Genomic DNA, 86,583 nt, shown 5'->3' with positions numbered 1-86,583 from the left:
ACGATAATATTTTAGCTGTATCGATAAAGATTGATGAGTTGATTACATCGTTCGTAACCCTCGCCAAAGCCATGAAAACGAGTTATGTTATTTGTTCAAGAAATGGGTGGCTTCGTTTTCTGTACGGACATGAATTGGGGCATTTTGATAATAATAGAAGTGAAGCCAGTGCTGAAGTTTACGGTAAGAAATTTTTAAAACTTTATCAAGGTAATTAATATGGTGATCTTTAGTAAACTTATGATTGTTATAGCCTGGACTTTTATGTTGTCTATTTCAATTTGCTATGGTCGAAATGGTGACGTACGATATGTGTATATTGGATCCATTGATGGAGACAAAAAATTTACCATTCAAATGGAAAATGAAAATCGAGGGAGTGTATATAGCGGGCGAGACATTAAATCTGATGCCTTCTTTTGCAACTATTTCAGTAAATTTAACTGTATTATTTCTTACGATATAGTTTTTGCAGTGCCTAAAGATATTGATGAAAGTACTATACAGTGGGAGTTCAATAATAAATTATATGAAGTTGTTGCGAAAAATAAAAAGTTGAAAATATTAGGGAAGAACTTCTCTGAACTGTATGTTATAAAAGGTCCTAAGAATACATTTGTAGACTATGTTGCTTACCCCAGTGTGCAGATGAAGTATATTTATTCAAAAAATGATGGATTGTTAGGATTTGGGTATTATAAAAATGATCATTTTTTTTGGTCTGTTAGCGAAAAAGGATTTGGTGCTAAATAAACAGAACTAAAACATGGCCATATAGAACGCTCCAGTTAAGAACATGACCATATATGGACGCTCCCGGTGAGTCAAGATAATACTCTGCTCACCCAAAGTTTTTTGGCCTTAGTTTTCTATTTTATTGCTTCACACTTGTCATTCTTTTAATGCGACTCATTTACCGCTAGAAGCGGTTGTACTGCCCTAAATAACATGGCCACCCACCCCAACTGGCTAAATATTGAGCGCTCAACTACGCTTTATTTACCCTTTCCAAACGGTAATTAAAGATGGCTAGACCGGAAATAACATGGCCACCCATTCTAACTATACGATAAAGTACCATCATGAATTACAGATTAACCGCAGGTGTCACGATTAATTTTATTAGCTAAAACCCAACGTCTATGTGTCAATGCATATGCTATCTATTTGAAAATAAATATTGTTATTACTGTTTATCATCTCTAGGATGACATCCAATTGGTTGTATTAAATATTATGGATGATATTAATGTTACGTTGCTTATTAACCCTCTGCTTAATTGTTTTTTCTTGTCACTCTTTATCTTCTGAGACCACGCCCTTTGTAAAAGTAACCTCAGCTTGGAATAAGCCGAGTTTAATCACAGATAATGACCCAGCATGTCAATCTTTGTTGGAAGATGCACAATCAAAATTCTACTCAGATATCGATTGGGGCGCAGCTTATGGCGTTAGAGGGCATGGCTATGTAAATACTGGAGAAATACTAGATTGGACAATATTAGGAGGAGACTCTTTAACAAGCCTGCATGCTTACGGTAAAGAATTATATCTCTATAATTATTTGCACAATGGTTGCAGTGGAGCGTGTGAGAGGCAGCAATCGCTAGTGTCTACTTCATCATTCACTGAGTTAACCGCCAAGCAAATTGCAGCATTAGCCAAAAACGCACCACCCGCAATTAGCTATGGTTACACATACGCACAGTCGGGCACTAATATCCCGTATATGTTTGTTTTAGGGCATTATGGCGCTGATATAGGCCAGTTATTTGTTTATCGTCTTAGCCCAAACGCAACATGGGCACCAGCTTGCGAAATAAACTTAACAGCAACAGAAGTGCCTTTCAACAAAGAGCATAGTTATTTCAGCGCGATGAAAAGTCTTGATGATTTGTATCAATCGACTCTGGCTTTAAGTCAAGGTAGTGGCTCTTCTTGTGGGCGAATGAATACTCGTTGGCGTTGGGGAAATGCTATTAAGCATAAACTGAGTTTGACATTAATTCGCCCCTGGGCAATGAGGGGCGAAGGTAGAGAAAGTAAGAATAGTCACGGTAATTATTCTAAAATGATAACCGATTTAGAAAGGTGGTCATTAACCGGTGTCGCTGAGCAAAAAGTATTTAATGGCTATAAACATCAGTTAGCTATCTCGATAAAATCGCTTTCGCAATTTTATCAACAGGCGAATCATTGGCATAAACAACAATCCGATGAAATGGCTGAGCTTGCATTAACATCAGCAATTAGTGCAGGTTTTGGGTTCTATATGTATAACCCTGAATTTTCCGCAGGTGAGTTCAATCTAAGAAATGCAATCATTACCAAACAATCATTAGATACCATAAAAAAAATTGAGTTTATTGCTAGTGATATCGACAGCATCGCAAAAACATATTATTCGCAAGAAGCACAAGAAAGTATTTTAAACCTAGCGATAAACCAACCTGAAGTATTGGAATATCTATTACAACAGGGCATAAGTCCCAATCACAGTAATGCATTTGGTAAAACACCTTTGATGTACGCGGCGCAATATAACTTATTAGAGTCCGCCAAGTTGCTTATTCAACACGGGGCTAATACAGTCGCGAATACCACAATACCTGATGATACTTGTTATTACGCGATAAGCACCTTCAAAATGACGGCTCTTCATTATGCAGTAAGGTATGCTTCTCCTGATTTTATTAAGTTATTAATAGACAATGGTGCCGCAACTTATATGAAAGCTGAGAGCCGCTCTCCAATGACTGAAGAAACACCATTGGATTGGTTCTATCGTTATACCGATAAAGCATCAGCTGAGATAAATAGCCATATTCCTGAAGAAAGTAAGTTAAATGTACAACAGTGGCTTACGCCTCCAAGTCCACAACAATTAGATAAAGTTGAAAAAGATCAAATAAAATCGGCTATAGCAGCTTATCAACAGGGTAAAGTACAAGATGCTTATGAGTATTTAATCAAGGCATTGAGCATTAATCCTAAAAATGAGAAAGCACTCAGTGACATGTCATTAATTGCGTTGAAAAATAACCAATTCGGTCATTCATTATCAGCCAGTAACTGGTTAATTAACCATAGTGAAAATAGTAAAGTGGTGGCTAATGCATGGTTTAATCAAGGGCTAGCCTGTGAGCAGCATCAAGTAAAAATGCTTAATACTGATATCGGCCATACCATTACGTATGACGGTCAATATTATTGCGCTGAACCAGCTATTTACTCATATATAAGTGCTTGGATGTTGGCCAAAAGTAGCGCTAGAAAAAATAAGATTATAAGCCAATTCGATGATGGATTAATGCAGACTTGTAGTGCTGTTCTGGCGGATAACAACGATTTTAAGTTTTACTTCGAAAATAGAACAATACTGATACTGCGCGCTAAAAATAATCATACATCTCTAGATGTGTTATTCCAAAATATAACTTTCAATTACAATAGAATAGACAATAAGTCACTGGATAAGAATACTTCGATAGAGACGATCAATACATACGACTTAGATGATTATGTTATTGAAGAAGTTAACTCACCATTTGGCTTTTTTAATGCTAAATACAATGGTCAATTGCAGTGTCATACTATAAATGCAGTTTGATTTAGATTTGATATTGTTTAGGGGTTAGGTTGAAGTCATTCCACCGTATCGTAGTGGTTGAAGAATTACTATTTTTAAGAACGGAGCCTATTTTATGGGTTCCGCATTATAAAATGGGTGGCATCCTTGTATTTGTGGGTATCGCAATGACAGCCAATGCTCCTTACATTTATGATTGGCACAGAAGAGAATATTATGAATAAACTATTTCTCTTATTTCTTGCTTTAAATACTATGTTGTTAGGTTGCACTAGTATCGACAACAGGTTTTTAGATATAAATGAAAACCACTATTATGCTGATTGGTTAAAAACAATTGAGAAATCTCATGGTGAAGGAGTATATTTTATTTTTGAAGCTGTTGATTTCTCAGAAACTGGTGACAAAAAACCAAGTTTGAGAAGGTTGAAAAAACTAATTAGTCTTTTTAAAAATAAACCGAAAGAGTGTTTAGAGCATATGGAAATTATTGATGAATCAAGAAACCTGTATGAAGGCGGTGGTGAAACAATTTATATAAGATGCGGGAAATAGCAGAATAAAACCCTTAACATTTGATTTTAAAGAACTAAATCTGTACTAGCTCAGACTTGATCTGACAGTTACCCATTTTAAATGGTGTCTGTCAGCTTAGATTTGAGCTAAAAAACATGAAAAACATGGTCATCCAACTCAGCTGGTTAATCATAAACCATAGGCCAACCCAAAGGGGGTTCCGTAGGATTAGCTATCGAGGCAAATACAAACGGTAATGGTGTTGCTTCTGTGGAGGTTTGTGCGGCTAATTTATGTCAACAACCATACGCACAGATGCCAGTATTTCAGGTAATAAAACATGGAGCAAACAGCTTTGCAAATTATCTTGGTGAGATGGCTTACTCTGGCCGTTAGTATAATGTTTATGATGCTAAATAGTACAAGTATCTTGGCTTGTGATCTCAACGCTATGGTGGTTATTAATAAATCTATACAGCTTTCTAATGATGAACAGGCAGTCAATACAGCACTTGATAAGTGTGGAAAGGGACTTGGTACTTTGGATTTTGAAATAAAACGCCGAGCTGAAAGGTTGTATATTGGCGGTAACGACACAGTTGTACAGAAGCTAAAAATAGCCTCTTTGATTAACCTGTATCGCACTACGGGCGAAACATCTTATTTAGATGATCTTAATAAGAATTTTTTTGCTACTGAGCATGGCTATCTAGAGTATTGCATGTGGCAGTACTTTTCTGGAAAGGAGCTTTGTGAGCGCAGATTAATATTAGGCTTGGAAATGCAAGGGTTGCCTCATGCTTCTTGGGCGAGAGCTAACTTTGCAGTTGACCAATCAAATAGATTGGCGTTGCTAGAGAAGGCTGCTAAACAAGGCCATGTAGATGCTGAAACTGAATATTTAATTGCTGTTATAGATGAGGATAGGGCTGATTTAACCGCCCTAAAAGAGCGTTTATACAATTTAATAGATTCAGGGAATAGTGTCGATGCTGAGATTTACTACTTACGTATGCTGATATTAGGAAAGAGGCCGTTTAAGCTCAATCCTGAGTTGGCTGTTCAACTTGCAAACAAGTTTATAAAATACAGGGATATTCCTGAGTATTATTATTTGCTTTCAATTGCTTATTTCGATTTAGAGAATGAGGAACTATTTCTAAAATATTTAAATGTTGCAGTCGAAATGGGGAGTGAAGAAGCAATTTCATTTAAGAAAAGTATAGATGAAACTGAATGGGAAAATAGTTCAAAATCAAAATAATTAAGACACCTAGAATAATTATGATACCCAATATTTCTAGCTTTTTTAGGTCAAGCTGACTTGGGAGAGAATAAGATTTATTTGAATTCAAAATGCACTTATTACAAATCAACACCTGGCCATGAACTTGGACACAATCTAGGGTTAGATAACTGTATTAACTGAAGACGTAATTAAAGACGTAATTAAGACACCCAAGATTGTAGACTAAATATTGAGCGCTGAACTACGCTTTATTTACCTTTCCAAACGGTAATTAAAGATGGCCAGACCAAGACAGACAATCGTTAGCTTGGAAGATACGCCTTACTATCACTGCTGCTCTCGAGTGGTGCGTAAGGCTTTTTTGTATGGAATCGATAAATCTACTGGTGATAACTTTGAGCATCAGCGTGAGTGGGTTGATTCACGCATTCTTGAGTTGGCGACGATTTTTGTCATAGTGTAATGGCCCTAATGGCCCTAATGGCACAGGGTATGGGGTCAACTGAAAGGTTCATGATGGCAATTAGCGCAGGTCGGAAAACATATCTTGAGGATTTTGCAGAATAAACGGGGGGGACATGGGCAAAAAGCAAAGGTTACTAATGTGCATTGTACTATTTATTGTGCATGAAAGTGCATTCAGCAGTGAATACATATATCAAGATTTAATCTCAGGTGCTGAATATAAACTAAGTGTTGATAATGAAGAAGGGGGCTGCATCCTCAGAGAAGATGGTTTTACTCGAGCTGTAGATCATGAATGTTCAACATTTTATAATTCAGACACTTTGAGTTTAAAATTGATTAGGTTTTCTTCTTTTAGAGTGAGCAATAAAAGTTTGGATGAATATGATAGGCTTGAAAAAAACAATGAATTTAAAGAAAAGATGGCCGTAGATGTTTGGTATAAGCAAAAATATTATATTGATGATGATGAAAAGCTGATCATAATAGATAAAGGCAGAGATTTAAAAATTTTTAATGCACTTTTCAAAGATGTATACAGAATAACTTATAAAAGGAAAAACACGTTAGAGCATGGTGGGGTTTTGCTTTTTAGTAGATATAGTGGTGTTATTGCTTTTGCAAAATCTGTTGACATCAATCAGGTTCTTCCTTTCCAGTTTTTGATTGGAACTTGTGGGTACGGCGGGGAGTGCAATCAAGGCGCTACTAAATAGAATTCAATCACTTATGATTAATAAATAGGCCATATATGGACGCTTCCGCTCCTGGTGAATCTCAGCAATACTCTGCTCACAGAAGGCTTTTTGGCCTTAGTTTTCTGTACAACATTCTTATTTTTATCGTTACTTTTGATTCGACTCACTTACCGCTACAAGCGGTATTAATGCCCTGATATTTACAGCGCGGCGGTTTAACAGTGAGATCTGTGCACCTAATGAAATCAGTTCATAATTATCGACTTTTTCAACTTCAGGAATAAAGCTAACCTTAGTGCCTAATTGCAGATTTTGAAGATGTAAAGCTCTGCCACCAATTGAAATTAATTGACTATTTTAATTAAGAGTCTGGGCTCCTTTTTATTGAAAGGAAGATAGGACTTTGAACACCGACTTCCTCTTAATTACTTGGCGTTATTAACTGAAGAGTGCCGTGACATGTTTACTGATATAGGACCGACTCAGACAATGTTATGGTGTCTTTGCTCGTCAATGAGGCATTACATCAGTTAATGCCGACTTATACAGAGTATGTTTTTTAAATAAAGGGGTGCCTATTAATAATACCCTTTTATGAAATATCCCAGTCAAATAAAGTAGTTAATATTAACAAGTTCTTGGGGTATTCTGGCTTGTGCTTCTATCTAAACCAAAGTTGCCAGGAACAACCTAATTGCCTGTTTTATGTAAACGGCTTAATTAATAATCGAAGGACTCGCAATGAACTTCAGTGATAAACCAGACCGCACATCGTCGAAAGCCCATAAATGGGAAAAATACAAAGGTACAGATATACTGCCTATGTGGATTGCAGATACTGAGTTTCGCTGTGCTGAGCCTATCTTATCCGCTTTACATCAGCGCATTGATGACGGCTTATTCGGTTATACCTGTCCGGCTCACGATACCGATGCTAGCGAGGCTGTTATTGCGTGGTGTCAACGTCAGTATAACTGGAAGATTGAACCTAGTTGGCTAGTCTGGACTCCAGGCGTGGTGCCCGCGTTCAATGTGGCTATTGCAGCATATTGCCAAGCAGGAGACACGATTATTGTACAAACACCTAATTATCCTCCGATATTGGCGGCACCTGCAATTAATAATCTCAACCGAACTTGTATCGGCTCGATTGAAGTGGAAGGTCGCTGGACACTCGATTTTAATGCCTTAGAAGAGGCGGCCGCGGATCCTAAAGCCAGCTTATTTATTATGTGCAATCCAATGAATCCGCTTGGCTCAGTCTTAAATCAAGACGAGCTAGACACAATTGCAGCAATATGCAGAAAACATGGCGTGATGCTGTGCTCGGATGAAATACACTGCGATCTCATTTTAGATGACGTGCCACATTTACCTGCCAGTGCGCACCCCGAGTTGGCTGAGCATTCAATAACATTAATGGCTGCGAGTAAAACCTTTAATATCGCGGGATTAGGCACGTCTTTCGCTATTATTCCAAACGAAAAATTAAGAGCAGCCTTCAACCATGCTGCCCGCGGCAGATTGCCATCGGTAACCGTAACAGGTCTTACGGCAACAAATGCAGCCTTCAGGCATTGCGATGACTGGCATCAACAACAGTTAGTTTATTTAACTGAAAATCGAGATTATTTAGTAACGGAAATTAACAAAATTGACGGTTTAAACGCTATTTCACCCGCGGCTACTTTTTTACTTTGGGTTGATGCTAGCGGTTTGAAACTTACCGATACACAAGCCTGGTGTGAAGCTAAAGGTGTTGGTCCATCAGCGGGAATAGACTTTGGTGATAAAGACTGTTTTCGCTTGAACTTTGGTTGCTCACGAGATTATTTAGTTGAAGCGATTGAAAAGCTCCGAGGTTGAGCCATTTCATTAACAAGTAAATGTGAGCTTTTGGGCAAAAATTTGAATATAAAGTAAAAAGTTGAGACTTTATTCAGTATTTATTCGTATGACTATAGAATAAGAATTAAAGGAACGTGTTTGACGATGACATTACCTATACAAGATGCACAAGAAATGGCTAAACGCTCTGCAACATTTGTTGATCCTGTGGCATTACGCCGGACTCCTTCACTTACCAGCGGCACCGTGGAAGATAAGCGTCAGGAAATCGCGCTTTACTTTACCAACACCTTTGACACCTATTCACAATTGTTTGATTGTTTGCGCGACGATAGTGGCTTTTATCAAAAACCTATCCCTTTGCGCCACCCGCTTATTTTCTATCTTGGGCATACGGCAACGTTTTTCATCAACAAGTTGATATTGGCAAAACTGATACCTGAACGGATAAATCCTTACATGGAATCAATTTTTGCGGTTGGTGTTGATGAAATGAGCTGGGATGATTTGTCTGAAGACAGTTATGACTGGCCCAGTGTTTCTGCCGTAAAAGAATACCGCGCCAAAGTGCGCACCACAGTATTAAGATTAATTGATAGCTTAGACCTAGTGCTACCCATTGATTGGGAAAATACCTGGTGGCCTATCGTGATGGGAATTGAACACGAACGTATTCATCTTGAAACGTCCACGGTACTCATTCGCCAACATGAACTGGCTAAAGTCCAGTCATTACCTCAATGGCCTGCTTGCAAAGAGACTGGCGAGGCCCCCCAAAACACACTGATAAACGTTCCTGCGGGTTCTGTTAATCTAGGAAAACCCTTTGACAGTGACGTTTATGGCTGGGACAACGAATATGGCCAACATCAGGCAGAGGTCGCCGAATTTAAAGCCAGCCAATATTTAGTCAGTAACCAAGAGTTCCTCGAATTTGTTGAGGCCGGTGGTTATGAGAAAAGTAGTTTTTGGAGCGATGAAGGCCTTGCTTGGCGGCAGTTTACAGAGGCTAAACACCCGACTTTTTGGCGTTGGCACAATGGCTGGCGTTTACGTCTGATGACAGAAGAAATAGATATGGCTTGGGATTGGCCTGCTGAAGTTAACTATCATGAAGCAAAAGCGTTTTGTGAATGGAAAACAATAGCAAGTGGGCTGCAGATCCGCATGCCAACTGAAGACGAATGGCATCGTCTGTGCTCACAAGCCGGCGTTGAAGAATTAAGTGATAGCAAGGCCGATGCGAACTTGCATCTTGACCATTTTGCATCATGTTGCCCGGTAACGCGCCATCAACACGGCGATTGGTTTGATGTGGTTGGTAACGTGTGGCAATGGACCGAAACGCCGATATATCCTTTTGATGATTTTAAAGTACACCCACTTTATGATGATTTCACTACACCGACGTTTGATGGCAAACACAATTTAATCAAAGGCGGTTCATGGATTTCAAGTGGTAACGAAACACGCCTTAGTGCACGTTATGCGTTTAGGCGTCATTTCTTTCAACATGCCGGGTTTCGCTATATTGCCTCTAGTGTTGAGGCGAAGTCGCCTAAGGCTTACTACGAAAGTGATCAGTTATTGTCAGAATACGCAGAGTTTCACTTTGGTGACACCTGGTACGGCGTAGACAATTTCCCTAAAGCCTTAGCCGATATTGCACTTGCAGCAATGAAGGGTAAACCTACCGCTAAAGCACTTGATTTAGGTTGCGCGTGTGGCAGAGCCAGTTTTGAATTAGCGCGTCAGTTTGATGACGTTGACGGTGTTGATTTTTCAGCAAACTTTACTAACCTTGCGGCTAAAATGGCGCAACAAGGTGCAGTGCGTTACGCCCGGGCTGAAGAAGGCGAGTTGGTGAGTTATCATACTCGCACTCTGCAAGAACTTGGGTTGGACGCATATGCAAACCGTGTAGCATTTCATCAAGGTGATGCCTGTAACCTTAAACCTCAATTTACGGCTTATGATTTAGTACTCGCTGCTAATTTAATTGATAGGCTTTACCAGCCGAGTCGTTTTTTGGCGGATATCGCGCAGCGTATCAATGATGGCGGCTTGCTTATTATTGCATCGCCTTATACGTGGTTGGAGGAGCATACACCCAAGGAAGAATGGATAGGGGGTTTCAAAAAAGATGGCGAAAACTACAGCACACTAGATGGCTTGAAAGAACACCTCTCAAGCCACTTTACGTTAGTGGGTGAACCGCGAAAAGTCCCGTTTGTGATCCGTGAAACTCAGCATAAGTTTCAGCATACCTTGTCAGAACTTACGATTTGGGAGCGTTTGCCACGCTGATAAGCGCCTCGATTTCCTGAGCTATCTCTTTGTGGTCTGCCAGTTGTTCAAACCAGCTGGTGACCACACTATCGCTTTGCAGTCCAAGCAAGGTTCCCAGCACTATGCCGCGATGTACATTGTCACCGCCTAAATTGGTATTTACTCGCAGGGCTTGCCAAGGATCATTTTGGTATTTATAAGCCAGATACAAAACGATAGGCCAAGAATCAGAAATATAACACGCCCTTGAAAATATCTGACCTATGACCTGATTATCGGGCACATTACGTGTTAACAGGCTGGCCAAATTGGTACTCGTTAAGCCCTTACTTGCTGCAAGTAGAAGCGTTTTAGTGCCAGCTTCATCAGGCCCATCCATAAGAGCACACAAGAGTTGCACGTAGCTATCACACACTTGCATTAAAGATTCATCTGGATGGGTTAAAGCCAGGTGTGCTCTGCAAGCAATCTTTATCTCAGCTTCGTTTGTGCCCTTAAGTCGCTCTGAAAACACCAAAGGCGCGATTGTGACTAATGCACCAATCGATGCAGTGTCGTGCGTTTTCATACCACAATTTTCAGGCTTTCGACCTTGCGCTAAATTGGCAAAAAATCCTCTATGGTAAGATTCTGCATAAGTATCTGGATGAGCGGCGGGCGTCATTGTCATGAAGTCAATGTAGGCATTAACAAATGCATGTCGGTCATAGGGTTGTGGTGAACTTGCTAGGGTGCGCATCAGTACTCGAGCGCAATGGGCATTGAGGGTGTTTTCACCCGCCTGCATACCGTGATGATAGTGTATATTGGGTTGGTCCCAAAACTTCGCTTTATCTTTTAAAATAATATCGCCGACAACTTGCGGTGACGTGGTGTTAGCTGAATGCCCTTTAGCCAACTGTCGCCCCCCTTTGTGTTTGGAGTGTAATGACATAATAGAGGAAGGATGAGATTCGGGGGCCGCTTCAAAGCGCTGAATACCCCCGACAAATGTGTTTTCTATTTGCATTGGCTGATAATACCAATGCACAGGCATGGCTAAAGCATCGGCAATAAAACTTGTTTTAAGCGCCCAGCTTACGCGAACGAGTTGAGAAGGGGTGTTATTCATGATGATGCCTATAGCACATGGCAAAAAATAATTCGTATCGGTATCGACTCTGCAACAATAGGTTATGAATCGCTAACCAATGAATAATTTTTATGGTGTGAATATGATTAAAAATTTATTTGGTTATACTTGATACGTCATTTATACAAATCTAGATGTATTTCATGGCAATACATTAAATTATTTATAGGGTCTTATTTACAGGCAATGGTTCGCAACCATAATTTTTAACATTATAATGTTGCAACTAATACGGCAATAACGATTAAATTGACGGTTTCGTGTGTGCTAAACGACTGCTTGTAAAAGACGATTTGTTTATATTTCGATATCCTGCTTGTAAATAGTTTACCCAATTATTTGTACTGATATACTCAGCTTTATCCCAATTGTTACCATACTGTGTACTCATGCCTGTCATCATGCCTAAATTACCTCGTAGTCCTAGTTTTTTGCAGTCTCTTATCTGTTTTAGCGTGATTATCATCATTATTGCGGGAGGGCTTTTTGGTCTGGGGATCAGCCTGCATATACTGATGTTTTTATGTATTTTATGGGTAGGGCTTAATGCATTTAGTCTTGGCTATGACTATATACAAATTCGTGAGTTAATGACCAATGCGCTTAGTAAAGCGATGCCTGCTATTTATATATTTATATTGATCGGCATGGTGATTGCCAGTTTTATGCACAGTGGCACCATCGCTACACTTATTTACTATGGCCTTAGCTGGCTGAGTCCGAGTTTGTTTTTGGCCGTCGGTTTATTACTGTGCGCCTTGATGTCGGTGGCAACCGGAACGTCTTGGGGGACTGTCGGCACTTTAGGCGTGGTTTTTATTGGCATTGGATCTGTGATGAATATTCCTCTGCCTTTAGTCGCAGGCATGATTGTCTGTGGTGCAACTTTCGGTGATAAAATGTCGCCGATTTCAGATACTACAAACCTCGCCGCAATGAGTGCTGGAACGGATATTTATCGACATATTTACGCCATGTTGTTCACTACAATGCCTACTTTTATCCTCACTTTCATCATATTTTTAGTGATAGGATTTAATTATGCGGAGCACAATCTAGACTTAACCGAAGTCAGTACAATTCAAACAGCACTGGCCAACACTTACAGCCTTACGCCATTGATTACGTTATTACCACTGATTTTACTCGCGGTATTGAGCATTAGAAAAGTGCCGGCAGAAGTAACGATGTCATGCAGTATTATACTTGCCGTGCTCATTGCCATTTTTTATCAGGGTGAGAGCGTTATCTCCGTGCTTAATGCGTTGTGGGAAAATACGCCCGAGTCAACAGGTATCGCCAATGTTGATGCTTTACTTGGTCGCGGTGGCATTAGCAGCATGAGCTGGACCTTATTGCTTGCTTTAATGGCTATCGCGCTCGGCGGCATTTTACACGGAGCGGGTTTTCTCACCGCATTATTAGCAGGCATGATAAAAAGAGTGCAACGCACTGCGACTCTTATTGCCACGACAATTATGTCTGGCTTCTTGGGTAACATTGCGATGGGCGAAGCCTATATTTCGATTATTTTAAGTTGCCAACTGTTTAAGCCAAAGTATGAACAACAACATTTAGAAGTCGCTATTCTTTCGCGCTCAGTGGAAGAAGGTGCCACCATGACGACAGGGCTTATTCCGTGGACCACGGCAGGCGCATTTTATACCGCCACGCTGGGAGTAGATGTGCTTGATTACGCGCCCTATGCATTTTTCAACTACCTTAATGCCATCATTGCTGTCGCAATGGCCGCTTTTGGTATTGGTCTTCTCAAATCAAAAAACAAACCCGCTTCGGCAGTGCTCACTTCAAGGGAGTGATAGTCATATCGCTGGCGATTGTCATTATATTTCTTGAATGACTCAGTCTATGTATCTATTTTATATGTGCAGGGCACCTAATAACGTATACTTCAGTTGTTTCTGTGTAGCAAAACTTTTATGCGACAAGGGCTTCTTCCTTTGATGTAAATGAAACCGCTGTGTAAATCATGATATACAACACCCTTTGTATTTTATTAACCCTATAATCAGTATCAATCAAATAATAGAGTTGGTATTCGTTATTTCGAATAAGTTAACCTTTTAATTATGAAATTTAAGTCAAAAAAATACAGTATAGACTCGACCGATTATCAAGTTGGGCAAGACAATATTTTAAAATGGGGCATGGATGTCCACAACACCGTGTTCACCGTGTCTGTCGGTTTATCCATTTTATTTATTATGGCCCTGCTGGTTTTTTCCCCCGCAGATGCCAAAGCCGCCATTGATTCAGTGAAGGCAGCCGCTTTATCTCACTTTGACTTCGTGTTCATGTGGACGGCCAACATTATGCTCATTTTTGCCATTGGGATTGCATTTTCTCCATTAGGCAAAATTCGCTTGGGCGGTGATAACGCCACCACTGACTACTCGACAATATCCTGGATATCCATGCTATTTGCCGCAGGGATGGGCATTGGCCTTATTTTCTGGGGTGTGGCGGAGCCAACTGCGTTCTACACCGATTGGTTTGGCACCCCGCTCGGCGTGGCACCTTTTACACCAGAAGGCCGTGAATTAGCGCTCGGTGCCTCGGTATTCCACTGGGGTTTTCATGCTTGGGCTATCTACGGTATGACCGCGCTTTCATTGGCATATTTTGTTTATAACAAGGGCTTACCGCTTTCCATGCGCTCGGTTTTCTATCCGATACTCGGTGATAAAGTCTGGGGCAAAATCGGTGATGTCATCGACATTATGGCGGTACTGGTTATTTTGTTCGGTCTTGCAACGTCACTGGGTTTAGGGGGCTCTCAAGCAGCCAGTGGAATAAGCCATGTGTTCGGTTTTGAAAATAGTATTTTTCTGCAACTGACGATTATTCTGCTTATTATGGGGCTGGCTATTCTGTCAGTGGTGCGTGGAATGGATGGCGGGGTGAAATTGTTGAGCAACATCAACATGATTATAGCCTTTATATTCCTCGGCTTTATCAGCATTCTTAATTTCACTACAGTGCTTGATTCATTGGCAACTGCCGTTGTTGGTTATGTAAAAAACATCATACCACTGAGCCAGAACTCTGGCCGTGAAGACACCAGCTGGTTACACGGTTGGACTGTATTCTACTGGGCCTGGTGGATAGCGTATGCGCCTTTCTTTGGTATGTTTGTCGCGCGAATTTCGCGTGGTCGCACGGTGCGTGAGTTTCTGGCATGTGTGTTGATTATTCCTACCTTAGTGACCACGGCTTGGATGTCATTTTTTGGTGGCATCGCGATTCAGCAAATCATTGATAAAGTTGGCCAGCTAGGGACTGAGCAAGGTATTACCGACGTCTCTTTAAGTTTGTTCTACATGCTTGATGCGTATCCAATGGGTGATTTGCTGTCCATTATTGCGGTTGTACTTATTATCGTGTTCTTTGTTACGACCTTAGATTCAGGCTCTATCGTGGTCGATAGCATGACCGCAGGCGGTAAGTTGGAATTACCGATGAAGCAAAAGATAGTGTGGGCGGTTATCTCTGCGGTAATCGCTATGGTGATGTTGTGGATTGGCGGTACTGATTCTATTCAAGCACTTCAGTCGGTTACCATTATCGCAGCACTTCCGTTTGCTATTATTTTAATACTGGCTTGTATTAGTTTACTACTCGGTATGCTTACAGAGGTAAAACGCCGCAGTTAAGTCGCAATCAATCCGCTTAAACACTTAAAGGGGCTTATCAAGGCAAATTATTGATAAGCCCTTTTTATTCTTGGATGTAGCCCACTATTTCAATAATCTGGCAATAAGTGCGATATTAAGATTAACCATACAAAACTAGGCTTTTTATGTTTACGATACTGACCATATTTACTGGGTTAATTTTGCTGGCGACTTTACTGCCTCTTTCGCGGCATCCGCATTGGATTGTCAGGAGTATGGATTTTCCTCGATTACAATTGTCGATATTAGCCACAACGCTATTGATTGCCGATGTTGTTTTTCTCGATATTCACATGCTAAGTACGCAACTATTAGCGGTGACGACTACGTTTTGTTTAATTTGGCAGCTCAGCTGGATTTTTCCTTATACTTTTTTATTTCCCAAAGAGGTTAAAACCTCCACTGAATTTAATCCCGATAAACAACTCAGCATTATCACCTCTAATGTGCTTACTCCCAATCGTAATGCCGAAGCATTGATAAAATTGGTAAACGAGTATATGCCTGATGTGCTGGTTACACTTGAATCAGACCAATGGTGGCAAGATAAGCTTAAGGTATTAGAAACTGACATGCCTTACAGCATTAAATGTCCTCTTGATAATCTCTATGGCATGCACGTTTATTCTCGTTTGCCTCTAGGCGAGCAACAAATATGTTATTTGGTTGAGAAAGATGTGCCATCAATACATGCCACACTAACCTTACGCTCCGGTGACAATATTCGGGTGCATTTTCTCCACCCCGCACCGCCAAGCCCTACAGAAAATGTTGAATCAGCCCAGCGAGATGCTGAATTGGTTATAGTCGCTCGAAGTGTCGCAGACAGTGACATGCCCGTGATTGTTACCGGCGATCTTAATGATGTCGCTTGGTCTGCTACGACTCGACTTTTTCGTAAAATTAGTGGTTTGCTTGATCCGCGTGTTGGCCGTGGGGCATTTAACACTTTTCATGCAGATTACTCACTTATGCGCTGGCCATTGGATCACTTATTTCACAGCCAACATTTTACGTTGCAACAGATTCAACGTTTACCTTCTATTGGTTCGGATCATTTTCCTTTACTGACTAGGTTGTCTTTTACTCCGTCGCTAAGTACCCAACAACAGGGAATTGATGCGGTAGTGTCTGAGCATGACTGGGCCAAAGAGATAGCCGCGGAGCAGAAAGTAAATAAGCGCGATGTGCCAAAACCTGGTGAGGCGCAATAGGCTTATTGCGTCACTGATGAACCGATATCAAAATATCATTTCTGTATATTCATTAATGGTTATTAATTAAACGAGGCTTACTGTCGTAGAGTTGATCTTGATCAACCGTGTTGTTTATTTATGGGCCTAAACTCATTAATGTTAATGAGTTCAAAATAGCTTGATGTTCCGTTACAAACTGGTTTTTGTTAGGGGATGAAATGAATTTTAAAGACTATTACAAGGTATTGGGCATCGATCCGCAAGCGGATGATAAAGCGGTAAAACTCGCTTATAAAAAACTGGCGGTGCAATATCATCCCGATGTCAGTAAAGATGCTGATGCAGAAGCTAAATTTAAAGAAATTGGTGAAGCTTATGCGATATTGCATAATACTAAAAAGCGTGCTGAATATGATGAAGTACGACATCATCATCTAAATAGGTCACAAAACAATTACGCAGGACAAGCTGGCACCAGTGGTGGTCAAGATTGGGGGCAACAGCATAGCGATCCTCAAAGCGATCAAGAATTTTCTGATTTCTTTAATTCAATTTTTGGTGCAAGGCACTCAGGCTTTAACCCAAACCAACAGCATCAAGCTCGTCAAACTCAACACGCTAAAGGCCAGGATATAGAAATGGAGTTCCCAATGTTTCTTGAAGAAACATTGGCTGACACCCTTAAGCCTGTGTCGTTTACTCTGCAACAACGCGATGCTCATGGTCATGTTGTTGAACATCCTAAATCCTTAAAAGTGAACATTCCCGCTGGTGTGAGCAATGGCGAACGTATTCGCTTAAAAGGCCAAGGCGGACCAGGACAAACCAAAGCTGATAACGGCGATTTGTATTTAAAAATTCGATATGCGCCTCATCCTTTATTTGACGTTGATGGTCGAAATTTGACTATTGTGGTGCCAGTAGCACCTTGGGAAGCGGTATTGGGTACCAAGGTTAAACTGCCTACCTTAACGGGACATATTCAATTGAGTATCCCAGCGAATAGCCAATCAGGGCAGCGGTTACGCATTAAAGGTAAAGGGCTATTGAGTAAAAAAGAGCAGGGTGATTTATTTGCGGTACTCAAAATAGTGGTGCCAACGGTATCAGACGAGACAAGCAAGACGTTATGGACTGAATTAGCTGAAAAAAATACTTTCGACCCTCGTGCAAGTTGGAGTAAATAACAATGCTGCAGATTAATATAAGTGAACAAGATTGTTGGTTGAGTAGCGATGAACTGTGTGAGTGCAGTGAGATTAGCTCAGCATTATTACTTGAGCTTGTAGAGCACAGTATCGCGATTCCGCTGCAGGGAGAAGTAATAGAACAATGGCAATTTAGTGTTGAGAATTTACATCAAGTTAAAAAAGCCACACGCATTCAACGTGATTTAGCTCTCGACTGGGATGGCATAGGTTTAATTTTACAATTACTCGATGAACGAGACCGCCTTGAGCATGAAGTGCATATGCTAAAACGGCAATTAAGTCGATTTAAAACATAGGTGCATCTATTATTACGTCGACTATTACACAATAAATACTGTCAAAGAGAATAGGGCATTAATTCAGCAATGTATTATCAATGTGGAGTTATATTAGAGCCTGTTGATTTTTAATTTATATAAATCAGATGTATAAATAAGCCTGAATCTTAAATAAGCCTGAAATTATCAGCTATTTTTGCTAAAATCCGCATTAGAAATTATATCGACCTACACTTTAGCGTGTCAGGTCGCTCTAACAGAGGTTTTATGAAAAATAATGACAAATACAGTATAGATAATACCGATTATACTGTCGGGCAAGATAACACTCAAAAATGGGGCTTTGATATTCATAACGCCGTTTTTGGGATAAGTGCAGGCTTAATTCTTGCTTTTTTAATTGCTATATTAGTTATTGATCCCGCGACATCTAAAGAGTTTTTAGACGGTGTAAAATGGCAAATTATTGGTACATTTGACAGTCTCTTTATGTGGTCTGCCAATATATTTGTGGTCTTCTGCTTGGCATTAATCGTTTCTCCTTTCGGTAAGATCCGCTTAGGTGGAGAGGGTGCAAAAGCTGATTATTCAAGACTTTCTTGGATAGCAATGCTTTTTGCTGCAGGCATGGGAATTGGTTTGATGTTTTGGGGGGTTGCTGAACCTTTAGCCTATTACACTGGTTGGTATGAAACCCCACTCAATGTAGCCGCGAATACACCTGAAGCCGTAGAGCTTGCACTCGGTGCAACCATGTTCCATTGGGGATTACACCCTTGGTCAATTTATGGTGTGGTAGCATTGTCTATGGCTTTCTTTGCTTATAACAAAGGCTTACCGCTTTCTATCCGTTCAGCTTTTTATCCAATCTTGGGTGATCGCACGTGGGGATGGCCTGGGCATATCATTGATATTTTTGCGGTATTAGCCACATTATTTGGTCTAGCAACTTCATTGGGCTTAGGTGCTCAACAAGCTGCCGGCGGATTCCAACATGTGTTTGGTATTGAAGGTTCTCTTACCTTACAAATTACTATTATTACTGTAGTGACTTTGCTTGCCGTTATTTCGGTTGTGCGTGGTCTTGAAGGCGGTGTAAAAGTCATCAGTAATATTAATATGTTACTTGCTGTTGCTTTGCTCATCTTTGTTGCACTTGTTACTTTCGCTGTGTCTATGGGTACCATTCCGACAACAGTAATGGGTTATATTAAAAATATTATTCCACTGAGCAATCCAATTGGCCGTGAAGATGAAGCTTGGATGCATGGCTGGACCGTATTTTATTGGGCATGGTGGATTTCATGGTCACCATTTGTGGGTATGTTTATTGCTCGCATTTCACGCGGACGAACCGTACGTGAATTTCTTGCCACGGTATTGATTGTACCAACCGTAGTAACGATTTTATGGATGTCTGTATTTGGTGGCATCGCCATTGATCAAGTTATCAATAATGTAGGTACATTAGGTAGTAAGGGCTTAACCGAGGTTCCGCTGGCTATGTTCCAGATGTTTGATGCGTTGCCATTAGGTAATCTGTTATCAATGTTGGCTGTGTTATTGGTATTGGTATTCTTTATTACCTCTTCAGATTCAGGATCGCTGGTTATCGACAGTATTACCGCAGGCGGTAAAATTGATGCTCCGATCCCACAACGCATTTTCTGGGCTGTTATAGAAGGTGCAATTGCAGCTGTATTACTTTGGGTTGGTGGTACTAAAGCGGTTGAGGCATTACAAGCAGGGGCTATTTCGACAGGGCTACCATTTACCATTATTCTTTTGGTTATGTGTGTTAGTTTGTTGATGGGCATGCGGACCGAAAAGCATAATAGAAGCTAGTTTTTGACTTGCGACAAAAAAGCCGATGATTAATTCATCGGCTTTTTTATTTCTGTTTAACTAAATCTTATAGCCATAAATTCTTAATCGCAGTGTCGGGGCTAAAGTGATACTTAATTTGTGCCTGCAGTAATTCTGCAGTGGCAATCGCATCGGTTAAAGCATCGTGTGGAGCGTATACTGGTAAATTATAACGTTCACGGCTATTAGCAAGCCGAATTGAATGTGGACGCTTTCGCTTAAACAAATTAAATAAACTTTGCGATTGTGCCCGGTGAATATTAGCTTCAATTTGCATGGTGTCTATCAGCGGAAACATTATCCCTTCGTTAATCAACATGCGTAATGTGTGATCGAGAAAATCACGCTCAATATGCCGATAATGTACCACGACGACTTTCCCAGCTAACTCATTTAACAACTGTTCTAAAATTAACAATAGATCGGGTGCATCTTGTAAATCTGAGTGAGTGATACCGTGAATAATAATCGAGTTTTCTTGGAGTTTATCTTGTGGAGTGAGATACCATTGTTTTGCTTTACGGCACAAAATGCGCTGTAACGTAAAGGGCACTAGACCAATGCTAATAATACTGTTTTGCTCTGAATCTAAACCGGTAGTTTCAAAATCCAATGCGACAAATTCAATATCACTTAATGGTGTTTCGTTGTGATAGGTTCCAGCATGGTAAAAATCATGCAAGCGTCTATCTTTACTGTTTTGCACTTTTAATTCTAGAAAGGCTTGCCAGTTTAAAATCTCCGGGTTATTGAAGTTGGTCATAAGTTAACCTTTAAAGTTTGTTTGAACTGTAGCGATATTTCAAAAAGTTCTGCGCATTGCTTAACACTAAAAAAGCATCTTTAAGATTACGGCGTTCAAAGTCAGACATATTTTCTGGTTCAATATTATTATCAGGTTCAATCCCAGACTCTATATCGGATGATTGGTGACGCAGGCGCACCAATGAGATAAGTTCCATCGCATGTTGTAAATCTTCACCCTTTGAGGCAGGCAGAATGCCCGCGTCGATAATATCTTCTAAGCGTTCAAATGAGTTTTGCGATTGTGATCCGATGGCGAGCGCATGGACTCGGATTAAGTCGGCCAATGGTGCGGTACCACGACGTTTTAAATTTATGGAGTTATTATGACGGCCATCTTTTTCCATCACAAAATCTTTAAAAAATCCAAGTGGAGGCTTACGATTAAGGGCGTTGTGAGCTAAACAGGCTAGAAAACGGTTGTTTTTCTTGGCTTTACTCAATATAAATGCATTTAATTGTTCAGCCCATTTTACCCGACCATAAACCCCAGTAAGATCGAAGAATATAGAGCAGTTTAATAAAGCTTGCGGGTTTGGGTTTTCTATCCAGTCACCAAAACAGGCTTCCCATTCTGAGCGAGTTTTTCGGTGCTCAGGATTACTGGCCATAATATCTCCAGTACAATAACTGTAACCACATGCAGCTAAACCATCACAGACAAAATCAGCTAGCTTCGCAAAATACTCGCCATGCACTGCGACGTTATAACTATTATCCAGAATAATGGCATTGTCTTGATCGGTCACCATTAGTTGTTCATCTCGAGCCATTGAGCCAAGCGCTAAAAAACAGTAAGGAACAGGTGGTGGGCCAAATTTTTCTTCTGCAAGTTCTAATAAACGCTGCTTAAAGTTACGGCCGATTTCAGACATTGCCCGCCCGACCATATGTGAGTTGGCATCTTCATTAACCATGCGCACAAAACAACTTTTCAACTGCGATGACAGCAGGACTAAATCCTCACAGCTTTTCTGCTGAAAGATACTACTGACAAATAACAAACTATTTTGCGACTCGTAACGGATAATATCGGCTACTTCAATTAGGCCTATGGGGATTTTATTTTTAAGAATAGGCAGATGGTCAATATGATTACGGAGCATCAGTAGCATAGCTTCAAATATATATGCGTTATGATCCAGTGAAATTAAATCGGTCGACATGACTTGTGAAATAGGACTATCAACATCAATTCCGGCTGCAATAACCTTAGCGCAAAGATCATGTTCAGTAATAATACCCACAAAGCTACTGTCTTGTTGATCATCTAGATCAGGATCATTAATGAGTACCGCCGAAATATTCTCTTCGGTCATTATCTTGGCAACAGCTTGTATGGTGCTACTACAAGGGAGAATAACAGGTTCTCTAGTCAGTAAGGTTTTCACTTTAGAGGTCGTCAGTGCATTAGCATCAACGGTTTTACCCTTTACAGCTTGTTTTAACCGAGTGGTATCCTCAGCCTCAACAAAATCAGCAAAATCATCATAGTTTTCACATAATTCATTGAACACCGATTCAGGTATACAGTACACGAGGGTATCTTTTACCGCTTTGGCCGGGAAACGCACTTTATTGTTGGTTAATAAGCCCATTTGGCCAAATAACTGCCCCTGATCAAGACGATTATAGAGCTCACCTTTACGGCGATATAACTCTACAACGCCACTGCGGATCATGTAAAGTTCGGTGATCCTGTCATTAAAATTAACAATCATACTATCGGTACGGTAATAAGAAATTTCAACACTTTTGGCAATGTCGGTTAAGACTTGTTCTGGAAGCTGGTCAAAGGGAGCGTACTGAGCAATAAAGCTCTGAATTTCGAGTACTTCGGCTGTCATGAATAGACCTATTGATGTGTGATAACTGGAGCTTTGTTTATTGCTATGCCTATATTATACGAGTAAACGAAGTCACATGGGGATCTATCGTTGCTATTGAATATTTTGCCGAGCGATTGATAATAAATGTGCCATTACACTATTTAAATACAAGTATCTTTAATATTCATCGGTTTGATAGGTATTTTCTAGTTGGCTCAAATGTTGTTTAACGAGTTCTAGCATGGCTTTTGCAGCAAATGATAAGTGTTTTTGTTTACGCCAAAATAATGATAACTCCCAGCGCAAGTCGGCACTGGCTAATGGAATATTAACCACCTCGTTTATCCGGTAACGCTCTGCAATAATTTTCGGCAGTATCATCACGCCAGTGCCAGCCGCAACAAGGGCAATACCAAAGTCTGCATGGCTGACTCGGGTAATCGTTTTTGGTGTAAAACCGGCTTTGGCACAAGCGCTTAAAACTAATTCGTATAATGCATATTCTGGCTCAAACATAACTTGAGCTAATGTATTGAGGTCACTCAATTGTAATGTTTGTTTATTTGCTAATACATGGGCGGCAGGCAGTACAACAACCATTGATTCATCGCGCACTCGAATGCCATCAAATTCATCATCAAAATCAATAATACCTGTCGCTAATTCAATTTCATCTTTATGTAATGCGACAGTTTGTTCTATCCCGCCACGTACCAATAGCTGCAATTCAATGTGGGGATGTAATTGCCTAAACTTTGCAATAACTGGAGCAAATAGCTCTGCGCTTCCCAGTGGGGCTAAACCTAGTTTTAATGTGCCGCCTTTTAAGTTACGTAAATTGTCTAAGTCATTTAACATCAGTTGGCGACCTTCTATTAACCTTGACGCATGGCGATAAACGACGTGACCGGCTTCTGTTAATCTGATTTGCGTTCCGCGTTTTCCGCGCTCAAGCAACATCATGTCAAGCTCTTCTTCTAGCAAACGTATGGCTTTAGAAAGGGCGGGTTGGGTGACAAATGCGCGATTACACGCTTTAGCAAAACCACCAGCGTTAACTACTTCAGTGAAATAATGCAGTGTTTTAAGATCCATTTGAATAACCAGAAGTGATGTAGTTAATCATTAATATTCATTTTTTTTATGAACTAAGCAAGTGTAAACTTCAATTATCAACTAAAAACTACAGTGTATTTCAACATGATATTTCCATTAAATGCCCATCGAAACTTGTTAAAGTGCAAAACGACCTTATTTGTTCAAGTTGTTGGCTTGTGCTTATTTGCATGGATATGCCAGTGGGTTGCGCAATCTGTGCATTCAATTATTCCGGGCAGTGTAATTGGTTTAGGCTTGTTATTATTACTGTTGTCTTGTCGCTGGGTACCTGAAAAAGTGGTGAATAAGGGCTCTGCATGGTTAATAGGTGACTTATTATTATTTTTTATTCCTCCAGTAGTTGCGATGACTAAATATCAATTAATACTCGAAAGCTACGGTGTTGAGTTAATTGTATGCATGTTACTTGCGAGTACCAGTGTGTTATTGGGTACCGCATTTGTCGTCGACAAGTTATTTAAATTTGAACGCCAACAACGTTTAAATCACATTGCATCACAGCGTATTCAGATTAGATAATCGTGAGTTAACTCGATGGGTTTAGGGAGAATTATGAGCGGTTCATCATTAGGTTTGATGTGCTTATTACTCACTTTGGCGGGGTACTACATCAGTAAACAGCTTTATTTACGTCAACAACGGATATGGTTTGCGCCCATTATCATGGCTCCTACATTAATATTATTGACAGTGGTTATCTTTAAGATCCCACTCGAAGACTATTTTCAGTTTACCCACTGGTTGCCAGCATTATTAGCGCCAGCGACTATCGCCTTTGCAGTGCCGATTTATCGAGAAAGGACGTTGATTAAACGTTATCCGCTTACCATCAGTGTGGGTGTGTTAGTGGGTTTATGTTTAGGCGTTGGCTCATCATGGATGATACTCCACTTTACTCATATGCCTGCGGAGTTATCTAAAAGCTTAATTGTGCGTTCTGTATCAACTCCTTTTGCTATTGAAGCCACTCGTGCATTTGGTGGTATCCCTGAACTCACCGCAATGTTGGTGTTATTGACCGGAATTATGGGAATGCTCATTTGTGAACCGTTGTTTAAAGCAGCACGCATACAAAGTAGCTTGGCAAAAGGAATTTCATTAGGCGCTTCAGCCCACGGCGCAGGTGCGGCAAAAGCGAATCAAATCGGTCGAGAAGAAGGTGTTATTGCTAGTTTAACCATGATTTTTACCGGTATTGCTATGGTCATTACTGCGCCTGTATTTGCATTATTATTTTAATGTAGCCTGTAGTAGGCTGATACAAGGGCTTAGGATTGTTATTTACAGCCGCTTACGGATATCTGACGAGTCGACAAAGGTAATCGACATAGAGTTTGAACTACACAAATATCGATTATATCTTTGATAAATTATGTGAAAATTGATCAACGTGATGGTTGTCCTGACAAGAGAAACGCTTTGTGCGGAAGGATTAGGAATGAATAAATATTTATCTATGTTGTTAGTGTTATTTTTTATTTCGAACACTAATGCAGAGTATTTAAATCCTGATGATGTAGTTACTGAGTTCTTGCAAGACCTTAATAAATTGAATGTTGAGGGCAATGAATGATTAAGCAATAAAGTCAATAATCAATATAAGAGTTCGTATTGGAAAGACATTATTATTGAAAAACTTGATAGTAAAGACGTAGCTTTGCTAACTCAATATTTGTTGTATTAAAGGAATTAAACAAGGGTGAGGTTCTGGAATCAAACATGGATCAAAAATTTGCTTGTGTTTTTGTTACTCAAAAAGGGGTTGTTGGAGCTTTTTCATTGGTGTTCGAAAATGGTTGGAAGTTAATGTCTCCTTCTCTTTATTGGAGTGTTCAGAAACCATAAATTTTATATGTAGATGTTCCCCCGTGAGTAAGGGTATTAATAAATAAGGCATCCATTTTTTTATGAAGAATGAATACTTTTTTATTGTTGTTTATTATTTGATGCTTACTACTTGATTGCGACCATTTACTTTTGCTGAGTACATTGCTTTGTCTGCGTTACCTAGACTCGTTTTAATATCTTCAGTTAAAACGTTTACACCAATGCTAACCGTACAAGGAATTGGTTGTGAAAATAGGATCGTATCAGTAGGTGAACCTTCTATTGTTTTACAAAGGTTTTCAGCACGAACGGTCGCTTGCACTAATGTAGTATTGAATAAGAAAATGGCAAACTCTTCGCCCCCAAGCCTTGCAACAATGTCGTTTTGTTGGCAAAAAGAACGCATTAATCCACTAACATGCTTTAGCACTTCATCCCCGCCAGCATGGCCGTACTGATCATTAATATGCTTAAAATGGTCAATATCTATAAGTAATACACTATGAGTTATACTCTCTTTGGTGTGCGTTTTAAGGTGTTGTAAGAATAATCTACGATTGGCAATTTTGGTGAGTTCATCAATTTCTGACAGTTTTTTTAACTGTATATTGTTAGCTTGAATATAATTAAAAAAGAGTAAGAAAAAACTAAAGACAATTGCGCATACTGATGCAATGACAATAACTTTTATAGCCATGAGCTCATGTTGAGACATTATGTATACTGGTTCAACAATGGTTTGAGTCTCAGCAAAAACTAATCCCAAAGTACATAAGGTGGCCATTCTTATTCGAGGCCAAATCTGTCGTCGTGAAACAAAAATATAGGTCGCAGGGATCATACCTATAGTGTACAAATGCATACCAGAATCGCTCCCAATAAACACGACCGAAAGCAACATGATTTGTAATAATGAAAGAACCATTAATGACTCTTTAATTAGGAGTGCGTAAACAGTATAAGACAGTCCATATAGCGCAATAAAAATGACCATGAAAATTGCATCCATCAAAACGATTAGATGATAGTCGCGATAGTAAAAATAGCTTATAAATACAATATTGATACACAGTAAGACTAACGCAAATATTCTGCTTGCTTGTATGCCATAGTCAGCTTCATCTGCGGTTAATACATCAGTTTTTATATTCATTATTTTCTGCTTGAACGGGTATGTTGTTGAGGAACACGACACAATTACGTCCTTTTTCCTTAGCCTGGTATAGTGCCTTGTCAGATAATTGCATTGAAGCTGAAAAATCGAGAGTTAATGGCGATATTCCGATACTCGTCGTGCAGTTAACTTTCTCTCCCTTAGATGTAGTTATTGAGTGTTCAGCTATCGCCACTCTTATATTGTTACTTATGGCTATAGCGTGGTCTCTAGTGTCAGAGTAAAGCAAAATAGCAAATTCCTCGCCGCCCAAACGTGCCAGTAATGACCCATTAGGGATGATGGTATTAATGGTGTTTGCAACATTGATTAACGCTTGATCGCCTACGGCGTGTCCATATTGGTCATTGAGTTTTTTAAAATGATCCAAATCCAAAGTTAAAATAAAATAGTTTGATTGCTCTTTTTGTGCCAACTGCTTAATTGAAGACATAAAAAAACGGCGGTTAGCAATATCCGTGAGTTCATCTTTTTGCCCTAACGCGACTAACTTCGATTGATACTTATCAATTGAATGGTTACATATTTGCATTGTCAGGTTGAGTCCTATAACTAAAAATAAGCCTTCAATTAATATAGATAAAGTACGAAGTTCGGCGGGAAATGTATAAATGGGGGCTCCGTATATGCCTGTTTCACTCACTATTATCACAAGCATAGCAACCAATGAAAACGCAACGTGATGCCATCGTGAAGCGGAAGGGATCATCAAAAAAGAGGCTGGAATTATTGCGATTAAAAACCACTGATAACCAGCGTCACGGTTAAAAATGACGATTGAATAAACGCTAAAATGAACGATGGCGCTAATAAGGCAATGATATGCCGCATAATTCGGCTTTCCTATTCGCATCCATACAAAACAAAACGAATAATTGATGCTAAACATGAGACTTAACACCATTAGAGGGTAGTAGTTGAATACTCCCCACTGCAATGCATAGAAAACACTGCCTGCAATTAAAAACAAACAAATCATATTGATGCTTTGAATCGCTTCAAAATTAGCAATAGACCCAGATTTTACACCACAGTTAATCAATGACCTTATGGTAGATGCTAATGTTGAATAAATTGACTGTGTTATTTTTAAGTTGTTGTTTTTTATGATGACTCCTAAGTTCAAAATAAAAAGTTAATCGTTAGTATTGAACGTGTCGCGCAATATTTTTGGCGCTTTAACATTACCATAGTTCAATATTTCATCTATGTATAATTGCTCAAGTATTATACACAATATTTTTATACGTCAACTTGTTGAAGATAAGATAGACCGCGATGACAGACTCGTGATCCAAAATTATAATCTGTTACTCCAATGCTGTTAGGATTCTTCTTTTTCTACTGTTTCACAAAGGTCATTTGTGTTGCATAAACACTGACATGGCGACCCACGTCATTGGGTCAAATCGTCAATGCTCAACTAGGCTTAATTACCTTGATTCATACCCCTATCCTAATAGGTAACCTAATATGGCCAAAGGAAAACATAGTCACTTATTTCAATTGGTACTGAATTTAGAAGACAGCGAATAGACCATTCATTTAACACTAAAATTTTAAACATATTGTTTAAAATTGATGAGTTGAATGTATCGCGCAAAGTTATCGCAAAAGCAATGAAAACGAGTTATGTTATTTTTTCCAAAGGTATTATTAGTGTTTTTTAAAAGGGATTTATGAATAAGTTTATAGTGTGTTTATTGCTTTGGTTATTGTCTGCCTGTACCACTATGCCTCAAGAACAGATAGTGCAAGGATTTAAGCTTGAGTTTGGTCACATCAGTGAAGTTGATGGTGCTTATGTCATCAATCCTAATCTAAAAATAATATCAAAAGATGGCGTTCCTCTTAATAGGTTTGGGGTTAGAATTGAAAACTTAGATAAATTAAGTTACTCATTAGGCTACTATATTTTTAAGTTTAATGACGTCACTGGTACCTATGAACTATTCACAACAGATGGTTACTGGATAATTAAGCCGCCGGTGAATGTAAATTATGAAGCTATTTTATTTGATGATAAAAAGCGGTTCTATCCTGGTTCGTATCAGTTTGTCATTATTGTCGCAGAAGAAATTCTACAAACAATAGCGTTTGAGGTTGTAAGTGCTGAAGGTTAATTTTTAGTATTAAAAATCAATTGGTTGGTTTGTACGGCAGACAACAACATCAATATTAAGACTGTCATATTTCAGCTGATACAGGAGCTAGTGACTCCCATCAGATAGGCCAATTCAAATCAATAGGGGAGTTGTTTCGGCTAGTTGGTGTAGAATAGGCCATCTGAATTAGCCGCAGGTGATGCACTCGGATAGATTCACTAGATTCACTAGGATCATTTGTGTCATGCCGCTTTAAATTATTTACTGTAAACGAGATATCAATGTCAAACGTAACTTCCCTCGAACTTAATGACTTTATTCATCAATGTGTTAGCGCGTTAACTGACAACACCTTGCAACGTTTAGTGTTTTCAAAATACCGTGGCGAAGATAAAGAACTAACACGCATTGCAGTGCGCACTATTGAGCTTAAAGGTCAGCGACTTGCGTCTTGTTTATACGAATACCGTACGAATCATATCACCAAAAATATTGAACTCGTTGACGCAGGAACCCTTTGCCAGCAGTGGTTAGGGAAAGATTTTCAAAGCGCACATTTAATTACCAATGAGTGGGAAGTACAGTTGAGTATCAGTAAAAAGGGTAAAGTATTAATCAATAAATATCGTAATAAAAATACCCCTAAAATCAGTGGCAAAGAAGTTAACGCCGACGATAGCGCAATGTTACACAACCGCGCTAAAAAGCGTTTTGTAGAGCAAAATCGTCCCTATTTACGTGAACTTGGCATTACTGATGCGAATGGCGAGATTATTCCGTCGATGTCACGAAAGTGGAAGCAAATCAATAAGTTTATTGAAGTGTTATCTCGTGCCATTGATAACACTGGCTTAGCTGAAAAAAATGAAGTGCATATTGCTGATTTTGGCTCTGGCAAGGCGTACCTAACCTTCGCTGTACATGATTATTTTACCGATAAGTTGCAAGTTAACACTCAAGTGACTGGGGTTGAACTTCGTCAAGGGTTGGTAGACTTGTGTAATCAAACCGCGACGAAGTTGGCTTTGCCAGGGATTAAGTTTGAACAAGGCGATGTACAACATTTTAAAGCACAAGGTATTAATATCATGATTGCTTTACATGCATGTGATATCGCTACCGATTATGCGCTTCACATGGGGATCCAAACCGGTGCGGAAATTATTATGTGTTCGCCTTGTTGCCATAAGCAAATTCGTCCACAAATGAAAAGCCCTGCTATGTTAGCACCTTTGTTACAACATGGTATTCACATGGGGCAAGAAGCTGAAATGGTCACCGATGGCTTACGTGCATTATTGTTAGAAGCCCATGGCTATGACACCCAAGTTTTTGAATTTATTTCACTGGAACACACCAGCAAAAATAAAATGATCTTAGCGCAAAAGCGAAAACAACCACGAGACAATAGCGCAATTTTACAGCAGGTAGCTGACATTAAAGCCTTTTACGGCATTAAAGAGCAGTGTTTAGAAAGCTTACTTGCTTAAAACAACATATCGTCACCTGCGTTCTTGTGGGTGACATTGTGACTTAATTCATTTGATTGTTCTGCAGAATATCATTCAGTTACGACTTGTTTCATCATTGTATATAAGGTTATATTGAGGTGTTGTATATCAGATTTGATATCAGGCTTACACGGATTTGTTAGCGCTGAAATTACGACGCATAAGTTATTGGGAATATTTTTTTTATGATTTTTTATAATGACTTAGTGTGATGCTTGCCACATATAATTGTTTGCAGTGTGGTGGCTATACCCATTTCAGCTATGATTATTTAGCCATTTAATGATAAGGGATTTCAGATAAATAATGACAGCCATTTTCACCAATATCGAATACACAGATGAAGCAACCAAGGAGCGTGTTGTTTCATTAATAGAACATACTGTCAACAATGGTGCGCAGTATGTTTTAGTGCTAATTGGTTGCCAGTCGACATTTCGTATTGAGTCTATCCCCGAGCTTGCCCTTGCTTCTCCTGTACCATTAAATGCCTGTGTTATTCCAGGTGTCATATTTGGTGAATATTATAGTTATAAAGGCGCATTAATTCTTGGGTTTATACACCCAATATGCAGTTTGCTTATTCCTGATATTGCCGCTGATCATGATCTTTTATGCCAACAACTACAGCAATTTGTTGTGACTAACGGTACTTTAGGTTCCGCTGCAATATTTGTTGATGGTTTAAGTTCTGCAGTAGAGCCTTTTATTGCCACGGTTTATGAAAACTTAGGTAGTGACCGAGTATTAATTGGCGCTGGAGTGGGCGATATTAATAATCGATTTAACTACTGTGTAGCGAATGAGCTCGGCTGCTTTAGAAATGCAGCAATTCTTTTTTGTTTATCGAATGACGTAAAGTTGCAAGTGGAAGGCAAGCATGATTTATCTCATATTGCTGGGCCATACTTAGTCACAGAAGCCAGTGAAAATGTCATCCATTGTCTGAATTATCAACCTGCAACAGATGTATTTTGTGATGCGATATCGACGGCAAGTGGGATTGATATCAATACTGATAATATTGAAGAGCATATTCACTGTTATCCTTTTGGCTTAAAGCAGTTAGATGAAGAGTATTTAGTCAGGGATATTATCGCGGTAAAAGGCCATAGTTTGGTGTGTGTTGGTAATGTCGCCGAAAATAGTTTGGTTTATATACTTCATGCGACAAAAGACAAATTAATTTCTGCTGCAAATGACGCTGGAGCTCAATTTGCAGCTAAATTGCAGCGCGATATTGTCGGGGAAATGCAATATGTAGTGTTAGTTGATTGCATCTCTCGGGCGTTATTTTTACATGATGATTACCAATTGGAATTGGATGCCATAAATGCGCAATTGCCCTCAGGAAAAAAACTTGCGGGCGTGCTGTCGATTGGCGAGATAAAAAATACAAGCCAAGGGGCAATTCAGTTTCTTAATAAAACGATAGTACTTGGAGGTTTGTGACGTGGATCATTCACCCTCCTATTTGGCAACATTAGAACTGGTATCTATACAGTATGAGATAACCCGAAGCCTTAATGCTAACGCGGATTTAAGATCTTTGTGCCGTAGGTATATGGAAACTTGTATCCGTCGTTTGTCTGTTAGAGCGGCGTATTTATATATGCCAACAAAATACACTGGTGCTTTATTTTCAGCTAACGAGATTACGTGTAATGATCTAGGGCGAATTTGCATGCCAAATATTACGGCATGTTTTCCTGAACAAGTTCCCGCGATTAAAGCTTTCTTTACCGAAATATTAAGTGAGCCGAGTGTGGAACACGTGGTAACGAAACATGTTGTTTATCAAGGGACTTATTATCACCTTTTTGCTTTTACCGCTCACACTTTTTTTGTACTCGAACGTAATCACACCCCACTTCCGCAACTAGTTATTAATGCCATTACTCCAGCAGTAGAAGATTTATTTTATGTCTGTAGAGCGTCATTGCAACACTCACAAGTTGTCAGTGAGGTTGAGCGCAGAAAACAAGCAGAGCAACAGCTAACCTTTATAGCATTTCATGACCAATTAACGGGGTTGCCCAACCGGACTCACCTAATTAATGAGCTTAATCAACATATAGAACTATGCCAGCATCATGAACTCTCTGGGGCTATCATTTATATCGATCTAGATAGTTTTAGAGATATTAATGACTCACTTGGGCATTTGGTTGGTGACGAATTGCTGTGCCAAGTTGCTCAGCGATTACAAAAAATATGCCTTGAGCAAGAAGTGTTAGGGCGTTTTTCTGGAAATGCCTTTGTTATTTTATGCCCGAGTCAACTTAATTTGCCTCAGTATCTTGAGCTTTTGTTACGTAAGGTTCATCAGTGTTTCTCGTCGAATTACCTGATTGATGATCGGAGTATCGACGTGAATGCGAGCATAGGTGTAACCTATTTCTCTGCGAGTAGTTGCGATGCGTATACCGTGTATATGCAGGCCGATTTAGCCATGTCTAAGGCTAAGGTTTCTACAGGTACTAGCTCTGTTTTTTATCAACAAGACATGGAAAAACAAACACGTCGTCGATATTTACTCGATACCGATATGCGTAAAGCGTTAACTCAGCAAGACTTTTTTATGGTGGCACAACCCCAAGTTAATCAATTGGGAGAAATAATTGGGGCGGAGTTGTTGATCCGCTGGCAACACTCACAACTGGGCTTTATTTCTCCGGATGAATTTATTGGTATTGCAGAAAAAACTGGGTTTATTATCCCGTTAGGTGAATGGATATTTGAACAAGCCTGCTTGTGTATTACTTCATTACAAACTTTACCATTGAAAAACCCAATTAAATTAGCCATAAATGTAAGCGCCAAACAGTTTTATCAAGTTGATTTTATTGAGCGTATTAGTGTAATTATTAATAAACATCACATTAAAGTCAGTGATATTGAACTTGAGTTAACCGAAAGTGCGATGCTCGAAGATATTGATTTGGCTGTAGCAAAAATTACAGCGCTAAAACAAATTGGGTTTGAATTGTCTATTGATGATTTTGGTACTGGTTATTCATCGTTAAGTTACCTTAAACATCTACCTGTCGATAAAATTAAAATTGATAGGAGTTTTGTATCGTTAATCGATAAGCGTGATGATAGCCGCGCAATCGTTGAAGCTACGATGTTAATTGCTCGCACTTTTAAATTAGGATTAATAGCAGAAGGAGTAGAGACACAAGCAGAGGTTGACACTTTAATTGGCATTGGTTGTCACGCATTTCAGGGATACTTTTTTCACAAACCGATGCCAATAGACGATTTCTTTAATTTGCTTGCTAATTAAATTGTCGTTGACCTCAAGGTTGAAACAGTGAACAAGGCGTTGTGTTTGTTCACTGTTTTATGAGTGATTACTAATCTTTAAAAAGGTTGCTGTTATTAGAAGCTGTATTGAGCTCGAAACGAAAATGCATTGTCATAACCAAAGGTCTCGCCATCATCTTGATATTTTGCTCGTATCAAGTTTGCTTTAAACATTAGGTCTTTATCGACTAAATAATTTACCCCTACGGCAAAGGTTTGGGCTTTGCGATCTTCCTGCTCTAATTCAAATTGGCTCACTCGCCATGTGAGTTCCCAGTCGTGTTTGGCCTTAATGGTGCCTAATTTTCCATCTTTGTATCGACGATTTTTACCAGAGAGTGGATAACTCATTTGGTAATAACCACCTTGATAATGGTAGGTTCCGCGAGTTGGATCGTCGATATCTGTTTCGATCCATTCAGCCATAGAAACAACACCTAAGTATTGCCACATTAACTCTATACTGGCTAATGACATCGCCTCAGCATCTAAGCGAGTGCCTTCCAGTAATGAGTCGCTAGAATACACTTCTAGAGTTTCGTTAATTCTAAACTCATCTCCTTTAAGTTGTCGCTCACTCAAGGCTGAGCCAAGATGGATAAAGTTGTCATCGCCATCAACCAAAGCCCACGTTAATCGACCTGTTATCCCTTGACTGTTTTGTGAATTGTCATCTTGGAAATACCCTAAATTCCAAGTGAAGTTACCCGGGGTTCCACCCAGTTTTACCCCCATACTGCGTCCCGGTGCGAGCGCTTCTGTGACCATACTGCGTTCAATCATAAAAGTGTCGCTTGAGCTGGTAAGCTTCTCTAAACCAAAAGGTTCTTTTTGCTGTCCAACCGTGATGGTTGCCCAGCTAATACCTTGATATTGGATATACGCATCTTTGATATCGATGTCGCCATCAGCAATGTCTATTTGAAATTTACTACGCCAATCATCATTAAATTTAGCTTTTGCACTTAACCTTGCACGACGAATGTCTGTTCCATTATTTGAGTTTTGCTCATCTTCAAGAAAGAGATCTGAAAACTGATCATGGTCTACCATGATATAACCACCAAAACTCAATTCGGGATACTCATTGGCTGTTGCGCTAGTGGCTAATAAAAGTATGGCGGGTGCAATATCGAGTATGAATGTCCTCATGAGTTTGCTTCCACTTGGTTACTGCTATTAGCGACCCGTTCTTGTTTTGGTGCTTCTGGTATGAAGTAGACAATGAGATCTGCTGTATCTCTAAGAAAGTCGATGTGTTCAATTTCAGCATTAGTAACATTTAATCCAGTACGTTCACGTAAATCCGCTAATAGTAATGATTTATTTTTAGGTTTGATGTTTTCAATTCGTTCGTATGAAATACGTTGAATTTTATGATGACCTTGAAAGAAACGAGTATCGACTAAAAATGCAATAAAGCATAAAAAAGCATTGATTAAAAAAAGTTCTAATGTGGGTAATTTACTTACTGCACATAGCAGGGCTATGGCCGTCACCATAAACAAATAAGTCATTTCTTTAATTGAAATAGTGTCTGTGCGATACCGCAACATACCAAATACAGCAAATAAACCAAAAGCAAACTCCATCGACATATCAACGCCATGAAGTAAATAAGTAATTAAAAAGATCCCAATACCAAATAATACAAATGAACCAGCTACTGTCGCATTTTTATTACTGCGGAAATAACAGCCATAACACAACATGACAATCGATATAAAATTGACTAGAAATAGCACAATAAAACGTGGGGTAATTTCGGTCATATTAGTGACTCCATAATGCAGTATGTTGGTTAGATTGACTTATTGTGGAAAGCTTCATCAGTGTAGGTTTAAAGCGATTGTATTTAATCGTGTGTTGGTTCAATAGGACGCAGCCTATGCAGTATTTACTGAATGCCGTTGGCGCAAAATAGTGATGTGGCATTAATTGGTAAAATGGCGAGTTTTTTGAGTGTTTTTGTTGTTTTAATTCGACAATAAAAAATCCGTCAAGATCGAGGCGATCTTGACCTGCTGACGATTGATACCAAAGGTTAAAGTCGATAGTTATGCGTTCTGGAATAGCCTCGTTTGCCAGCGCTATACGTTGATATCCACCTTGTTGTGAAATCGATAACTGAGTGAAGTCATAACCTAAGTGCTGTTTAATAAAAGAATGGTTATTGTCATCTGATTGCACATTATTACTGCAACGAATACGACTTTTTATCGTGCGTTTATGATTATTTTTAAATTTTACTTCGAGGTATTGTGTTTGTGTGTCGAGGTAAGTGCGCTTACGTACTTTAAAACGGTTTAATTTCCCATTGTGATGATCTTTATAAAAATTCATCTCTTGAGTATCAAAGTACTGGTTAAAATAATTTGAAGTGCGTTTACCATTGATTTCTAACACGCTGTAGTAATTGCGAGCGGCTTTGAGCAAAATGGGCAAAAATGCTAACGGTAAAATGAATTTAGAATCCACTCTATCTTGCAAGTTAGCATGGTGTAAGTCGTCTAGATTATGGCTGTCAAAGTTTGATAGCAATTGTTCAATATTATGGTTAATTATATTCATTTGAACCACTTATCATTATAGTTATGTTTTGTTCTCAGGTTTAGCGTCATTGGTTTTAATTAGGCGAGTGTCGGACTTCGACGGTGAATTAGGTTTTACAATATCCTTTTTATTATGACTAATATTAAATCTATGTTAAGTGTACAAATATATTGTGCAGAAAATATGATGTAAGTGTGGAGAAAAGCTGTAGATATCAAATTTGTTTTTTGTAGACGGAACTTTGTGTTAACGATTTTGCATTTAGGGGTATAAATAAAATTTATTAAATTTATTTATACCGTATAGCGACAATTTTAATAATCTTGAGAGTTCAAATCTCAATATTTTTATGATGTGATTAGTGATTAGTGAATTAGCAATACCTCAAGCCTCTGCTATTTATTGCTGTAAAAGGGATTTAATGGCTTTGGGGATAAAGTGAATTAAATCGTTTGCAAGCACACCATATTGGGTTAATTCTTCTGCAGCCAAATCACCGCTTAAACCATGTAAATAGACGCCAAGACAGGCAGCATTTAATGGGCTCAAGCCTTGAGCACAAAATCCGCCGATAATACCAGTTAACACATCGCCGCTTCCCGCTTTAGCTAAGGCACTGTTACCTGTGGGATTGATAAATGTGTACTCGCCATCAGTTATCACACTATCTTTACCTTTTAGCACCACGATAGAGTGTAATTGTTTTGCTGCAATTATAGCGTAATGAGTTCGATCGGCTTGAATGTCGTGTACATCAATATTGAGTAGTCGAGCGAGCTCTTTTGGGTGTGGGGTAATAATACTGTGGTTCGGTAAGGTTAACGCTGGTTGATGTAATCCTGCAGATTTATGCAATAAATGACTAATAAAATTGAGTGCGTCGGCGTCAAATATCACTGTTTGTGTGCAAGTTTGTAGTGTCGTGAGCAGCGCAAAGAAAAAGCCATGATTTCCTTCAGCGACAGCCATACCATGTTGTGAATTAATTGGATTGTTAAACTGATCTTTACTTTGCGCAATACTTAAGCCGCTGCCAACGGTAATGACAGTCGCTTGTTGCAGTTGAACACTGAGTTGCATTACCGCTTTTTCATCTATTGATTCAGTATCTATGGATTGTAATTCAATAGAAATTGACTCAACAATATTGGGATTTATCTCTGCATAAATAATTGGTCGCGTTAACAAAGGGTGCATTACTATATTGGGCGTTAATGCGCAGACACTTTGACAAACACCTGGGCTACTGGCCAAGGTGACATAACCGGCACCGACCCGCAATGCTGCAATACTCGACAAATATGCCGCTCCACGATAATTTATAGAGCCAGCAATATTAAGGACATGACCGAATGTCAATTTATGGCTGTTATCTGCTCGATGCGGTAAAAGTGTTTTGATGTATTCTTGTGTGAGTGTTTTCATTTTTACCGTCCTTTATTGTTTGCTCCTTTTTTCAACATAACATAAGGGTGGTTAAAAATTGTGCGCTAGAACATAAAATGGCAACAAAACAAGATGTTGTCATTTTATGCTTCACTTAAGTTTTCAAGTCACCACGATACACCGATTTCCTGTCAGATAAGCTTCATTAACATTGCGGTTATCACCTAACATGTGCAATACAGATAGCTTGTCTTCAATGTCAGTTGAGTAGTTAAACCAAATTAACCGCGGTTAAAAAAGTTTGGTTTGGGGCAAAAAGTAATCATTGAATCAGTTTGTTGAAAACACGCTGACGCTCTGAAACATGTCGTTTCAGTTCGATTGGGTATATGTATAAGCCTGGTTAATATTTGTTCGCCGTATGCTGCAATTTTTAAGTTTGAGTGAAATGGGTTGAGTGTTGCTATATCTCAGAATGATTAATTTACCCGCTTTGTCGATAATCGATGGGTATTGTTGTGCTGTTTTGGCGTCAAACGTCATTAATGTTTTAATGCGACCATTTCAATCACGAATAAACTATCTTCAAGTTTCATCTATTTCATCACGTGCTAATATGATGGTTGTTACGGAATACCTAAATTGAAATGGAGTGTTCATGAAAAAAGTAAATTGGGGCATTGTCAGCACTGGGCGTATTGCTGCATTGTTTTGTCAAGACTTAGCATTTTCACAGCAAAGTCATTTATATGCTGTTGCAGCTCGCCAGCAAGCGGATGCCGACCAATTCGCCAAAGAGTATGGCGCAGATGTGGCTTATCAAGGTTATCAAGCGTTATTTGATGATGCTAATGTAGACATTGTGTATATCGCCACGCCACACAACTTCCATTTTCAACAAGCTTATGATGCCTTAATGGCGGGTAAACATGTTTTGTGCGAAAAACCTATGACCGTATCGGTTGAAGAGTGCCAACAGTTATGTGAACTGGCGCAGCAAAAAGGCCTATTGCTAATGGAAGCGCTGTGGACTTATTTTTTACCTGCAATGAAGCAAGCAAAAAAATGGTTAGATGATGGCCGGATAGGCCAGCTTAAACATGTCAAAGTTGACTTTGGCTATCCAATTGCATTTACGCCAAATGGACGAGAGTATAACCCGGAGTTAGCCGGGGGGTGTTTACTCGATATGGGCATCTATCCATTAGCCATTGCTGACTACTTTTTAACACAAGACATCGACAACCTCTATGTACAAGCCCAGGTATGTGAAACGGGGGTTGAGGATGACGTCATTATGCTGGGTAAAAGTGAACAGGTTGCGGTGAGTTTAGCTGCATCATTTCAATGCCGGTTAAGTAACAACGCTTACCTAATTGGTGACAAGGGATATATTGTTATTCCTGATGCGTTTAGGGCATCTGAGTGTCATTTATATCATCTTGATGATTTAGTCGACTCATTTTCTGATAACCGACACTCGCTTGGTTATCATTTTGAGGCTGATGAAGCATGCAAGCTTGTTACTCAAGGAAGCGTGCAAAGTAATGTTGTGTCGCATCATCATAGTTTACTGTTTCAATCGCAGTTGGCTAAGGTTAAAGCGTTGATTTAATACCCGGGTCGCTAAGTTGATAAAAAGAGCCATTATTACGAGTACTGATCTGTATTTTATTCTGGTGAGAGTTTATTGAGGTTTTTATTATCATTGTATTGCATGAAGGTTAAAACGATAGCGATCAGACAGGCCATAGAAGCTGTGGAGTAAAAGCGTACGTTGATTTCTCCAGGAATAAATTCAATAAATGACGTGATAAACTGACCACCAAATACCGCCATTGTAAAATACGATAGATTTTTGCCTCTAACGTTCGCAGGGCTTTTTTCTACCGTCATGTGATTAAGTAACGGAATACTAAAACCAAAGCCCATTCCCGCGAAAACCGCTCCAACAAATAACACTGCTATGCTGCCTGCGTTAGCAAAACATAAATGTGCAACAGAAAAGGCAGCAAATGCTAAACCTAGCAGATGAGTTACACCAATCAGTTTTGTTATTTTTGGCATAAAGTGAGCCGCTATCACAGCCACTAATGAGAGAAAGGCTAATAAAGTGCCCACGTGGTTTTCGTTATAATCTTGCTGGGCCATGCTGATGGGTAACATTACGATTGCGGTAAAAAATACCCCCATAGCTAACGTGGCAAATAGGTAAACATGTCTAAGTGACAGTCCATGTTTAACGCGTTTATTATCGCTTTCAGACTCTGGTTTTTGTGATGGGTGTTTACGTGGTACAAATAACAATAACATCAACAAAAATAACCAAGCAGCTAAATATAAGCTCAAGGGGTAAGCCCAATGGATACTGGCTAATTTACCCCCTAAAAAGAGAAATAAGACTCCACCTAATTCAATGGCCATACCTTGTTTAGCGATCATTTTTAGGCGTTCATTACCAATATACCATTGTGAAATTAATACCGTGCTGCTTGCCATTACCACAGCGGTAATGCCGCCCAATAGAATACGGTTTGACAATACTAACCACGGACCTTGCAGCCAATATACTGTAATGCCAAGTGCGCCATAGAGAAGTAATCCTATTATTAATGCCCGATAAGCTCCAAATTTATCAATTGCATTACCGGCAATGGGTGCAAATAACACCGCGCCTAATGCTGGAAAAGTCACAAGCCATACCGAGTATTCATGAATACCTAATGCGTTTGATATGCTTAATAAACCCGGTGTGACAAGAGCACCAACCATAATGGTGAGGCTGGCAATACACAGTAATGAAAAACTACCGAGTGCAGATAAACGAGTCATGATTTTGTCTACTTATCGTTTGATAAATGTTAAATTGAAGCGAGTTAAGCCAGTGTACGTAATGCGTCGATGATGTCGCTAGGTTCGGCACGTGTTCGGTAATCAACATCAACAAAGCGCCAAATGACCTTGCCATTACTATCAATCACGAATGTCGCAGGGATAGGTAAAATATTACTGTTACCATTATTGATTGCCTCTAGATCAAGCTTTCGGTCTACTCGCATATGCTCAGTCAAAAAGTCAGGGACTTCCCATGCAACACCATACTGTGCAGCAACCTTAGCGTGTTGGTCTGATAAGACGATAAAGTCCATATTACTTATGTCATCTTGTGACAGTGAGCCGTCTGGTATTTGCGGGCTAATGGCCACTAATTGTGCTCCTAAGGCGTGAATGTCGGCCAAGCGTGATTGCATGGCTCGTAGTTGTAGATTGCAATACGGACACCAACTGCCTCGATAAAACGTTACAACCACAGGACCTTGTAACAATAAATCACTCAATGAAATTAACTGTCCATTAGGGTTAGGTAATGTAAAAGCAGGCGCTGATTGGTTAAGCTTGATGGCATCATCGGCTTTTTGGAACGCTTTAGCTTGCGCAATAATATCGTCAACATTGTTCATAAATGTGGGATTTTTTTGTCTTCCTTCTTGGATCTTGGCGTCAGTTTGTTGTTGTAAGCTTTGCATTTTTGTCGTCCTTAATCTTTAATCATGGCAGTAGAATAAACACAAACCAGCTATAACAAAAATGTTATTATTTTATAGAATCTATAGCAGAATTGTATGTGAGGTGGTTGTGGATATTAAAATACTCAAAAGTTTTATTAGTGTTGCGGCACATCAAAGTTTTTCCGGTGCGGCTCGCGAGCTTAATACTGTGCAACCTGCCATAAGTCGGCACATTGCAATGCTTGAAGATGAGCTTGGTGTGGCGTTGTTTATCCGTAATTCTCGAGAGGTGGTGATCACTGCCGCAGGGGAGCAATTACTGCATGATGCTAAGCAGATTATTACGCTAGCAAACAAAGCTAAATATCAGGTTATGCGTGCACAACAGGGCCAGATCGGCGAGTTAAAAATAGCTTACTTAAGTTCTGCTTGCTTAAGTTTTATGGCTGATCTTATTCGTGATTATTCTCGGCGCTATCCTGATGTGCATGTCAGTTTATTTGAAATGACAGCAACGGAACAAATAGAAGCATTTAAGAATAATCTTATTGATGTCGGTTTTTCGCGACCTTTGCCTACTGGGATCCAAGATGAGTTTGCAAGCTCAGACATATACATCGATAAACTTGTTGCAGTGGTCGGCCAGCAGCATCCATTAGCACAATTTGCTCAGATTTCGCTAAACCAGCTACAGCAACAAAAAATGATTATATTTCATCGTGACGAAGCGGTGGGTTTATTTGATGACACGATAATGATGTGCAAACAAGCTGGTTTTTCGGCTAATATTATTAGCCAACCTCGGCATATGCAAACCCTATTAACGGAGGTTGCTGCTGGCTTAGGTGTTGCCATTGCGCCATATTGTATTAGTAAACTATACAGCCAAGGGTGTTGTTTCTTAGCGCTTAATGATGCACATAAATCCATTGCCACCCAGCTGCATGTAAAGCTAACTAATCACAGTGCCACGGTCGATGCCTTTGTTACGTTGGTATTAGAGAATCAACCAAGCATTGCACAACGTATGGCCTAAAAAAAGTCTGCATTGTGTTACTGTATGCGCCAGATGTCCTAAAATAGTCCTATTAATTTCTGCACACAATGACGGCTATCAATAATATTATCAAGCCAAAGGAAGGCATACTTAATGAATAAGGTTTTACCTCAAAATAAACGCTATTCTGAACTTGATTGGTTACGAGTGATATTAATTTTTGCTGTTTTTTTACATCACATTTTTATGCCATTCAATGGTGATGGCTGGCATGTCATGAATAATGAATCGAGCAAAGTGCTTGACGATATTATGGTTTACTTTGAACAGCTTAGACTGCAAACATTATTTTTTATTGCTGGAGCCGGCAGCTTATTGTTACTGCAAAAGAAATCTGCAAAGTCATTTATGCTCAGTAAGCTTCAACGGCTTTTTGTGCCATTGCTGGTGGGGATGATATTGATTGTACCGCCACAAAACTATATCGAAAATATCGCAGATTATGACTCATTGTTATCTGCCTACGGTCAACTTATGTGGTCGTTTGATAACAATCATTTATGGTTTATCGAATTTTTGCTGATTTTTATGTTACTGGCGATCCCTTTTAAGCACTTTTTAGATGGCGAAATGGGGACGGTCTGGATCAAGTGGCTTGAACGCCTAAGTCGGTCGCAATATGGATTATTGTCGTTAGGGCTAGCGTTGGTCATAGTGAGAGGCTTAACAAAATACCTGATGCCCGATGACAGCCATCATATTGAAAATTTGTCATTGAGCTTGTTTTATGTATTTTTCTTTTTTGCGGGCATGAGTTTTATACACAGTGGGCAGATTTGGCAAACATTTGCTTTGCATCGTCGCACCTATTTAATCAGTCTACTTATTAGCTCGTTATTCTTTTATGCATATTACTATTCACCGGACTTAAGCCCGTATTTGTCATTAACGGCTCGGTGGCAAATTTGGTGGGTGGTGTGCAGTTTGGTGTCATGGTCGGGGTTATTAACCATGGTAGGGTTTGCCAGTGCGTATATTAATAGAACACCAACCTGGCTGCAGCAAACCAATGAACTCATTTATCCATTTTATATTTTGCATCAAACTATCATAGTGATGTTGGCGTTTTATATTGTCCAGTGGCAGGCGGGCATCATGGTTAAATCGTTCAGTTTGCTATTGAGTGCTTTTATCATTTGTTCTTTCTTATGCTACTGGTGCATAAGACCTTTTAATCTTATGCGCTATATATTTGGCTTAAAAAAGGTCACTCGTGAGCATGTAGCCAAGTGAGGATTTGCAAGAACATTTACGGGTATACCATTAACCCTCGTGGGCCAAAAACTCGATAATCTGTTCCATATTGAGATTGTAGTCGTCAGCACGGACACATTTGACAATTAAATCATCGGTGACGGTAGCCAGGTCAATTTTCTGGCCAACTTCAAAATGATCAGGCTTTAAATGATAGAAGGGTTTCACTAATGGGCGAATAGGATCTTTGGGATTGTGACCTTCAACTATGGCTAATCGATTGGATTCTAACTGCACCACAGCGCCGACAGGGTAAACGCCCATACAGCGAATAAATTGGTCGACTAAGTCCCGGTCTAATTCATTTTTATCGCCTAAGGCACGTAAAATGCTAAAAGCTTTTACCTGGGCGTAACCTTCTTTGTAACAACGATGAGATGTAAGTGCATCGAAGATATCGCAAATACTGATCATCCGCCCATACAGAGTAATTTTTTCAGCAGGTACGCCGAATGGATAGCCTTCACCGTTGAGTTTTTCATGATGTAAGCTGGCAACCTCTAGACTTAACGGGCTGATGCCTGGAGTGTTCTTCATGATTTCAATGGAGTAACTGGCGTGAGTTTTCATGATATGAAACTCTTCTTCAGTTAATCTGTCGGGTTTATTCAAGATCCTGTCTGGGATCATGATTTTGCCTACATCATGTAAAAACGCACCGATAGCTAATTGATTAACAATGTCTTTATCGATTTTTTTATATACGGCAAACATGGTCATCAATACCGATACTGATACCGAGTGTTCTAATAAGTATTCATCTTTATTACGGATGTTAATCACACAAGACAGTGCATTAGGATTATTAAAAATAAGGTCGGTAGACTCAGTCGTGATCTTTTGCACTGGGTCCATGTCTAATGGCAAGCCATGTTGGGCATTATGGAATAACTTTTTTTGAATGTCCTTTGACTCATTAAACACCTGGCGCGCTCGAACGATTTCTTGATTAAAGAAATTAGGCTTGGTGATTGGGCGTGCAGGAGTTACTTGCCGGGTTGGTTGTGACTTTGGTGTATTGACTTTAGTGACAGTGTCCTTAGTAATGACTTCTGTTTTACTAGTGTCAATTAATAGCTTGGTAACCGATTTGCGCTTTAATGCTTCGATAACACGTTCGCTTTTAAGCACGCCAGGCTTAGTTAGCGAAAACGTATCTTTAGGCTCGGTGATTTCGACCACATACATTCCTACACATACGTCAGTAATGTCATGTTCAATCAGCATAGATCGGTTCCTTTGGGATATTTAGTAGCATCGTACATTCGAACTTTGTGTACGCGATGTTACAAGATAGCTTATTTCAGAAGGTAATATAAGCGAAAAAATACTACCTAGTTCAAGCTTTACTGTAAAAGTTATATGCATTTTATTCGTGTTGTTAATCAATGATGTATTAACAATATTAAATTTGAGTTTATGCCCAATTTAATAAGAGATCCAATAGCTTTGTATAATGATTATTTGTTTGAGGTATTTTTGTTCGATTTAGCCGATTTATAACGCGAATACAAGTGTTTAATGATACTAAGGTCTCATAATTCTCGAGGGACTATTGAATTAATATATTCCTAATCGCTTAAGAAAATGAATAAGCATCAAGTGCTAGTAATTCATACTCAACGTCGTGGTGTATTTTGTTAGCTCGAGTATTGCCACTTGCGCCGAGTACCGACATTAATGGTAAAAAATGCTCCGGAGTTGGGTGGTTAAACTTGGCATGCGGAGCAAGTTGTTGGTAGTTCAGTAAAGACTCAATATCATTATTTACCAGCTTGTCTTCAACCCAATGCCTAAACTGGTTCATCATGTCGACCCCATTAACGGTTTTAGTGCGCTTAAATACCTCTGCTAAATTATGGCTTATCCCGCCCGAACCTATAATAAGAATATTGTCATTTTTTAATTGAGCTAAAAGCTGGCCATAGCGGTAATTCTGCGCGGCGCCAATACGGGTGTTAATTGAAATCTGTACGATGGGAATATTGGCCTGTGGGTACATTAACCTGAGTGGGATCCACACACCATGATCCCAGCCTTGTTGGCTGTCTAACTTGGCATTGATATTGGCGTCGGCAAACAGTGTGGCAATACGTTGGGCAAGTTTTGGTGCCCCGGGTGCAGGGTAGCGGATTTGGTAAAGCTCATCTGGAAAATGATAAAAATCGTGAATAGTTTCAGGCTGCTGCCCAGCAGTAATGATCACATCGTGTTTAACATCAAAATGCGCAGAAAACACCACAATGGCACTCGGTGTCGGAATCGCTTGGCCTAATTGTTGTAAAAACCGTGACGTTTGGCTTTTTTCTACTGCCATCATTGGCGAGCCGTGCGATATAAAAAGTGGTTTTTGCTGTGTCATATCATGAGCCTCATGTTGATTGTGTCGAAACGGCGACTTTACACCTGTGCTAATCACTATATTGTTAACCTATATAAAGATAAATATGCTAAAAAGAGATAAACAATCAACAATATGTTGTTAATCAATGGATAAACTCGACACCATGCGGGCCTTTTTGACCGTAGTGCAAGAAGGGGCATTTACTAAAGCGGCCGATAAATTAGCCGTTTCGCCACAATTGGTAAGTAAATACATTTCGGTTTTAGAGAAAAGTTTACAAACCCGATTATTGCATCGCACCACGCGCCGCTTAAGCTTGACTCAAGCGGGCAGTGACTATTATCAACGTTGCCTGCAAGTGATTGCTGATATTGATGAAATGGAGAGTCGTTTAACCGAGCATGCTCAAGTTGTTTCGGGGACTTTAACCATTAGTGCGCCTATGTCGTTTGGTACCTTGCATTTACCTCAACTATTGATGGGTTTTCAGCAACGTTATCCGCAAATCAAATTGAAAATCACCTTAACAGACATCAAAGTTGATATTGTTGATGAAGGGGTGGATGTGGCGATGCGTATAGGACAACTGGCTGACTCGTCATACATTTGTAAAAAAGTAGCGCCAATCAATATCGCGATTATGGCTTCACCAGATTATCTTGCTGCACGCGGCTTACCTAAAACGCCGGCTGAATTACAGCATCATCACTATTTGAAGTATGTATATTCTGATGATGCAATGCTGTTTTCTGGGTTTGATAACATGCGTCATACTATTGATTTTAATGATAACTTAATAGCCAATAATGGTGAGTTGCTGGTCAATACTGCAATATTAGGCGGCGGTATTGTCATTCAACCAACGTTTATTGCGGGTAAGGCTCTCGCCGAGGGTAAGTTAGTGCGTATTTTACAAGGTTATGAACCTAAGCCTGTCGGTTTGTATATGGTGTATGCAAATCGGCAATATTTAGCGCCTAAAGTGGCCTGTTTTATTGAGTTTGTTAGCCAATATTACTCAACGCCGCCATCTTGGGACCAAGTGTAAAATCGGCGTTAACAGCTTTTATTTTTTAGGAATTTATTATGTCTTTGACTAATCAGCTTGGGTTATTTGTTGATGTTGTACAACAGGGATCGTTTGCCAAGGCGGCGTTGTTGCACGACATGGATAATTCGTCATTGTCGAAACAAATTAAAAAACTTGAGTCTACACTCGGTGTTCAGCTGCTTAATCGCTCTACACGTTCATTTGCGTTGACCTCAGCGGGAGAAGAAATTCTTACCCAAGCGCATATTTTGCTGAACACCTTAGACGATATTCAAAATATTGCTGACTCGTACCAGTCTGAACCTAAAGGGATTATTCGGATAACCTCGTCCATATTTTTTGGTCAACATTATTTGCAGCCAGTGATTAGCCAGTTTATGAAACGTTATCCTCACGTCAAAGTGACGTTGTCTTTAGATGACCATAAAGCCGATATTATTTCAGATCATTTTGATGTGGCTTTTAGAATGGGGCGCTTAGCGGAGTCGAATTTAATTGCCAAAAAAATCGCCAAAACTCACTTCGCGATAGTGGCCTCCAAAGATTTTATCGAGCGTTATGGTATGCCAACCACGCCAGAACAACTGATAACCCTGCCAGCGGTCATTTATAGTAATGGTGAATCGTCCATAGATGTGATGCGATTAAGTATGCAACCTCACGGCGAGCAGTTTAAAAACTATAAGATGCAAGGTAATTTAAAAGTCAGTGATGTCAGCTCGATGATTGCTGCAGTAGCAGATGGTTTGGGCTATACCGTAATTGATTTGTTTAACTTAGAAAAGCCGATTGCGGAATTTAATTTAGTGCCGTTGTTAACTGACTATAGTTTGTCGACGATGGATACCGGCATTTACGCTGTGTATCCTCATCGCAAACAAACATTACTGGTTAGCGAATTTATTAAAGCGGTGCAAGAGTATATTGGCACGCCACCTTTTTGGTTAGCGCATATACCTAATTATCAGCAGCTTTACAAAGGTTCAAGTAATGGATAAATATTACTATTACTGCGCTAAACCGTCGACAATATATTGATTAATATTATCCGTAGCGGCTAAACGAATAGCTTTAGCGGGGGCATATTCAGGGTCGTCTAACCATGCCTTTGCAGCTTGAGAATTTGGAAATTGGATGATCACTTTTATTTGGCCTTGTTGACCGATAATATCAACTTCAGAGTCGCTTGCGGCAAGAATGGTACCACCATGTTTAGCAACAGTACCTGCTGTAATTGCATTTGAACCTGGATTGTATTTTGCGTACAAATTCTGATCTACAACATCATAATTAATGATAAAAAAAGCACTCATTAAATATCTCCTATTATTCGGTTATTTCGCTGACAAAATTCATGTATTGTTGCATATCACCTACAACGGCTTGTTCCATTATTGCCCCAGTAATTTTGGCGTAAGGTTGATTGAAATGAATATCCCATACGTCAGATTCTTTACGCCAATGCTCATAAACCACTAAGGTGTTGTCATCATCTTTAACGGTATAAAGGTCAAATAATAAATTACCATTTTCTTGACGAGTGTGTTGAATATGCTCTTCAAACTGTGTCAAAAGAGGTTGGCGAAATTCAGAATGAATTGGGAAAATAAAGAAAATTGAAAATATATCATCTTCAGGATTGGCTGGTGTTATCGCAACTGGGTAAGGCTTGGTGTCTTTTACTTTATACACTTGTGGGGCAGTGGCTAATGTGTCACCTAATAACGTAATAAAATCTTGGGTATAAGGTTGGTTTTTATGAAACTCAAATGCAGTCGCATCTTGCCAACGTTCATAAGCAAAGAACATATTCGGGTTGGTGTTATCCACAAAAATAGCCATATCTGTATTACCCTTTTCTTTACGGGTGCCATTCTTGTTGGTGATTAATGCATCTTTAAAGCTCTGTTGATATTGTGGCTTTACGGTAAATTTAATTATTTGCGTGAACATGCAATGCTCCAAATTTATTATATAGTTGCTGAATCAAGTGTTGATATAGATAAGCACTTTAGAGATCGTAACGATGATAAAAAGTGCTTCACAGGAGTCTGGCTCCAATTATTTTTTCAGATAAACTCGTTCGTCATCATTAAAATCCCGCTAAAACAATTTTACCTTTAGCCTGCTGGGTCTCTAAACATTGGTGGGCACGACGTAAATTTTCGGCATTAATCACACCATAATGTTCGCCAACCGTGGTTTTGATTTGGCCGTTATCGATTAATGTCGCAACATCGTTTAGCAGTTGATATTGTGCTTGCATGTCATCGGTTTTGAACAGTGAACGAGTGAACATCAGCTCCCAGTGTATTGAAATGCTCTTCATTTTAAATGGCACTACGTTTAAGGTTTCTGGGTCATCAATTAACGCAAATTGACTTTGAGGCTTAAGCACTTTTTCAATTTCTTCAATGTGCTCAGAAGTGTTATTTAAACTCACCACATAATCTACTAGTGGCAGTTGTTGCTCGGTTAATTGTTCACTGAGCTTATGGCGATGGTTAATAATATGGTCAGCGCCTAAATCTTCTAGCCATGACACGGTTTCTGGGCGTGATGCAGTGGCAATAATGTTCAGCTTGGTCAGCTTTTTAAGTAGCTGAACCATAATAGAGCCAACGCCACCGGCAGCACCAATCACTAAAATATTTTTGTTGGCATTGTCTTTATCCACGTTAAGGCGGTCAAACAATAATTCCCATGCGGTAATGGCGGTTAACGGCAATGCTGCGGCTTCATCAAAAGACAATGTTTTCGGCATATGGCCCACAATGCGCTCATCCACTAACTGATATTCAGCATTGCTGCCTGCACGGCTAATATCGCCGGCATACCACACTTTGTCACCAGGCTTGAATAAACTCACATTGTCACCAACAGACTTAACAATACCTGTCGCGTCAAAGCCTAATATTTTCCATTCACCTTGTGGTGCTGGCATACCTTGGCGAATTTTAAAGTCGGCAGGGTTTACGGATATTGCTTTCACCTCAACTAAAATGTCGTGGCCTGTTGCTAATGGAGTGTCTAATTGAATATCTTGTAGCGATAATGGATCGTTAACCGGTAAGTTTTGTTGATATGCAATGGCTTTCATAATGGATTCTCTTACTGATGAAAAAATAATAAAGGCAACAGGTCGTGCTTATCGCCGTTGATGGCACCATTATCCAAATTTAGCGGGGTACAAACAGAGTCAATAGAACCAATTATTATGGATTTAAATGTCCATAATAGATGCCGGTTTATGTTTATTGTCAGTGTTAATGATTGTTATCGAGAATTGATAATGCGTAAAATACCCTAACTAAGCGTCGTTTAATTGAAATGTTGAGTGTTGTATGACCATTCCTAATATTGGTTTTAATCACGATAAAACTAATCAGGCAGAACTTGAGATCATTGAACTGTCTAATTTGTATACTCGCTCTATGATAGGGCATGATCCTCAAGCACCACATCGCGTGTCATTTTTTTTGCTGGTTTATATTGAACTAGGTGAGGGCGAACATATGGTCGATTTTAACCATTATCGCTTTGGGCCGGGATCATTGATTTTTGTACAGCGCGAACAAGTGCATAGCTTTGACTTTTCGGGGCAACCTCAAGGTAAGGTAATACTGTTTACCCAGGCTTTCTTAGATAAAGTGCATGCCAATATGCGCTTACCTAACTACACGCCTACACATCTAAATCAACAGCATAACCCTATATTGCAGCTAGACAGCATCCACCATGCACGCAGTCATATTTTAATTGATCAAATTCAAACTGAAATAAACACGCCAGCCTCAGAACCGCTTATTGTCATGTATTTATTTTCGGCTTTAGCCTTGTTATTGCATCGTTTACGTCCGGCATTAAGCCACGACAACTTATCGGCTGAGCAAAGTAGCAAGCTAGCACGTTTTTTCAGTTTAATGCAGCAGCATGTACAACAAGTGCGCGATGCAAATTGGTATGCAGGCAAAATCCATACAACCTATAAAACCCTCAATCAAATCTGCAAACTGGCAACAGGCTTAACCGCGAAACAGATGATAGATGCCTACACCATTGTTGAAATAAAGCGTCGCCTTGTGGTGAGCAAAACCACGACTCAACAATTAGCCAATGATTTTGGTTTTGAAGACAGCAGTAACTTTGTTAAATACTTTAAAAATCAAACCGAACTGACCCCAAGTCAATTTATGAAATACCATTTGTCTTAAAAGGTTCGACTTTGACCATTTTAAGGCTCATTTACACTCTACTGGCTAACGGCTAAGCCTTATAAACTGTCCTCATTGAAACCAGAGGACTTAATCATGAATAACGCATCAAGCAACAAATTAACAAACAAATTAGTCACAAGCGCACTTGTAAGCAGCGTATTGCTCGGCAGTGTTGTATTAACGAGTGCTTGTGCTAACACCACAGAGCCAACACAAACAAATTATAAGCAACAAGTTGTTGAGTTAGTCAGCAGCATTGAAACTGGCAACCCAGCGCCGATTGGCTATATTAACCCTAGCAAATACATTCAACATAACTTAGCCGTTGCCGACGGTTTAGCCGGTTTTGGTGCGGTAATGCATCAGTTACCTAAAGGCAGCGCAAAAGCGCAGGTTAAGCGTGCATTCCAAGACGGTAACTATGTGGTTACGCACACGGAATATAACTTCTTTGGTCCTAAAGCGGGCTTTGATATTTTCCGCTTTGAAGACGGTAAAATTGTGGAACATTGGGATAACCTGCAAACCATCGCCGCTGTAAACCCAAGTGGTCACAGCCAGTTTGACGGTGCAACTACAGTGACGGATTTAGACAAAACCGAGCAAAATAAAACCTTAGTGGCCGATTTTGTAAACACCATTTTGATCAAAGGTGATATGGCCAAAATAGGTCAATTTATTGGTAGCGAAGATACCGATTATATTCAGCATAACCCGAATATTGGCGACGGCTTAAGTGGCCTAGGCAAAGCCTTAGGTGAGCTCGCTAAAATGGACATGCCAATGGTGGTAAAAACCAATCATAAAGTGCTTGGCGAAGGTAACTTTGTGTTGTCGATTAGCGAAGGCACATTCATGCAGCAACATGTGGCATTTTATGACTTGTTCCGTGTTGAAAATAACATGATTGTGGAACATTGGGACACCATTGAAACCATTCCGGCTCAAACTGACTGGAAAAACAGTAACGGTAAATTTGGTTTTTAATCGCCAATGAGTTGTGTACTACATTTTATAAAACACAGGCCGCTTTTAGCTGCCTGTGTTTTTTACGTATATGCACACTTTTTATGGCGCCAGTAATTGCCTTAACGAATGCCTAAATTGTTTAAACATTGGCTCAAGGCTGTAACGATGATGTTGGATTACATCGACACTGGCCTGCCAACCTATATCTTTAAACTCGCTTGGTAACAACACCAGTTGGCCATTTTTTACATATTGATTGGCAATATGGTTAGGCAGTAAACACCATCCATTGCCCTGTAATGTCAGTTCAAGTAGTACATAATAATTGTCTGCATACCAAATATTAGGACTGAGAGCGAGTTGGAAAGTACTCGATTTATTATTGCGCGATCGCATAAGCAATTGCCTGTGCAGTTTAAGGCTGGCCAAGTTACTGGTTTGTTGTTGGGCTAATGGGTGAGTACTTGCCACGTAGATATCAAACTTGACTGATCCAATAGATTCATAATCAATGTAAGAAGGTAGCGACAACTCACTAAAAATAATCCCAGTCACGGCTCTATCTGTGTCAATCATGTCGACAATATCGATGCTTGATGCAGTAAAAATCGCTAAAGATGTATTGGGGAAATCGATTTCTAGCTTATTAACTATACTCGAAAGTTTTTGAAAGGGGATACCTTCATCTAAGCCGATGGTGAGCTCTGAAATGAAAGGTTTATCGAGATGTTGGGCGCAATAGCGCAAACGTTGATGTTGCTCTAGCAATACGCTGGCATGACTTAATAGCTTTTTACCTGCCTGTGTTAATTGAGGGTAACGTCCACTGCGGTCAAACAATGTAGTATTACAATCTATTTCAAGGTTTATCACATGTTGACTGACTACCGATTGAGCTTTGTTAAGTGAACGCGCGGCAGATGAAAAAGAGCCTGTTTCTGCGGTTGCCACAAATGCCTCCAGTTGTTCAACACTATACATATCGCTTTTCCAGATACTATCTAACTATTATGTATCCTTATATTGGATGAGAATAAGCCAAACGTCACGAATAAATGAGTTCATTATGCAAACAAAAGAACGGATATTTCACGCAGTGTCTTTTGAGATATTGGCGGCAGCCATCATAGTCCCTGTTAGTGCCATGCTCATGGAGAAAAGCACCATCGATATGTTGGTGGTAAGTATCGGCATATCGTTATGTGCTGTCATATGGAACTATATTTATAATATTTGGTTCGATAGGTTATTAGGCAGTGACAGAGTTAAGCGTAATTTATCAACTCGTATTGTCCATGCCATGTGTTTCGAAGGGGGCTTGTTAGTGGTAACCCTTCCAATGGTATCGTGGTATTTAAGTTTAAACCTTATTGATACCTTAATGCTTGAAGGGGGCGTATTGGTGTTTTTCTTTGTTTATACCGGCGTATTCAATTGGGCCTACGATAATTATCAACCTTACCAGCGCTGGTTTGGTAAAACGTTAGGCATTAGCTAAAAGCCTTTACGAGGGAGTCGATGCAATGTCGACTTCACTATGGCATCATTACTGCGTTTTTTTTACCCAGCAGGATGCCAAGCGAAATGCATTATCGGTTAAGTGTATTGTTATTTACTGTGTTTGTCTTGATGCTCCCGATCCACTTTGCACGAGCAAATACTTTAGCGCCTTTTACCAGCGATGGTTGCAGTGCGTTTCCTAATGGGACTTTCGAGCAAAGTGAATTATGGTTGGCATGCTGTCAAAAACATGATTATGACTATTGGAAAGGCGGCACATTTGATGACCGCTTAGCATCAGATAAAGCGTTACGTGTTTGCGTCACTAATGTTGGCCAACCGCAGATTGCGTTATTGATGTTAGCTGGCGTTCGTGTCGGTGGCTCGCCTTATTTACCGACACAATTTCGTTGGGGATATGGTTGGCCGTATCCGAGGGATTACGGTGCATTAACGCAAGATGAGAGTCAGCAAGTAGAGCAATTGGCCGTTCCTCTTATGGAGCCACAATAAACTTAAATATGTTAACGTAAATCTCACCACATGAAGCTCAAAGGATCAGCTCTAATCTATAAAATCAAAACCTTAAACACAATGAGCAGCAGCTAATCTATAGGTTTAATGTGTAACACCTAAATGACAAATCCATATCTTGAATCTAGACGCTTATCCATGTGCTATGAGCTGTTTTAGTCGCATCCTCTGAGGTAAAGTAACATGTTGATATATGTCAGCACATGACAATTATTAACAGCACTTTTAATTCCATTCTTAACTGCACTTTTAACAGCATTCTTAACGATACGATTAACGCAATTTTAGCTATATTATCAGCTTTTGTTTCATCTTTATTTTAATTTAAGCTTACGCGTGAACAATATTGGTTCGAGTGTGCATTGTTAACCATTCAAACAGTACTCCAATTAATGTGCTGATCACTAAGCATGGTTAACGCTAAGCCAAAGACGGGTTTGTATTTGGTTTACTCAATATCTCTATATTTTTAGCACGTTTAGCGTGGTTAGCTCTTTTGGTTCATCAAGTGATAAACAAACAATGACTAGCTTAGTGCATTTGTTTATAACCACAACTTGCACTGTTAATGTCATTCGGCATACAATCGCACGCTTAAATTAAGCTAACGCTTGTACGCTAAAATGAATGTATTAACTCGACTGAACAATATCACAGCAAAAACCCTATTTCACACCGATTCAATAGGCAGTTATTTAGAACCTATTATGCAGCGCATAAAGCCCGCCTGGCGCACCCATTGGTTTCGCGCCCAAGTGTTGGGGCATCAATTACTTCGTGCCGATGTTGTGCAACTAGAGTTGTCTCCAGAAAACGCCTGGCCGCAAGCAATAGCAGGCCAGCACGTGTTATTGACTGTAGAAATTAATGGCCGTTTAATGACCCGACCTTTTTCAATCTCGTCAGCACCCGACCAATCTCATAGTCAATACCCTAAAAAGCGCGTGATTCGTTTAACCATTAAGACCAATATTGATGGTGCTTTTACGGCAACATTATTAGCGAACATTGCCGCGGGGGGCTATGTCAATTTAAGTGCGCCACAAGGTGAGTTTACATTAAGTGATAGTGTCCTTTCTCAACCGTCAACATCACTGTGGTTTGTGGCGGCTGGCAGTGGCATTACGCCATTTATGGCGATGCTCAACCAACTGGCGTTGCTACCACGACAACCGAAAAATCCTATTGAATTGGTTTACTTTGCCAAGGTGGGTGAGCATTTGTATGTTGACGAACTCATGGCGTTACAGCAGCAGTTAAGCCTATTCACAGTGAAATTGCTTATTCGTAAACATGGCCATAATTTAGCGGATGCTTTAATTGACTGTACCGTTAAAAGCCAGGTGTTGATTTGTGGCCCAAGCCAGTTTAAGGATGATGTTGATCAGCAATTAGACGCAATGAAACATCCTAAAGCGCAGCGCCAAGCAGAGTTTTTCCAGGCGCCAACGTTTGCGCAAACCGCGGCAGGCGAGCAACACGTCAATTTAACTCAACGTGGGCAACAGTCTCAGCTTGTTTTAGCCGCAAATGACACCTTACTCAGTGGTTTAGAGCAACAAGGTATTAGTGCCAACTTTGGCTGTCGTATTGGTGTTTGTCATCAATGTCAGTGTGTTAAAAAATCGGGTGTTGTTAGAAACTTGCACACGGGCGAGATATCGCAACCGGGCGAGCAACTCATTCAATTATGTATTTCTCAGGCGGTAACACCACTTGAGTTGGAACTGTAAATCAATGAACAAAAATATTAATTTTGAGCAGTTAGCGACTGAGCTTGATGAGTTAAAGCGTCAAACTCTCGATCAAGTTGGCGCAAGCGATGCGGCATATATTCGCAAGGTTATCGTGTGGCAAAGGGCGTTAGAGTGGGGGGGGCGCGCATTATTAATGTTGGGGTTTCTGCATCCTGTATGGTGGGCAATTGGTGTGCTGAGCTTAGCCAGCGCTAAAATTCTCGACAACATGGAAATCGGTCATAACGTGTTACACGGTCAATATGATTGGATGAACGATCCTCATATTAACTCGCTCCAATTTGACTGGGATATCGCCTGCGATGGCAAAAGTTGGCAGCGTATTCATAATTATGAACATCACACTTATACCAATGTGATTGGTAAAGATCGTGATTTTGGTTATGGCTTACTGCGCTTGTCGAATGACTTTTCGTGGAGATTGAAAAATCTATGGCAATTTATCACTTACATTTATTTAAGTGTGCTTTTCCAATGGGGGGTGTCATATCACGAACTTGCCGCTGAGCGCGTGTTTATGGGTAAAAAGAAACAAGGTAGAGCATCTAAAGTTGATGCAAGTGAACTCAAACGTCGTTTCTTTAGTAAAGGCGGTAAGCAATTATGTAAAGATTATCTGGTGTTTCCGTTACTGGCAGGGCCGTTATTTTTATGGGTATTGTGTGGTAATTTAATCGCGAATTTACTGCGCAACCTGTGGACTTCAACCATTATTTTTTGCGGCCATTTTACTTCCGATGTTCACACTTTTAGCCAGGCTGAGTGTGAAAATGAAACTCAAGGGCAATGGTATTATCGCCAGGTATTAGGCTCGTCGAACATCAAAGGTGGTAAGCTGTTTCACATCTTAACTGGGCACTTGAGCTTTCAAATTGAACACCATTTGTTCCCAGATTTACCATCATCTCGTTATCAGCAAGTTGCGCCCCAAGTGCAGGCGATACTTTCCCGTCACGGTATTGCCTATCACACCGGGCCTTTTTTACGTCAATATAGCCAAGTGGTTAAGCGTATTTTACGTTACTCATTTCCATAACGTATCCAGGTTCGGGTTATAAAAACAGTCATGTTGATCTGTTATCTATTAACAGGACTGTTTTGGTAAACTGTTTTACATTACTCATCAAGTTATTCATTAAGAGACGTCATGGTTCATTCTGGTAAAGGTATTAGAGCGGTCGCAGTACTTGAGGCTAGTAAGGGGATATTAGCACTCATTGTGGCTTTAGGCTTACACGTTTATGCCGGACAAAATCTATCATTACTCGCAAGTGAGTTAGTTACCCATTTACATTTAAATCCGGCTAGCCATTACCCCAATATTTTTATTGCAGCCATTGGTGCTATTTCACCATCGAGTCTATCATTATTGTCGCTTGGTGCTGTCGCGTATACACTTATTCGTTTTATTGAAGCATATGGCTTATGGTGCAATAAGCGCTGGACTCAATGGTTTGCCTTGGTCAGCGGAGCCATTTATCTTCCTTTTGAGCTGTATGAAATGATAAATCACTTTAGTGTATTGAGTGTCATCGTACTGTTAATTAACCTTGCTATTGTTTTATACATGTATCGAGTTTTGTTTCCTCGGGACACTTCAATTAAATGTCAATAAATAGATTAAAATGTATTAATTTAATAGATTTTCCTATTTAAAATGATCTAGTATTAAATTCATGCAGTATAAATAACTCAGATTTAAACAATATTGCGTCAAAGCAGAGCAAGATCAATATTATCTAGGTAATAGGCGTTGTATTGTTATAGTGATTCATTAACCAAAATAAGGAGTTAACATGACAGACATCGATATTGGTATTAAAAAAGATGACCGCCTTAAAATTGCTGAGGGGTTAAAGAGCTTATTAGCTGATTCGTATACATTATATTTGCAAACGCATAACTTTCACTGGAATGTAACCGGGATCCATTTCCGCGAATTACATCTAATGTTTGAAGAACATTACACCGAACTTGCAACGGCAGTTGATGACATTGCAGAGCGTATTCGTACTCTTGACGTTGCGGCGCCAGGAACCTATAAGGAATTTGCTCGTTTAAGCTCAATCAAAGAAGTTGAAGGTGTGCCATCTTCTGCAGATATGGTTGATTTGCTTACTAAAGGTCATGAGCAAGTTGTGAAAACATCACGTGAAGTGCTTAAATTAGCCCAGGCTGCCGACGATGAGTCGACCGCAGCGCTAGTATCAGATCGTATGCGTATACATGAAAAAACGGCATGGATGTTACGTGCTACCCGTAAGTAATCTGTTTCTGCTTTGCGTATAACTAAAACCGTTGGCTTTTCAGTCAGCGGTTTTTGTTTGTCGCTAGAAAAAGTTGATTAAACCCGTTAATGTATGTTTTTTTATTTTAAGATGACGCCCACGTGAACGAACACAACGATCTGACTGACCTTGCTCAACACTTATTTGCCCAACGCAATACCAAAACGCCTAATTCGCATTTTGATTCAATGTCGCCACAAAGTATTGAGCAAGCCATTGCTGTTCAACAAAAGATGGCAAACTTAAATGGTAAAATCGCAGGGTGGAAATGTTTAGTACCACAAGCTAACGGACAACTCATTGTTGCACCTATTTTACAAGCCGCTGAACATGGCGAGCAGTGTGGCATTATCCCAACGATTAAAGATGAGGTCGCTTTAGCACTTATTGAGCCCGAAATCGCATTTATTTTAGGTCAAGACATTGAACCTCATCGCAGTTACAGCAATGCCGAAATAGACCAAGCTATCAGTGCAACTCATATGGCGTTAGAGTTAATTCAAAACAGATTTAGTGGCGATATCCAACCTAGTTATTATCAAAAATTAGCGGATGGTCTGAGTAATCAAGGTGTTTACATTGGCCCTGAAATAGATAGATCTGTTGCCTATGTGGCTAACCATGTTGACGTGGTCGTTACAGATAAAAGCGCACCTGATGAGCCACAACTTTTTGCCGGTAAACATCCGTGTGATTTACCTCCATTACCAGTGTATTGGATGATTAATTATTTATCTCAGTTAGGGATTAAGCTTAGTGCAGGACAAGCGATTATTACCGGCTCATATTGTGGTGTGGTCAAAGTACCAATGGAGACCGACATTAACATTGAATATCGAGGTATTGGTCTGTTTGATGTTAAGTTTGTTGATACATTAGCTTAACGTTTACTGATAATGAATGGGTTACCGTCAATAAAAAAAGCGCCTTAGGCGCTTTTTTTATTGTGCTTCTAACTGAGTAAAAAACTCTTCAAGTTGTTGGTTAACCGTCTCGGTATCACCAGTGGCTTTTAAGTATGAGCGTAAGCCAATAATGTGTACCTGCAGTTTTTTAGCAATTTTATTTTTATCAAACTCTGCTGATAAATCACCTTGTTGCTGTGCTAGTTCGATAATACTGGCAAAACGATGTTCTACTTTTGTGAGTAGATCTTTGGCGATATCAAGAGTCTCTTGATGAGACTCATCAAGCTCTGCAAGTGTTCGCATTACCATACATAACTCACTGGGTATTTCTGCACAACAAGGCAAAATCAACCCGCGAAGGTACTGTTTTAATCCTTCCCAAGCGTGCTCGTGTTGTTCAACTTTGTCATTTAAGTCGCGGGCAGACGTTTGTGCATAATGAATTAGCGTTTGGTGAAATAAATCAGCCTTGCTGCCAAATGCGGCATAAATACTGCCTGGACGCATGTCCATGGTTGTTTGAATTTCTCGTGTAGATGTCGCCAAAAAACCTTTCTGCCAAAATAGATTTTTTGCTTTTTCAAGTACATCTTCGCGATCAAATTTTGAAATATTAGCCATGAGCCCCTCTTTAGTTAAAGACATTTTACGATAATCTATCGAGATAAGGCCAGTGTATTGCATTAATTTTTAATCACAAATAGTTATAGCCGATGTAAATACAGCGTAAAGCAGATAAAAAAGCGAAGTCAGTTTTACGTCACTTCGCGAGCTTAAGTACTTTTGGTAAAGTAAAGATAGTGTTGCTTACGACCACACACCGTCTTCGGTTTTACCTTGAATTTTCACATCAGCTAGCTTGAATTCAGGTTTGTTGGTGGTTTTAAGTTTGACCTGATAGTCGCGGGTTAAATTAACAATGGTGGGGGTTAACAGCATCAATGCACTGATATTCACCACCGTCATTAAGCCTAGCGCCATGTCGGCCATGTTCCACACTTCTTTTAAGCTGGCGTTTGCGCCCCAATACACCATGCCTAAATACAAAAGTGTGTAACTGGTGCGGCCATAAATGTTATCTAGCTTAAACAGGTGTAAGTTACTCTCAGCATAGGCGTAATTGGCTACCACAGAGGTAAAAGAGAACAGGGTAATAATAATGGCGACAAACATATCGCCGCTCATGCCCATATGGTGAGTCATGGCATTTTGCGTGATACGAATGCCTTCCATTTCGCTGCCAATATTACCTTGCGCCAGTAAAATCACAATGGCGGTACAGCTACACAACACCATAGTGTCGATAAACACCCCAAGCATTTGCACGTAACCCTGCGCAACTGGATGGTTAGGCACAGGCGTTGCACCTGCCGCCGCATGCGGTACGCTACCGGCACCGGCTTCGTTTGAATAAAGACCCCGTTGAATACCATTTTTGATTGCCGCGCCTAATGCACCAGCGCCCGCTTCGGTTAACCCAAAGGCTGAGTTAAAAATGTCCATTAATACGGCAGGCACTTGCTGAATATTGATTAAGGTCACTGCTACCGCAGCCAAAATAAAGGCGAGGCCCATAAAGGGCACAATTAATTCGGCAAAGCGGGCGATACTGCGCAGGCCGCCCATCACAATAATACCGGCAATAAATGTGATAACGGCACCAGAATATACGCTAGAAATGTCAAAGGTATGATTAAGAGCATCGGTGATGGTGTTAGCTTGCATGGCACTAAAACTAATGCCGTAACCTAAAAATAAGCACAGGGCAAACAACACGGCTAGCCAGGGTTTATTTAACCCCGCGCGAATGTAGTAGGCGGGTCCTCCGCGATATTCTTTATGATCGTCTCTGACTTTATACAGCTGACCTAAAATACTCTCGGCAAACCCGGTGGCCATACCAAGCAGCGCAATCACCCACATCCAAAACACGGCGCCACTGCCGCCAAGGGATATCGCCATGGCGACGCCTGCTAAGTTGCCGGTACCCACACGGGCAGATAACCCGGTACACAAAGCTTGATAAGAACTAATCCCTGATTTATCTCCCTGGGTACTGCCTTTCATGACTTTGAACATGTAAGCAAAGTGGCGCAGCTGAATAAAGCGTAACCTCAATGAAAACCACACTCCAGCCAATACTAATATATAAATCAGTACTTGGTATTCGCCCCATAACACGTTGTTGGCGAACGAGACAATTTCATTAATCATTGAGAAAATTCCTTTTTAAATCTTTTTATTGTTTTAAGAGATCTTTATCAGGCTTTGTTTGGGGCAATAGGGTCATCTTTTCGATAAATGGATCCCTGCTAACATACACCTAACAGAACCTCCGGCCATTTCGATGGCCGATACATTTAATGGTAACAGAGTCACACTTTGATTTAATAACGTAATTTGCTCATGTGTCAATGCTTCAAAAGCACGTTGCGATAATGCTAAAAAACGACCTTGTTTCGACTGTAACTCTAATGCATTACCACAAAAATGACGAATTTGATCTTCGGTTAAGTTAATAATCAATCGGCCACTGTCTTCAAATCGTTGAATAATTTGCTGACGACGTTGAGTGTCCTTAATCATATCGAACCCAGCCATGACAAAATCGCTGCCAATACACATTAATACGTTGGTATGGTACACAGGCACACCGGCTTCATCTTCAGCGTCAAACACCATAGGTTCAAAATTAAATTGAGTGCAGAAACGCTCTAACACCAATGAATCTGTACGTTTTGATCTGACTGCATAAGCGACTCGCTCAATGTGGTCGAGTACCATGGCCCCAGTGCCTTCAAGATATATGTTGTCGTATTCAAGGCCTGAATAGTCAATCACATCTTGCACTCGGTACTGAGCTTTAAGCATATCAATAATGTCGCTACGACGCTCTTTACGACGGTTTTTGGCATACATAGGGTAAATAGCCACATGGCCCCCTAAGTGGGTCGAAAACCAATTGTTAGGAAACACTGAATCAGGGGTGTCGGTGCCTGTGTCTTCAAACACATGCACGTTAATGCCCGCAGCTTGTAACTGTTGTTGCGCCTGGCTCACTTGTTCATAAGCCTGTGTTGCAAGCAAAGCCTGGTCTTGGCTGACATCTCTGCTTTGGTAGCTATTGTCTGGCAGGGTTTCAGGGTTTGGACTGAAGTGATGAGGGCGGATCATCACAACGGCTGATGGAGCTTGTGGATTAATGGCCATTATGCACCTACTACTAAGCGAGTCGCTTGTGTTGCTGGCGTTAATAAACCAAATAAATCACGTGGATTAGCTTGGTTTGTGAGTAGTTCAAGTTGCTGGTGGCTCGATTGTTGTTTAATTAAATCATGTACATAACGTAGAGCAGAAAAATCTTCAATCGCAAAACCCACCCCATCAAAAATGGTTAATTGCGCAGCAAAGCTACGGCCTTTACGATCGCCACGGATAACCTTATACATTTCGGTCACTACAAATGATGAGTCAAGTTGCTGAATGTCACCCTCGATACGGGTTTGTGGCTCATATTCAACAAATACGTCAGCGCGTAAAAGCAGTGCTGCTTCAAGTTCTGTTTTACCAGGGCAGTCGCCGCCGATGGCATTAATATGCACGCCATTTTGCACCATGTCACTGGTTAAAATAGTGGCATTACGTTTATCTGCAGTACAGGTAGTAATGATCTCAGCGCCTTTTACAACCTCATGTGCACTGTCACATAAGATAATGTCGAGCCCTTGGTTGGCTAAATTTTGCTGGCACTTTAGCATTGCAGTGCGGTCGATATCGTAAATACGCACCTGGTTAATGCCGAGTATTACTTTAAAGGCCAAAATTTGAAATTCAGACTGTGCACCACAGCCAATCATCGCCATGGTTTTCGCCTCATTTGGCGCCAGATATTTGGCCATCATGGCCGAGGTCGCAGCAGTGCGAAGCGCGGTGAGTATGGTCATTTCAGACAGCATTAATGGATAACCACTCTGTACATCAGCTAGTACACCAAAGGCGGTGACCGTTTGTAAACCAATGCGGGTGTTTTTAGGGTGGCCATTAACATATTTAAAGCTAAATTGTTGTTGGTCACTGGTTGGCATCAGCTCAATGACGCCGTCGCTTGAATGGCTAGCAAAACGGGGTGACTTGTCAAAAAGTTCCCAGCGCAAATAATCTTGCTCCAGATATTCTACTAGGCCCAGTAAAAAGGCCTCAGTGCCAATGTGTTGTAATAGCGAAAGCATATCGCTAACGCTAACAAAGCCGACATTGTTTAAGTTGGTGTTATTGACTGTGTGCATATTGCTCATTCCTATTGACTGTAACTCAAGGTGATTCATTTAATAAGATGATAGTCATTGGTAGGGTTAAACAAAATGGCAATTTTTTGTAATAAATGTACTATTATTTGTCATTATGCTAGGTTTCGTTAGGCATTTTGCTAAGTTTGATTGACGGTTTAAGGTGGTACACATGTATTCTTCTGCTCATCCTTATTTGTACGACGATCTCGATAGGCAATTGATTTCAATTTTGCGAAAAGACGGCAGAGCATCCATTTCTAAATTGGCGCAGCTGCTGGATGTGTCCCGCGGGACCATACAAAATCGCTTAGATCGTCTTGTCAGTAGCGGGGCTATTTTAGGTTTTACTATTCGTGCTCACGAACAAATAGAGTCAAATGTGGTGCGGGCGATAATGCTCATAGAGGTGGTTGGACGCTCAACAACCCAAGTGATTAATAAACTTCGGGGGATCCCGCAGTTAGAAAAATTGCACACGACTAATGGAGCCTGGGATTTAGTTGCAGATATTCGTGCCACCAGCTTAGAAGAATTTGATAAAGTATTACGTGAAGTGCGCTCAATTGAAGGGGTGCTAAACAGCGAAACCAGTATTTTATTAAGTACGGTTTAACACTGAGGCTAAATAATATGGCAAATCTGAATCTGCCTTTTAGTGCAAATCAGCAGCAACTCGCGCTATTACGGTTGGTTAATTGGGGCTTGAAAATTGGCCTTATTTTATTTGCTACCGACTTATTTGGGTTAACAACACCGCCCATTACCTTGAGTTACGTATTGATTATTGAAGCCTGTTATGTGGGCTTTAGTTATCGTTTTCATCGCCTGAGCATTAATAACCAAGGCTTGTTGTTTTTAACCTTATTGCTCGACACTTTATTTTGGGCTACCTGGCTATATTTCACCGGTGGGGCGACCAATGCGTTTGTTTCATTATTACTATTGCCGATAGCCATTTCAGCAATTACGTTACCGAGATGGGCGCCCTGGTCGTTAACGGCATTGTCGACTGCAGTTTATAGTTTGATGATTATCAATATTCCAGATCATAGCGTTGATGATACTGCAAACACTGCAGCTGATATGCATGCAGGTCATGATATGAGCCAAATAACAATGGATATGCCTGCCAGCCACAATATGAGTCACAGCATGGACATGGGCTCGCATTATTTAGGTATGTGGTTCAATTTTGTCATTTCTGCGTTAGTGTTAACGGTTACTGTTGGTTTTATAGCTAAGCGTATTCGGCAAAAGAATGTTGAGTTACGCTATTTACGCGAAGCGCAATTAAGGCAAGAAAAAATCCTCGCATTAGGCACCGCATCGGCACAAATGGCGCATCAATTAGCAACACCATTAGCAACACTTAGGTTGTTAGTCGATGAAATTACTGACACGGCTCACAATGCCGATCAAACAGAATTATTGGCCGAAATGCAACAAGCGCTCAACCGTTGTGAAATCACGCTAAGTGATTTGCGTTCAGCAACTGAGTCGATCCGCGAGCAAAAACTACAACAACAAGCGGTTAATAAGTTTGTGGCACAATTATCAGAACAAGTAGGGTTATTGATGCCCGAAACCCTGCTAAGTATTAATACCTCGCCACAAGCTGAAGTGGCCATATTGAGCGCCGACATGAGTTTATTACCCGCATTAATGGCGTTAATTCAAAATGGCGCTCAAGCTAGCGAAGCTAATCAACATGCAGCCAAAGTCGATATTAGTATTCTGTTATCTCAACCGCAGGAGTTAACTATTATTATTCGTGACTATGGCGCGGGTATTGCGACACATTTATTAGAAACACTAGGCAGTAATATGGTTAAAAGTCCCAAAGGTATGGGGATTGCGGTATTATTAAGTCACACAAGCTTTGAGCGTTTAGGCGGTAAGTTATACCTTAAAGCGCATTCCCAAGGTGGTACCGAAGCCATAGTGACATTACCCGTCAAGACCAGTAACATTTAAGTTAGCTGCATTGTATTAGGTGATATTGAGTAGTAAATGAAGAAGTTACTGATTATTGAAGATGATAGCGCTTTGGCGACTATTTTAGCACGTCGCCTTACTCGCCACGGCTTTGAGTGCAGAACCTGTGACAATGCCAGCGACAGTCTGCTTATGGCCCGACAATTTACCCCTACGCATATTATTCTCGACATGAAACTGGCGCAAAGTAATGGCTTGTCGTTAATTAAACCGTTAAGACTGCAATTGCCCCATGTGTATATGGTATTGCTTACCGGCTTTGCCAGCATCGCCACCGCGGTAGAGGCTATTCGTTTAGGCGCAGATAACTACCTTGCTAAACCTGTAGACACCCAAACCCTGCTCAATGCGCTTCATTCATCCAGCACCACTTTGAGTGTAGAATCCGATGAGTTTGAAGCCATCACCGAACAGCCCCTCAACCCCAAACGTCTTGAGTGGGAGCACATTCAACAAGTGCTCGCCAATAATAATGGCAATGTATCAGAAACCGCCCGCCAACTCGGCATGCACCGCCGTACTTTGCAGCGCAAATTATTGAAAAAGCCAACGGCGGATAACCGATAGTAAATTTTATGTGTGATCATCGGCCATGAGAGTAAACAATAACATCGCCAGTATGATGTTATTGTTTACGGTGTATCGGTCTACTCTGTTCATCGAACGCTTAACTCGCCTTGGCTAAAAGTTCTTGTCTCACAATTTCGGCACCGGCATGTAAGGCATTGAGTTTACCTCTGGCAACGTGATGCGATAACGGTGCCATACCGCAGTTAGTACAAGGGTAGAGCTTGTCGGCATCAACAAACTGTAGGGCTTTTCTCAAGGTGCTAGCCACTTCTTCAGGTGTTTCTATTGTATTGCTTGCCACATCAATGGCACCAACCATGACTTTTTTACCGCGAATCAGTTCAAGCAGTTCCAATGGCACATGAGAGTTGTGGCATTCGAGTGAAATAATATCAATATTCGACTGTTGCAGTTTAGGAAACGCTTGTTCGTATTGACGCCACTCTGACCCTAAGGTTTTTTTCCAGTCGGTATTGGCTTTTATGCCGTATCCATAACAGATATGCACTGCGGTTTCGCAGGTAAGCCCTTCAATGGCTCTTTCTAGGCACGCAATACCCCAATCATTAACCTCATCAAAAAACACATTAAATGCTGGCTCATCAAATTGGATTATATCCACTCCCGCCGCCTCTAGTTCTTTGGCTTCTTGGTTGAGTATGATGGCAAACTCCCAGGCGAGCTTTTCGCGACTTTTGTAATGATCATCAAATAGCGTATCTATCATGGTCATAGGGCCAGGTAGCGCCCATTTAATTGGTTGCTTAGTTTGTTGGCGTAAAAACTTGGCGTCTTCAACAAAGACTGACTTTTGCCGACTGACCGGGCCAACAACAGTGGGTACGCAGGCATCATAGCGGTCACGAATTTTAACGGTTTTACGTTTATTAAAATCAACGCCGTTGAGGTGCTCAATAAAGGTGGTGACAAAATGTTGCCGCGTTTGTTCGCCATCGCTAACGATATCAATCCCTGCTTGCTGTTGGTCGTGCAACGACAAACGCAGCGCATCTTGTTTGCCTGTAATTAATTCGTCCCCCTGTAATTTCCAAGGTGACCAGAGCGTTTCAGGCTCGGCTAACCATAAGGGTTTAGGTAAACTGCCCGCAGTTGATGTTGGTAACAGTGTCTTATTAAGCAATGTGTTCATAGTATGAATGCCATAAATTGGGTTAAACATGTAAAGTAGCGATTAAACAGAGTGGTTTTTCAAGCCTAGCGATTACGCATAACTAGCAGACCATTTCTCAAGTACTGTTTGGTATGGTTTGATAAAGTGCTCAGCAGCAAATTTACCTTGTTCATGGGCGAGTTGACTGCGTTCAGCGCGATCGTAAACTATCTGAGTGAGTGAATGATCGAGGTTGTTTAAGTTTGGTTGATAGCATTTGCCTGCCACCGCATTAGCATTATAAATTTCTGGGCGATAGATTTTTTGAAAAGTCCCCATTGTGCTAATCGTGCTGATCAGCTCAAGGTGGGTGTAATCATTGAGTAAATCTCCAATAAAATAAAAAGCCAGTGGTGCCACGTTGTTGGGCGGCATAAAGTAACGTACCTGCAAGCCCATTTTTTGGAAATATTGCTCTGTTAATGACGATTCATTAGGCTGGTATTCAACCCCTAGCACGGGGTGCTGATTCTCAGTGCGCTGATAGGTCTTGTTATCGGAAACACTGAGACAGATAACCGGTGGTTTAGCAAAGTGTTGTTTGTAAGTATCTGAATTTAAGAATAACTTAAATAGCTTGCCATGCAGTTCGCCAAAGTTATCTGGAATACTAAATTGGGGCTGATCTTTATTATGATTTGGCAGTAATACGCTAAAGTCATAATCGCGCAAATAAGAAGAAAAATTATTGCCGACAATGCCTTCTATACGTTTATTGGTCTTGCTATCAACAATATTGGTTTTCAAAATCTCAATCGAAGGAAAGGCTTGGCCACTGCCTTCGATATCCATGTTGACCGAAACGATTTCAAGTTCGACAGTATACCGATCGCCTTTAGGGTTATCCCAATGTGCTAAGGCATTAAAACTATTGTCAATCATCTTTAATGCGTTGCGTAAGTTGGCTTGACGATAGTTTCCTCTAGCTAAATTGGCAAAGTTGGTGGTGATGCGGGTTTTGTCAGAGGGATGATAGTTTTCATCAAGACAAATGCTATTAATTGTAAAAGTAAAATGTTTATTCATGATGTTCTGGTTCCCATTTGTCTTATTCCAAACCCTGTAGCGGTATAGTTCTGATGGTTAAATCAGTCGATATCAGCGCCTGGATTGTCGTATTTTAGTCATCACCAGCAGCTTAATATCGTGGTTAAATAAGCGTTTCTGGTAAGCCTTGGGGTATTTATACGTGGTTTGGAACATGAACAAAAACGGGTTTATTTCACCTGCAACGTGAGTGAAATTCATCATTAGTAAATAGTATGATTAGCATAGGCAGTCGCCTGAGTTTTCATTGTTTTTTAGCTAGTTTCTCGTCGTCTCAACGCTAATATCGTCCCATTCTCACACATCGTCCCGGTAATGCTTTTGAGACGGGACCCAGGTGTTTTGCTTTGCTTTTTGTACTTATGGCCTACGGCCACTAACGTCGTGGCGCTTCGCCCACACCAGAGCAAGAGTAGTCAACGAAAGTAGGGCACTACTTTAGATGCTATCTAACTCAAACAAAACTAGGTTGTGATGCTACTATACTCAATGAAATCACTTCTATGACACGCGGTAAACCCATCCCTGTGCGCTCTGCGAAAACATCCATGTTTTCGAAGGTCATAGCCGCGATGACATCCGCCGCATGGTTATCTTCGATTTAACCTTGTTTGTTATTGAGAGATTTAACGCATTTTTTGACAAAGCTTGGTAGCTACTTTCTCATCGCCCCAACTCACACGTCGTCCCGGTAATGCTTTTGAGCCGGGACCCAGGTGTTTTGCTTTGTTTTTTGAGCAGAATTTACTGTGTGGTTTTATTTTATCAGTAGGCAACAATACTCAATGAAATCACTTCTATGACACGCGGTAAACCCATCCCTGGGCGCTCTGCGAAAACATCCATGTTTTCGAAGGTCATAGCCGCGATGACATCCGCCGTATGGGTATCTTCGATTTAACCTTGTTTGTAATTGAACGATCTAACGCAACGTTTGATAACTACATTCTCGTCGTCCCGGTAATGCTTTTGAGCCGGGACCCAGGTGTTATTTTTGCTTTGAATTTTTGAGCGGAATTTACTGTGTGGTTTTATTTTATCAGTAGGCAACAATACTCAATGAAATCACTTCTATGACACGCGGTAAACCCATCCATGGGCGCTCTGCGAAAACATCCATGTTTTCGAAGGTCATAGCCGCGATTACATCCGCCGTATAGCTATCTTCGATTTAACCTTGTTTGTTGTTGAGAGATTTAACGCATTTCTGGATATAAATTAGCTTTAGGGACAAGTATTGAAGTGTTTTTATAAAAGTTTACCCTGAGCCCACTAAATTTTAGCACTTTTGTGTTATTTTGAGCGATAGCGATAACACAAAATCGCGGAGTGTTGGCTGTCCTAGCCGCTGAATTTTAGCGGCTTTACCTGCTTGGCCTTGTTAAGGTTTTCTATTTTACACCGCGATGCTTGTGCCTTGGTGAAATACCATTTTCCAACAATCACCATATTTTTTCCAAATGCTACTTCGACGGGAATATTTACCCTTACATGAACTCGACGACCTGTGAAAGGACTTATAAGTCAACAAGCAAACATCAACTCCAATAAAGCTAAACTCAAAATCTTGACCTTTAGCTTCCCATCCTTTCTCTTTTGGCAATCTCTCCAGTACGTCTTGTAGATCTACAACAACACCTGCAGATGTAATTTCCTTAAACTCTGGAGCTAGCCGACTTTTAAGCTTAGAAACAGAACTTCGTACATCACTTCTAAATAGTGATTTTTCTAACTCTACTATCTGTGATGCGATATCCATAGAGACCTTAACGCCGCACTAAGTGGACAAAAATAGTGGGTTAAAATGTGTAGCGAAGCAAAATATAACCCGTTGTTTTTGTTTGGTTTAAATATCTTATTATGTTTACTTTGGAAAGCCTGAAACTTTAGCTGTTTGCATACCTTTTTTGTGCCATTCAGTCTGCTCCGAGCAAAATATTTGAGCGTCTAGTCTTATTGATGGCTCTCCATTTAAACTGCCAGCAGGAACAATTAAAGATTTACCACTTTGCGATATAAACGGTAACCCAGACGCACAATTTTCACAGAAGGCTTTCGAAAAAGAACGTTGTGGATGATCATAGCGTTTTATTTTTTCAACACCTTTGGTCCAATTTATATTATTAGGTGAAGTGAATAAATTTGAGGCATGTGCACTACCTGTTAATTTTCTACATTGTTCACAATGACAAAAGAAAAAATTACTGAAGCTATCTTCTAGTGTAAATTCTACGTCGCCACAGCAACAACTACCTGAAATTATATTAGTCATAGTAACCTCCGTGTTAAATAAATGATTGTAAACATAACACCTCAAACACCGGCGCAGCTTTGCTGCGTCCGAGTGCCTTGGCTTTTGTACGCCCAGCATGGGCATGAACTAATGAGGTGAAAGTCCTCTGTAGGAAGGTCACCGTTACTCTTATTAATTAGAGAATAACATACTGTTATTAAACGTTAACTACTAGTGAATGGCAAGGGCTTAATCGCAAGGTTTGGTCTGGAGGAAGCCGCTAGCCTTCTTATGATAAAGAATGCGAGCTGATAAACAAGAACATCATATGAGGCGTAGGTTAGGGATGAACTGGCAGCGTTTGCCCCGCGAAGAGTTTTGGGGATCACAAGTAAAGGCCCCTGGGACACAGAAAATATTGAGTAATGCCAAGCTCGAATAAACAAGCTCGAATAAATAGTGAAGAAAGCAGGATTATATTCACTAAGAGATGGATGGATCGCAGTTCAATATTGTAATAAATAACTAACTAGAAAGTGAGTTAGGTCATTTCTTAAAAAGAGTAAATGAATCGCCCTCGGCAACATGCTCCTAAGTTGCTCTACCTCCTGAATCTGACCGCCATGGATTGCGGGAATGCCATGTTGATGCCTGGAGCATCATTGGCCATTCAGTCGTGTGCGGAGCCGCATGCAGGGTGTGAGGGGGGAGACTAGATACCTCCGGTAACGCGATTATGTGCTTTCTTTGTCCCAGATGTTTTTACCTGTTTTGACTTTGTATATAAGCTGAATACCAGAAAGAACCATAATCAGGCCAGCAAAAGCCCAAAGATAGTCACCCTCAATTAAACCCATGACTAACCCGAACACACCAATGATAAATACAAAAATTTGACCAAACATTTAGATTTCCTTATCTATATTTGTCTATTAATATTTCACAATAGTTGTTTATATACCTAACTTCAGAGACACAAAACGCCCAATTCAGCTGCGCCGAAGGCGTCAGCTGGAATTGCTTGTGTACGCCCAGCATGGGCATGAACTAATGAGGTGAAAGTCCTCTGTAGGAAGGTCACCGTTACTCTTATTAATTAGAGAATAACATACTGTTATTAAACGTTAACTACTAGTGAATGGCAAGGGCTTAATCGCAAGGTTTGGTCTGGAGGAAGCCGCTAGCCTTTTTATTGATAAAGAATGCGAACTGATGAACAAGAACATCATATGAGGCGTAGGTTAGAGGTGAGTTGGCAGGGTCTGCCCCGCGAAGCAAGGGTACAAGACGAAACCCAAAAACATGCCATTTTTAAGCAGCTGTTGCTTGTGAAGGGCCTATCCCACGAAGTGTTTTGGTATCACCAGTAAAGGCCCTTGGCGTGGCTCGACTCTTTTTTTAAGTGATGACCAAGGACACAGAAAAATACTGATTAATGCCAAGCTCGAATAAGCAGTTAAGAAAGCAGGGTTATAGTCACTAAAAGATGGATGGATCGCAGTTCAATATTGTAATAACTAGCTAACCAGAAAGTGAGTTAGGTCATTTTTTAAAAAGAGTAAATGAACCGCCCTCGGCAACATGCTCCTGCGTTGCTCTACCTCCTAAATCCATTTAGTCGTAGTGCCACTGACATTTCAAAGGAATGAAAAGCGTCAGGCAGCGATAAGATCGCACTAAGAGAGCCTCTATATGTGTTTGCTGTAAACGATGATTTGACCGCTAAATGACAGACGAAGTAGATGAATTTGTTGATTGATTTTAATTTGACTGCAAAAGCAGTCAAATAAGTTAGGCGCGCCTATTGACTGGCGGAAGGCTCATATGTGTTAAGTGCCATATTGCGCCATAATTGTGATGTTTTGATATCTATTTTCGAACAATCTTGCGTTCTTTTTTACACCTTCAGCTTCGAATTTGTATTTTTCATATAACTCAATGGCTATTTGATTATCAGAAAACACTTCAAGTTCTAGTCGTGTTAATTTTTGATTCCAAGCATGTGCGATTGCTTTTTCTAAAAGTTGAGATCCAATTCCCTTGCCGCGAAAATCTGCGATAACCCCCATGCCAAGGTGTCCGACATGAGTCATTGTATTTCGTTCTAATGGAATGATATCAGCCCAACCGACAATTTTATCGTTCAATACAGCAACGTATTGAGAGTTGTTCTTTTCAATATTGTTACGAACAAAATTTTCCATTCTTTCATAGGGTGGCGGATTGGTTGTAAGTAAATAGATCCCTTCGCTTGCAACAGTGCATAAAGCATCATAAAAACCACTAATATCCTTATCTTCTATTTTTCTAATCTCAATGCTCATATCTATACCTTGGCATTTAACAGCTTATTGAAGGGCAAATGAAAATTAAAGTCGGCCGTTCAAGTTATTGATTATTAACATCCTACATTTGCTAACTTATTGTTGTAAAGCAGTTTTATTTAACTCCACTGACAAATAAAGCGAGCTTGCGCGTTAAAAGTGGCTCTACGATTCCGTAGTGAATAAAAACTAATTATTTTCAATACGTTACAGGATAAATAAATTGTTTATCGTACTGCTTTTGTTTACTTACTAGCCGATTAAACTAAAAAAATACTAAAAACCATTACAACTGTTTTTGTTTACAGTACACACAACATAAAGGTGAGGAATATGGCATACACAGGATATTTATCCGATATTTTTAAGTCAGTTAAGATGCAGTTTAACGCTGGACGTTGCGCCACTACGTTAATGGTCACAGGCCATGAATACAAAACGACCAAACAACAAAACGAACACCTGGATCCCGGCTAAAAAGCATTGCCGGGACGACGAGCGGGTTGCAACAGGCCTTTTGGCCTGACCAGAATTTAGTTGAATAAGGGGAAAGTAATTAATAAACAATAGTTTATGTTTTTTTGAAATGAATTTTTATTTTTTAAAAATGCCTAAATTCAACTCCGAAATTGAGGCCGTTGAAGAAAATGACGTGAGCTAGCCATGGATGGCGAGCTAGCTTTAGAGGGGAAGGGACGCCCCATCTGAAGCGTTAGCATTTTCGAATAAGGCTGAAGAACACCGAAACGCGGTCAAAAGCTGGATTCAACCACGTCGCGAAATTATCGCTTTTCAGATAATTTTGATGTGGCGGCTGGGAGATCCAAGAGGGAACAGACGTTGGTTTCCTCTTGGTCTGGTGTGGGCGAAGCGCCACGACCTTAGTGGCCGTAGGCCATAAGTACAAAAGTACAAAACAAACACTTGGATCCCGGCTAAAAAACATTGCCGGGACGACGACTAATGAAACTTAACTGAATCAGCGTAACATTTAATCCAACTCTGGAGTCCGCGAAGCGCCACGACGTTAGTGTTTGTAGGCCATAAGTACAAAGGCACAAACCTAACACCTGGATCCCGGCTTAAAAGCGTTGCCGGGACGACGGTTAATGAACCTTAATTGAATCAGAGTAACATTTAATCCAACTCTTGAGTCAGCGAAGCGCCGCTAGTGGCCATAAATACATAAGTACAACGTATAAAAAAACACCTTATCCCTATGGCAAATTATCAATTTTGGAGATATAGCAAAGTCTGCTTTTCATTAGTACAAGCTGTCGTTACCATAGATTTGTATTTTCAGGCTCTTTCAACTATCACAGCGCAGGCTTTCTACATATTTGCTGAAAAGATCCGCTTCTAGAACTCGAACAAATCATCGTCGACACGATAAACCATACCGTGGGGAGTTTGACCATAACAAACATCCCTTCGACTCAAACAACAAGGTATCTCTATGACTCATCAACTGTCCCTGCAAACACCCGTTACTGTCGAGACAGTCGACTGTCTCGCTCAGTTGGTTGACTATTCATTGATGAATACGCTTAACCGCGATCCTGACGCAACAGTAAATGGCGACGACCATGCGCCGCGGCAAGTGTTTTCAGGCCATTATGTCCCCGTAAAACCGACACCGATTGAACATCCTGAATACATTGCCCACAGTAGCAGTTTTTTTAGTGAGTTGGGTTTTGCCGATAGCATGGCGCAGTCTGCCGACTTTATGCGCTTATTCTCTGGTGATCTGTCAAACGTCCCCGAGCCAATGAGTAAAGTGGGGTGGGCGTGTGGTTATGCCTTGTCTATTTACGGCACCGAATACATTCAACAATGCCCATTCAGAACCGGTAATGGCTACGGCGATGGCCGAGCGGTGTCGGTGGTTGAAGCGCTTATCAATGGCAAGCGTTGGGAGATGCAGCTTAAAGGCGGTGGTCGTACGCCTTATTGCCGTGGAGCCGATGGCCGCGCGGTATTGCGCTCGAGTGTGCGTGAGTTTTTAGCACAAGAACATATGCACGCGCTGGGTGTGCCCACGTCGCGCTCGCTCAGTTTATATGTGTCTAAAACCGAAACGGTGCAGCGGCCTTGGTACTCTGAGGGCTCGCGTGAGCAAGATCCTGACCGAATGATCACCGAAGCCGTGGCGATTTCGACTCGTGTAGCACCGTCATTTATTCGGGTAGGGCAGCTTGAGCTTTTTGGTCGCCGTGCTCGCAAACATGAACATCCGCAAGCGATGGCAGAGCTTGAACAGTTGGTGCTGCATTTAATCGATCGTGAATACGCTGATGTTATCGACCCGCAGCTCTCTTTAAACGACAAAGTGCTGAAGCTTGCGTATGAGTTCCGTAACCGTTTAACGTCATTGGTGGCTAACTGGGTTCGCGTGGGTTATTGCCAGGGTAACTTTAATAGTGATAATTGCGCCGCCGGTGGCTTTACCCTGGATTACGGCCCGTTTGGTTTTTGTGATGTGTTCAACCCACAATATCAACCGTGGACAGGCGGTGGACAGCACTTTGCCTTTTTAAATCAAGACGCCGCGGCAGAGCGAAACTACTTGATGTTTTGTACCGCATTAAGCCCATTGCTAGCAAATGAAGCTGATGGTTTAGATGAGCTTCAGCAATTGGTTAATGATTTTTCTACCAAGATGCAAACCCAAATGGAGCAGATGTGGGCGGCCAAGCTTGGGCTTAATGCATTTGATGCCGCGCTATTTAATGAGCTTGAAACATTAATGCAGCAAACACCAGTGGATTACACCCTGTTTTTCAGTGAGCTTTCATCGTTACCTGATGATATTAGCCCACTGGCAAAAAGCTTTTATCGAGATTTATCGCAAGCACCAAAAGGGTTGGAACAACGTTGGTCTGCTTGGCTTACACAGTGGCAGTCGCTGCTTGGTAAAGATGCCAATAGCGATGCCTCTAGCAATGAAACTAGCGAATTGACTCGCAGCCGTGACGAAATCGTTAAGCAGATGAAACAGGTTAACCCTAAGTACAGCTTGCGCGAATGGTTGCTGGTGCCGGCATACCAACAAGCGAGCCAGGGTGAGTATACTTTGGTGCGTGAATTGCAGAAGGTGATGACCCAGCCATACGCTGAGCAGTCTCAAGAAATTGAAGACAAATACTATCGACTCAAAGCATCTGAGTTCTTTGGCGTCGGTGGCTGCTCGCATTTGAGTTGCTCGTCATAACGTTTAGTTAACGGTTTAGTATCGACGACAAACTCAATTGGTTTCTTGATAGATGAAGAGTAGGAAGGCTTAAGGCGTTGCCTTCCAAAATTCATCTAAACTGCCACAGTCTGTGTTCCCATAAAAAGAATGACCATAGTTAAATTGCCTCGTATAGAGTTCAAACATTGAAAAATATTCTATCCAGACCACCGCTCCGTCTTTAATGCCGTAAGAATAAGACGGTCCGTAATAGGTTAATACGTTGGCATCCCTTACCGAATCCGTTTGCTCAGGTTGACCTAATGTGGCAAGTATCTGTGCTTCTGTTTCGCCCAGCTGAATGCTGCTTGCCAGTTCGTAGCGAGTGGTAATGGTTTTCTGCTCATCTTCAGTTTTTCCAGTCATTTCATCATGGATCATGAACGGTGCAGCTATTAGCAGAGCTGGTGAATACATTATTAGCGTTAAGGTATTGGCTATCACTGTATTTGCAGGAGTTTGACTTGCCGTGGTTCTTGAATGATGAATACGATAATTAAGTCCCTTATTCAATTGGTCTTTTGATTTTATCCATTCATGGTAGGGTTTTATTCCTTTACTTAACCAGTGCTTATTATCGGTTTTGAAAAGTGTTCTGCACGAGAATAAGTCACGAACGTCGTCATCCAACATCACTGATTGTAAGGTGTCGTCTTTAAAATAGAGGCCGAAATTAACATTGGTGTCGACATTCAATACCTCAATATAGGAGTAATAATTGGCACCTTCGACAACATCGAATGTATGCATGCGTGGGTAAGTTATTAGTTTCAGTACATCTTCTTTAGATTTACCTAAATAGAGTTGCTTAAGAATACGCTCTTGCGCTGAAATGAACTGTTCAGCAGGTATGTGTTCTATTTGTTGTTGGGTACTGCAACCGGTTAGTAACGCCATGATAATCATTACAATTCGTAGCATCGAGATTTTTCTCACTTTCGAAGAATGTAGCAGTATTATAATGATTTGTGGGCAATGTAAATACATTCACTCTCTATGCACAAACTCTATCCACAAAGAGACGAATTAAGTCGATATAACCCGAGACGTAATTTCAAAATCCATGCACTGAGCGTAATAAATGCCACAACTTACATTTAGCCTAAAGAGGCTAAATGTAAGTTTTTAGCCATAAAAGGCTAAAAATAATGCATGTGATTCATTTTTTTGGTTGTTTTTAGCCAAAAGTGGCTAAACTTGCATTATTAGCCGAAAGTGGCTAAATTGGTATTAGTCTGCAAACAAAGGAGCGTTATGTGGAGCCTACTTATAAACCGATAGCCGTGATTGTTGGTGATGTTGTTGATTCAACCAAGCTAACCTCTACGCAGTTTGAACAATTACTTGAACGGATTAAGTCTATCCAGGCATTGATTTGTGAGGGGCATAGTGCCAATGCGCACAGTATTGAGCGCGGAGATGAATTTCAGTCTGTAGTGCATGATATTGAAAATGCCTTGAGATATACCATTATCTACCGCATAGGCATTAAAGCGTTGGGTAAAGCCTTTGATAGCCGTATTAGTTTTGCCATTGCTGCACATGCTGAGTTACGTGAGTCTGTATCGGAGTCAATGGGGCCTGCGTTTGTGCTTTCAGGTCGAGGACTTAATGCCCTTAAAAATGACAGATTATTGTTCAGCTCAGATAACGTTGTTTTGACAGAGTATTTTGATTTGTTGTTTAAGTATCTTGATAAGCAACTGACCGAACTAACCTCACGCCAATGCGAAGTCATGTTACCTATGCTGCAAACACTCGAAGATTTATCAATTAGTGAGCTTGCAGAAAAGCTTGATATCGCGACGGCTACTACCAGTAAGTCTCTTAAAGCATCAGGTTGGCCATTGATTAGTGAGCTTAACTGTCGGTTTATGGCGAAAGTTGCGGGGCTCACATATGACTGATTTTTTCGGTGTGCTTATTCCATTTTTATTGATCCACATTATCTGTGATTTTTATCTTCAGCCTGACAGCTGGATCGAAGCTAAAAAAGCGCATACTTATCGTTCGTCAAAGTTGTACTTTCACTCGCTGTTACATGGCGTAGGGTTAATACTGCCAGCGTTGGTGTTAAACATTGATTGGCGTTCAACGGTTTGCCTCGTTGCAATTGTTGCAGTCACTCATTTTGTGATCGATTTATGGAAGGTGACAACTCCTAAGGGCGATAATTTAGCCTACTTTGTGATTGATCAGGCTTTGCATGTGTTGGTACTGGCAGCGATTGCGTTTCATGTCACCGATGGGGTATCGATTGATGCAGTGTTACAGCATGAACATTTCTCTGATGGCGTGCTAGTGGTGTGTGCTTATTTGCTGATCCTTAAGCCTACATCCATTGTAATAAGCGCTGTGTTAAGCAAATATCCTATCGTTAACCAAGCGAACGTAACCGAAGCAAAAACAGTAGCTGGTGCCGATACTCAAGCTGAGACGGATACTCAAGCTGGTGCCGATACTCAAACCATCACTCAAACCATCACGAACAGTGCTGTTGCTCCTGTTACCTCTGTTAGTCCCATTTCCGATAGGGCTAGCAATATTAGTGGTCTTGTCGCGGGTGGCGAGTTGATTGGTTACCTAGAACGATTATTAATACTGACGTTTGCGCTGGTGGGCAGCTATGCCGCGGTGGGTGTTGTATTAGCAGCTAAGTCGATATTCAGATTTGGTGAGTTAAATCAATCAGCTAACCGTAGCATGACAGAGTATGTATTGATTGGCTCATTACTGTCGGTGGTGATCACAACCCTAATAGGGGCGATAGTGTCATTGGGTTTAGGTGTAAAACTGAAATAAATAACCTCAGCCTGACGCTATTGTGATGGCAAGAAAAATCATAAAAAAAAGCCTCTATATCGATAGAGGCTCAATAATCTTATGCAGATTTAAAATGATACCTATAATCAGCGTTTATCCCCATTCCCATAGCAGATAGACGCTGAGTATAGTCACCAAGCATTGTGTAGACAGTTGATAATATTCAATCAAGTCTTAATGTAATCTCAGTCAAGCCATTATCAATCAAGTGCTTCTAAATCGGACTTAATCAATCTCAATCAAGATGACATTCAGTATTACATTCAGTACTACATCAAATATAACCAAACAATAGCCAAGCGTTGTACCAAACCAGATTAACATCAGCGTTAAACAACTTTTCGAAGACTATTTAAAAGGGGGGATATCACTGACGTTATCCTTGAGCTGATTTTGCATAACCTTTGCCAAAGTGACAATCATAATAGTGCTATCTGCGACAAAGTGTCGCAGACAGTATCAAGATGGCAGTGATGTTTTTGTTGTTCGGACTCTTTTATACACTTTGTCGACAATAACTCCATTTTTATGGTTGTTTTATGCCCAAAACTTGCTATATTGTCGACAACTTGTTTTGTGTAGCTGTATTTTAATGCCCGTTTTTATTATCCAAGGTATGAATATGATCCAACCGGTGACTTCTGCAGATAAGACCTTTGTAGCCCTGAGAGACGATATAGTCGAAGGTCGTATTCAGGCCGGCTCTAAATTGAGCGAAACTGAATTGTCGACAAAGTATGCCGTGAGTAGAGCTGTGATCCGTGAAGCCATTAATCGCTTAGAGTCGTGCCATATTGTTGAGCGTAAAGCCAACGTCGGGGCTCGAGTCGTTGCGTTATCTCCGCAAGGATTAATTGAGTTGTATCAAGTGCGCGAATCACTTGAAGGCATGGCCGCGCGGTTAGCGGCAAAGAACATGACCGATGATGAAATCGCTGATTTAAGCAGTTTATTACAATCTCATTTTGATGAGGTCAAAGGCGGTGAGTCATATTATCAAGAAGCCGGTGATGTGGACTTTCATTATCGGATTATTTTAGGCAGTAAAAACAAGCATCTAATTTCAATGCTGTTTGATGGCATTTATCATTTAGTGCGCATGTATCGCGTGCAACTTGGCATGGCGGGGCCGCGTGTGACCACCGCTTATGATGAACACAAACACATTGTTCAGGCCATTTTAAATCGTGACGCGGAACTGGCTGAAATGCTAATGCGTCGCCACATTTTGTATTCTAAAAACAGCATCGAACATAAATTATCGTAATCGCAATAAGTGACGTTTTACGTTACTCACGACATTGTATAAAGGGGAATAGCATGAGCGCAGGTAAAAAATTTCGTCAAGCATTAGCTAATAATAAACCATTGCAAATTGTGGGCACTATTAATGCTTACTCAGCGATGATGGCTAAACAAATTGGTCATCAAGCCATTTATTTATCAGGTGGCGGTGTGGCGAATGCATCGTACGGCTTACCAGATTTAGGCATGACATCACTTAATGACGTGCTGGTGGATGTACAACGTATTACCTCTGCTTGTGACTTACCTTTATTAGTCGATATTGATACCGGTTGGGGCGGGGCGTTTAACATTGCTAAAACGGTTCGCGATATGGAAAAAGCCGGTGCAGCAGCTGTACACATGGAAGATCAAGTGGCGCAAAAGCGTTGTGGTCATCGCCCAAATAAAGAGATTGTGCCCGTTGAGGAAATGGTCGATCGCATTAAAGCGGCGGTTGATGCGCGTACCGATCCAGACTTTTTCATTATGGCGCGAACAGACTCGTTTGCTCAAGAAGGCTTAGACGCTGCGATTGAACGTGCTAAAGCGTATGTCGCTGCGGGTGCTGACGGCATTTTTGCTGAAGCGATTAAAACAGAAGAACATTATCGTGCATTTGCTGAGGCATTAGATGTGCCTATTTTGGCTAACATCACAGAATTTGGCCAAACTGAATTATGGAATAAACAGCAGTTAGGCGAGTGGGGCGCAGCAATGGTGTTATACCCATTAAGCGCTTTTAGAGCCATGAATAAAGCAGCTGAAATGGTTTACAGCGCCATATTAACCGATGGCGATCAAAAAGCAGTAGTCGACAGCATGCAAACACGCATGGAGCTTTATGATTATCTGGGTTACCACGACTATGAACAAAAATTAGATAGCTTATTTGCCGAAGGCAAAAATAAATAAGCGTATAAATAAATATAAACAACAAGACTCAAAACCCCTACATATGTGTGTCCTTGATGGGGGCACACAGCAAGCATAAGAAGGAAGATATATCATGGTAGACAAGAAATTATCAGGTGCAGGATTACGTGGTCAAAGTGCTGGCGAAACAAAATTATGTACCGTAGGTAAATCAGGTTCAGGCCTGACTTATTGCGGATACGATGTGTCAGACTTGGCAGATAACGCCACCTTTGAAGAAGTTGCTTACTTATTATTTAATGGCGAATTACCGACTCAAGCACAATTAAGTGCTTACAAAGCCGAGTTAACGGCGCAGCGTGATTTACCCGATGCGTTAAAAGCGGTACTTAAGCTGATCCCTGCTGACGCTCACCCAATGGATGTGATGCGCACCGGTTGCTCATTTTTAGGGAACCTCGAACCAGAAGTGGATTTTAGCCAGCAACACAAAGCTGCAAATCGTTTGCTTGCCGCATTCCCTGCCATTATGTGTTTCTGGTATCGCTACAGCCATGACGGTGTAGAAATTGATTGCACTACAGATGAAGATTCTCTGGGTGGGCATTTTCTTAAGCTGCTGCGCGGCGAAACTCCTTCAGCACAACACCGTAAAGTGATGGACGTGTCGTTAATTTTGTATGCAGAGCATGAATTTAACGCCTCAACCTTCACCGCGCGTGTGTGTGCATCAACCTTGTCAGATATGTATTCATGTGTAACGGGTGCTATTGGCTCATTGCGTGGTCCATTGCACGGTGGCGCCAACGAAGCCGCCATGGACATGATCCAAAAGTTCAGCTCGCCAGCTGATGCAAAAACGCAAATGGCGTTGATGCTTGAACGTAAAGAAAAAATCATGGGCTTTGGTCATGCTATTTACAGTGTGTCAGACCCTCGTAATGTGATTATTAAGAAATGGTCTGAAAAGCTGGCTCACGAAAACGGCGATACCTCGTTATATGATATCTCTGTCGCGTGTGAAGAGTTTATGTGGGACACCAAAAAGCTGTTCTGTAACGCTGACTTTTTCCATGCATCGGCTTATCACTTTATGGGCATTCCAACAAAACTGTTCACCCCAATTTTTGTTTGTTCACGCTTAACCGGTTGGGCAGCACACGTAATGGAACAGCGCTCAAATAACCGCATTATTCGCCCAAGTGCTGATTATGTCGGTAGTGAGCCTCGTAAAGTTGTGCCAATTAGCCAACGTTAATCCACTGGCCGAGCTCAATGGCTCGGCTTTTTCGATTTTGATAGTCGATCACCCAATTTGTATTAACTGTGGATATTGTTATGAATACTCAATACCGTAAATCTTTACCCGGCACTAAGCTCGATTATTTTGATACTCAAGAAGCGGTTAACGCCATTGAGCCTGGTGCTTATGCCAAACTGCCTTATTGTTCTCGTGTGTTTGCCGAGAATTTAGTGCGTCGTTGTTCACCTGAAATGCTGGTTGACTCGCTAAAGCAGTTAATTGAGCGTAAGCGCGACTTAGACTTTCCGTGGTTTCCTGCGCGTGTGGTGTGTCACGACATTTTAGGCCAAACCGCGTTGGTTGACTTAGCTGGCCTACGTGATGCCATTGCTGAAAAAGGCGGTGACCCGTCAAAAGTGAACCCAGTCGTGCCAACACAATTAATTGTCGACCATTCATTAGCTGTTGAGCATGCCGGTTTTGAAAAAGATGCATTTGAGAAAAATCGCGCGATTGAAGATCGCCGTAATGATGACCGTTTCCATTTTATAAACTGGACCAAAACGGCGTTTAAAAATGTCGATGTTATCCAACCGGGTAACGGCATTATGCATCAAATCAACTTAGAGAAAATGTCGCCAGTGGTACATTCCCTCGATGGCGTGGCATTTCCTGACACTTTAGTCGGCACCGACAGCCACACCCCACATGTAGATGCGTTAGGCGTAATTGCTATTGGTGTGGGTGGATTAGAAGCTGAAAGCGTGATGTTAGGCCGCGCATCGTATATGCGTTTGCCAGACATTGTAGGCGTTGAAATCACCGGCAAACCACAACCAGGTATTACCGCGACCGACATCGTACTCGCGTTAACGGAATATTTACGCGCACAAAAAGTCGTGTCGTCCTATTTAGAGTTTTTTGGTGAAGGCACTACCCATTTAACATTAGGCGACCGTGCAACCATTACTAACATGACACCAGAATACGGTGCCACAGCTGCAATGTTTTATATCGATAGACAAACTATCGATTATTTAACGCTAACGGGTCGTGACGACGAGCAAGTTAAGCTGGTTGAAACCTATGCCAAACAAGCCGGCTTATGGGCCGACACCTTAACCGAAGTCGAATACGAACGCATATTGCACTTCGACCTATCAACGGTTGGACGTAACATTGCTGGCCCGTCAAATCCTCATAACCGCGTGCCGACTTCGGAACTTGCTGCTCGTGGTATTAGTGGCGTGGTTGAGAACGAGCCGGGCAAAATGCCAGATGGCGCGGTGATTATTGCCGCAATTACCAGTTGCACTAATACCAGTAATCCACGCAACATGATTGCCGCCGGTTTGTTAGCCCGTAATGCCAATGCCCGTGGTTTATTGCGTAAGCCTTGGGTGAAGTCGTCACTTGCCCCTGGCTCAAAAGCAGTGCAATTGTATTTAGAAGAAGCAGGTCTATTGCCTGAGCTTGAAAACTTAGGTTTTGGCATTGTTGGTTTTGCCTGTACCACCTGTAATGGCATGAGCGGCGCGTTGGATCCTGTGATTCAACAAGAAGTTATTGACCGTGATTTATACGCCACTGCTGTATTGTCGGGTAACCGTAACTTTGATGGTCGTATTCATCCATATGCTAAACAAGCATTCTTGGCTTCACCGCCATTAGTCATTGCCTATGCCATTGCTGGCACCATTCGTTTTGATATCGAAAAAGATGTACTTGGTATTGATAAAGAGGGCAATGCTGTCACCTTAAAAGACATTTGGCCAACCGATGAAGAAATCGATGCAGTGGTTAAAGCCAGTGTTAAACCCGAACAGTTCCGCAAAGTGTACGAGCCTATGTTCGACATAAAAGTTGAATATGGCAGCCATGTTAATCCGCAGTACGACTGGCGCCCACAGAGTACTTATATCCGTCGTCCACCTTATTGGGAAGGCGCATTAGCGGGCGAGCGCACCATGAAAGGCATGCGTCCGTTAGCGGTACTAGGTGACAACATTACCACTGATCATTTATCGCCATCGAACGCGATTATGCTCGACAGCGCTGCCGGTGCGTATTTGGATAAAATGGGCTTGCCAGAAGAAGACTTCAATTCTTATGCAACTCACCGCGGCGACCACTTAACTGCGCAGCGTGCGACCTTTGCCAATCCGAAACTGTTTAACGAAATGGTGCAAGAAAACGGAAATGTGCGTCAAGGTTCATTAGCCCGTATTGAGCCAGAAGGCCAAGTCACTCGTATGTGGGAAGCGATTGAAACCTACATGGAACGTAAACAGCCATTGATTATTATTGCCGGTGCTGATTATGGCCAGGGTTCGTCACGAGATTGGGCTGCAAAAGGCGTACGTTTAGCGGGTGTTGAAGTCATTGTAGCCGAGGGATTTGAACGTATTCATCGCACCAACTTAGTGGGCATGGGTGTATTACCGCTTGAATTTATTAAAGGCGAAAACCGCCATACTTATGAGATTAACGGTACTGAAATCTATGATGTAGTTGGTACACCCAAGCCTGGTGCCATGATGTCAGTTGTCATGACGCGTCTAGATGGTGAGCAGGTAACCATTGCGGTTAAATGCCGTTTAGATACTGCCGAAGAGTGTTCTATTTATGAGGCGGGCGGCGTATTACAACGCTTTGCACAAGACTTTTTAGCCAATGAAGTGGCTAGCTAGTTAAGGTCGCTTTTCGGTATATCGGCAGTTTGTTACTAGGGTCTGTTGATCTTTGCTGGTTGAATTTTGTTCGAGTTTAAAACGTTTAAATCGAGGCGAATGGATTGATGCCTAGCAATCTAAGCAAAATCCATTTAACAAAGAGTAAAACGTTTTTAGCCGAACCCTTCGGGCAGCGTTTGTTGACCATTTTTACTGCGTTATCGACTTTTTATGTAGAATAACTACACCTCAAAGTCTCTGCCTTGTATAAATGGCCAACAATTCGCTGCAAAAATAACCTTGAAAGATCAACAGACCCTAGGCTACCGATTTTTCATTTTTTGTAGGATGTTGTTATGGCTCATTTACCACAAATTAGAATCCCCGCCACTTATATGCGAGGTGGCACCAGTAAAGGGGTGTTTTTTAGTTTAACGGATTTACCTCAAGCCGCTCAGGTTGCGGGCCCTGAGCGCGATGCCTTGTTATTGCGCGTTATCGGCAGCCCAGATCCATACGCAAAGCACACAGATGGAATGGGTGGGGCAACCTCAAGTACCAGCAAAACGGTCATTTTATCAAAAAGCACTCAAGCTGATCACGATGTTGATTATTTATTTGGTCAGGTCTCAATTGATAAACCCTTTGTCGATTGGAGTGGTAATTGCGGTAACTTAACCGCGGCGGTAGGGTCATTTGCCATTAGCAATGGGTTAATAGACCCAAGCCGTGTGCCGCATAATGGCACCGCAGTGGTGCGGATCTGGCAAGCAAATATCCAAAAAACCATTATTGCCCATGTACCTATTACAAACGGTGAAGTGCAAGAAACTGGCGACTTTGAGCTGGACGGCGTGACCTTTCCGGCCGCTGAAGTTCAAGTGGAGTTTTTAGACCCTGCTGACGGTGAAGGTGCGATGTTCCCAACCGGTAATGTGGTTGATGTGCTTGATGTGCCAGGTGTTGGCAGCTTTAACGCCACCATGATCAATGCAGGCATTCCGACCATCTTTATTAATGCAGCAGACATCAATTATGTAGGTACAGAGCTACAAGATGATATTAATAATGATGATAAAGCCTTAGCCATGTTTGAAACCATTCGCGCTTATGGTGCGGTTAAAATGGGATTAATCAATCACATTGATGAAGCTGCAGCGCGTCAACATACACCAAAAGTAGCCTTTGTTGCACCAGCCGTGGAGTATGTTTCATCAAGTGGTAAAGCGGTTACTACTGCAGATATCGATCTAGTGGTACGAGCATTATCTATGGGTAAACTGCATCATGCGATGATGGGCACCGCTGCCGTTGCTATTGGCACTGCGGCTGCTATTCCTGGCACTTTAGTTAATTTAGCCGCAGGTGGTGGTGAGCGCAGCGCTGTTCGCTTTGGTCATCCGTCTGGCACATTACGAGTGGGTGCTGAAGCGCAATTTGTTGATGGCCAATGGCAGGTAAAAAAAGCCATTATGAGCCGTAGTGCTAGGGTATTAATGGAAGGCAAGGTGCGGATTCCGCAATAACCTAGATGATCAGTTAAGCATGAAAAACACAAAGCCTTGGTATATCAAGGCTTTTTTGTCGATTTAATCGCCTGTAAGATTCAGCTGATATGCTAATATGACATAAGATTTTAACAATAAAATTATAAACTTAATAAGAAATTTTGTGTTTATTATAAAGTGTGATAACCATCAAAAAGAGCTTGATCCTGTAGTAAAATTAGTATGTTATATGCTGAATTTACGACGACTAATAGCCACATTATTCATTTGGAGTGAGAC

77 protein-coding genes and 2 pseudogenes are annotated in these 86,583 nt (G+C 40.8%); 50 read left to right on the top strand and 29 right to left on the bottom strand.

All coding sequences use genetic code 11. From position 1 onward, the window contains the following. From IEY40_RS20165 to ovoA, 10 genes and pseudogenes are all read left to right on the top strand, one after another. The coding region (locus IEY40_RS20165) for a hypothetical protein (RefSeq protein ID WP_229776993.1) at positions 1 to 218 on the top strand (218 nt) is incomplete at its 5' end. A gap of 46 nt (positions 219 to 264) precedes the next feature. Beyond that, on the top strand, positions 265 to 753 hold the full coding sequence (locus IEY40_RS03735) for a hypothetical protein (protein ID WP_188953417.1): 489 nt from the start codon (positions 265 to 267) through the stop codon (positions 751 to 753). 487 nt (positions 754 to 1,240) lie between these two features. Beyond that, the gene (locus IEY40_RS03730; RefSeq protein WP_188953415.1) at positions 1,241 to 3,610 is read left to right on the top strand and encodes an ankyrin repeat domain-containing protein; all 2,370 of its coding nucleotides are present in this window, start codon (positions 1,241 to 1,243) and stop codon (positions 3,608 to 3,610) included. A gap of 29 nt (positions 3,611 to 3,639) precedes the next feature. Beyond that, complete coding sequence (locus tag IEY40_RS03725) at positions 3,640 to 3,813, top strand: hypothetical protein (RefSeq protein WP_188953413.1); 174 nt, start codon at positions 3,640 to 3,642, stop codon at positions 3,811 to 3,813. Further along, on the top strand, positions 3,806 to 4,144 hold the full coding sequence (locus tag IEY40_RS03720; protein WP_137221699.1) for a hypothetical protein: 339 nt from the start codon (positions 3,806 to 3,808) through the stop codon (positions 4,142 to 4,144). Before IEY40_RS03725 ends, IEY40_RS03720 begins: the two co-directional genes overlap by 8 nt. Positions 4,145 to 4,445: 301 nt before the next feature. Next, positions 4,446 to 5,369 (top strand): hypothetical protein, encoded by a 924-nt coding sequence (locus tag IEY40_RS03715; RefSeq protein ID WP_188953411.1) that lies wholly within the window; start codon positions 4,446 to 4,448, stop codon positions 5,367 to 5,369. Between the two features lie 262 nt (positions 5,370 to 5,631). After that, positions 5,632 to 5,811: pseudogene (locus IEY40_RS03710) on the top strand (transposase); the annotation flags it as partial. Between the two features lie 121 nt (positions 5,812 to 5,932). Beyond that, positions 5,933 to 6,535: a hypothetical protein gene (locus IEY40_RS03705; RefSeq protein WP_188953409.1), complete on the top strand. Its 603-nt coding sequence runs from the start codon at positions 5,933 to 5,935 to the stop codon at positions 6,533 to 6,535. Positions 6,536 to 7,258: 723 nt separating this feature from the next. Further along, positions 7,259 to 8,383 carry a MalY/PatB family protein gene (locus IEY40_RS03700; RefSeq protein WP_188953407.1) on the top strand — a complete coding sequence of 375 codons (1,125 nt, stop codon included), beginning with the start codon at positions 7,259 to 7,261 and terminating at the stop codon, positions 8,381 to 8,383. Positions 8,384 to 8,509: 126 nt separating this feature from the next. Then, complete coding sequence (ovoA, locus tag IEY40_RS03695; RefSeq protein ID WP_188953405.1) at positions 8,510 to 10,672, top strand: 5-histidylcysteine sulfoxide synthase; 2,163 nt, start codon at positions 8,510 to 8,512, stop codon at positions 10,670 to 10,672. Here ovoA and IEY40_RS03690 read toward each other — a convergent pair. Next, on the bottom strand, positions 10,644 to 11,765 hold the full coding sequence (locus IEY40_RS03690) for an ADP-ribosylglycohydrolase family protein (protein ID WP_188953402.1): 1,122 nt from the start codon (positions 11,763 to 11,765) through the stop codon (positions 10,644 to 10,646). The genes ovoA and IEY40_RS03690 overlap by 29 nt on opposite strands. A gap of 410 nt (positions 11,766 to 12,175) precedes the next feature. Between IEY40_RS03690 and nhaC the strand changes: the two genes are divergently transcribed. The 6 genes from nhaC (at position 12,176) to IEY40_RS03660 (ending at position 20,011) form a co-directional block, all read left to right on the top strand. After that, positions 12,176 to 13,606, top strand: a complete 1,431-nt coding sequence (gene nhaC, locus IEY40_RS03685) for a Na+/H+ antiporter NhaC (RefSeq protein ID WP_188953400.1) — start codon at positions 12,176 to 12,178, stop codon at positions 13,604 to 13,606. Positions 13,607 to 13,876: 270 nt separating this feature from the next. Continuing rightward, positions 13,877 to 15,460 carry a BCCT family transporter gene (locus tag IEY40_RS03680; RefSeq protein WP_188953398.1) on the top strand — a complete coding sequence of 528 codons (1,584 nt, stop codon included), beginning with the start codon at positions 13,877 to 13,879 and terminating at the stop codon, positions 15,458 to 15,460. Between the two features lie 236 nt (positions 15,461 to 15,696). Then, complete coding sequence (locus IEY40_RS03675; RefSeq protein ID WP_229776992.1) at positions 15,697 to 16,695, top strand: endonuclease/exonuclease/phosphatase family protein; 999 nt, start codon at positions 15,697 to 15,699, stop codon at positions 16,693 to 16,695. A gap of 200 nt (positions 16,696 to 16,895) precedes the next feature. After that, the gene (locus tag IEY40_RS03670) at positions 16,896 to 17,864 is read left to right on the top strand and encodes a DnaJ C-terminal domain-containing protein (RefSeq protein ID WP_188953394.1); all 969 of its coding nucleotides are present in this window, start codon (positions 16,896 to 16,898) and stop codon (positions 17,862 to 17,864) included. 2 nt (positions 17,865 to 17,866) lie between these two features. After that, positions 17,867 to 18,184 carry a chaperone modulator CbpM gene (locus tag IEY40_RS03665; RefSeq protein ID WP_188953392.1) on the top strand — a complete coding sequence of 106 codons (318 nt, stop codon included), beginning with the start codon at positions 17,867 to 17,869 and terminating at the stop codon, positions 18,182 to 18,184. Between the two features lie 249 nt (positions 18,185 to 18,433). Next, a complete protein-coding gene (locus IEY40_RS03660) occupies positions 18,434 to 20,011 on the top strand; it encodes a BCCT family transporter (protein WP_188953390.1) in 1,578 nt (525 codons plus the stop codon). A gap of 67 nt (positions 20,012 to 20,078) precedes the next feature. Here the strand turns inward: IEY40_RS03660 and IEY40_RS03655 are convergent, their stop codons facing one another. From IEY40_RS03655 to IEY40_RS03645, 3 genes are all read right to left on the bottom strand, one after another. Continuing rightward, the gene (locus IEY40_RS03655) at positions 20,079 to 20,795 is read right to left on the bottom strand and encodes a 3'-5' exonuclease (protein ID WP_188953388.1); all 717 of its coding nucleotides are present in this window, start codon (positions 20,793 to 20,795) and stop codon (positions 20,079 to 20,081) included. Positions 20,796 to 20,805: 10 nt separating this feature from the next. Next, entirely contained in the window at positions 20,806 to 22,683 is a 1,878-nt protein-coding gene (locus IEY40_RS03650; RefSeq protein WP_188953386.1) for a putative nucleotidyltransferase substrate binding domain-containing protein, read from the bottom strand. A 159-nt stretch (positions 22,684 to 22,842) separates the two neighbouring features. Then, positions 22,843 to 23,760: a LysR family transcriptional regulator gene (locus IEY40_RS03645; protein ID WP_188953385.1), complete on the bottom strand. Its 918-nt coding sequence runs from the start codon at positions 23,758 to 23,760 to the stop codon at positions 22,843 to 22,845. A gap of 105 nt (positions 23,761 to 23,865) precedes the next feature. Between IEY40_RS03645 and IEY40_RS03640 the strand changes: the two genes are divergently transcribed. From IEY40_RS03640 to IEY40_RS20240, 3 genes are all read left to right on the top strand, one after another. Then, positions 23,866 to 24,303: a CidA/LrgA family protein gene (locus tag IEY40_RS03640; protein ID WP_188953383.1), complete on the top strand. Its 438-nt coding sequence runs from the start codon at positions 23,866 to 23,868 to the stop codon at positions 24,301 to 24,303. Between the two features lie 33 nt (positions 24,304 to 24,336). Next, positions 24,337 to 25,023 (top strand): LrgB family protein, encoded by a 687-nt coding sequence (locus IEY40_RS03635; RefSeq protein WP_188953381.1) that lies wholly within the window; start codon positions 24,337 to 24,339, stop codon positions 25,021 to 25,023. Between the two features lie 480 nt (positions 25,024 to 25,503). Beyond that, complete coding sequence (locus IEY40_RS20240; protein ID WP_268244190.1) at positions 25,504 to 25,629, top strand: hypothetical protein; 126 nt, start codon at positions 25,504 to 25,506, stop codon at positions 25,627 to 25,629. Positions 25,630 to 25,723: 94 nt separating this feature from the next. On the opposite strand, the gene IEY40_RS03630 is transcribed toward IEY40_RS20240, so the two are convergent. Then, positions 25,724 to 26,764, bottom strand: a complete 1,041-nt coding sequence (locus tag IEY40_RS03630; RefSeq protein ID WP_188953379.1) for a GGDEF domain-containing protein — start codon at positions 26,762 to 26,764, stop codon at positions 25,724 to 25,726. Beyond that, the gene (locus IEY40_RS03625) at positions 26,748 to 27,911 is read right to left on the bottom strand and encodes a GGDEF domain-containing protein (protein ID WP_188953376.1); all 1,164 of its coding nucleotides are present in this window, start codon (positions 27,909 to 27,911) and stop codon (positions 26,748 to 26,750) included. The genes IEY40_RS03630 and IEY40_RS03625 overlap by 17 nt, the downstream gene beginning before the upstream one ends. A gap of 553 nt (positions 27,912 to 28,464) precedes the next feature. Between IEY40_RS03625 and IEY40_RS03620 the strand changes: the two genes are divergently transcribed. The 4 genes from IEY40_RS03620 (at position 28,465) to IEY40_RS03605 (ending at position 33,690) form a co-directional block, all read left to right on the top strand. Next, positions 28,465 to 28,908: a hypothetical protein gene (locus tag IEY40_RS03620; RefSeq protein WP_188953374.1), complete on the top strand. Its 444-nt coding sequence runs from the start codon at positions 28,465 to 28,467 to the stop codon at positions 28,906 to 28,908. Between the two features lie 263 nt (positions 28,909 to 29,171). Next, entirely contained in the window at positions 29,172 to 30,380 is a 1,209-nt protein-coding gene (locus tag IEY40_RS03615) for a class I SAM-dependent methyltransferase (protein ID WP_188953372.1), read from the top strand. A 327-nt stretch (positions 30,381 to 30,707) separates the two neighbouring features. Next, complete coding sequence (locus IEY40_RS03610; RefSeq protein ID WP_188953370.1) at positions 30,708 to 31,853, top strand: FIST signal transduction protein; 1,146 nt, start codon at positions 30,708 to 30,710, stop codon at positions 31,851 to 31,853. Between the two features lie 112 nt (positions 31,854 to 31,965). Further along, the gene (locus IEY40_RS03605; protein ID WP_188953368.1) at positions 31,966 to 33,690 is read left to right on the top strand and encodes a putative bifunctional diguanylate cyclase/phosphodiesterase; all 1,725 of its coding nucleotides are present in this window, start codon (positions 31,966 to 31,968) and stop codon (positions 33,688 to 33,690) included. Positions 33,691 to 33,785: 95 nt separating this feature from the next. On the opposite strand, the gene IEY40_RS03600 is transcribed toward IEY40_RS03605, so the two are convergent. The 4 genes from IEY40_RS03600 to IEY40_RS03585 all read right to left on the bottom strand — a co-directional run bounded on the left by IEY40_RS03600 (position 33,786) and on the right by IEY40_RS03585 (position 37,688). After that, positions 33,786 to 34,862, bottom strand: coding sequence for an OprO/OprP family phosphate-selective porin (locus IEY40_RS03600; RefSeq protein WP_188953366.1), 1,077 nt, complete (start codon positions 34,860 to 34,862; stop codon positions 33,786 to 33,788). Beyond that, positions 34,859 to 35,482 carry a DUF4956 domain-containing protein gene (locus IEY40_RS03595; RefSeq protein ID WP_188953364.1) on the bottom strand — a complete coding sequence of 208 codons (624 nt, stop codon included), beginning with the start codon at positions 35,480 to 35,482 and terminating at the stop codon, positions 34,859 to 34,861. Before IEY40_RS03595 ends, IEY40_RS03600 begins: the two co-directional genes overlap by 4 nt. Position 35,483: 1 nt before the next feature. After that, on the bottom strand, positions 35,484 to 36,281 hold the full coding sequence (locus IEY40_RS03590; RefSeq protein ID WP_188953362.1) for a polyphosphate polymerase domain-containing protein: 798 nt from the start codon (positions 36,279 to 36,281) through the stop codon (positions 35,484 to 35,486). A 381-nt stretch (positions 36,282 to 36,662) separates the two neighbouring features. Then, the gene (locus IEY40_RS03585; protein ID WP_188953360.1) at positions 36,663 to 37,688 is read right to left on the bottom strand and encodes an NAD(P)H-hydrate dehydratase; all 1,026 of its coding nucleotides are present in this window, start codon (positions 37,686 to 37,688) and stop codon (positions 36,663 to 36,665) included. A gap of 619 nt (positions 37,689 to 38,307) precedes the next feature. On the opposite strand from IEY40_RS03585, the gene IEY40_RS03580 reads away from it, so the two are divergent. Beyond that, the gene (locus IEY40_RS03580) at positions 38,308 to 39,264 is read left to right on the top strand and encodes a Gfo/Idh/MocA family protein (RefSeq protein WP_188953358.1); all 957 of its coding nucleotides are present in this window, start codon (positions 38,308 to 38,310) and stop codon (positions 39,262 to 39,264) included. A gap of 56 nt (positions 39,265 to 39,320) precedes the next feature. Here IEY40_RS03580 and IEY40_RS03575 read toward each other — a convergent pair whose 3' ends face one another. Both IEY40_RS03575 and IEY40_RS03570 read right to left on the bottom strand, forming a co-directional pair. Then, a complete protein-coding gene (locus IEY40_RS03575; protein ID WP_188953356.1) occupies positions 39,321 to 40,481 on the bottom strand; it encodes an MFS transporter in 1,161 nt (386 codons plus the stop codon). Positions 40,482 to 40,525: 44 nt separating this feature from the next. Continuing rightward, on the bottom strand, positions 40,526 to 41,176 hold the full coding sequence (locus IEY40_RS03570) for a peroxiredoxin-like family protein (RefSeq protein WP_188953354.1): 651 nt from the start codon (positions 41,174 to 41,176) through the stop codon (positions 40,526 to 40,528). A 109-nt stretch (positions 41,177 to 41,285) separates the two neighbouring features. On the opposite strand from IEY40_RS03570, the gene IEY40_RS03565 reads away from it, so the two are divergent. Together IEY40_RS03565 and IEY40_RS03560 are read left to right on the top strand one after the other, a co-directional pair. Continuing rightward, positions 41,286 to 42,194, top strand: coding sequence for a LysR family transcriptional regulator (locus tag IEY40_RS03565; protein WP_188953352.1), 909 nt, complete (start codon positions 41,286 to 41,288; stop codon positions 42,192 to 42,194). A 114-nt stretch (positions 42,195 to 42,308) separates the two neighbouring features. After that, the gene (locus tag IEY40_RS03560; protein WP_188953350.1) at positions 42,309 to 43,448 is read left to right on the top strand and encodes an acyltransferase family protein; all 1,140 of its coding nucleotides are present in this window, start codon (positions 42,309 to 42,311) and stop codon (positions 43,446 to 43,448) included. 30 nt (positions 43,449 to 43,478) lie between these two features. Here the strand turns inward: IEY40_RS03560 and IEY40_RS03555 are convergent, their stop codons facing one another. Both IEY40_RS03555 and IEY40_RS03550 read right to left on the bottom strand, forming a co-directional pair. Then, a complete protein-coding gene (locus IEY40_RS03555) occupies positions 43,479 to 44,696 on the bottom strand; it encodes a cyclic di-GMP phosphodiesterase (protein WP_188953348.1) in 1,218 nt (405 codons plus the stop codon). Between the two features lie 352 nt (positions 44,697 to 45,048). After that, on the bottom strand, positions 45,049 to 45,831 hold the full coding sequence (locus IEY40_RS03550; protein WP_188953346.1) for a DODA-type extradiol aromatic ring-opening family dioxygenase: 783 nt from the start codon (positions 45,829 to 45,831) through the stop codon (positions 45,049 to 45,051). Positions 45,832 to 45,958: 127 nt separating this feature from the next. Here IEY40_RS03550 and IEY40_RS03545 point away from each other — a divergent pair, with 127 nt between their 5' ends. After that, the gene (locus tag IEY40_RS03545) at positions 45,959 to 46,861 is read left to right on the top strand and encodes a LysR family transcriptional regulator (protein WP_188953344.1); all 903 of its coding nucleotides are present in this window, start codon (positions 45,959 to 45,961) and stop codon (positions 46,859 to 46,861) included. A 38-nt stretch (positions 46,862 to 46,899) separates the two neighbouring features. Next, positions 46,900 to 47,862, top strand: coding sequence for a LysR family transcriptional regulator (locus IEY40_RS03540; RefSeq protein ID WP_188953342.1), 963 nt, complete (start codon positions 46,900 to 46,902; stop codon positions 47,860 to 47,862). A gap of 9 nt (positions 47,863 to 47,871) precedes the next feature. Here the strand turns inward: IEY40_RS03540 and IEY40_RS03535 are convergent, their stop codons facing one another. The 3 genes from IEY40_RS03535 to IEY40_RS03525 all read right to left on the bottom strand — a co-directional run bounded on the left by IEY40_RS03535 (position 47,872) and on the right by IEY40_RS03525 (position 49,964). Further along, on the bottom strand, positions 47,872 to 48,177 hold the full coding sequence (locus tag IEY40_RS03535) for a DUF1330 domain-containing protein (RefSeq protein ID WP_188953340.1): 306 nt from the start codon (positions 48,175 to 48,177) through the stop codon (positions 47,872 to 47,874). A 13-nt stretch (positions 48,178 to 48,190) separates the two neighbouring features. Next, positions 48,191 to 48,817: a putative quinol monooxygenase gene (locus IEY40_RS03530; RefSeq protein ID WP_188953338.1), complete on the bottom strand. Its 627-nt coding sequence runs from the start codon at positions 48,815 to 48,817 to the stop codon at positions 48,191 to 48,193. Between the two features lie 139 nt (positions 48,818 to 48,956). Then, positions 48,957 to 49,964 carry a zinc-binding alcohol dehydrogenase family protein gene (locus tag IEY40_RS03525; RefSeq protein WP_188953336.1) on the bottom strand — a complete coding sequence of 336 codons (1,008 nt, stop codon included), beginning with the start codon at positions 49,962 to 49,964 and terminating at the stop codon, positions 48,957 to 48,959. A 244-nt stretch (positions 49,965 to 50,208) separates the two neighbouring features. On the opposite strand from IEY40_RS03525, the gene IEY40_RS03520 reads away from it, so the two are divergent. Together IEY40_RS03520 and IEY40_RS03515 are read left to right on the top strand one after the other, a co-directional pair. Beyond that, positions 50,209 to 51,078 carry an AraC family transcriptional regulator gene (locus IEY40_RS03520; protein WP_188953334.1) on the top strand — a complete coding sequence of 290 codons (870 nt, stop codon included), beginning with the start codon at positions 50,209 to 50,211 and terminating at the stop codon, positions 51,076 to 51,078. Between the two features lie 96 nt (positions 51,079 to 51,174). After that, the gene (locus IEY40_RS03515) at positions 51,175 to 52,068 is read left to right on the top strand and encodes a nuclear transport factor 2 family protein (RefSeq protein WP_188953332.1); all 894 of its coding nucleotides are present in this window, start codon (positions 51,175 to 51,177) and stop codon (positions 52,066 to 52,068) included. A gap of 81 nt (positions 52,069 to 52,149) precedes the next feature. On the opposite strand, the gene IEY40_RS03510 is transcribed toward IEY40_RS03515, so the two are convergent. Continuing rightward, positions 52,150 to 53,031, bottom strand: coding sequence for a LysR family transcriptional regulator (locus IEY40_RS03510; protein ID WP_188953330.1), 882 nt, complete (start codon positions 53,029 to 53,031; stop codon positions 52,150 to 52,152). 85 nt (positions 53,032 to 53,116) lie between these two features. Here IEY40_RS03510 and IEY40_RS03505 point away from each other — a divergent pair, with 85 nt between their 5' ends. The 7 genes from IEY40_RS03505 (at position 53,117) to IEY40_RS03475 (ending at position 59,013) form a co-directional block, all read left to right on the top strand. Then, a complete protein-coding gene (locus tag IEY40_RS03505; RefSeq protein ID WP_188953328.1) occupies positions 53,117 to 53,548 on the top strand; it encodes a PACE efflux transporter in 432 nt (143 codons plus the stop codon). Between the two features lie 131 nt (positions 53,549 to 53,679). After that, positions 53,680 to 54,063 carry a hypothetical protein gene (locus tag IEY40_RS03500; protein ID WP_188953509.1) on the top strand — a complete coding sequence of 128 codons (384 nt, stop codon included), beginning with the start codon at positions 53,680 to 53,682 and terminating at the stop codon, positions 54,061 to 54,063. A gap of 728 nt (positions 54,064 to 54,791) precedes the next feature. Further along, positions 54,792 to 55,817 carry a flavin reductase family protein gene (locus tag IEY40_RS03495; protein WP_188953326.1) on the top strand — a complete coding sequence of 342 codons (1,026 nt, stop codon included), beginning with the start codon at positions 54,792 to 54,794 and terminating at the stop codon, positions 55,815 to 55,817. Between the two features lie 4 nt (positions 55,818 to 55,821). Beyond that, a complete protein-coding gene (locus tag IEY40_RS03490) occupies positions 55,822 to 56,877 on the top strand; it encodes a fatty acid desaturase family protein (protein ID WP_188953324.1) in 1,056 nt (351 codons plus the stop codon). Between the two features lie 111 nt (positions 56,878 to 56,988). Next, positions 56,989 to 57,456 carry a DUF2127 domain-containing protein gene (locus tag IEY40_RS03485; protein WP_188953322.1) on the top strand — a complete coding sequence of 156 codons (468 nt, stop codon included), beginning with the start codon at positions 56,989 to 56,991 and terminating at the stop codon, positions 57,454 to 57,456. A gap of 181 nt (positions 57,457 to 57,637) precedes the next feature. Beyond that, positions 57,638 to 58,108 carry a Dps family protein gene (locus tag IEY40_RS03480; RefSeq protein ID WP_188953320.1) on the top strand — a complete coding sequence of 157 codons (471 nt, stop codon included), beginning with the start codon at positions 57,638 to 57,640 and terminating at the stop codon, positions 58,106 to 58,108. A 122-nt stretch (positions 58,109 to 58,230) separates the two neighbouring features. After that, positions 58,231 to 59,013 (top strand): hypothetical protein, encoded by a 783-nt coding sequence (locus IEY40_RS03475; RefSeq protein ID WP_188953317.1) that lies wholly within the window; start codon positions 58,231 to 58,233, stop codon positions 59,011 to 59,013. A 57-nt stretch (positions 59,014 to 59,070) separates the two neighbouring features. On the opposite strand, the gene IEY40_RS03470 is transcribed toward IEY40_RS03475, so the two are convergent. The 4 genes from IEY40_RS03470 to ocd all read right to left on the bottom strand — a co-directional run bounded on the left by IEY40_RS03470 (position 59,071) and on the right by ocd (position 63,323). After that, a complete protein-coding gene (locus IEY40_RS03470) occupies positions 59,071 to 59,658 on the bottom strand; it encodes a TetR/AcrR family transcriptional regulator (RefSeq protein ID WP_188953316.1) in 588 nt (195 codons plus the stop codon). Positions 59,659 to 59,844: 186 nt separating this feature from the next. Continuing rightward, complete coding sequence (locus IEY40_RS03465; protein ID WP_188953314.1) at positions 59,845 to 61,251, bottom strand: alanine/glycine:cation symporter family protein; 1,407 nt, start codon at positions 61,249 to 61,251, stop codon at positions 59,845 to 59,847. A gap of 72 nt (positions 61,252 to 61,323) precedes the next feature. Continuing rightward, positions 61,324 to 62,247 (bottom strand): citrulline utilization hydrolase CtlX, encoded by a 924-nt coding sequence (ctlX, locus tag IEY40_RS03460; RefSeq protein WP_188953312.1) that lies wholly within the window; start codon positions 62,245 to 62,247, stop codon positions 61,324 to 61,326. Then, a complete protein-coding gene (gene ocd / locus IEY40_RS03455; protein ID WP_188953310.1) occupies positions 62,247 to 63,323 on the bottom strand; it encodes an ornithine cyclodeaminase in 1,077 nt (358 codons plus the stop codon). The genes ctlX and ocd overlap by 1 nt, the downstream gene beginning before the upstream one ends. 172 nt (positions 63,324 to 63,495) lie before the next feature. Between ocd and IEY40_RS03450 the strand changes: the two genes are divergently transcribed. Genes IEY40_RS03450 through IEY40_RS03440 form a run of 3 tightly spaced genes read left to right on the top strand, consistent with a single transcriptional unit; the run spans position 63,496 to position 65,888 of the window. Next, the gene (locus tag IEY40_RS03450; protein ID WP_188953308.1) at positions 63,496 to 63,939 is read left to right on the top strand and encodes an Lrp/AsnC family transcriptional regulator; all 444 of its coding nucleotides are present in this window, start codon (positions 63,496 to 63,498) and stop codon (positions 63,937 to 63,939) included. 17 nt (positions 63,940 to 63,956) lie between these two features. Continuing rightward, a complete protein-coding gene (locus IEY40_RS03445; protein WP_188953306.1) occupies positions 63,957 to 65,300 on the top strand; it encodes a sensor histidine kinase in 1,344 nt (447 codons plus the stop codon). Positions 65,301 to 65,336: 36 nt separating this feature from the next. Then, entirely contained in the window at positions 65,337 to 65,888 is a 552-nt protein-coding gene (locus tag IEY40_RS03440) for a response regulator transcription factor (RefSeq protein ID WP_188953303.1), read from the top strand. Positions 65,889 to 65,988: 100 nt separating this feature from the next. Here IEY40_RS03440 and IEY40_RS03435 read toward each other — a convergent pair whose 3' ends face one another. The 6 genes from IEY40_RS03435 to IEY40_RS03410 all read right to left on the bottom strand — a co-directional run bounded on the left by IEY40_RS03435 (position 65,989) and on the right by IEY40_RS03410 (position 72,666). Further along, entirely contained in the window at positions 65,989 to 67,041 is a 1,053-nt protein-coding gene (locus IEY40_RS03435) for a methionine synthase (protein ID WP_188953301.1), read from the bottom strand. Positions 67,042 to 67,113: 72 nt separating this feature from the next. Continuing rightward, on the bottom strand, positions 67,114 to 68,088 hold the full coding sequence (locus IEY40_RS03430; protein WP_188953299.1) for a DUF1852 domain-containing protein: 975 nt from the start codon (positions 68,086 to 68,088) through the stop codon (positions 67,114 to 67,116). 1,417 nt (positions 68,089 to 69,505) lie between these two features. Beyond that, on the bottom strand, positions 69,506 to 69,868 hold the full coding sequence (locus tag IEY40_RS03425) for a nuclear transport factor 2 family protein (protein ID WP_188953297.1): 363 nt from the start codon (positions 69,866 to 69,868) through the stop codon (positions 69,506 to 69,508). 105 nt (positions 69,869 to 69,973) lie between these two features. Beyond that, positions 69,974 to 70,381, bottom strand: coding sequence for a GFA family protein (locus tag IEY40_RS03420; protein WP_188953295.1), 408 nt, complete (start codon positions 70,379 to 70,381; stop codon positions 69,974 to 69,976). A 695-nt stretch (positions 70,382 to 71,076) separates the two neighbouring features. Then, positions 71,077 to 71,247 carry a hypothetical protein gene (locus tag IEY40_RS03415; protein WP_188953293.1) on the bottom strand — a complete coding sequence of 57 codons (171 nt, stop codon included), beginning with the start codon at positions 71,245 to 71,247 and terminating at the stop codon, positions 71,077 to 71,079. Positions 71,248 to 72,171: 924 nt separating this feature from the next. Then, positions 72,172 to 72,666 carry a GNAT family N-acetyltransferase gene (locus tag IEY40_RS03410; RefSeq protein ID WP_188953291.1) on the bottom strand — a complete coding sequence of 165 codons (495 nt, stop codon included), beginning with the start codon at positions 72,664 to 72,666 and terminating at the stop codon, positions 72,172 to 72,174. Between the two features lie 333 nt (positions 72,667 to 72,999). Here IEY40_RS03410 and IEY40_RS03405 point away from each other — a divergent pair, with 333 nt between their 5' ends. Both IEY40_RS03405 and IEY40_RS03400 read left to right on the top strand, forming a co-directional pair. Continuing rightward, positions 73,000 to 73,143: a hypothetical protein gene (locus tag IEY40_RS03405; protein ID WP_188953289.1), complete on the top strand. Its 144-nt coding sequence runs from the start codon at positions 73,000 to 73,002 to the stop codon at positions 73,141 to 73,143. A gap of 979 nt (positions 73,144 to 74,122) precedes the next feature. Next, positions 74,123 to 75,877 (top strand): protein adenylyltransferase SelO, encoded by a 1,755-nt coding sequence (locus IEY40_RS03400; RefSeq protein ID WP_188953287.1) that lies wholly within the window; start codon positions 74,123 to 74,125, stop codon positions 75,875 to 75,877. 69 nt (positions 75,878 to 75,946) lie between these two features. On the opposite strand, the gene IEY40_RS03395 is transcribed toward IEY40_RS03400, so the two are convergent. Beyond that, positions 75,947 to 76,795, bottom strand: a complete 849-nt coding sequence (locus IEY40_RS03395) for a hypothetical protein (protein WP_188953285.1) — start codon at positions 76,793 to 76,795, stop codon at positions 75,947 to 75,949. A gap of 359 nt (positions 76,796 to 77,154) precedes the next feature. On the opposite strand from IEY40_RS03395, the gene IEY40_RS03390 reads away from it, so the two are divergent. The 8 genes and pseudogenes from IEY40_RS03390 to prpF all read left to right on the top strand — a co-directional run bounded on the left by IEY40_RS03390 (position 77,155) and on the right by prpF (position 86,322). Continuing rightward, on the top strand, positions 77,155 to 77,805 hold the full coding sequence (locus tag IEY40_RS03390) for a hypothetical protein (protein ID WP_188953283.1): 651 nt from the start codon (positions 77,155 to 77,157) through the stop codon (positions 77,803 to 77,805). Continuing rightward, a complete protein-coding gene (locus IEY40_RS03385; protein WP_188953281.1) occupies positions 77,798 to 78,700 on the top strand; it encodes a DUF3307 domain-containing protein in 903 nt (300 codons plus the stop codon). Before IEY40_RS03390 ends, IEY40_RS03385 begins: the two co-directional genes overlap by 8 nt. A gap of 643 nt (positions 78,701 to 79,343) precedes the next feature. Continuing rightward, entirely contained in the window at positions 79,344 to 79,988 is a 645-nt protein-coding gene (locus tag IEY40_RS03380) for a GntR family transcriptional regulator (protein WP_428848127.1), read from the top strand. Between the two features lie 53 nt (positions 79,989 to 80,041). Continuing rightward, positions 80,042 to 80,920, top strand: a complete 879-nt coding sequence (gene prpB / locus IEY40_RS03375; protein WP_188953279.1) for a methylisocitrate lyase — start codon at positions 80,042 to 80,044, stop codon at positions 80,918 to 80,920. A 94-nt stretch (positions 80,921 to 81,014) separates the two neighbouring features. Beyond that, a complete protein-coding gene (gene prpC, locus IEY40_RS03370) occupies positions 81,015 to 82,139 on the top strand; it encodes a bifunctional 2-methylcitrate synthase/citrate synthase (protein WP_188953277.1) in 1,125 nt (374 codons plus the stop codon). 80 nt (positions 82,140 to 82,219) lie between these two features. Then, positions 82,220 to 84,814 carry a Fe/S-dependent 2-methylisocitrate dehydratase AcnD gene (acnD, locus tag IEY40_RS03365; protein WP_188953275.1) on the top strand — a complete coding sequence of 865 codons (2,595 nt, stop codon included), beginning with the start codon at positions 82,220 to 82,222 and terminating at the stop codon, positions 84,812 to 84,814. Between the two features lie 107 nt (positions 84,815 to 84,921). After that, positions 84,922 to 85,143, top strand: a pseudogene (locus tag IEY40_RS20160) (hypothetical protein). A 9-nt stretch (positions 85,144 to 85,152) separates the two neighbouring features. Then, complete coding sequence (prpF, locus tag IEY40_RS03360; protein ID WP_188953273.1) at positions 85,153 to 86,322, top strand: 2-methylaconitate cis-trans isomerase PrpF; 1,170 nt, start codon at positions 85,153 to 85,155, stop codon at positions 86,320 to 86,322. Positions 86,323 to 86,583 lie beyond the last annotated feature (261 nt).

The sequence above is a fragment of the Shewanella ulleungensis genome (assembly GCF_014648315.1).
In the GTDB taxonomy this organism is placed as follows: Bacteria; Pseudomonadota; Gammaproteobacteria; order Enterobacterales; family Shewanellaceae; genus Shewanella; species Shewanella ulleungensis.
The sequence above is the reverse complement of the archived record's forward strand: the minus strand, read 5'-3'. Positions and strand labels throughout refer to the sequence as shown.

Bases quoted from the DNA above. Each gene is read 5' to 3' on its own strand.
- IEY40_RS03735 (WP_188953417.1), top strand. From the start codon at position 265: ATGTTGTCTATTTCAATTTGCTATGGTCGAAATGGTGACGTACGATAT.
- IEY40_RS03730 (WP_188953415.1), top strand. From the start codon at position 1,241: ATGATATTAATGTTACGTTGCTTATTAACCCTCTGCTTAATTGTTTTT.
- IEY40_RS03720 (WP_137221699.1), top strand. From the start codon at position 3,806: ATGAATAAACTATTTCTCTTATTTCTTGCTTTAAATACTATGTTGTTA.
- IEY40_RS03715 (WP_188953411.1), top strand. From the start codon at position 4,446: ATGGAGCAAACAGCTTTGCAAATTATCTTGGTGAGATGGCTTACTCTG.
- IEY40_RS03705 (WP_188953409.1), top strand. From the start codon at position 5,933: ATGGGCAAAAAGCAAAGGTTACTAATGTGCATTGTACTATTTATTGTG.
- IEY40_RS03700 (WP_188953407.1), top strand. From the start codon at position 7,259: ATGAACTTCAGTGATAAACCAGACCGCACATCGTCGAAAGCCCATAAA.
- ovoA (WP_188953405.1), top strand. From the start codon at position 8,510: ATGACATTACCTATACAAGATGCACAAGAAATGGCTAAACGCTCTGCA.
- IEY40_RS03690 (WP_188953402.1), bottom strand. From the start codon at position 11,765: ATGAATAACACCCCTTCTCAACTCGTTCGCGTAAGCTGGGCGCTTAAA.
- nhaC (WP_188953400.1), top strand. From the start codon at position 12,176: ATGCCTGTCATCATGCCTAAATTACCTCGTAGTCCTAGTTTTTTGCAG.
- IEY40_RS03680 (WP_188953398.1), top strand. From the start codon at position 13,877: ATGAAATTTAAGTCAAAAAAATACAGTATAGACTCGACCGATTATCAA.
- IEY40_RS03675 (WP_229776992.1), top strand. From the start codon at position 15,697: ATGGATTTTCCTCGATTACAATTGTCGATATTAGCCACAACGCTATTG.
- IEY40_RS03670 (WP_188953394.1), top strand. From the start codon at position 16,896: ATGAATTTTAAAGACTATTACAAGGTATTGGGCATCGATCCGCAAGCG.
- IEY40_RS03665 (WP_188953392.1), top strand. From the start codon at position 17,867: ATGCTGCAGATTAATATAAGTGAACAAGATTGTTGGTTGAGTAGCGAT.
- IEY40_RS03660 (WP_188953390.1), top strand. From the start codon at position 18,434: ATGAAAAATAATGACAAATACAGTATAGATAATACCGATTATACTGTC.
- IEY40_RS03655 (WP_188953388.1), bottom strand. From the start codon at position 20,795: ATGACCAACTTCAATAACCCGGAGATTTTAAACTGGCAAGCCTTTCTA.
- IEY40_RS03650 (WP_188953386.1), bottom strand. From the start codon at position 22,683: ATGACAGCCGAAGTACTCGAAATTCAGAGCTTTATTGCTCAGTACGCT.
- IEY40_RS03645 (WP_188953385.1), bottom strand. From the start codon at position 23,760: ATGGATCTTAAAACACTGCATTATTTCACTGAAGTAGTTAACGCTGGT.
- IEY40_RS03640 (WP_188953383.1), top strand. From the start codon at position 23,866: ATGATATTTCCATTAAATGCCCATCGAAACTTGTTAAAGTGCAAAACG.
- IEY40_RS03635 (WP_188953381.1), top strand. From the start codon at position 24,337: ATGAGCGGTTCATCATTAGGTTTGATGTGCTTATTACTCACTTTGGCG.
- IEY40_RS20240 (WP_268244190.1), top strand. From the start codon at position 25,504: ATGGATCAAAAATTTGCTTGTGTTTTTGTTACTCAAAAAGGGGTTGTT.
- IEY40_RS03630 (WP_188953379.1), bottom strand. From the start codon at position 26,764: ATGAATATAAAAACTGATGTATTAACCGCAGATGAAGCTGACTATGGC.
- IEY40_RS03620 (WP_188953374.1), top strand. From the start codon at position 28,465: ATGAATAAGTTTATAGTGTGTTTATTGCTTTGGTTATTGTCTGCCTGT.
- IEY40_RS03615 (WP_188953372.1), top strand. From the start codon at position 29,172: ATGTCAAACGTAACTTCCCTCGAACTTAATGACTTTATTCATCAATGT.
- IEY40_RS03610 (WP_188953370.1), top strand. From the start codon at position 30,708: ATGACAGCCATTTTCACCAATATCGAATACACAGATGAAGCAACCAAG.
- IEY40_RS03605 (WP_188953368.1), top strand. From the start codon at position 31,966: ATGGAAACTTGTATCCGTCGTTTGTCTGTTAGAGCGGCGTATTTATAT.
- IEY40_RS03600 (WP_188953366.1), bottom strand. From the start codon at position 34,862: ATGAGGACATTCATACTCGATATTGCACCCGCCATACTTTTATTAGCC.
- IEY40_RS03595 (WP_188953364.1), bottom strand. From the start codon at position 35,482: ATGACCGAAATTACCCCACGTTTTATTGTGCTATTTCTAGTCAATTTT.
- IEY40_RS03590 (WP_188953362.1), bottom strand. From the start codon at position 36,281: ATGAATATAATTAACCATAATATTGAACAATTGCTATCAAACTTTGAC.
- IEY40_RS03585 (WP_188953360.1), bottom strand. From the start codon at position 37,688: ATGAAAACACTCACACAAGAATACATCAAAACACTTTTACCGCATCGA.
- IEY40_RS03580 (WP_188953358.1), top strand. From the start codon at position 38,308: ATGAAAAAAGTAAATTGGGGCATTGTCAGCACTGGGCGTATTGCTGCA.
- IEY40_RS03575 (WP_188953356.1), bottom strand. From the start codon at position 40,481: ATGACTCGTTTATCTGCACTCGGTAGTTTTTCATTACTGTGTATTGCC.
- IEY40_RS03570 (WP_188953354.1), bottom strand. From the start codon at position 41,176: ATGCAAAGCTTACAACAACAAACTGACGCCAAGATCCAAGAAGGAAGA.
- IEY40_RS03560 (WP_188953350.1), top strand. From the start codon at position 42,309: ATGAATAAGGTTTTACCTCAAAATAAACGCTATTCTGAACTTGATTGG.
- IEY40_RS03555 (WP_188953348.1), bottom strand. From the start codon at position 44,696: ATGCTGATTGAACATGACATTACTGACGTATGTGTAGGAATGTATGTG.
- IEY40_RS03550 (WP_188953346.1), bottom strand. From the start codon at position 45,831: ATGACACAGCAAAAACCACTTTTTATATCGCACGGCTCGCCAATGATG.
- IEY40_RS03545 (WP_188953344.1), top strand. From the start codon at position 45,959: ATGGATAAACTCGACACCATGCGGGCCTTTTTGACCGTAGTGCAAGAA.
- IEY40_RS03540 (WP_188953342.1), top strand. From the start codon at position 46,900: ATGTCTTTGACTAATCAGCTTGGGTTATTTGTTGATGTTGTACAACAG.
- IEY40_RS03535 (WP_188953340.1), bottom strand. From the start codon at position 48,177: ATGAGTGCTTTTTTTATCATTAATTATGATGTTGTAGATCAGAATTTG.
- IEY40_RS03530 (WP_188953338.1), bottom strand. From the start codon at position 48,817: ATGTTCACGCAAATAATTAAATTTACCGTAAAGCCACAATATCAACAG.
- IEY40_RS03525 (WP_188953336.1), bottom strand. From the start codon at position 49,964: ATGAAAGCCATTGCATATCAACAAAACTTACCGGTTAACGATCCATTA.
- IEY40_RS03520 (WP_188953334.1), top strand. From the start codon at position 50,209: ATGACCATTCCTAATATTGGTTTTAATCACGATAAAACTAATCAGGCA.
- IEY40_RS03515 (WP_188953332.1), top strand. From the start codon at position 51,175: ATGAATAACGCATCAAGCAACAAATTAACAAACAAATTAGTCACAAGC.
- IEY40_RS03510 (WP_188953330.1), bottom strand. From the start codon at position 53,031: ATGTATAGTGTTGAACAACTGGAGGCATTTGTGGCAACCGCAGAAACA.
- IEY40_RS03505 (WP_188953328.1), top strand. From the start codon at position 53,117: ATGCAAACAAAAGAACGGATATTTCACGCAGTGTCTTTTGAGATATTG.
- IEY40_RS03500 (WP_188953509.1), top strand. From the start codon at position 53,680: ATGCTCCCGATCCACTTTGCACGAGCAAATACTTTAGCGCCTTTTACC.
- IEY40_RS03495 (WP_188953326.1), top strand. From the start codon at position 54,792: ATGCAGCGCATAAAGCCCGCCTGGCGCACCCATTGGTTTCGCGCCCAA.
- IEY40_RS03490 (WP_188953324.1), top strand. From the start codon at position 55,822: ATGAACAAAAATATTAATTTTGAGCAGTTAGCGACTGAGCTTGATGAG.
- IEY40_RS03485 (WP_188953322.1), top strand. From the start codon at position 56,989: ATGGTTCATTCTGGTAAAGGTATTAGAGCGGTCGCAGTACTTGAGGCT.
- IEY40_RS03480 (WP_188953320.1), top strand. From the start codon at position 57,638: ATGACAGACATCGATATTGGTATTAAAAAAGATGACCGCCTTAAAATT.
- IEY40_RS03470 (WP_188953316.1), bottom strand. From the start codon at position 59,658: ATGGCTAATATTTCAAAATTTGATCGCGAAGATGTACTTGAAAAAGCA.
- IEY40_RS03465 (WP_188953314.1), bottom strand. From the start codon at position 61,251: ATGATTAATGAAATTGTCTCGTTCGCCAACAACGTGTTATGGGGCGAA.
- ctlX (WP_188953312.1), bottom strand. From the start codon at position 62,247: ATGGCCATTAATCCACAAGCTCCATCAGCCGTTGTGATGATCCGCCCT.
- ocd (WP_188953310.1), bottom strand. From the start codon at position 63,323: ATGCACACAGTCAATAACACCAACTTAAACAATGTCGGCTTTGTTAGC.
- IEY40_RS03450 (WP_188953308.1), top strand. From the start codon at position 63,496: ATGTATTCTTCTGCTCATCCTTATTTGTACGACGATCTCGATAGGCAA.
- IEY40_RS03445 (WP_188953306.1), top strand. From the start codon at position 63,957: ATGGCAAATCTGAATCTGCCTTTTAGTGCAAATCAGCAGCAACTCGCG.
- IEY40_RS03440 (WP_188953303.1), top strand. From the start codon at position 65,337: ATGAAGAAGTTACTGATTATTGAAGATGATAGCGCTTTGGCGACTATT.
- IEY40_RS03435 (WP_188953301.1), bottom strand. From the start codon at position 67,041: ATGAACACATTGCTTAATAAGACACTGTTACCAACATCAACTGCGGGC.
- IEY40_RS03430 (WP_188953299.1), bottom strand. From the start codon at position 68,088: ATGAATAAACATTTTACTTTTACAATTAATAGCATTTGTCTTGATGAA.
- IEY40_RS03425 (WP_188953297.1), bottom strand. From the start codon at position 69,868: ATGGATATCGCATCACAGATAGTAGAGTTAGAAAAATCACTATTTAGA.
- IEY40_RS03420 (WP_188953295.1), bottom strand. From the start codon at position 70,381: ATGACTAATATAATTTCAGGTAGTTGTTGCTGTGGCGACGTAGAATTT.
- IEY40_RS03415 (WP_188953293.1), bottom strand. From the start codon at position 71,247: ATGTTTGGTCAAATTTTTGTATTTATCATTGGTGTGTTCGGGTTAGTC.
- IEY40_RS03410 (WP_188953291.1), bottom strand. From the start codon at position 72,666: ATGAGCATTGAGATTAGAAAAATAGAAGATAAGGATATTAGTGGTTTT.
- IEY40_RS03405 (WP_188953289.1), top strand. From the start codon at position 73,000: ATGGCATACACAGGATATTTATCCGATATTTTTAAGTCAGTTAAGATG.
- IEY40_RS03400 (WP_188953287.1), top strand. From the start codon at position 74,123: ATGACTCATCAACTGTCCCTGCAAACACCCGTTACTGTCGAGACAGTC.
- IEY40_RS03395 (WP_188953285.1), bottom strand. From the start codon at position 76,795: ATGGCGTTACTAACCGGTTGCAGTACCCAACAACAAATAGAACACATA.
- IEY40_RS03385 (WP_188953281.1), top strand. From the start codon at position 77,798: ATGACTGATTTTTTCGGTGTGCTTATTCCATTTTTATTGATCCACATT.
- IEY40_RS03380 (WP_428848127.1), top strand. From the start codon at position 79,344: ATGATCCAACCGGTGACTTCTGCAGATAAGACCTTTGTAGCCCTGAGA.
- prpB (WP_188953279.1), top strand. From the start codon at position 80,042: ATGAGCGCAGGTAAAAAATTTCGTCAAGCATTAGCTAATAATAAACCA.
- prpC (WP_188953277.1), top strand. From the start codon at position 81,015: ATGGTAGACAAGAAATTATCAGGTGCAGGATTACGTGGTCAAAGTGCT.
- acnD (WP_188953275.1), top strand. From the start codon at position 82,220: ATGAATACTCAATACCGTAAATCTTTACCCGGCACTAAGCTCGATTAT.
- prpF (WP_188953273.1), top strand. From the start codon at position 85,153: ATGGCTCATTTACCACAAATTAGAATCCCCGCCACTTATATGCGAGGT.